The organism is Photobacterium sp. J15, from assembly GCF_963870815.1.
GTDB classification, from domain to species: Bacteria; Pseudomonadota; Gammaproteobacteria; order Enterobacterales; family Vibrionaceae; genus Photobacterium; species Photobacterium marinum.
This window is the reverse complement of sequence record NZ_CAWMUI010000001.1, coordinates 2,535,663-2,651,005: the sequence shown is the minus strand read 5'-3', so window position 1 is coordinate 2,651,005 and position 115,343 is coordinate 2,535,663. Positions and strand designations below refer to the sequence as shown.

The following is a 115,343-nucleotide window of genomic DNA, read 5'->3' as shown; positions in this document are numbered from 1 at the left end:
GCCAGTCAGCTTTCTCCTGAGCCGGAGCTTGCACATGATGCTGATGATGTCCTGCTGGCTCCAAGTAAAGACAAAGCCGATGACGTATTAGTTTCTGATCATAAAGAACCTTTGCTGAATGATACTGACTGGAGTCATGAATCATCAGAACCTAAGATTGTGATGCCGGAGCGAGCTAGGTCTGTCACAGCTCAGCACCCGGAACCTGTTGTTGAGCAGCATGATAGTGCAACACTGGTTGCTGAAGCGCCGACAGCCGTTCCTGAACCGCAGGCCCCTGTGACCTCAACCACGCAAGCAAAAGGTATGACAATCGCCGAGCTTGAGCGTGAACTCGAGCGGGATGAAAACTTCACTGTTTATATGGAAGAAACTGAGGTTTCTGACTTCTCCGAACAGCAGGCTATTGAGCCACCACTGACTGTGGAAGATGTTCAGCGAGAGCGGGAACCGCAGCCTGAACCAGTGATTCATACACCAGAATTGCAGTCACCAGTGGCAGAACCTCAACCTCTTAACAGCCAGTCAGAGCCTGTTGATGCGCCCGTTTTCGCCTCAACTGAAGTCCTGAATCCGATACAGGAATCTTTGGTTGAATCCCCTGAAGAATATTCACATTCAGTTCAGGCTGAGTCCGTAGTATCAGAACCTGTATCAGAGACGATAAGCGAACCGATACCTGAACTGGCTACTGAACAGACAACTGAACTGGTATCAACAACGAATGTTACTAATACGGTTGCTGTTGAAGAAGAACAGGTTCCGGCTATCAGTCATGATATTGAAATTGGTGTCCAGGACGGTATGTCTGAGCTCGAGCGCGCCTCTCAAGAACAAGATGAAGAGGAAATGAGCGATGAAGAAGCCTTCCTGAAGAAAATCCGGGATGCACAAAAAGCTGAGGCTCATGCTGCTGGCCTTGATAATCCGTTCCTAATGAAGAAAGAGGCGGATCTGCCTGTTCCCACATCACCGATGCCAACGTTGGATCTGCTGGCGCCGGCCAAACAGAATGTTCAGCCGGCTAGTGAGGAAGAGCTAAAGCAGACGGCGATGCTTGTTGAAAGTAAACTGGCTGATTACAAGATCAAAGCTAAAGTGGTCGGTGTATATCCGGGACCGGTTATCACCCGTTATGAGTTGGATCTGGCTCCGGGAGTTAAGGTTAGCCGCATTTCCGGGCTGGCAAAAGACCTGGCGCGTGCATTGTCAGCTTCTGCGGTTCGTGTGGTTGAAGTCATTCCGGGCAAGCCTTATATCGGTCTGGAACTACCGAATGTAAATCGTGAAACCGTGTATATGTCAGAAGTGGTGGGTAGTGAGCGCTTCCAGAAAATGAAAGCTGCACTGCCGATCGTTTTGGGCTACGACATTGCCGGTGAAGCGATTGTTGCTGATCTGAGTAAGATGCCGCACTTGCTGGTGGCAGGTACGACAGGTTCAGGTAAGTCGGTTGGTGTGAACGTTATGATTGTGAGCTTACTTTATAAGTGTAAGCCTGAAGACTGCCGCTTCATCATGATTGACCCGAAAATGTTGGAACTTTCAATTTATGAAGGGATCCCGCATCTGTTGACTGAAGTTGTTACTGACATGAAAGATGCCAGCAATGCGCTGCGTTGGTGTGTTGGTGAAATGGAGCGTCGTTATAAGCTGATGGCAGCCGTCGGTGTTCGTAACCTGGCCGGCTTCAATGCCAAGCTGGAAGAGGCAGCCGCTGCTGGTCACCCAATCCATGATCCTTTGTGGAAGCCTGGTGACAGTATGGATGAATATCCGCCACGACTGGAAAAAATGCCGAGTATCGTGGTGATTGTTGATGAATTTGCCGACCTGATGATGGTGGTCGGTAAGAAGGTGGAAGAACTGATTGCTCGATTGGCTCAGAAAGCACGTGCTGCCGGTATCCACCTTGTGTTGGCGACTCAGCGCCCGTCGGTTGATGTTATTACTGGCTTGATCAAGGCAAATATTCCAAGCCGTATGGCCTTTACCGTATCGACCAAGACTGACTCAAGAACCATTCTTGATCAGGGCGGAGCTGAATCTTTGCTTGGTATGGGTGATATGCTTTATCTGCCAGCAGGTCAGAACCATCCGGTGCGCGTTCACGGGGCGTTTGCTTCCGATGACGATGTTCACAACGTAGTAAACGACTGGAAAGCCCGCGGTAAGCCACAGTATATCGATGGTATCCTCAATGCCGATCAGGGGGCTGAAGGCCTGCTGCCTGGTGAGACTCCGGTAGGTGGTGATGACGATCTGGATCAGTTGTTTGATCAGGTTGCCGCGTTTGTTGCTGAAAGCCGTCGTGGCTCAGTTTCTGGTGTCCAGCGCAAGTTTAAGATCGGTTATAACCGTGCTGCGCGAATTGTTGAGCAGTTGGAAGCTCACGGCATTGTCAGTGCGCCGGGACATAATGGTAACCGTGAGGTATTGGCTCCGCCACCGCCACCACGAGACTAAATGGAATCACTACAAGGTAAAAAGAATGATTAAAAAAGTAGTCATGGGTTTGCTGGTCGCAGCGCCTGTCTTATTGTCATCTGCCGCATGGGCCAACCCTCAGCAGGAGTTGAGTGCTCGCTTGAGCAAGGTGAATGCCTTCAGTGCCGATTTCAAACAAAAGGTTGTCAGCCCGGAAGGTGATCTGTTAGTTGAGGGCGAGGGAGATGTCGCTATTCAGCGTCCGAATCTTTTCCGCTGGAATACCGTGGTGCCTGATGAAAACCTGTTGATCTCTGACGGCAGAACGTTGTGGTATTACAGCCCTTTTGTTGAGCAGGTGACGGCGATGTGGCTGAAAGATGCAACTGAGCAGACGCCGTTTGTGCTGTTAACTCGAAACAGCGCTGCCGACTGGGAAAAATACAATGTCGCTCAGACTGCCGATACGTTTACTCTGACGCCAAAAGACAAAACGGTTCAGGGCGGTAAATTTGTCGTAACAGTTGCCCAGAACGGTGAAGTGCGAGGCTTTACTGTAGTTGAGCAAGATGGTCAGCGTAGTAACTTCAGTTTCAGCAAATTTACTGCTCGCACGCCAGCCGGTGACCTGTTTAAGTTCACTCCGCCAAAAGGTGTCGAGCTGGATGACCAGCGTAATTAATATGTTTTAGAGCTGAGCCTCTGAAAGTAAAACTTCTTTAAAACTGGTGGTACTTGATACCACCTTTTTCTGTATTTGAGGGTAGTTATTTTGAATAACTTAAGCCTGGATTTTTCTTCTGATTTTCGCCCGCTGGCCGCAAGAATGCGACCTCGTACCGTTGATGAATATATTGGTCAGCACCACATTCTGGGTGAGGGTAAGCCTCTTCGTCGAGCTCTTGAAGCTGGTCATTTGCACTCTATGATTCTGTGGGGACCACCGGGAACAGGAAAAACAACCTTAGCTGAAGTGGCAGCAAACTACGCGAATGCAGAAGTTGAGCGGGTGTCTGCGGTAACATCCGGCGTTAAAGATATTCGCGCTGCAATTGATAAGGCTCGTGACAACAAGATGGCCGGACGCCGAACCATTCTGTTTGTGGACGAGGTGCATCGTTTTAATAAAAGCCAGCAGGATGCTTTTCTACCGCATATTGAAGACGGAACGGTTACTTTTATCGGCGCCACGACAGAAAACCCGTCGTTTGAACTGAATAACGCACTTCTATCCCGTGCTCGGGTATATAAGCTGAAATCCCTCGAAACAGATGAGATTCTGCAAGTGATTGATCAGGCACTGAACGATAAGAATCGTGGTGTTAGTGATACGAACCTTTGTTTCGTTGACGACGTAAAAGAGCGCCTGGCAGATCTGGTATGCGGTGATGCTCGTATGTCCCTGAACTATCTTGAACAGTTGATTGACATGGCAGAAGAGGATTCTCAGGGCGTCAAGCAGATCACTTTGCCGCTGTTGGCTGAAGTCGCCGGTGAGAAAATTGCCCGCTTCGATAACAAAGGCGATCTTTGGTATGACATGATTTCAGCGGTCCATAAGTCGATTCGGGGTTCAAGCCCGGATGGAGCACTCTATTGGTTTGCCCGTATGCTTCAGGCTGGTTGTGATCCGCTTTATGTTGCCCGTCGTCTGCTGGCGATTGCTTCTGAGGATATCGGTAATGCCGATCCGCGGGCGATGCAGGTTGCGATTTCAGCGTGGGATTGCTTTACCCGTGTTGGCGCTTACGAAGGTGAGCGAGCAATCGCTCAGGCGATAATTTACCTTGCTTGTGCGCCGAAAAGTAATGCTGTCTATACTGCGTTCAACAAAGCTAAGCAAGATGCGCTCAATCATCCCGATTATGAAGTGCCGAACCATCTTCGTAATGCACCGACCAAATTGATGAAAGAACTGGGCTATGGTCAGGAATACCGTTATGCCCATGATGAGCCGGGCGCTTACGCTGCCGGTGAATCTTATTTACCACCAGAAATGAAAGGAACTCGTTACTATTTTCCAACAAATCGGGGATTGGAAACTAAAATTGCCGAAAAGTTAGATTATCTTGCTTCTTTAGATGCAAAAAGCGCGTTAAAGCGCTATCAATAATAAGGCTTTTTGGGTATTGTTGAATGATCAGCGTTAGGTTGCCTAACGCCTTCTGAATTAAAAGTTATTTAGCCATCAATCCGGTTAAATAATCTGCATTTTAGAACACAACGAGCACAGGATTAGCATGCTAGATTCTAAATTACTTCGAACTGAGCTGGACGCAACAGCCGAAAAATTAGCGCGCCGTGGTTTCACTCTGGATGTTGAGCAACTACGTTCCCTAGAAGAAAAACGTAAGTCTCTTCAGGTTAAGACTGAAGAACTTCAGGCTCTGCGTAACTCGCGATCGAAGTCCATTGGTCAAGCGAAAGCTAAAGGTGAGCACGAAGAAGCTGAACGCATCATGGCTGAAGTTGGTAACCTGGGTTCTGAGCTGGATGAAGCGAAGAAAGGTCTGGCTGATATTCAGGCAGAGCTGGATGCTATCACGCAATCTGTACCAAACGTACCTCACGATTCTGTACCAACCGGTAAAGATGAAGATGAGAACGTAGAAATTTCTCGTTGGGGTGAGCCGAAGGCTTACGACTTCGACGTTAAAGATCACGTTGATCTGGGTGAAATGGGCGACGGTCTGGACTTCGCAAGTGCCGTTAAACTGTCTGGTTCACGTTTCATCGTAATGAAAGGCCAGTTCGCTCGCCTGCATCGTGCAATTGCTCAGTTTATGCTGGACCTTCACACTGAAGAGCACGGCTACACTGAAATGTACGTACCTTACCTGGTAAACGCAGACAGCCTGTTCGGTACTGGTCAGCTGCCTAAGTTTGGTGAAGACCTGTTCCACACCAAGCCTGCTACTGAAGAAGGCATCGGTATGTCGCTGATCCCGACTGCAGAAGTACCGCTGACAAACATGGTTCGTGACACTATCACTGAAGAAGCAGATCTGCCTATTAAGATGACTGCTCACACCCCATGTTTCCGTTCTGAAGCCGGTTCTTACGGGCGTGATACTCGCGGTCTAATCCGTATGCACCAGTTCGATAAAGTTGAGCTTGTTCAGATCACTCGTCCTGAAGATTCAATGGACGCGCTTGAAGAGCTGACTGGTCACGCAGAAAAAGTACTTCAGCTGCTTGAGCTGCCATACCGCAAAGTTGTTCTGTGTACTGGCGACATGGGCTTTGGTGCAACTAAGACTTACGACCTTGAAGTTTGGGTTCCTGCTCAGGAAACTTACCGTGAAATTTCTTCATGTTCTAACATGTGGGACTTCCAGGCTCGTCGTATGCAGGCTCGCTTCCGCCGTAAAGGTGAGAAGAAACCTGAACTGCTTCACACACTGAACGGTTCTGGTCTGGCTGTTGGTCGTACTATGGTTGCTATTCTGGAAAACAACCAGGAAGCAGACGGCCGTATCCGCATCCCTGAAGCACTGCGTAAGTACATGAACGGTGCTGAATACATCGGTTAATTGATTGCCGTAAGTTAAGAAAAACCCAGCCTTATGGCTGGGTTTTTTTATGACGCAATCTTGATGGTAAGTCATCACTGTTAGCTATGTAGTAACAGTGATGAGTTTATTTATTTTGTGCGTTGAATATCTTTAGGCTCAAACGTCGCCATGGCATTACCTGATGCGCCTGGCTGATCGGTCAGTACCTGATTTTGTTCAATAGTGTAGTAGTAGTCGACCAGATCGTCATTGTTGGTAAAGGCATCATCCGGAATTACTTTGATGATTTCGTTAACCAATTCACCGACAATCGCTGCACTCAGTACACCACCGTCAACCTGGCTGGCAATAATCTGAGAAGCTGCCTTCACAATTACTTTTGCCAAATCACGGTAGTTAGTGTTGCTGTCGTGCTCCATCAGAACAATGTTTGCAGCACCCCAGCGGTAACGGTCCCAGTAGATCATGATTTGATTCGGGTAATAGTCTTTACCCTGGTAATCAAGGTAAGGCATTTCCACTACATCTAACTTTGGTTCATCACGGCTTGGGCTCACACCACTTACCAGCGCGTAAATTTCAGCTTTGCCTGAAATCCACGGTTCGTGGTCATCCTGAAGAGAAATTTTCTTCAGGACAGTCGTTGAGATGAACTCTTTATCATCAGTTGACGTATCAGCAATTTTCAGCTGGTTTGCAAAGCCTGGCATGTTATTTTCTTCAAATGCAGTACGCATAACAGACAGACCAGCACGCATCGCTTCTTTTTCATCAACACTTACGATGAAAACAGGTTGTTCTGGCAGAACATCGGCACTGCCAAGCACTGTCTCACCGTTAATGTCGAACATTTCGACTGTGTCGCCTGCTTCTACAGAATCAGGCTGGTAAGTAAACAGCGGTTTTTCACCATCCTTCAGCTTCGCAATCATTTCTGGATCTGCAAGGCTGACGTTTAGCAGTGAAGAGGTTTCACCGTTGATACCACGTTTGGTTACAGCAGCTTGATCGGCGCTGAAGACCATTGCCTGCAGATCGTTATCATCGCTGTTAGCAACCAGTTCATTCAGCGGCACACTGGTATAGTCTTCAGAGATTTGCTTTGTTAGCTGTGTTTCGAAGTCTTGATAGTTTGTACTCAGCTCCTGTGCAATTTGGCGTTTGCTTTTCGCTTCTGTACTAAGGTTAGCTGGTTGGTCCTGATTATCCTGGCAACCGGCAAGTACCGTTCCCAGGATAAACAGAGTTGCCCCTAAGGTGATTCTTCTCATTATGTGTCGTCCTTATATAAAACATATTGCGTCAATTTATATAAGCGACAGGTTTTATAATGATTTTAATTCGTATTCAACTTAATGACTGTATTTTGAACAGATTTGTTGGGAATAGGTGGGAGATGGACTGAAAGCTCTTCGGCAATGTCCACTAAGACCATGTCGAACAGCAAGTAAATAGTATCAGACAGTTTCAGTGAATACTGGTAAAGCCTTTCTTTGTTATTAGTTAAATCATTATCTTGAAGCGGGATCACATCAAATTCTGCCCGCAGCTCATCCAATTGAAGATGTGAAATAGCGCGATGGTTCAAATGGGCGATTTGCTTCATCCGGCGGTTAATAATATTCGCATGAAGTGCCAGCTCTCGCTGGTGGTTGTTGACTAGCTTAGGTCGGTAGTTCTCAATGGAGTAGCGAAAACGGCTCAGACTGTCTATGGCATTGAGCACAATTGGCCAGATTGTTTGGTAGTGCTTAAACTGTGGATCTTTTTCGGCACATAGCAGGCTTTGGGTAATGGTATCGTCAATCAGATACATGACATGACGGATTGTTTTGCCATGACAAACCTGATTGCGACGAAGTGAATAGTGGGGCCATTCATCAAGCAGTACCGTAATTCGCTTCATCAGAATACGATACATCGGTTTATGAGCCAAATCAGCCTGACTGAGCAATGTTTTTATCAAACTCTGAATAGCCAGGGATTCATTAAGGGCTTTATCATGGTTCTCTGTGTGAGGATGACTTAGTACCCAATGAGTTTTGCGACGATGGAAACGCAACAGATGGATGAGCTGTCGAAGTCCGATAACCTGATTGAATTGTTGCTGAAGTCGGGAGTTATTTTGCTTATTGCGATAGAAATAAAAGCCGATACCAGCTGTAAGTGCGATTGAAAGCATTAAAAATAGCATAGTTCCCTCCCGCATTGCGTAATGCTGTATCGGGATTTCTGCAATTAGTATGCCCTGAAAGAAACCGAAATCTGACAATATTTATTGTTAAAAATCAGCAATATATGTTTTGGCTGTTTTAGAGTGAGAAAATGTTGGCTCATTCTGGGGCAGGGGTGCTTCAATATGGTGCAAAAGGCCCCTTGCGGGGCCTTTATATCGCTATTCTTCAATTGTTACTTTTGCTACTTCAGTCAAAGTTTGCAGCTTTGGCTTCTTTGTGAAGATGGACTTCCTCATCTTTTTCACCTGCAGCAGGATCCATGAAGCGATCTATATCAAGCGCACCTTCAGACTTAGCAACAATACAAGTTACAGCACTGTCACCGGTAATATTTACCGCGGTACGAATCATATCAAGTAGGCGGTCAACACCCATGATGATCGCGATACCCTCAACAGGCAGACCAACTTGGTTCAGTACCATTGCCAGCATGATAAGGCCTACGCCCGGAACACCGGCTGTACCGATAGATGCCAGAGTTGCTGTCAGGATTACTGCCATATAATCACCCATAGACAGGTCAATATTGAATGCCTGAGCGATGAAGGCTGTCGCAACACCCTGCATGATGGCAGTACCATCCATGTTGATGGTCGCACCTAGTGGGACAGTAAATGAAGCAACGCGGTTACTTACACCAAGGCGCTTAGTTGCTGTTTCCATGGTAACTGGAATTGTTGCGTTAGAAGACGCTGTGGAGAATGCGAACATAATGGCATCTTCCATTTTCTTTAGGAACGTCTTCGGACTCAGGCCGGTAAATACCTTTAGCATGGTGCTGTAAACTACCAGGCCATGAAGCAACAGGGTACAGGTTAGTACCAAGAAGTAACCCATCAGGTTGTAGATAGCATCCAGGCCGATACCGGTAAACAGTTTCGCCATCAGGCAGAACACACCGTAAGGTGCGATGTGCATCAGCAAAGCAACAAGCTTCATGATGACTTCATTCAGATCGGCAAAGATACCAGCAATGCGCTCACCGGCTTTACCGGCAGCACTGATTGCAACACCGAATAGAATCGCAAAAACGATGATCTGCAGTGTATTGCCTTTTGCCATAGAGTTGATCGGATTGGTTGGGAACATACCAATGATCACATCACCCAGAGATGGAGCTTCTTTTGCAGCAAAGGTGGTTGCTGCTGAAAGATCTGCACCTGCGCCAGGTTCAAACAAGTTACCCATGGTCAGTGCCAGGGTGATAGCGATTGCTGTTGTAGTCAGATAGAACAACAGAGTTTTCCCTCCAAGGCGACCAAGGGTGCTGATGTCACTCAGCGTACTGGTACCACAAACAAGGGAAACGAAAACGAGCGGTACGACTAGCATTTTCAAGCTAGCAATGAAGATTGCACCACCAACGTCAAACAGGCCATTCACTATGTATTCGTGAACAAATGAAGTCTCTGCAAAAAGGGAGCGAATAGCGAATCCTGTCAATATGCCCAATACCATGCCGAGGATTACTCGGGCCGTCAGGGACATTTTTTTATTTTGTGTTGGCATGAAATAAACACTCCTTATAAATATTCACTCTGTAAATCATTCACCAGAGCGCGGAGCAGGGTAACAGCAGTTTAGGTGTTAAGGCGAAGTAAAATGCCGTATAAAACATAAAGGTATGTTTTAGATCACACTTTTTTTGTCAGAACGGCATCTCATAAACATTAAAATTAACCTGAATTTAACCTCGCGGTTGATAATTAACCGTTTTTACCGCGATATTTGGCTCTAAATGCAAAATAGAGCGATCTCTATTCCGATTTATTACCGGTTTCTGATGTAGATAAAAATAGCCGTTAACATCTAAATTTGCCTATAAAATCTTCTTTTAAGTACGGATACAGAGTGATGGTAATGATTTGGTTAATGGAACTGTAGGCACTCAGAGGTTTTGGCTATTTAAAGTCGCTTTTCTATTAAATGCATTTGAATGAATAAAATGTCATGTTTATTCATTGCCTACATTTTAAGACAAGGGAAAATAATGCGGAATAAAAGTAAAAGAAGAGAAAGATAGCGGTGAGGCTTAAGTAAGAAAGGCCAAGTGGTATAAGAGATGAGGAGAAAAAAAAGGAGCCGAAGCTCCTTTTTATGCGGAATTGTCGTTGCAATGCCTTAATTACATTACACGCATGCCAGGCTGAGCACCTTCATGTGGTTCCAGAATCCACAGATCTTTACCACCAGGGCCAGCAGCAAGAACCATACCTTCAGACATACCAAACTTCATCTTACGAGGTTTCAGGTTCGCCACCATTACAGTGTGTTTGCCGATCAGGTCTTCAGGTTTGTAAGCTGACTTAATGCCTGCAAACACTTGGCGAGTTTCACCACCAAGATCCAACTGAAGTTTCAGTAGCTTGTTCGCTTTTGGCACTTCTTCACAAGAAACGATTTTAGCGATACGCAGATCGACCTTAGCAAAATCATCAAACTCGATTTCTTCTGCAATCGGTTCATCAACTAGCGGGCCTGTAGGTTTTGCTGCCTGCTCTGCTGCTGCTTTTTCTGCCGCCGCGTCTTCTTTAGATGTTTCAATCATTGCTTCAACGTGCTTAGGATCGATACGGTTGAACAGAGCCTTGAACTTAGTGATTTCATGACCAGTCAGTGGCTGGGCAATGCCCTCCCAAGTCAGGGTTTCGTTCAGGAAGCCTTCTGTACGCTCAGCAAGCTGAGGCATTACCGGCTTCAGGTAGGTCATTAGAACGCGGAACAGGTTGATACCTACAGAACAAATTTCCTGTAGCTCCTGATCTTTGCCTTCTTCTTTAGCAACAACCCAAGGTGCTTTCTCGTCAACGTACTGGTTAGCTTTATCTGCTAGTGCAGTAATTTCACGGATAGCGCGGCTGTACTCGCGGTTTTCGTACAGTTCAGCAATGCGATCTGCAGCTGCTGCGAATTCAGCGTACAGCTCAGGCTCGGCGAAGTTTTCAGCCAGTTTGCCTTCGAAGCGCTTGCTGATGAAACCAGCATTACGAGAAGCCAGGTTAACAATCTTATTTACTACATCGCTGTTTACGCGCTGAGTAAAGTCTTCTAGGTTCAGGTCCAGGTCGTCGATACGGTTGTTCAGTTTCGCTGCGTAGTAGTAGCGCAGGCACTCAGGGTCCAGGTGCTTCAGGTAAGTACCGGCCTTGATGAAAGTACCTTTAGACTTAGACATTTTCGCACCGTTTACGGTTACGTAGCCGTGTACGAATACGTTGTTTGGCTTACGCAGACCGGCACCGTCCAGCATTGCTGGCCAGAACAGACTGTGGAAGTAAACGATGTCTTTACCAATGAAGTGGTAAAGTTCGGTTGAGCTGTCTTTGTTCCAGAACTCATCAAAGTTCAGGTCATCGCGTTTGTCACACAGGTTCTTGAATGAACCCATGTAGCCGATTGGTGCATCCAGCCATACGTAGAAGTATTTGCCTGTTTCACCTGGGATTTCGAAACCGAAGTAAGGTGCATCACGTGAGATGTCCCACTGCTGAAGGCCGGATTCGAACCATTCCTGCATTTTGTTTGCAGTTTCATCCTGAAGGGCACCAGATTTGGTCCAGTCTTTCAGCATGCCTTCGAACTGAGGCAGGTCGAAGAAGAAGTGCTCAGAGTCTTTCATGACCGGTGTAGCACCGGAAACTGCTGATTTCGGATCGATTAGATCAGTCGGGCTGTATGTTTCGCCACAGCTGTCACAGTTATCACCGTACTGATCTTCTGCCTTACACTTCGGACAGGTACCTTTAACGAAACGGTCCGGCAGGAACATTTCTTTTTCAGGGTCGAAAAGCTGAGAAATTGTACGGTTGGTGATGTAGCCTTTTTCTTTCAGCTGAGTGTAGACAAATGATGCCAGCTCGCGGTTCTCATCAGAATGCGTGCTGTGGTAGTTGTCAAAGCTGATATCGAAGCCAGCAAAGTCTGCCTGGTGCTCTTTGCTCACTTCGGCAATCATCTGCTCAGGTTCCATACCCATCTGCTGGGCCTTAAGCATGATTGGAGTACCGTGTGCATCGTCTGCACAGATGAAATGAACTTCGTTGCCGCGAAGGCGCTGATAGCGCACCCAGATATCCGCTTGCACATGCTCAAGCATGTGACCCAAGTGGATAGAACCGTTAGCGTACGGTAGGGCGCAGGTCACCAGAATTTTTCTTGGATTTGCAGCCATAATTACTTTTTCGCTCATGATGGGTAATAAAGATAGTAAGTTCCAGATAGTACCTGAAGGACGCCGTATTTCCTAGCGTCAAGCGGTGATATTAGACGGTTTCGATGGCTGAAAAACGGTTCCGGCGATTAAGTTTGGTGCCAGTACGTTGTAAGCGGCATAAATCGATGAATAAATAAACGCTTAGCGCTAAAAGTAAAAGGTAAATTTGCGTTATTGTTACGTTATAAATAAGGCAGGGTTAAGTATCAAAAACAGAGTGGAAAGGTGAGGTATTTGTAGCAGCGGTCAATAAGCTTTGGTGGTAGGATGTGCGGGACAAAATTGAATGGAGCGCTAAATACGATGAGTAGTGACTCAATGACCCGTTTTGAAAATGTTGCCGATATTTGCCGTTGGCTTAACCAGTTTGAGCATCCATGGCTTCATCATGAGTGGGCTGATACGCCGCATGTGGTATCGGTATCAGCTGAAGGTGTCGTGACGATCACTTTGCCTTTCGCCGCGCAATCAGTTGCTGAGCTTCTTGAGCAATGGATTATTACTCAGCAGCAGCTCAACCACGTTGCCAAGAATATGGCTTTCAACGTCACCATCCGGGTTGCGCCTCTGGCAACCGGAGAAAAAACACCTGTTAAGGGTGTAAAGAATATTATTGCAGTGAGCTCTGCCAAGGGCGGTGTCGGTAAATCGACCACGGCAGTTAATCTGGCTCTGGGGTTACAGAAGCAGGGCGCAAAGGTCGGTTTGCTCGATGCAGATATTTATGGTCCGTCAGTTCCGCTAATGCTGGGAACTCAGGACGAGAAGCCGCAGTCGCCTAACGGCACAATGATGCTGCCTGTAGAATCATGCGGTTTGTATACCAACTCAGTTGGTTATCTCGTTCCTGCAGAAAATGCGACTATCTGGCGCGGGCCGATGGCGTCGAAGGCACTGGAGCAGATCATCAGTGAAACATGGTGGCCGGATTTGGATTATCTGGTTATCGATATGCCGCCGGGTACCGGTGATATCCAGTTGACGCTGGCGCAGCAAATTCCGGTTACCGGTGCTGTTGTGATCACTACGCCTCAGGATCTGGCGCTGGCTGATGCCATCAAGGGTATCAATATGTTCCACAAGGTTGAGGTGCCTGTAGTTGGTGTTGTAGAAAACATGAGCTACCACATTTGCAGTAACTGCGGACACCATGAGCCGATTTTCGGTACTGGTGGTGCAGAGAGAATGGCAGCTGAACATTCAGTTCCGCTATTGGCGCAACTTCCTCTTCATATCAAGATCCGTGAAGATATTGATAGTGGTAAACCAACTGTAGCGGCTTCACCGGATTCTGAGCATGCAGTTGCATACATAGAACTGGCAGGACAAGTCGCCAGCCGATTGTTCTGGCAAGGCGAACCTGTGGCCGAGCAGATTACAATTCGCACAATGTAACCTTTTTACTGAAACAATTGTGCAAACAATCTAGGCAAATGTGCCGGATGCCTCTTTTTTGCTGGCATCCGGCCGCATAAATCTCTATAATCAGGCGGTTTATTTATACCTATTCGAATAGCTATCTGATGCCTGTGAGCGGCACAGATGGTTGTTTAAATATGTGTTTCTACCTCGCTACGTTTGTCTTACAGGTGCTTTCTGATATGTCTGAAAACTCACACCAATGCGTAATTATCGGTATCGCAGGTGCTTCTGCGTCCGGTAAAAGTCTGATTGCCAACACAGTCTATAAAGAGCTAAAAGAAAAAGTCGGTGATCATCAAATCGGTGTTATCACGGAAGATTGTTACTATAACGATCAAAGTCACCTGACCATGGATGAGCGGGTTAAAACTAACTACGACCACCCGAATGCGCTGGACCACGATTTGCTTTGCGATCACCTGCAGCAGCTGGTGGAAGGTAAAGCTGTTGAAGTACCTCAGTACAGCTACAGCGAACATACCCGCATGACTGAAACTTCAACAATGACGCCGAAGAAGGTGATCATTCTTGAAGGTATCCTGCTTCTTACTGATCCTCGTCTTCGTGAACTGATGCACGCAAGTGTGTTCATGGATACTCCTCTGGATATCTGCCTGCTTCGTCGACTTCAGCGTGATGTAGCTGAGCGTGACCGTACTATGGAATCTGTTCTGGAGCAGTACCAGAAGACAGTTCGTCCAATGTTCATGCAGTTCATTGAGCCTTCTAAGCAGTATGCAGATATTATCGTTCCTCGTGGCGGTAAGAACCGAATTGCGATTGACGTGCTGAAAGCACACATTGCACGACTGCTAAAATCGTAACTGTTTATTAAGGCTGACATTGTCAGCCTTAATTTTATCGGTTACTAAGTATCGAATAATGAACAGGCAGCCTTAACGGCTGCCTGTTTTTTTGTTTTAATCAGGCATATAACTCATGGTAGTAGCCATGAAAACGTTGATCGGGGTGGATTCCAGATGATCAATGAATGTTGACGGATAACACGAGGACGCGATGAAAAAGCTTTTATACGCTTTGTTGGCGGTATTACTTGTAGTGGTAGTGGGCATTGGCGCTTTGCTGGCGTTGGTGGATCCTAATCAGTTTAAGCCATTGATTGCTGAACAGGTAAAAAAAGCCACAGGAAGGGAGTTAGTGGTAAGCGGTGATATCAATTGGCGCTTTTTCCCTAGTATCGGTTTTTCTTTGGGGAAAACTGAATTCAGAAATCCGGAAGGTTTTGCCGAACCAAACATGGTGCAGCTTGAAAGTGCTGAGCTGTCTGTATCTGTGATGCCACTGTTCTCGCGTCAGCTGGAAATCGGCAATGTTAGCCTCCATGACGGCAGGGTATTTATCCAGACTCGCAAAGATGGCCTATCAAACCTTGATGGTCTTGGGCAACAGGCAGAAGTGAAAGCTGAACCTTCTGTGAAAGATGAAGCCCCGGTAGCAGAGCCGTCCACTCAAACTGAGCCAAAAGCAGCTGAAGCCTGGACTATCAGTCTGGCTGGTGTTGAATTGGTGAATGCCAGTGCCGTGATTCGTGATGATAGGGCGGGAACACTGACAAATGTGTCGGCGCTGAACTTTAATCTGAGCCGCTTCGCACCGGGTGAGTGGGCACTAGCAGAGTTCGATATTGCTGGCCTGAACGGTGAAATGAATTTCTCAGCAAAAGGTGTTACTGAGCTGTTTATTGTTCCTGAACTTAATAATGCTGAGCTGAAGAATCTGCAACTGTCAGCCTCGGCAAAAGATAAGGTCAATGATATTCCTTCTGTCACACTGGCCTTGGATAAGTTTAAAACCGGAGATTGGTCGTCGGTTACCTTCAGCGCGAAGGGAAAGGTGCCAAATTTAACCTTTGATGCGAAAGGTGAAACCCGCTTTATGCTGAACGAAGCAATGGACGTTGTGAAGCTGCAAGGGTTGGTACTGGATTCAGGGCTGAAAGGTGCGACGCTGCCTCGTCCTGAAATGGCGGTGAAGTTAGCAGCAGATGCTGATTATGATGTGAAGCAGGGTATGGCTACCTTGAAGAAGTTCAAAGCAGATATTGATGAGATCAGCGTGAATGGTAACGGTTCATTCAAGAGTGCTGATATTCCGGTAATTCGTTTTGCCGTGAAGAGTGACAATATCGATCTTGATGCCTTCCTTGGTTTGGATAATGCCAAAAAAGAAGAAGTGCAGACTCAGGCTGCTTCTGGAAACGGTGGTCAGGCAGGGCAAGCTGGTAGCGCGGGAACGGCTACTCAGACTGCAAAAGATCACGAACCAGATCTTTCTGTACTGAAGACGCTTGATGTCGCGGGTACTGTTGAGCTGGGTAAACTGAAAGCTGCCAATGCAAAGCTGGCGAATGTCCTGGTTGATATGAAGATTGCCAAAGGTGTGCTGACGCTGAAGCAGCTTGCGGCAAACCTTTATGACGGCAGTATAAAAGCTCAGGTAACAATTAATGCTAACGGTAAGTTGCCTACCTATAAGGTGAGCAAACAGATCCGTGGTGTTCAGATCCAGCCATTATTGGTTGATCTGGCCGATAAAGATGTACTGGCGGGTAAAGGTGATATTACTGTTAATGTCGCAGGTACAGGCTTGGCAGAAAAGCGCATCCGTGAAAACATTTCTGGTGCTATTGATATTAATTTTGCCGACGGTGCTATCTATGGCGTAAATATTCCAGAGATGATCCGTGAAGCTAAGGCGAAGCTGAAAGGTCATTCAGCTGAATATGTTAAGGAAGAGCGCAAAACTGATTTCTCATCCATGACAGCCACACTGAAGCTAGGTGCAGGTAAAGCATCAACCAATAACCTGGATATTGATTCGCCACTGCTGCGCATTGATGGTAACGGTGAGACAAACCTCGTCAGCGAAGACATTGATTTTACGGTCAGCACTTCTGCTGTTGCGACCAGTAAAGGGCAGGGTGGTAAAGGTGTTGATGAGGTGGCGGACTTAACTGTGCCGATTGATGTGAAAGGTAACTGGAATGATCCTAAATTTTCACTGAACCTTGCTAAGTTGCTGAAAGAAAACAATGAGCTTGAAAAGAAAGCTCACAAGGAAGTTGAACGCGGCCTTGAGAAGTTGCTGGGCGATAAAGCCAAAGATGATGAAATCAAGAAGGCGGCGGATAAGCTGCTGAAAGGATTGTTTAATTAAGCTGTGTTCGTTCATATCCGGTTTGAATTAGCTCAGATAGGATATGGCCTTCAGATAACAGAAAGGCTTGCTACAGTAGCAAGCCTTTTTCTGTATTAGCTGTCTGTCTGATTCCAATCGATGATTAGGCGTTCACTTTTTTCTTTTTATTGGCTTTTTGTGATTCTAAAGTGGCCTGGAAGGCTTTTAGCAGATCAACTGCTGATAGCATACCGACCAGTTCTCCGGTTTTATCCAGTACCGGAGCTGCACCGATATTATGATCCAGAATAGTGCCGACCGCTTTGGTTAGAGTGTCATACGTTCGGACGTGAACAACATCCCTGATCATGACATCACCGATGTGTAAGTCATTCGTAAGGTCGTACTCATGGCCGATGTCCGGCGATTCGTCGACCCAGCGCGGCCGCCGTAGTTCGCGGTCACTCACGATTCCGATGAGTTCACCATCTTCATTCGTCACTGGCAGGTGGCGGATAGCCTCATCCCGCATAACAAAGAAAGCTTCACGAAGTCCGGCTTCCGGCTGAATGGTAATGACTTTGCGTGTCATGAATTCAGAAACTTTTTTTGGCATTGCATCTCCCCTTTATCAGAGTGAATTGATGTTGCCTGATTTAAAGTAGCGAATTGTAATTAACTGAACTGCGACCGAACCCGTAGTTTTACTTTTGTTTACTATACTTTTGCGCTGAACTTCTATCATCACTATTTCGTAATTTGATATGGTTTGTCGGAATATGTCGGCAGTTGAATTTGCTTGTCGAAAAGGATGCAGTAAAAGGGTAAAGGAGGTTTTCTTGGATTCAGTGACTCAGGCTGCGTTAGGTGCGGCAGTTGCCGGTGTTTTCGCCGGCAGGAAATGTTCGCCTAAAATCCTTTTGGCTGGGGCTGCTCTAGGAACGCTGCCAGATTTGGATGTGTTAATAAGCTACGGTGATCCGGTTTCAGATATGGTGAAACACCGTGGTTTTAGTCACTCCATACTCGTTCTGTTGCCTTTTTCACTTTTGTTGGCGGGCTTATGGCACAAGTGGCGGCCGACTCGTTTCAGTTTTCGACATTTGTGGTTGTTGATTGCTGCCTGTCTGATCACTCATCCGCTGCTTGATGCATTTACGTCATACGGTACACAGCTCTTGTGGCCGTTTTCGGTGAGCGTTGCTGTTTCCAGTATCTTCATTATTGATCCGCTCTATACCCTTCCGTTGTTACTTATGCTTGTTGCTGGTCTGATATGGCGCCAGCAGATGGCAAGGTTGTGTCGTATTGGATTGGTGATTTCTTCTTGTTATCTGATTTGGTCCGTTGTCGCTCTGAATATTATTGAGGAGCGGGTAAGGGAGCAGTTGGATGGAACACCGCTGGCAGGTAGTCCGGTATTTATTACACCGACGCCGATCAATACCGTACTTTGGCGGGTTGTCGTGCTTGATGGTGAAATCTATTGGGAAGGGTTAGCTTCACTGCTTGATGAGCAGCCAGACGTTGATTTTATAGCTAAAGAGCGTGGTAGCTGGCTATTAGCGGAGAAGTCAGTTTATCTGAATATGCTGGAATCATTCACTCACCATTTTGTTAAATATGAACAGGTCGGAGCTAGTATCAAAGTAACGGACTTGCGCTTAGGCTTAGCTGAGTACCTGCCTTTCCAGTTTGTTCTTGCCAGCCAGAATGGTGAAGGAAGCTGGGCGGTTACTGATCCACAAAGATTAGAAGGGCCGAGAGTCAGTCCGAAACATTTGCCTGCTTTATGGCTGAGGTTGTTAGGCAATCAGGATATTGATGCAAACTTATGCCATATAAAAGAGTGCCCTAAGCCAATTCATACTGGTGTTTAATGCTGGCACGAAATACGTGCATGACAAAATGTTGCACAATGTGAATAGTCAGTGAATATATGCGTCAATTCTTGTAGCACATATATCTTTACGGTACGCCGTTTTTAAGGCGGCCTTCACATATCATTGAGTTAGTAAATATTAGCTGAAGCTATTTGATTTCTGTCAATAGCGAAGCAGCATACTGCAGGCAATCTACCCCTAAAGTATTGTGCTCTCATAGTGAGGGCCGCATTTTTCGATATAGGGAGATAACGGGTATGCTGTATTTGGAATTTGTATTCCTCCTTCTCGTGTTGTATGCAGGCAGCCGCTTCGGTGGTATTGGTCTGGGCGTGGTGTCCGGCCTTGGTCTGTTGGTTGAAGTCTTTATTTTCCGCATGCCGCCGACATCGCCGCCAATTACGGTAATGTTGATTATCTTGGCGGTTGTAACTTGTGCATCGATCCTTGAAGCCGCCGGTGGCTTGAAGTACATGCTTCAAGTGGCGGAGCGTATTCTGCGTAGTAATCCTAAGCGTGTAACATTTTTAGGTCCTTTGGTTACCTACACCATGACTTTTATGCTGGGTACTGGCCACGCGGTTTACTCAATCATGCCAATCATCGGTGACGTTGCACTGAAAAACGGTATCCGCCCTGAGCGTCCGATGGCGGCGTCTTCTGTGGCATCTCAGCTGGCAATTACAGGTAGTCCGATTTCAGCTGCAGTTGTTTACTACTTGGCTCAGCTTTCAGGTATTCAGGAAAGTATTCACCTGCTAAGTATTTTGATGGTTACTGTACCATCAACGCTTTGCGGTACTTTGTTGCTTTCTCTGTACAGCATGCGTCGTGGTAAAGAATTGAAAGATGATCCTGAGTACCAGCGTCGTCTGAAAGATCCTCTGTGGCGTGATCAGATCCTACATACTACATCAACATCTCTTGATGAGAAGTTGCCAGCTTCAGCCAAGCATGCAGTATTGCTTTTCATCCTGGCGCTGGCTTCAATCGTTGTTGTTGCTATGGTGCCTGAAATCCGCACCATCGGTGATGCTAAGCCAATCAAGATGTCTGTTATTATCCAGATGATGATGTTGGCATTCGGTGGTCTGATTCTTCTGGTTACCCGTACCAATGTACAGAAAGTACCTGAGGGTGTGGTATTTAAATCCGGTATGGTGGCAGCCATTGCGATCTTCGGTATTGCATGGATGAGTGATACTTACTTCCAGTATGCAATGCCTTCATTCAAGTCTGGTATTACTGAAATGGTTCAGGATTACCCATGGACATTCGCACTGGCACTGTTCATTGTGTCTGTAGTGGTTAACAGCCAGGCAGCGACAGCACGTATGATGCTTCCTGTTGGTATTGCAATGGGTCTGAACCCTGCATTGCTGATTGGTCTGATGCCGGCTACTTATGGTTACTTCTTTATCCCTAACTACCCATCAGATATCGCAACCTGTAACTTCGACGTAACGGGTACAACTAAGATCGGTAAGTGGTACTTTAACCACAGCTTCATGGTGCCAGGCCTGATTGGTGTGGTATCAGCCTGTACTATCGGTTATACCATCGCTCAGGTTATTGTATAAATTACCTGTTTTGATGAAAGCTAAATGCCAGTTCGCTTTTGCGAACTGGCATTTTTTTATATCTTATCTATGCCTTAAGTTGCATTTGAGATCTTGCTCGTGTCATTGATGAAAAAAAAGTTATATAACTCAAATGAATAGACTACTCTTGTTTATATAATTCGAATGCTTCAATGCATCAGTGAGGTCGCCTGTGAATAAAAAGAATGATTTTAAAAAGCTAAGAGAAAAGATGCATGAAAGAGCACTGGAGAGGGCTTTAAGCTTTTATAAAAGAAAACATCAGAAACTGGCTCGGTCCTAGTGCTGCTATAAATAAAATTGCTCAACAAAATTAATTAATATCTAAAAGGGAGCCTCGGCTCCCTTTTATCGTATCTAGGCACAAATTATTTAGTTGCGAGGATGTTTGTTTCAGTAGCTTCAGTCTTCCGGTTGATTCTTACTCGGATCCGTCACCACCTCGTAAGGCCAGTAATGATGGCCTATGCGGATGATTAAGGTTGCTGCAGCCAGGATAAAAGCAGCTAGTGATAGCCAGACTACGAAGATTCCGTCCAATTCTTTCATACCCAGGGTGATATAACGGGCAATGGCCATGATCGCAATGTAGATTGGATAGCGAACTGGAATTTTACCGTGGGTGATAAACTGCTGAACCATCGCCAGCACTTCCAGATAGATAAACATCAATAGGATATCGGTCAGTTTAATTTCTCTGTTCACATAGACATGAACAAACTCGCTGATCATGGCAGCAATGGTCGCAAGGGTGATAGCGACCAGTAAAATAGCTTCCAGAATATGGAACAGCTTTAAAAAACGGTGGCTAAATCCTTTTGGTAAATTTGAAGGCATTGGTATTCCTTAAGCGTAAGGTGATTATGTTTATTATCAATGCCTTTATTATATAAACGAATATTGCAACGGGAACTAAAAGGGAAAAATGAAAGGAAATTAGTGTCAGTACTTTATGGTATTGAACATATTATAAGCAACTTACCTTCAACATTTCTTAAGTGCAGACTGACTTCGAGCACGAGTCTTTTCAACATCTATAGTAAACGCAGTGATAAAAAGCGGATTAATTATGGCTGCTGTAAACATACAGTTATCAGATGAAACTCGTTGTAAAGAGATTCATTAGATGTAAGTGACTGTTTAAAAAATGAGCGGGATGTCGTGAAAATAATTCCCCTATTATATGTGTGGCCTTTTTGCTGGATGTTGATCTTGATCAAGAATCGAAATAGCAATCACTCTCGTTATTGATATTTTTATTTACATTTACATTTTGAAACACATAGAATGCAAATCGTTCTCGTTTATGGTCTTCATCCAACGATGAAAAGCAATTTGCTTTCGATGTAAATGGATAAAACTAGAAGGAAAAGTAGTGAAGAAGTCAGTTCTTAGTATCGCAGTTGCTACCGCTGTTTTCGCGTCGGCAGCCAGTGCTACGGCAAAAGTGGAAGTATTAGATAAAACACATCAACCAGCAGGTAACTTTTTAGCTTACACCGAATTTGAGCTGTCGGGTGAACCGTTAGCTGAATCGCTTGGCTTGGATCTTGATGTACTTGATCCAAATGTAGCAAATGACCCGACTCCTTTTGATTTTGCCGCTGGTATTGAAAGCTACGAATACTCTGAAGAAGCGATGTATGCGCTTAACTATCAGTCGACAATGGGCCCGCATTTAGTTAATGGACCGGTTAACAGTGTGCGTGGTGGCAAGATGGCAGATCTGGGTAAGCGTGTTATTGAGATGGCGGGTGCAGTAGGCTTCCCGGCGAGTGAAATCCCGCAGAATATGTATCCGATTTCCATCCCGTATATGTCAGGTAGTCCTGAGTTTGTACAAAAGCCTGATACAACGACGGTAAACGGTGATGAAGTGGAGATCGTGACGGCAAAAGGCACGAGCAAAACGGTTCAAACAGTTGTTCCTGCTTATTTCCGTGACTACAAGTCTCTTGCATGGGACGAGACGACCTTTGACAAGTCATTCAATCCTGCGGCTACCGGCAGCATTTTGTTGAAAGAAGTGATGTGGTCGCAAGACTTCCTGGGTGGCATGCATGTAACCGAAACTGATGAAGAGGTTGAGGCGGATTCAGCAACGATGGATCACGATGGCAAACACAGCCTGGGTGTTTCTGCTGCTGATGGCTTTAACGGCATGATGTTGACTGAAATGTCTATTGATAAGCTGCAAATCATGCAACAGCAGCTTGGTTTTGATGGTAAGAAACTGGGCGTTAAATTTGGCCCGGACTATGACCCAGCCAAAGGTCCTATCTGGTTTGCTCATAAGGTAGCTGTGACCGAAGGCACCAACAATGGTGTTAAATCTATTGCTGGTCTTAAAGTAACCGACAGTGCTTCAACACTGCGTGATACCTGGTCTGTGCTATGGCCTGCTGCTGAATTCTTTGCATTCAGTGATCAGCGTACAGCTAATAGCGGCCAGAACCCGGCATTCCTGGCTGTATTTGATGGTGCACCGTTTGCAGCCGCGCCTAAGGCAAATATTGATGCAAATGAAGACAATGACGTAGTTGCAGGCGATGCATTCTCACTTGCAAACAATATTTCTAACCTATTGTTCAAAAACATTGCGGCTCTGCATTACAACAAAGAGCAAGGTACTTTTGTTACTGAATACAAAGGCGGCCAGCAAGGAAACAAGGTTGATACTTATGATGCTGCATATTCTATCGTAGCTCTGTCTATCTACCAACGTGCAAAAGATGCTCTGCCGGTAGGTTACGCGTCAGCAGAATCTGGTGATGTCGATCTGAAAACGGCTGCGGGTAAAGATGCGCTGGCAATGATCAAAGGACAGGCTGACTTCATTATCAACCACCTTGTTGGTAAAGATGGTCTGGTCTTTGACGGTCTGACGTTGAATACCGTTAACAAGCTAAATAAAGGCAAGTCACTGGATGCACAGTTTGCGGCTATCCGTGGTCTGGTTGCGGCATACCTTGCTACTGATGATGTGAAGTATAAGCAGGCAGCGCGTTCAATTTATCTGGCGGTAGAGAAAAACATGTTTGATGAGAAAATCAATACATGGTCTGCCGTACCGGGTAAGGCAACAATCCACACGCCTTATACTGCGGCAGCAATTTCAGGTGGCCTGCGTGAGGCAATTCTTCACCTGAAAAATGAAGAAGGTGAAAACGAGCCAGCGCTTGAGCTGAAAGTACTGACAGATCGTTATGTAAGTTGGTTCCGCGGTGTTATTAACGGCGGTATGCAGCTTGCTGAGTGGATGGGCGATTCTGGCGAAAACCAGATCAAAGGTAGTAACGCTACCGATACCGATGAAGACGGTGTCCACCAGATCATTGCTTCCGGCGGTAAGTTCGGTACCGCTATGACTATGGCTAACAAAGTCAGTGTTAAGTAAACGGTAAGCAATCCTGAAATCGATTAGGCAGCGATATTAAATCGCTGCCTTTGTCGTATCTATTTATTACCGCTGAATAATGAAGCGCTCTGCTGTTTGAAGGTTGTTATGTCAGTATCTCTGAGTTCGGTTAAAAAGCCTTTTTGTGGTGGATTTAGCCAGTGGTGGCATCGTTTGGCTTATCACCATAAATGGGCTGAATCATTGCTTTATTTGATGTTTTTCAGTGGTTTGTTGCTGTGGGATACGGTAAGTGTGAGTTGGAAAATCGAGCGCTGGACGTTACTGGTTCATATGTTAGTCGGTGCCACTTTATTTACTGTTATTGTCGGAGCTTTCTGGGGGGCTCACCGGCGCCTGATCACATCGAGTAAAAAGCCTTTTTTACGTCAGACAGGGACTGCAATTGAGTGGCTACTTATGGCGTGCTGCCTAAGTGGTTTTTACTTGTTCTTCTATGGCACTCCCGGAAATTCTTTGGGCGAGGCTATCCAGGACGTGCATTTTTACTCGTCGTGGTTGCTGGCCCCTCTAGTATTTCGTCATGCCATGCGCTGGAGCGTATTGAATATGAAGAAGTTTTTTAACTGATGAGAGCCGTAACAGGCCGTAATACATTGAATTAATTTTTATTGGGGAACTCATGTTAGCCAGTTTCTTAATAACCCTGCGTGAAGGGTTAGAGGCATTTTTACTGGTCGGTATTGCCTTGTCGTATCTCGCCAAGTTAAATGCCCGCCGTTTTAACAAATTTATTTATCTAGGCGTGTTTGTTGGTTTACTGCTTTCTCTTGTGGTAGCCGTTATTTTCCAGGTTGTTGTCGATCAGTTCAGCAATGAACTTTATCGCAACTATTTGATGGCCGGGATCCTGATATTTGCCACAGTAGTATTGACCTATATGGCTGTCTGGATGCAAAAACAGGCAAAAAACCAGGTCGCCCAGGTGCAAAGGGATCTGACAGATATGGTCAGTTCCGGCAACTTATTTGGCTTGGTGCTGTTATCGACGCTGGCTGTGCTGCGTGAAGGTTTTGAGACTATCTTATTTTTCTCTGCCTTGATGTACTCGAATTTTGGTGAGTTTAGTACTCAGGATGCCCTGATTGGCGCTATTTCTGGATTAGTCCTGTCTATTGTGCTGGTTTGGATGATGCTGAAAAGTACCCGTAATGTGCCACTGCGCGAGTTTTTCCGCTGGACAAGCTTGCTAATCATCATTATTGCGGCTGGTTTACTCTCTTCAGCAATCAATATGTTGCAGGCGGCGCATGTGCTACCGATTATCCATGCCCAGCTTTTTGATATCTCACATATTCTTGATGACCGTGGTGTATTTGGCACTTTCTTGCGGGCCTTGTTTGGCTATAACTCATCCCCAGGCTTGTTGCAGCTGGTTGTTTGGGGCGGTTACTTACTGACATTTATCTTTTTCTGGAACCGAGGTTATAAGCAAGCATGAGTATCTCTTCAAACAAACATATCGCAGTTCTCGGGGCTGGACCCGCGGGCTTGATGGCGGCGTGGGAACTGGTTGAAGCTGGATACCAGGTTACTGTAATTGAACGTGATGATCATGTCGGCGGGATGTGTGCAACGCAGACGTTCAGCGGCAAACATGGTGAGTATCGCTTTGATTTTGGCGGTCATCGTTTCATAACTAAAAATCCTAAGCTGCTGGACTTCGTTGATAAGTTGATGGGTGATGAATTGCTCTACGCGCAGCGTAAAAGCGTGATTCGATATCGTGGTCGGATTTATCAATACCCGCTGGCAATGCTGGATCTGATCAAAAATGCACCTTTACCTTTGCTGGTGGGCGGCGCAATTGATCTTGGCAAGCAGTTTTTCAAATCCAAGCCGCAGGATCAGTCAACTGTCAGCTTTGCCGAGTGGATTGAAAGCCGCTTTGGTACCACCTTGTATAAGCATTTCTTTGAAGGCTATACCGCTAAGCTGTGGGGGATAGATCCAGCTTTTCTTTCTGGCGACTGGGCTTCCCAGCGTATCAGCCTGATTGACCTTAAAGATGTTGCTCGCCGTCTGCTGCCGGGGCGCCGTTCATCGGTTCGAACTTATGCCCGTCAGTATCGTTACCCTAAGTGGGGCTTTGGACAGCTTTATACTCGCCTTGCTGAGGAGCTGGAAAAGAAAGGTGTTGAGATCGTCCTTAACAGTGACGTCTGTGGTTTGAACATTGATGCTGATAACCAGATTGAATCTGTAATGTATAACCACCAGGGCAAAGAACAGAGCCTTTCCTGTGATCAGGTGATATCGACACTGCCGCTGCCACTGATGTGTAAGTTGACCGACTTTGATAGTGGGCTGGAGTTTAGGGCGCTGCGCTTTATTAATATGCCGATGGAAACAGAAAATATTTCTGATAATACCTGGCAGTACCTTTCCGATCCGGAAATTCTGGGTACCCGATTGCAGGAGCCAAAGCGCCGTTCGTCATTCATGGCGCCGGAAGGACGCTCTTCGGTGATGATTGAAATTCCTTGTAACAAGGGGGATGAGGTGTGGTCGATGGATGGTGAACGCCTCCAGCAACGGGTATTGCGCGATCTTGACTCTCTTGGGGTTGAGTCGAAGCTGGCAACGGGTGAGTACTTTACTTCGTACACCGAGCATGCTTATCCGTTGATGGATATGCCGTATCAGGATAAGCGTGAGAAGGCGATCTCCCATTTGTCTCAGTTTGACAATCTTATCATGACTGGCCGTCAGGGCACTTTCCGCTACATCTTTACCGATACGGCAATGGAAATGGGAATGATGGCTGCGCAGTCTGTGATTGATGGAAAGGAGCGGCGGCGTGAGATTTTTGATTTCCGCAATGAGAAAACTGTGATTGAAGTTCAGAGTGTTGCCTGATACCGCTTGTACATGGAGAAATGAATGAAACCAATAACATTTATTCGCGTGTTGCGTACATTGTTAGTCCTGTATCTTGGAATGATGTTTAGTGCATCCAGTTACGCCTATTCGTATGCCGCCGCAGGGAAAGAGCCGGTGATAGATGGGCGAGAGGCAATATTGATGGCGCTGTCTAATAATGATTTTGCGGCGGCAAAAGTAGCTGCGGATGACCTACAGGAAGAGTTTGTCTATCTGCTCAAGGAGCACCGGGTCGATTTGCAGACGCCAATGGCGCTGGCTTTGGAAAATAAAGATGCTGCCGGGGTAGAAGCGGTAATGGATTGTGCCGTGATTGAAGAGATCATCCGTCGCTTAGACGGAGCAGGGAAGAACCTGGGTGACTATCAGGTTGCGAAGGTACTGGTCGTCAAAAGTAAACTGTTTCTTGATTTGCTTATGCCAAAGATGGATGAAGGCCAAAGACAGCAAGCGACAACAGCTATTCAGGGAGTTCTGAATGCGATTGGAAACCCAGGCGTTTTTGGGGTTGGGCAAGCGCCGGCTGATCCTGAGGTTTTCAAGCAACAGCGCGAACTGTTGATTGAAACAATCAGTACTTTGAAGTAGCAAGCTGTGCAGCACGCCTCTCCAGAAAATACCGAATTTAAGCTAAATAGCAGTAGCCTGCCGTACGTGGTGATCATGCTGGCAGCTTATGTTGCCTGGGGATTGTGGATAAGCCGCTTTCCTCTGGCGTTGACCAGTGATGATGCGCTTAATTTTTCACGGGGTGTTGAGCGTTTTTCGGTACTGGAGTTTCGGCCACATTTTCCGGGGTACCCGGCATTTATTGTCCTCTCCCGGCTAACGGCATTATGGTGCGAGTCGGCCATAGCGCCAGTTTGGGTATCGCTGCTGTCGGCGGCTGCGATACCGTTTCTGGTAGCAAGGCTAATTATCATCCTTTCCGGATCATGGCCGGCAGCTACTTTGGGATGCTTGCTGGTTCTGATGCAACCTCTTTTGGCTTCAGTCGCACTGAGTGGTTTGTCTGATTCTGCTGCGATTGTGTGGTTTCTTCTGGCAATGATTGCAGCCATGCAACAGAAAAGTTGGATGGTCGGTCTCTGGATTGGTTTGATGTTAGCGACGCGTCCATCATATTTTCCGTTGGCTCTTGGGATGGCCATAGCTCCCCTTTTGAAAAGTTACGCAGGATTCAGGCTTGGAGCTTACTTTAAGGCAAGTTTGGCTATTGCCTGTATTGGGGCACTGAGCCTGTTGTTTATCTGGTTTTATGATGGCGCCGCATATTTTGAAGAGGGAGCCCGGTTTACCCAAGGACATTTTGCCATTTGGGGTAATACCGCAGAAGGTGACAGCTCTAGTTTTTGGCAATGGGTGACGTCTTTAAAAGATGGAATAGGCTGGTTCGGCCTGATTTTTGTCGCCGTTTCGTTATTGCATGCCGGATTTTGGCGTGCCATTGCTGGGATTGTGTCACCAACACTATCTTCTACGGAGTTAAAGAAGCAGCAACTTACCCTTCTGGCAATCATTGCCTTGCTGTACTGGGTTTGGATCACCATCGGGCAAAACCCGGATAACTTACGCCATTGGGCCCCGGTACTCATTCTGTTCCTGGTGGTATTTCCTGTGCAGCAGAGTTGCTTAATACAAACGGCTACAGTTGGAAGTCTGAGAATGAAGGTGGCATATGTATTTGGCACCGGCTCGATAGTGTATTGCCTAGTACTTGGTTACCCAAGTGTTTATGGCACATCGCGACAGGCACCGATTCAACAGGCAATCGAATGGATTAAAGCTAACCCGCGAGTCAAGGTTGTCGGTACTAACTATAGTGTGAACTTGTTACGTGATCGGTTAGGTGGCCATGGGATCTACGACATGTATTATCCCAGCAGCCAATTAGCCTTGATTGATGCTGATAAACGAACCCCTCAGAGCGCGTGGCGGTTATCGGGAATGCCGCTTAATAACAAGTGTTTAGTTGCCAAGTTTGAGCCAAGGTTTATCGGTGAAAGGCGTCTCTTTTTATATCAAATTGGTCAGTGCCATCGGTTACTGAACTGAATTTATCAAGTGTAAAGACGAATGAAGTTAAGTAGTAAATTTAAGCCGGCGAAGCAACTTATGCTCGTGTTGCTGGCCTTGCTTTGCCAGCCGGCAATGGCGATCGAGAAAAGTAGCTCGATGCTGTTTAATCAAGATAAAAGTCGGATCATCAGTGCTAACTTTGATGCCGGTAGCGTCAGTATCCTTGCCCGTGATGATGGTAAGTTAATTGCGGAGTCAACAATTGGTCGTGATATTCGCCGTATCGCTCAGACAGATGAAGGTAACTTGTTGCTGGCGACAGATTATCTGAACGATCGGGTTGTACTACTGGATGCAAGGACTTTGAAGACCAAGCGCGTGACAGCTGTTCCTTCGCGCCCGTTTGGTGTGGTATATGACTCGCAGCATCGGCAGTTTTATGTCACCAGTTTTGAGCGCGATAAGCTGCTGGTTATAAATACTGATGGCGAAGTCAGTAATACTATAGAGACAGCATCAACACCACGTGGCCTGGCGCTTACTGATGATGGGCGTTTGCTGGTGACTCACTCACTTTCAGGGCAGGTATCTATCTATGATGTGACTGGAGAACTGCCGCAGTTGATCAAGGTCGTGCAGCTTGCAGATAGTGCGGCCGATTCGGTTAAGACAAATCCGCAGGGTAAACCACGCCAGTTGGATAATATTGCAATTTCCCCTGATGGCCGTCAGGCCTGGTTGCCCCATGTCTTATGGTCATTTGGCCACGACTTCCAGTTCCAGTCGACAGTTTTTCCGACCGTGTCCATTTTGGATTTGGAGCCGGGTAACGAGCATGAAATTGTTGATGAGCGGAAGCAACTTTTCAAACAGATTAACATTATCGAAAGTGGAAACAGGATTCGGATTGTTTCGAATCCTCATGATGCGGTGTTCACTGATGATGGTAAAAAGATCATCTTTACTCTGGCTGGTTCCGAAGATCTGATGGTGTTTGACCTGTCTCGTCAGGGAAAGAAGAATAAAAATCGTCATCGCCGCAAGAAATTCCAGGGCGGGGTGAAAGCAACCCAGATTTATCGTAACGTGCCGGGCAATAACCCGCGGGGCCTGCTGGTTTCAGGTCGGGAGCTTTATGTACAAAATGCGATGTCATTAGATATAGCTAAGTTTGATACTGGGGCAGCAGGGCCGTTCTCAAAAGTTAAGCTAACTCAGGCCAATTTTGCCGACTTGGTTTCTGTTGACCCTTTGCCGAAGCAGTTACGTTTGGGCAAGACATTGTTTAATAGTGCCAATATGGCGGATTATCCCGATTTCCCAATGGCCGGTGATTTCTGGATGAGCTGTAATTCTTGTCACCTTGATGGTTTCAATTTTACTAACCGCCAGTTGATGACAGATGGCAAGAAAGATCGTTTCAGTAATGCGATTACCGGCCATGTTGATGTGCGCAAAATGATCGCCGGTGATCCGATCGGAGCCTATATCGATATAATTCAGAAGACTCAGGGTGGAATGGGGGGAGACCCACGCGAAGAATCATTGCCACCGGTTAGCATTGAGAATCCCCCGCTGGAAGCGGCCAAGATGATGACGGCCTTGAACGAGTATGTTCGTGCACCAGAGAACTTGCCTTATTTATCAACCTGGCTGCGGTTGGATGATAACAAGCGCTATACCCACCCAGGTGAGTGGATTAACTCCGCTGAGTGTGCAGACTGTCATACCACGATTTATGATCAGTGGGCAGATTCAAACCACGGCATGAATATGGATCACCCGTATTATCGTTTCCAGGAAGATGTTGCAGCCCAAAGTGAAGGTGAGGAATTCCGTGTCTTGTGCCGCGGCTGCCATGCACCTCAGATGGTGATAAATGGTGACAAAAAGCCAATGTCTGATTTTGGTGATATGTGGGAAAAAGGTGGAAAGTCGCTGAAACAGGCCTACGCCCATGGCCAGTCGGTGAGTGAACGAGGAACGGGTTGTGTTTTCTGTCACCGGGTTACCAAAGCGGAAAATGCCGGGGGCAACACCGATATGACAGTTAATATTAAAGACCGTGAAAGTTATGTGTTCGATGATGTTAAAAACAGCATGCTCAAATGGCTGGCTGAGAAACAAATCAATGCGTCACCGGAGCAGCACAAAGCATCATATTCCAACCCTGAGCTTTACCAAAGTTCGCTTTATTGTGCGACTTGCCATAATGAGTTCACTACCGGGCAGGGGGCGAATATCAATGATAATTTTGGCGAGTGGCTGGCATCACCGTTTAATGCGCCAGATGATCCCAAGCAGCATAAAACTTGTATTGATTGCCATATGACTCAGGATGTGACGGATTTCAATAACAAAGTGGGGGGACAATCAACCAATAATGGCCCGATGAAGTCAAACTTACGTTCGCACCACTTGGTTGGCGGCAACTACTTCTTTACCGGCATGCGTAATCCTGAACACAAGAAGATGAGTGTTGATATTCTTAAAACAGCGCTGAGTCTTGAGGTGGAAAAGCAGGGGAGTAAGCTGACGGCCAAGATAACGAATGTTAATTCAGGTCATGATATGCCTGGTGGTGCCCGTCGTCAGGTATGGCTGGAAGTGATTGCGACCGATGCTAACGGTCAGCGTGTATATAGCAGCGGTGTGATGGAAAATGGGGTGATCCCGAAAGATTCACGTAAGTTTATTAAGGTCGGGGTTGATAAAGATGGTAAGCCTGTAGGTTTACGTTTCTGGCGCTACGTGAAAATCGGTAAAGATACTCGGATTAAATCCGGAGAGACTCGTAATGAGGTATTTGAGTTGCCGAAGGATGTTGAATACCCGTTAACGGTATCAACCAGGGTTCTCTACCAAGTGTTTGCCAAGGCGTTGACCGATAAGGTTCGTAATGCCTATCCGGATGAAAATATTCCGGATCCGGAGGTTATCGAACTACAGAAAGTGGTGAAGACCTATTTATCACCAGTACAGTAAGGTGGTTATTCCGGCTCAGGTGCCAGTAAATACCTGAGCCGTTTCTTTACCAGTCAATGCCTTGTCGGGCCTTGATGCCGCTTTCGAAAGCATGCTTCACATTACGAACTTCTGATACCGTATCTGCCATTTCTACTAAGCTGCGGTGAGCTCCTCGCCCTGTAACTATGACAGACTGCATCGCAGGACGATTGGCGATAGCTTCAATCACTTCTTCTAAATCGATATAGCCATAAGTGACCATATAGGTCAGCTCATCAAGTAACACGACATCATAGCGCTCATCAGCCAGCATTCGCTTACATTCAGCCCAGGTTGCCTGAGCGGCGGCTGTATCAGCTGCTTTATTTTGTGTTTCCCAGGTAAAGCCCGTGGCCATAACGGCGAAATCGACGCCATGGGATTCAAGCAGGTTTCTTTCGCCGCAGTCCCAGGTACCTTTGATGAACTGGCCTACGCCACATTTCTGTCCGTGTCCGACTGCTCTGGCAATGGTGCCGAAACCTGAAGTTGATTTCCCTTTTCCATTACCTGTGATGATTAGGAACAGGCCTTTTTCATCTTGTGCTGCTTCAACTCGGGCATCGACTTCTTGTTTGATTTTTTGCTGACGTGCTTTATGTCGATCGTCTTTATTGTTTTGTTCAGTCATGCTGAGCCTTTCTTATTATTCACTTTTGGGTACTGGATTTATTGCTTGAGCATAAAGTTAAAGCAATGCCAGTAACGTCATATATCCGGCAATTTCACATATTTGTTGAGCTGCCCCGAGGCAATCACCGGTATAGCCACCAAGCTGTTGGTTAAACCATTTTCCGCACAGAAAACGGGTGAGCAGCAATATTGCTGTCAGCATGCATGCGGATTCTAGTGGCAGTATAAGTAATATAATCAATCCGGTAGCAATTAAAACCCACAAATCGTGCAGACTTTGCTGATTGGCGAGTGGTTTAACCTTACTTTGCTGATCTGCCCGGACATAGGGGTACGAGAAAATCAGGCTGGCTGCGCATATCCGGCTCAGTGTATGTCCGATAATAAAAAACTGTGCTGGTAGCCATACGTCAACTTCCGCCGCTGATGACAGAGCCAGCCACTTAAGGCCTAATGCCATCACCAACGCACACGATCCGTAAGTGCCAATACGAGAGTCTTTCATGATCGCCAGCTTTTGTTCTGGCTGCCAGCCGCCCCCGAAGCCGTCAAACACATCGGCCAGCCCGTCTTCATGGAAGGCCCCGGTAATCAGCAAGCTGCTTACCATGGCCAGTGCAACAGCAATTGCTGGTGGGAGGACTATGAGCGCAGTAAGGTAAACAGCGGCGCTAATCAAGCCGACAATCAGGCCGACAGCTCCGAAGTAGCGGTTAGCCTTGTTTAGCCTTTGTGGGGAGTAAGGGGTATCCGCAGGGATCGGAATTCGGGTAAAGAAAGCTAGGGCAACCAGAAATATTTGCCACTGTGCTTTCAAACCAGCCGCTTCCTCGTGTTGAGGAGACTGTTCTTCGGAATTATTCACAAGGCTGTCGGAACTCAAACGGTGACTCCTGCATCGTCGAAACTTGCCATATTATTGTAAAACTCACAGGCTGCTCGAATGAATGGCAGGGCCAGTGCAGCACCGGTTCCTTCGCCTAACCGCAGGCCTAAATCCAGTAAGGGGGTAGCGTTAAGATACTGTAGCATTCGCTGATGGCCGGATTCTTCGGAACAATGGCAGTAGATGAAGTAATGATTAGCTTCAGGGTGCATAGCCGTTGCCAGCATAGCGGCGGCTGTCGCTATAAATCCGTCAACAAGCACTGTCATTTTCAACTCTGCTGCTTTTAGCATTCCTCCGGTGATTTGAGCTATCTCGAATCCGCCGAGACAGGCAAGGATCTGCATCGGATCATCAAGTCGTTCTCGGTGTAAATCCAAAGCACGGGTGATCAGTGCTTGCTTCCGTTGCATCTGGGTATCATCGATACCTGTTCCGCGTCCGATACATTCGTCGGCAGGAATTTTTAAAATAGCAGCCATAATTGCCGAGGCACTACTGGTATTACCGATCCCCATTTCGCCGAATCCGACCAGGTTACAACCATCTTGATGAAGTTTTTCAACCAGTGCAGCACCATAATTAATACCTCGCAGGGCAGCATCTGGAGACATGGCGGCTTGTTGGCTAAAATCTTCTGTTCCATATCCCAGCCGTTGTTTTATTAGCTGCGGGTGATCTTCCGCTTCAACTTTAGTTCCGGCATCGATGACTTTGAGGGACATGTCACTGGTGCGACAAAAGCAGTTTATGGCTGCGCCACCGGCAAGGAAATTCATCACCATCTGCGTTGTTACTTCACTCGGGGCAATGCTCAGCCCGTGTTTGGCGACCCCATGATCACCGGCAAAAACCAGTAGGTGTGGCTGACTGACAGTGATGGTTTCAGATTGCTGGATCAATGCCAGTTGTGTTGCGATATCTTCCAGTTGGCCGAGAGCTCCGACAGGCTTGGTTTTATTGTCGATTTTGTTCCGGATTTGTTTTTCAGAAGACGTGATGGGTGAAGCAATAGAAAACATGGATGCCACTCTCCCTGTTAATGGCAATGGTGAAGGCTGGTTTTTGCCGCTGTATTCGGCTAAGGAATTTTGCGCCACCTAAGCGTCTATGGCAATGGCATCAACTAAAAAAACGGAAATTACATCGTCGGCAGTAATTAGTGTATAGAATCCGCCCTTAATATATGGCACGATATACTGTATATGATAACTACTGTTGCCTGACGAGACCCAATCATGCCATACAAATCATTATTGATATTATTATTCAGCTTTATTGTTAGTGGTTGTTCCAGTCGCTTGCCGACCGAAGATGAGCAGCAAAGTAATCTGGTCGTGTATCGTGACAAGATGACTGAAGTTGAATATATCAGTGATGCCACGGGTATGCAGTGGGTATCACCTGCGTTGGAAATCTCCCAATACAGCAAGCTGCTTATCGAGCCGGTAGGACTACATCAAAGTGCTACAGCGGTACGGCAGATCCCGGAACCGGTGCTGAAGCGGGTTTCCCAGCGATTAACGAATGTGCTTAAAACTGAGCTTGGTCAGGGTGTTGAATTAGTCGATAGATCCGGTGTAGATACCGCCACGCTGAAGATTATGATTAGCCGCGCCAGTACGGATATGGAAGATTTGCAAATCAACGAAGTACTGCCGTACGGAGCGCTAATTGGTGGCGCGAAGGCGCTTTTAGGCACTCGGGATCGTAATGTGCGTATTCTGGTTGAATCTCAGCTGGTGGACAGCCGAACAGATGAAATACTGGCAGAGCGGGTTGGGGTGATTCTTGCGAAAGGTATCTTGGAAAATGATACGGTTGAGCTGGAATATGAGCAGATCAGGGATACAGTTGACCGCTTTACTCAGGATATTGTGCATTTCATTCGTCTGACCGCGTATCAGGCGACGCTAAATGAAACAGAGCAGGGCTAAGCCCTGCTCGTGGGTCGTTTTAATATTTCGGCATCGGGTTAGATGCTGTGAAGGATGGCCTCGACGGTATTGTCGTAGTCCATGCCAACCTGTTCCGTTGCCAGAGGGAACACACTTCGCGCCGTCATACCCGGTGCAGTGTTGATTTCAATGGCATAGAAGTGATCATTTTCGTCAGCAATCACATCAATACGTCCCCATCCGGATGCATTCAGGGCGCGGAATGCTGCCAGAGAAAGTGCCTGGATCCTTTCTTCTTGCTCAGGTGTCAGATTGGCCGGGCAGTGGTAGCGGGTATCTGATGACTTAAACTTCGCCTCGTGGCTGAAGAAAGAGTGAGAATGCTCGATTTCTACAGTTGGTAATACCCTGTCACCAAGAATACTTACCGTAAACTCTCGCCCGGAAACAAAGCTCTCGATCAATACTTTGTCTTCATATTTGAATGCTTCGTCAACAAAGCGCTCTAGTTCTTCAAGGTTGTTTGCACGGTTAATACCGATGCTACAACCTTGAGTTGCCGGTTTTACGACAAGAGGGAATTTGTAACCGTCAAGCAGTGTAGACAGTGCATCTTTCTGGTAGTTGGACTGGTAGATTTCGAAGAAGCGAGGAGTCGTGATGCCGGAGGCCTGCCAGACTTTTTTGGTCATCGCTTTATCAATACCGACAGCAGATGCACGGTGGTCACTGCCAGTGTAAGGAATATTCAAGAGCTGGAGTGCGGCCTGGATCGTACCGTCTTCTCCGTCACCGCCATGCAGGGCCAGAAAGGCTTTATCAATATTCAGTGCCGGCAGGCTTGTGAAATCAAAGGATTCGTCAACATCAATGTCTATAACATCGTAACCTTTTCGCTTTAAGGCTCCGGAAACTGCAGTACCAGACATTAATGAGATGTTGCGTTCACTTGAAGAACCACCATATAAAACAGCGACTTTTTTTACCACGATGAGGTTCCCTCTTACGTAATATGGAATGTATATTATCTTGTTGAATGCGAATCAGAATGCAATCAGTGGCTAAGCAATAGTATTTCTATTGGCGCTGCGTATATTATCACTAGGAATTGATATGTCTAATAATACCTACAGAGTACTTGTTGTTTGTATGGGCAACATTTGTCGTTCACCGACGGCAGAAGCGGTTGTTCGCGCTAAGGCAACAGACCGTGGTGTTGCACTTGAAATTGATTCTGCGGGGACTATTGGTTATCACCAGGGCGAGCAACCTGATCAGCGGGCCAGAGCCGCAGGTGAAGCAAGAGGGTATAGTTTTTCCGGGATCCGCGCACGCCAGGTGGTTGCAAATGACTTCGAGCGTTTTGATCTTATTCTTGCCGCAGATAAAGCGAATCTGGATGACTTGCAACGTATTTGCCCGCAGCAGTATCAAGATAAACTCGGCCTGTTTCTGGATTATTCAGAAAGCGGGATAGTTGAAATTCCGGACCCTTATTACGGTGGTGTCCGTGGGTTTGAATATGTGCTCGATTTGATTGAAGAAGCGACTGACTGTTTGCTTGAGAAAATCAGCACCAGATAAAAAAACGCCCGCAATTGCGGGCGTTTTTCATAAACAGCAATATTATGCCAGGGTGTCTGTTGCAACCTTATAGCTAGGGTCTTCCATTAGGTTAACCTCAACCAGGTTACCGGCTTTTTTCAGCAGAGAGCGACACTCAGGGCTCAGGTGGCGGATATGCAGGGTCTTGCCCTGATTGCCATAACGTTCTGCGATAGTATCAATTGCTTCGATAGCAGAGTGATCGGCAACGCGAGAGTTTGCAAAATCAATGATGACATCGCTTGGGTCATTTTTCGCATCAAATAGCTCCAGGAAGTGTGACGCTGAACCAAAGAACAAAGGACCATTCACTACATAAACTTTAGAGCCGTTTTCAGTGATATGGCTTGTTGCATAGATACGCTTCGCGTGCTCCCAAGCAAATACCAGTGCAGAGTAAATCACACCCACTACTACAGCGATAGCAAGGTCGGCCGCGACGGTCACACAGGTTACAAGGATGATGGCAAAGAAGTCGTGCTTAGGTACTTTGCGGGCCATCTTGAAGCTTGCCCATTCAAACGTACCGATAACAACCATGAACATAACACCGACAAGGGCTGCCAGCGGGATCATTTCGATCAGGTCTGAACCAAACAGGATAAACAGCAGCAGGCCTACAGCGCCGGTAATACCTGAAAGACGACCACGACCACCAGAGTTAATGTTGATCATTGACTGGCCGATCATCGCACAGCCACCCATTGCGCCAAATACAGAACATGTCATGTTTGCAATGCCCTGACCAACACATTCACGGTTGCCCTGACCACGAGTACCTGTCATTTCATCAATAACAGTTAGGGTAAGCAGAGACTCAATAAGACCAACTGCTGCCAGGATCAGAGAGTACGGCAGGATGATTTGCAGCGTTTCCATGTTGAAGCCAACTTCAGGCAACGCGAATGTCGGTAGAGAGCCGGCAAGAGTTGCAGTATCATCGCCACTCATTGTGCGTACGAAGTCTACAACCGTGCGGGAGTCAAGGCCAAGAAGGTGTACCAGTGCTGTTACTGTAATGATGGCAACCAGAGAAGATGGAACAGCCTTAGTCAGCTTAGGCAGGAAGTGGATGATTGCCATTGTCAGTGCCACAAGGCCCAGCATGATGTAAAGCTGCGTACCTTGCATCCACTGTAGAGCACCGGATGCGTCTGGCACTTTGAACTGGCCCAGCTGGGCAAGGAAGATAACGATAGCCAGACCGTTAACAAAACCGATCATAACCGGATGCGGTACCATACGGATAAATTTACCCAGTTTGAATACCCCTGCCACGATCTGCAAAACACCTGCCAGCATGATTGCTGCAAACAGATATTGAACGCCGTGATCAGCTACAAGGCTTACCATTACGACAGCCATTGCGCCGGTAGCACCTGAGATCATACCAGGGCGGCCACCAAGAACCGCTGTTACCAGGCCTACGATAAAGGCGGCGTATAAACCAACCATTGGATCGACACTTGCAACGAAAGCAAAAGCAACGGCTTCTGGTACCAGTGCCAGGGCAACGGTAAGCCCTGAAAGAACGTCATTTTTGACGCTTTGACGCGAAAATTGAGGGAATTCAAACATTTTCTTTGGTTTTGTTCCGGTTCAGTTATCTAAAGAGCAAATGAAGTTGCGAATGCTACAGAAATCTGTGATTTAGTTCAACTTTCAAGCGCAGTTTAAGCGCAAAAGTGTTAGCAAGAATAAGATTCTTTGATGTCAGTAGTATTAAACCGCTAAAAACTAAAAAATGACCAATCAGAAAATTCAGACAAAAAAAAGCCATGCATTAAGCATGGCTTTTTACTGATTTTAATGACTTAGTTCACTGAAGGCTTTGTCATTGGTGCCGCAGCAAAATTAGTTGCTGTCTGGCTGCCAGCCGCACGGGCATTTGCGCGAGTTTCACGCAGCGGTGCGATTGCAACAACTGTGCTATCAGCGGTTTCTTTCGGAGCCGGTGCTTTAGCCATTGCCGAAACAGTGTGACGGCCACGAGGTGAGGTCGCTGTGACAATCGCGTGTGCAGTCGTCTCTACTTCAGTTTTTACCTTAGCAACAGCTTCTTCTACTGCAACTTCTACAGTTTCAGCTGGCTTGATTTCTGCTTCAACCTTAGTTGGTGCAGCTTCAGTAGTTACTGGTTCAGCAACTGATGTTTCAACTACTTGCTCAGTTTGTGCTTCTTCACGGCGAAGAGGGAAGGTTTTACCCATTGCCAGTTCTGGCATCGCCACACCACCCAGTGCTGCAGCTGGCTTGGCTTCTGCAACTATTTCCGTTGGTTTAGCTTCAGCTTTCTCTGGTGTCTGCTCTTCAACAACCTCTTTCACTGCCGGTTTAGTTGCACGAGTCCAGACTTTACCCATCGCCATTTCAGGAGATGCAACGCCTGATGTCAGACGCACAGCCTTTGGCTTTTCAACAACAGAGATTACATTTTCCATTGCGTCAAGGGTATCTGCCACTTCTTCAACAGCTTGACCTACTGCTTCAGAAACAGCTTCAGTATCAACACCTTTCTCCGGACGGGTGTCACGCATGCGGCGACGACGCTGGCCACTTGCACGCAGATGACGAGGAGAGCGACGGTTACGGCGCTGGCCGTTTTCCTGCTCGTTACCTTCTGCCTGTTCAGTTTCCGCTTTTTCAGGCTGGGTATGCTGAGCCTGAGCTTCTTTCGCCATAGCCATACCTTGTTCCTGTAGCGGAGAAGGTTTCTTATCTTCTGCTACTGGCTCAGTCTTCTGGCTTTGCACTTCAGTTTGCGGCTCATCAGTGATACGCACTTTTTTGCGTAGCTGACGACGCTGGCGACGTTGCTTAACCTTAGTTGCCTTTTCTTTCTCTTTTTCCTGCTCGCGAGGTTCCTCTACAGCGGCTTTTTCAGCTTTCGCTGCTTGAGCTTCTTTACGACGCTGCTTCTGAGCCTGGATTTCTTCGCGACGAGCTTGGCGCTTTTGCTCTTGAGCATCTTCGCTGCGTTGCTGACGCTGCTTAGCCTGTTTCTCAGGCTGCTGACGTTCCTGCTTCGCTTTTTCACCGCGACGGCGCTGTTTAGGCTGCTGTTCGCCGGCTTCACGAGTATCGCGCTCAGCTTCCTGCCGGCCACGTGAATCTTTACCGCGACGTTCTTTTCGTTCGCCACGACGGCTGTCTTTGCGCTCACCACGACGGCCTTCCTGACGTTCACCACGACGACCACGCTTAGCTTGTTTCTCTTTCGGCTTTTCTTCTACCTCTTCCTGGGTACCAGAGAACAGGTTTGAAAGAGCAGAAAATAAGCGGTTGAACAGACTTGGTTTTTCCTCTTCTTTTTGTGCTTTCGCTGCCGCTTGTTTTGCCGCAGGAGCTTTCTTAAGTTGAGGTTGTTCTTTTGGCGCAGCAAAGCCTTGAAGAACAGGCTCTTCACGCTTCTTAACCACACGTTCAGGTGTCGTTTCTGCTGCTTCGGCTTCTTTCATCGCTTCCAGAGTGCGAGGCAGGTGGTACGACAGAGTGTCATGCTCATCACCGCTACGAACGCGAACAACGTCATAGTGTGGTGTTTCCATGTCTGCATTCGGAACGATAATAACGCGCACATCGTGAGATTTTTCGATGTGTTGTACAGATTTGCGTTTTTCGTTCAGCAGGTAGGACGCGATAGCGACCGGAACAATCGCAAGTACTTGCGATGTATTGTCTTTCAGCGCTTCTTCTTCGATCAGACGAAGAATCGACAGTGACAGAGATTCACTGTCACGGATCACGCCAGTACCGCTACAGCGAGGACATACGTGGTGACTCGCTTCTGCCAGAGAAGGGCTCAGGCGCTGGCGAGACATTTCAAGCAGACCGAAACGGGAAATACGGCCGATCTGTACACGAGCTCGGTCCATACGAACAGCTTCGCGAAGACGGTTTTCAACTTCACGCTGGTGACGAACCGGTGTCATATCGATAAAGTCGATAACAACCAGGCCACCCAAGTCACGCAGGCGAAGCTGGCGAGCGATTTCATCGGCTGCTTCAAGGTTAGTCTGAAGTGCTGTTTCTTCGATATCGCCGCCTTTAGTTGCACGGGCTGAGTTGATATCGATGGAAGTCAGGGCTTCAGTCGGGTCGATAACAATTGAACCACCTGAAGGAAGACGAACTTCACGCTGGAAAGCAGATTCGATCTGGTTTTCGATTTGATAGTGATTGAAAAGCGGTGTTTCAGTGTTTTCGTACAGTTTAACGCGAGACAGGAAGTCCGGGCGTACCTGCTCAATATGGTTGCGGGCACGATCGTAAATCTTCTTGCTGTCGATAACGATTTCACCGATATCACGACGCAGGTAATCACGGATCGCACGGGCAATTACGTTACTTTCCTGGTGGATCAGGAAAGGTGCCGGTGCAGAATTAGCTGCTTCTTTTACTCGCTCCCAGTGGTTCAGCAGGTAGTTCAGGTCGTAAGCCAGATCTTCTGCTGACTTGCCGACACCGGCTGTACGCACGATAAGGCCCATACCCTGAGGCAGTTCCAGTGTGCTTAGTGCCGCTTTTAGCTGAGTGCGCTCTTCACCTTCGATACGGCGTGAAATACCACCGGCACGAGGGTTGTTAGGCATCAGTACAAGGTAACTACCAGCAAGAGATATAAAAGTGGTTAGAGCCGCGCCTTTGTTGCCTCGCTCTTCCTTATCAACCTGAACAATTACTTCCTGGCCTTCTTTCAGGACTTCCTTGATATTAGGACGGCCCTGGTAGGTGTAGTCTGCCGGGAAATAATCGCGAGCGATTTCTTTTAGCGGAAGGAAACCGTGACGTTCTGCACCATAGTCAACGAACGCTGCTTCCAAACTTGGTTCGATGCGGGTGATACGGCCTTTATAAATATTTGCTTTTTTAGATTCGTGGCCAGGGCTTTCGATATCTAGGTCGAATAGCTTCTGCCCATCAACTAATGCGACGCGCAACTCTTCCTTTTGAGTTGCGTTAATCAACATTCTTTTCATTCTATTGTACTCGTTTTTGTCGTTGTGTTAGTGACTCGAACAACGAGTTCATATTGGTGGTGCCTGACTCCAAGTCTGTTTGTTCGTGCAACCTCACGGCTGGAATTCAGGAGTGCTATCTGGCAACACGTATCGACCAACTGCAACAAGATGATTAGATCAGGGAATATACAGCTGGTATCACCGTTTTATGCGGCGGTATCTCTCACACCAATAAAAAAATTCGTTAATCGAATACACTAAAAATCACTCCGCTGACTATAACGTCTTACGCCATCTGCTGCGTTTTTCATCGGAGCTGCATAATTAATAATCACTTAGGTGATAATTTGCTCATAGTGTTACAAGCGTAGGCACATTTTCCTACTCTCGCACGCAATCATAGCAGGGTGACTTTTTTGCGGCAATCTGCTTTGTAAGCGTGATAGAATCAAAAACTATGAAAGATGATAAACCAAAAGTGCAATTCATCGAGATTACTGATGACTTTGCAGGCCAGCGAATCGATAACTTTCTTCTGGCTCGGCTGAAAAACGTTCCCAAAAGTATGATTTACCGTATCTTGCGTAAAGGTGAGGTTCGAGTAAACAAAAAACGGATAAAACCTGAATATAAATTGTGTGACGGTGACCTTGTCCGCGTTCCGCCAGTGCGGGTTCCTCAAAAAGAAGAACAAGCGCCGATAAGCACAAAACTGGATAAGGTGGCAGAGTTAGAATCCTGCATCATCTATGAAGATGACCAAATGCTGATTCTTAATAAACCATCCGGTACGGCAGTTCATGGCGGCAGCGGTTTGAAGTTCGGCGCCATCGAAGCTTTGCGTGCGCTGCGCCCGCAGGCCCGATTCCTTGAACTGGTTCATCGTATTGACCGTGATACTTCAGGTATCCTGCTTGTGGCGAAGAAGCGTTCAGCGCTTCGTAAGTTGCAGGAGCAGTTCCGTAACAAGACAGTGCAAAAGTACTACTTTGCACTGGTGATGGGTGAGTGGAAAGCCAGCTGTAAGAAAGTGACTGCGCCGCTGTTGAAAAATGAAGTAAACAGTATTGTTCGTGTTAATCCGAACGGTAAGCCGTCTGACACCCGTTTTAAGGTGATTGAGCGTTTAGATCAGGCAACTCTGATACAGGCTAGCCCGGTAACAGGCCGTACTCACCAAATCCGGGTTCACTGTCAGTATACCGGTCACCCGATTGCTTGGGATGATCGTTACGGTGATCCTCGCTTTGATGCTTACACGAAGAAAACGGGTCTCAATCGACTTTTCCTTCATGCGGCGAATATCAGATTCACCCATCCGAAGACCGAAGAAGAGATGGAAATTAATGCACCAATGGAGTCTAAGCTACAAAAGGCGATAAAACAGTTGCGTAAGGGTAACTGATTCATTCTTGATTGGTGAGAGTTGTTAACCAAGGCGAGAGACTGTGTCTCTCGCCTTTTTTCATACTTGAAATATTGGGTGGGGATAATGGAGAGGGGTTAAAGAATTTGTACACCTTGTTTTGCCAGCATTTCCCGTAGGGCAATCAATGGCAAACCTACCAGAGTGTTTGGATCCCGGCCTTCCAGCTTATCGAAAAGAGCGATGCCTAGTCCTTCACTTTTAAAGCTGCCTGCGCAGTTCAGCGGTTGCTCTCGCTCAACGTAATTTCGGATTTCCTGTTCCGTGAGTTGCCTGAAGTGGACATGGAAAGGTTCACAAAGCACATCACTCTCGTCTGTCTTGGCGTTATGAAGACAAAGACCTGTATAGAAAGTCACGGTCTGGCCACTGGCTTCCATCAATTGCTGGCAGGCTCTCTCAAAAGTATGTGGTTTACCGATGATTTGCCCATTGATGACACAAACCTGATCCGAACCAATGATAAGGTGATTCGGATACTGAGCGGCACAAGCCTTCGCTTTCGCTTCTGCCAGTCTTTGGACTAATTGCTCGGCAGTTTCATCTGGCAGCGGCGTTTCGTCAGTTTCAGGGCTGGCGGTATCAAACGGGTAATGAAATTTATCCAATAAAGCTTTTCGAAAAGGAGACGTTGATGCTAACAGCAGAGGTTGTGTCATAGTGTTACACGGATGGTTTTTGGTTGTGTTAGTCTAGCGGGCAATTGGTATTGAAGCTATGGTTGGTTTTTATTGTTTTGATAGGATCTGACTTGGTGAAATATCATCGGGTATTTATTCAGTATCAACCATACTGAAAGTGTGCCGAAGTTGAATAGTTGGTGCTCGTATTTTGGTCACTTTTTGTGTGTTATTTGTTCATTGTGACGGTTAAGATCAACTTATTGATTGTCAGGCAGATAACAGACAAAAAGGCGGAAATGTCTCCGATTGACGCAAAGCGCTTTATCGTGAACAGGTGAATTGACTAATTGCTGTTAATTCGCGCACATTTCCTTTGACTCAAACTGATTAGAAGGCTAATATTCGCGCCCTATGCAAAAGGTAAAATTGCCGCTAACGGTTGATCCGGTTCGCGCTGCTCAGAAAAAACTCGACTATGATGGAATCATCAAAGCCGAGCTTCTTGAGCGTCTGGCTGAGTCAACACAGAGCGTAACACGTGATGCAAACGTCACCTTATCATTTGACTTTGACCAACGTCACCTTGCATTTATGCGCGGTTGTGCAGATGTTGAAGTGATGTTGACCTGTCAGCGATGCCAGGAAGAGTTCAAACACGAATACCGTGTTGAGTTCTGTTATAGTCCGCTCCTCAAACCAGAGGAAGCAGATGATTTTCCGGAAGCTTATGAGCCGGCTGACGTCGACGAAAATGGTGAGATCAACCTGATTCAAATCGTTGAAGACGAGTTGATTCTGGAACTACCTCAAGTCGCTATGCATGATGAAGCTGACTGTAAAGCCAGCGGAAACATGACTTTTGGTGAGATCCCCGTTGCTGATGAGCGTCCGAATCCGTTTGCAGTATTGAAAAATCTAAGTAAGTAATTTAACAGGAGTAGGGTTAATGGCCGTACAAAAGAGCAAAAAATCACGTGCAGCACGTGGTATGCGTCGTTCTCACGATGCACTGACAACTGCAGCTGTATCTGTAGATTCTGCAAGTGGTGAAACTCACCTACGTCACCACGTGACTGCTGACGGTTTCTACCGTGGCCGTAAGGTTATCAACAAATAAGGTTGAGCCTTGAGTGGTCTAACCGTTGCACTTGATGCAATGGGCGGGGATTTCGGTCCTCAAGTAACAGTGCCTGCCTCCGTGCAGGCACTGTTACAATACCCGGAGCTAAAAGTTATTCTTTATGGTGATCAGAGTGCGATCACATCTCAGCTGTCTCTTCTAAATAAACTTCACCATCCTCGAATTCGCGTCGTTCATTGCGAACACGTCATCGCTGACGATACACGTCCGTCCCATGCTTTGCGACACAGCAGAGGCTCTTCCATGCGCGCTGCTTTGGATGCCGTTGCGAATAAACAGGCTGACGCCTGTGTTAGCGCAGGGAACACCGGGGCATTAATGGCATTATCCCGCTATACCCTGAAACAGCTTCCCGGCGTAGATCGTCCGGCACTGGTATCTGCTATACCTACCAAGACCCGGGGTAAGACCTGGCTTTTGGATCTCGGGGCCAATGTATCGTGTGATGCCGATACGCTTTTTCAATTTGCGGTGATGGGAGCTGTGCTGGCCGAACAGAGGAACGGAGTTTCTCCGCGGGTTGCTCTGTTGAACATCGGCCAGGAAGAGATTAAAGGAAATGATTTAGTCAAACGCTGTGCTGAAATGCTGGCAAACTCTCCCGACATTAACTACATCGGCTATCTTGAAGGTGATGAACTTTATAGCGGACGTGCCGATGTGATCGTGTGTGACGGGTTTGTCGGTAACGTGAGCCTGAAGACCAGTGAAGGGGTAGCGAACCTGTTTATAGGCAGTATCAAGCAAGCTGTTACTAACAACCCGCTTAAGCGACTAGTGGCTAAGTGGTTGTTTAATGACCTGTTTGAGAGCCTAAAACAGTTGAACCCCGACCAGTATAATGGTGCAAGTCTGTTAGGATTGCGCGGTATTGTGGTCAAAAGCCATGGAAGTGCTGATATTTCCGCTTTCTCTAATGCTATTGGCGAAGCGGTACACGAGGTCAAACGGCAAATACCGACAAAAATCAGTGACCGTTTGGAAGAAGTCTTACTCGAGAGGCATTATTAGTCTTCATGTATAGCAAAATTTTAGGTACCGGCAGCTACTTGCCAGAACAGATCCGCTCCAATGCCGATCTGGAAAAAATGGTAGATACCAGCGATGAGTGGATCGTTGCCCGTACCGGTATTCGTGAGCGTCGCATTGCATCAGCTGATGAAACAGTTGCAGTAATGGGTTATCAGGCTTCTTTGAACGCTATTGAAATGGCGGGTGTTAATAAGGAAGACATTGATCTTATTATTGTAGCGACGACAAGCCAGAGCCATTCATTCCCATCTGCAGCCTGTCAGATCCAGGGAATGCTGGATATTAAAGGTTGCCCGGCATTTGATATTGCCGCTGCATGTTCTGGTTTCGTTTACGCCCTTGGTATTGCCGATCAGCATATCAAAACCGGCATGGCAAAAAATGTACTGGTTGTCGGTGCTGATGCACTTTCTCATAAGTGTGATCCTGATGATCGCTCTACGATCATTCTGTTTGGTGATGCGGCCGGCGCCGTTGTTGTCGGTGCAAGCGAAGAGCCGGGAATTATTTCAACCCACCTGTATGCCGATGGTCATTTCGGCGGCCTGCTGAGCCTGGCTGTGCCAGATCATGGTAAAGAATTCAGCGCAGATAAGTGGCTGTATATGGCAGGTAATGAGGTATTCAAGGTTGCCGTAACTCAACTTTCCCGTCTGGTTAAAGATACGCTGGCTGCCAATAATATGGACAAGTCTGAACTAGACTGGCTGGTTCCTCACCAGGCCAACTTACGTATTATCTCGGCAACGGCGAAGAAACTGTCGATGCCGATGGATCAGGTGGTTGTGACTCTTGATCGTCACGGCAACACCTCGGCAGCAACCGTACCAACAGCACTTGATGAAGCGGTACGTGATGGCCGCATCAAGCGCGGTCAGACTTTGCTGCTTGAAGCCTTTGGTGGCGGTTTTACCTGGGGCTCTGCACTGGTTAAGTTCTGATTTTGCTCAGGGGCAGTTAAACTGTGCGCATTATCGGAACTGCTAAAGTTGTAAGTAAAATTAGGTAGCTATCCGCATTGTACTGTCGTCCTTGGGAAAGGTTTTGTCAGTGAAGTTTAAAGCTGCGGGTAGCTCGTTGATATGCTGAATTATCAGTAACAAGAATAAGGATTCTCGAATGTCTAAGTTCGCGATTGTTTTTCCTGGCCAGGGTTCACAGACTGTTGGCATGCTGGCAGAACTGGCTGAGCAGTTTGATGTTGTAAAACAAACTTTTGCTGAAGCATCTGAAGCTCTGGGCTATGACCTGTGGGCATTGGTTCAGAATGGTCCGGCTGAAGACCTGAACCAGACTCACCGCACACAGCCTGCACTGCTGACTTCTTCTGTAGCAATCTGGCGTGTATGGCAAGAGCAGGGCGGTGAGCAGCCAGCAGTACTGGCAGGCCACAGCCTGGGTGAATACTCTGCACTAGTTTGTGCCGGTGTTATCGACTTCAAAGAAGCGGTGAAGCTGGTTGAGCTTCGTGGTCAGCTGATGCAAGAAGCTGTTCCGGCTGGCGTTGGTGCAATGTCTGCAATCATTGGCCTGGACAATGATGCGATTGCTAAGGCATGTGAAGAAGCTGCACAAGATCAGGTTTGTTCACCAGTTAACTTTAACTCACCAGGCCAGGTGGTTATTGCCGGTAATAAAGAAGCAGTAGAGCGTGCAAATGTTCTGTGTAAAGAAGCTGGCGCTAAACGTGCGCTTCCGCTTCCTGTTTCTGTGCCTTCTCACTGTGAGCTGATGAAGCCTGCAGCAGAAAAACTAGCTGTTGCGCTTGAGAGCATCGAATTCAATGCGCCGGCTATTCCGGTAATTAACAACGCCGACGTTGCGACAGAAACAGATCCTGCCGCTATCAAGCTGGCGCTTGTTAAGCAGCTGTACGGTCCGGTTCGCTGGACTGAGTCTGTTGAGCGTATGGCTGAAGAAGGCATTGAGACCCTGCTTGAAATGGGCCCAGGCAAAGTGCTGACTGGTCTGACAAAACGTATTAACCGTGCGCTTGGCGGTTCTGCCGTAAATGATTCGGCAAGCCTGGAAGCTGCCAAGTAAACTTGCAGTCTGTTTTTGTGAGCTTGGTAACTAACCATCTCCGGTAATCAACTGACTGCATGCTATTTTTAGAAGAGGAATGACAATGAGCCTTGAAGGTAAAATTGCTCTGGTAACCGGTGCGAGCCGTGGTATTGGCCGTGCTATTGCTGAAATTCTTGTTGAGCGTGGCGCAACAGTAATTGGTACTGCGACATCTGAAAGTGGTGCTGAAGCAATCAGCGCATACCTGGGTGACAATGGTAAAGGTATGGCATTGAACGTAACTTCACCAGAGTCTATCGAAGCAGTATTGAAAGATATCAAAGCACAATATGGTGACATTGATATTCTGGTTAACAACGCTGGTATTACTCGCGATAACCTGCTGATGCGTATGAAAGACGACGAGTGGCAAGACATCCTGGATACAAACCTGACGTCTATCTTCCGTCTGTCTAAAGCAGTGCTGCGTGCAATGATGAAAAAGCGCTATGGCCGTATCATCAACATCGGTTCTGTTGTGGGTACTATGGGTAATGCAGGTCAGACTAACTACGCAGCAGCAAAAGCTGGTCTGGTAGGCTTTACCAAGTCAATGGCTCGTGAAGTTGCTTCTCGTGGTATCACTGTGAACACAGTTGCTCCTGGCTTTATCGAAACTGATATGACAAAAGCCCTGAACGATGAGCAACGTGCTGCTACACTTGCAGGAGTTCCTGCTGGTCGTCTGGGTGACCCACGTGAAATCGCTGCAGCAGTTGCATTCCTAGCATCAAATGACGCTGGTTATGTAACCGGTGAAACCCTGCATGTTAACGGCGGCATGTACATGATTTAACCAAAAAAGTTGCATTACTTGATGATGCAGGTCAAACTCAACTTGTTTTAGCACCAAATCGTGGTTTGACCAGCACCTTATGTATTGCAACTTTTGCAGTAATGAATAAACTACAGCAAATCGCATTAGCGAATTCTTGTTTTAAGGAAATAGATTAGTATGAGCAACATCGAAGAACGCGTAAAAAAAATCATCGTTGAGCAACTGGGTGTAGACGAAGCTGAAGTTAAGAACGAAGCTTCTTTCGTTGACGATCTAGGTGCTGACTCTCTAGATACAGTAGAACTAGTAATGGCTCTTGAAGAAGAATTCGACACTGAAATTCCTGACGAAGAAGCTGAAAAAATTACTACAGTTCAAGCTGCTATCGACTACGTTGTTGGCGCTTCTGAGTAATAAGAACTCCCTCCAGGCGGTCTCCATGACCGCCTGATTTAATTTCTAACTTTTTTATCCTCAATTCCCGGAGAAATAATCGTGTCAAAACGTCGCGTAGTTGTTACTGGCATGGGTATGTTGTCACCTGTTGGCAATAGCGTTGAGTCTTCTTGGAAAGCTCTTCTGGCCGGCACTAGCGGTATCAGCAATATTGAGCACTTTGACGCTAGCGCATTTGCTACTCGTTTTGCTGGTATGGTCAAGGACTTCAACTGTGAAGATTACATGACCAAGAAAGATGCCCGCAAAATGGACTTGTTCATTCAATACGGTATCGCAGCAGGCGTCCAGGCATTAAAAGACTCTGGTATTGAAGTAACTGAAGAAAACGCACCACGTATTGGTGTGGCTATTGGTTCTGGCATTGGTGGTCTGGGTCTTATCGAAGCCAACCATCAGGCTCTGATGGAAAAAGGTCCGCGCAAAATTAGCCCGTTCTTTGTTCCTTCAACAATCGTAAACATGATCGCGGGTCACATGTCTATCATGCATGGCCTACGTGGTCCAAACATCGCTATCTCTACGGCATGTACAACTGGCCTTCATAACATTGGCCATGCTGCACGTATGATTGCTTACGGCGATGCTGATGCAATGCTGGCTGGTGGTGCAGAAAAAGCATCTACTCCGCTAGGCATGGGTGGTTTTGCAGCGGCTAAAGCCCTGTCTACCCGTAACGACGATCCACAAGCTGCTTCTCGCCCTTGGGACAAAGACCGTGACGGTTTCGTTCTGGGTGACGGTGCCGGTATGATGGTACTGGAAGAGTATGAACATGCGAAAGCTCGTGGTGCGAAAATTTATGCAGAGCTTGTTGGCTTTGGTATGAGTGGTGACGCTTACCACATGACTTCACCAAGTGCTGACGGCTCTGGTGGTGCGCTTGCTATGGAAGCGGCAATCCGTGATGCTGGCATCAATGCTGAAGAAATTGGTTACGTGAATGCGCACGGTACATCAACACCTGCTGGTGACGTTGCTGAAACTCTGGGCATCAAGCGCGCTATGGGCGCTGCGGCAGACAAAGTACTGGTTTCTTCAACTAAGTCTATGACTGGTCACCTACTGGGTGCTGCTGGTTCTGTTGAATCTATCATCACAGCTATGACTCTGGTTGATCAGGCTGTACCGCCTACAATCAACCTTGATAACCCTGATGAAGGCTGTGATCTGGATTATGTACCAGGTGAAGCTCGTCAGGTAAACCTTGAGTACGCACTATGTAATTCATTCGGTTTCGGTGGTACTAACGGTTCGTTGCTATTTAAGAAAATTTAACGATAACCTGTTATCATAAGACGGCTCGGTGTTATGCACCGAGCCGTTTTTTTATAGGTAATGGGCGTGAAAACAATGATTCTGATCAATGGCAGAGAGCAAATGCATGTGCCTGTTTCGGATCGTGCCATGCAATATGGTGACGGCTGCTTTACGACTATTTTAGTGGAGCATGGAAAGCCGAGGCTTTGGGCGTTGCACCTTCAACGACTGCAGAAGAATGTGGAAGCGTTCAGGATTACGCCTCCTGACTGGTCGTTGCTGGCAGAGATCGTTTTCCAGCTGGCTGCACAGTATCCTGAAAAAGGCGGAATTAAGATATTGCTAAGCCGCGGAAGCGGAGGGCGTGGTTATAGTCCTTCCGGTTGTTGTGACACTCAGGTTGTTGTTTCTGATTTTGCATGGCCTGAACAATATATCCGGTGGCAATCAGAAGGTATTGAGCTGGGGGTTTGTCGGCAACGTCTTTCACTTTCTCCTATGCTGGCAGGTTTTAAGCACCTGAACAGGCTGGAGCAGGTGCTGCTCAAGCAAGAAGCGGAACAAAGCGGCTGGTTAGACGCTGTTGCTCTGGATGTGAATGGTTACGTTATTGAAGTAACTGCATCTAATATTTTTTGGCGTAAAGGTGATACCATTTTCACTCCTGAGCTTGATATGTCCGGTGTTCACGGGGTGATGCGAGCTCATGTGATCGAGCTTATTGACGATAGCCCGTATTGTCTTGAGTTTGTCAAAAAGCCGCTCGATGTATTGCTTTGTGCTGATGAAGTCTTTATTACTAATGCTCTGATGGCATTAGTACCAATAACACAAATAAACGGAAATCTGTTTTTGGCGCGAGATGCGCTGACATTGCTAAACAAGAGGTTGTACACGTGCTAAAGAAGTTGTTAATAGCAGTTGTTCTCGTTGGCCTGATTGCCGCTGGTGGAGCCGGCTGGGTATATCAACAGGTGAAAACATCATTAGAACAACCCGTTACCAACCAGACTGAGGTATTGGTTAAGGTACAACCGGGCACATCTTATCGTGGTTTGGTGAATCAGTTGGTTCGCCAGGACATTATCCCCGCTTCACGCTGGACCCGTTGGGCTGTTCGCTTAGAGCCCGAACTGGCACACATCAAGACAGGTTCTTACCTAATTCCAAATAACGGTACTTTGAGAGATGTACTGGCACTGATTGCTTCTGGTAAAGAGCACCAGTTTGCGATTACCTTACTTGAAGGTGATCGCTTCGTTGACTGGCTGAAGCAACTGGCTGATGCACCAGAAGTCGTCCATAAAACAGAAGGAATGTCTGAAGCAGAGATCGCTAAGGCAATTGGAGCAGATGTTCGTAAATTAGAAGGATATTTGCTGCCAGAAACGTACCATTACACAGCTGGCACAACAGATCTGGAATTGCTTAAACGTGCCTATAACGAGATGGCTTCTGTGTTAGATAAAGCGTGGCAGGATCGTGATGCTTCTATTCCTTTGAAAAACCGTTATGAAGCATTGATCATGGCATCGATTATCGAGAAGGAAACGGCTGTCGATAATGAGCGTGCTACTGTTTCATCGGTTTTTATGAACCGCTTGAATAAGGGTATGCGCTTGCAAACCGATCCAACTGTAATTTACGGGCTGGGCGATAAGTATGACGGCAATATTCGCAGGCGTGACTTACGTACTCCAACGCCGTACAACACTTATACCATCTTCGGTTTGCCGCCGACTCCGATTGCCATGCCAAGCAAAGCTTCGGTGTTGGCTGCGGTCAGACCTGACGACAGCAAGTATTACTATTTTGTGGCTGATGGCAAAGGCGGTCACAAATTCTCTAAAACGCTGAATGAGCACAACCGTGCTGTTCGTGCGTACCTAAGAACACTAAAGAAAAAATAATGACTGGTAAATTTATCGTAATTGAGGGCCTGGAAGGGGCCGGAAAAAGCACTGCCATAAAACAGGTAGCTAAAATCCTCGCCGAACATGGAATAGACTCTCCTGAACTAACTCGTGAGCCGGGCGGTACGCCACTTGCTGAGCAGATGCGTAAGTTGGTTAAAGAAGGGCACCCGGATGAGCCATTAACCGATATGGCTGAACTTCTATTGCTATACGCTGCCCGTATTCAGCTTGTCGATAACGTTATCAAGCCAGCATTGGATTCAGGGCGCTGGGTCGTCGGTGATCGTCATGATATGTCATCGCAGGCTTACCAGGGCGGTGGTCGTGGATTTGACAAGGCATTAATGGAGAATCTTCGTGATACTGTGCTTGGAGATTTCCGCCCGGACTTTACTTTGTACATGGATATCGATCCTGTGCTTGGCCTTGAGCGGGCCAGAGGCCGTGGCGAGCTTGATCGTATTGAGCTGATGAATATCGACTTTTTCCACCGTGCCCGTGCTCGTTTCCTTGAGCTTGCTGAAAACGACCCATCGGTCGCTATTATTGATGCGAGCCAGTCGCTTGAGGACGTTACTGCTGATATCACCAGGGCGCTGCAATCCTGGTTGGAGCAAAACTAGTATGCTCTACCCATGGCAACAGACATTATGGCAAAACTGGCAGCTGTTGCTGGGCCAGAAGCGTTTGCATCATGCAGTGTTATTGCTGGCGGAAAAAGGCAGCGGGCGTGAAGTGCTAGCGAAACAGCTTGCCAGGACTGTACTTTGCCAGAACTGTGATACAGAACCTTGCGGAGTGTGTCACAGCTGTAAGCTGTTTGAAGCAGAAACTCACCCGGATTTCCACTATGTCGCACCAGTTGAGGAAGGAAAGCAGATAGGGGTTGATACTATCCGACAGTGTAATCGTTGGGCAGTGGAAACATCGCAGCTTGGTGGCCAGCGTGTAATTCTGATTGATCATGCGGATTCATTAGGTGAAGCGGCGGCAAACGCCTTACTTAAAACGCTTGAAGAGCCGCCTGCAGATTGTCAGTTCATTTTGACGGCGCAGTCACTGGATAACATGCTGCCGACAATTAATAGCCGTTGTAACAAGTGGCGTCTGACAATGCCGAACGAAGATGATACCAAGCGTTGGGTCGAGCAGCAGATGATGCAGTCTATTAAGCTTGAAGCGGTAAGATTAAATAGTGGGGCACCACTAGCGACGCTTCAGTTTGTAGAGCAAGGACAAGATATTCGGCATGGAAACCTTATTGAAGCCTTTACGGCTTTCAGTCAGCCACCGTTTACCGGTATCTATGAAGTGGCGGGCCTCTGTACCAGTGAAGGGCGTGCCAGCTTGAAATGGCTGAGTTACTTCCTGGTTGATTGTATTAAGTACCAGCAAGGCGTCAGTAACTGCTTTGTACATAGTGAGTCTTTAAATAAGGTTCAGGCAGTGGCTGCTGCTGTGAACCCGGCTGTATTGTTGAGTCAGGTACGCAAAGTAAATGAACTCCATCGACAGCTTGAAATGCATTCAGGATTAAACGAAGAGTTGCTGATTGTTGAGTGGCTGACTGGTTTTATCAGCCACGGATAAATGAATTAAATTGAGGAAAAAATTGTGTTAGTTGATTCACATTGTCACCTGGACAAACTGGATTATGAGCAACTTCATACAGGAATTGATGATGTGTTAGCCAAGGCAAAGGCACGAGGTGTTGAGTATTTTCTCTCTGTCGGGGTAACGTTGAAAAGTTTTCCGACCATGATGGAAATGATTGCGCCGCATGACAATGTGTTTGCGTCTTGTGGCGTACATCCTTTGGATATTGAAGCTGGATTTGACTTCGATAAGCTGAGGGAATATGCCCAACATGAGCGAGTGGTTGCGATTGGTGAGACCGGCTTGGATTACCACTATCAGCCAGAGCTGGCGGAACAGCAGAAAGAGATTTTCCGTCAGCACGTACGTCTGGCGGTTGAACTGAAAAAACCGCTGATTATTCACACCCGAATGGCTCGTGAAGATACGATGCAAATTTTGCGTGAAGAAGGTGCTGAGAAATGTGGTGGTGTATTGCACTGTTTCACTGAAAGCCTGGAAATGGCGCAGGAAGCAATTGAGCTTGGTTTCTATATTTCTATTTCTGGTATTGTAACTTTCAATAAGGCTAGTGATCTTAAACATGTGGTCAGTCATTTGCCATTAGAGCGCTTGCTTGTTGAGACAGATTCTCCGTACCTAGCACCAATTCCATATCGCGGGAAACAGAATCAGCCTTCTTATGTTCGTGAAGTCGCTGAATATATTGCATTATTAAAAGGTGTGTCTGTTCAGGATGTGGAAGAAATCACCACAAATAACTTCTTTAGGCTTTTTTCGCAAGCCGAACGTTGATTGAATAAAAAAGGAGCGCTTGCTCCTTTTTTATTATCTATTACTCATCTTTCCTATCATGCTTTGTTGCTTAACTACCTGAATGGGGTGATATTTAAGCGATATTGGCTTAATGTAATTTCGTTACGTAAAGAAACTATACTTACAGAAGTGAAATAATGCTACATGCTTAGTGTTTAATGTGATTTGTGTATTTTTTTAAACAAAAACATGCGCTTAACTTAATTTGCGGCTGATATTTAGCGTTTTTGTGATTGTGATCTATATTTTATTTTGAAATTTTATTTCACGGGGCATTGGTATTTTTGATAGTCATCAAGTTATATTTATCAACGCATTTTATACTTAATGCCGTAATAAAAAATAAAAGTGGTGCTAGCATTATGACTACGGGGGTAGGTCTGCTTGCACTGACTTGATATCTAATTAAAACATCTCACTCAGGAGCACAGTATGTTTAAAAACCTTTTTGCTAACCTGCAGAAGGTCGGTAAGGCACTTATGTTGCCTGTATCGGTTCTGCCGGTAGCGGGTATTCTGCTGGGGGTTGGTGCCGCTAATTTTAGTTGGCTTCCAGACGTTGTATCTCACATCATGGAACAAGCCGGTGGTTCGGTATTCGGCCAGATGGCATTGCTATTCGCTGTAGGTGTGGCTCTTGGCTTTACCAACAACGATGGTGTAGCAGGTCTTTCTGCTATCGTTGGTTATGGCATCATGGCGGCAACGCTGTCAGTTATGGCTGGCGTGCTGGGTGTTGAAAAAATCGACACTGGTGTATTGGGCGGTATCCTATCTGGTGGTGTTGCTGCTTGGGCATTTAACCGCTTCTTCCGTATTCAGTTGCCAGAATATCTTGGTTTCTTTGCCGGTAAACGTGCAGTGCCAATCATCACTGGTTTCGTGTCAATTGCACTAGGTATCCTACTTTCTTTCATCTGGCCACCTATTGGTTCTGCAATTGCTGCATTCTCTGATTGGTCTGCAAACCAAAACCCAGTAACAGCATTCGGTATTTACGGTGTTATTGAGCGTTCTCTGATTCCATTTGGTCTTCACCATATCTGGAACGTACCGTTCTTCTATGAAGCAGGTAGCTGTGTGAACAGCGCTGGTGAGCAAGTAAATGGTATCATGACTTGTTTCCTAACTGCTGATGATGCTTCTCGTGCTGCTGGTAATGGTTTTGGTCAGCTAGCGGGTGGTTACCTGTTTAAGATGTTCGGTCTGCCAGCTGCTGCTTTTGCAATTGCTCACGCTGCTAAGCCTGAGAACCGTGCAAAAGTAATGGGTATTATGGCTTCTGCTGCGTTGACATCATTCCTGACTGGTATTACTGAGCCAATCGAATTCTCATTCCTGTTTGTTGCTCCTGTTCTATACGGTATTCACGCAATCCTTGCTGGTCTGGCGTATGTACTGACTAACTCTCTGGGTGTTGTACACGGTCACACGTTCTCTAACGGTTTCATTGACTTCGTTGTACAGTCGCCACGCGCTGATAATATGCTGCTGTTGGTTGCTCTGGGTATTGGTTATGCTGTGCTTTACTACGTTGTATTCACTGCGGTAATCCGTGCTCTGGATCTGAAAACACCAGGTCGTGAAGAAGAGGAAGAGAAGGGTGCGGTTGCTACTGGTTCAGAACTGGCTAAAGAGCTGGTAATGGCATTCGGTGGTAAAGAGAACATCACTGGTCTTGATGCATGTATCACACGTCTGCGTGTTGCAGTAGCAAGCGTTGACAATGTAGATCAGGAACAACTGAAGAAACTGGGTGCAGCTGGTGTTGTTGTTGCCGGTGGTGGTGTTCAGGCAATCTTCGGTACTAAGTCTGACAACCTGAAATCTGACATGGATGAGTGGATCCGTAACAACTAATACGGTTCTGTAAATCATTCTGTTCTAAAGGGAGGCTTCGGCCTCCCTTTTTAGTTTTTTATAAAGTGGATAGTATTATGCGAAAGGTGAAATTTAGTTAAATTTTGCGGCTAGTCTTGACTGTTAGTATGTAGTTACCAGCATGACCTACAGACCTACAGACCTACAGACCTACAGACCTACAGACCTACAGACCTACAGACCTACAGACCTACAGACCTACAGACCTACAGACCTACAGACCTACAGACCTACAGACCTACAGACCTACAGACCTACAGACCTACAGACCTACAGAGTACACAAAACTATAAGTTGAATAAGAATATAACGTGAGCTGTCAGACTCTCGCTTTATGTAATGATGAAATTACAGAGAAAGGAAAAATAGGATCAGTACCGGAACCAGTAGACTGAGAATAAAGCCGCTGACGATGGCTACTGGTACACAGCGGATACCCCCGCAGTTTTGAATGACAGGGAGAGTAAAGTCCATTGCTGTTGCGCCGGCATAGCCAATGGCAGTGCTCGGAAAGCGGCTTATTAGCATAGGGATGATACTCAGAGCGATCAGTTCTCTTAGCAACTCATTTAAAAATGCTGCGCCACCAAAGACAGGGCCTAAGCTGTCGCCAATCAAGATGCCGGTTAGAGAATACCAGCCAAAGCCGGATGCCATTGCCAACCCGTGGGTAAGAGGCAGATCAAGCAGGATAGCTGCAATTACGCCACCTGGTAATGATGTCGCGACAATCAACAAGGCAATGGTTATTCCTTTGCGGTTTAACAGGATCTGGCGTAACGTCATTCCGCTGTTACGTAGTTGGATACCGATTAAAAACAACAGAAGGAGGAGAATTACTTCACTGGCCTTATCGACCCAACTTAAGTCTACGTCAGCCACTAGACCGATAACCAATCCTGCTGCGACAACCAGAACAAGCCTTACAGATTCCATCACCATTTTCATGAAAGGAAGTTTACGATGATCCTGACTGGTATCTGTTGGCCAGAGTCTATCCAGAATGGGTAATGCGATCAGGTTACAAAGGCTGATAGAGATGAAAAATACAGAGGTATAAATCAGGATTTGATTGAGGTTTTGTCCCAGGTTATCAAGTCCGGCCAGGCTGAGGCCCATTAGAGAAAGGATAACCAGTACTAGGCGGCTGGTTTGGGTATTTATAAACTCTACTACAGATGGCTTATCGACCTGGATTAGATAACCAATGACTAATGGCAGAAAGATATAAAGCATTCCCGAAAACATGTGTGTCCTTACGTTTGTTGTGCTGGTGCTGTTTAAAGCCGTGTGAGTATTGCCGGAGCCGGTTTGGTATCAGACTGGTAAAAAAGTCAGAAAAAAGCTGCCACTTGCAAATGCAATCGGCAGCTTATCAGTCTTAATGAGAAACGGTCAATATCCGTTCAATGATGTTGTTATGAATTAACTTGGATACTTAAAATCCACTGTTTTTGATGACGTTACGAATCTGATAATTAAATTCGTCATCAGGCATATTGGTCAGCTCGTACATCACCTCGGCTCCCGCAAGATCCATTTCAACGTTGTGATCTTCAATGGCATCATCATTAGTTTTGTAGAGCAGCAGGTGGTTTGCCATACGGGCGATATCAAGATAAGACGTATTCGGACGTGTCCGGTAAGGCATTTCAGTATTTGATGCGACTTCAAGGTAGTCTTCATCAAATCCCCAGTGTTTCAGAGTCAGAAGGCTGGCTTCCTGGCAGCAGTGCTCAAAAACATATTTGGCAATGTCGAAACTTAGGAAATTGCCACTATCCAAATAATTCTTGTATTCATTAACCAGACTGAACAGACCGATATCAGCGAACAGTCCGGCCAGCAGTGATTTTTCTGGCTCTATATCGATTGGTGTTTCATTGTAGTTGATTAAACCCTGGCTGATTAATGCCATGGTTGCGGCAAGCTGGCGTGAACGGACAGCACTCTGGTGTAGAATTTCATTACAATAAACACCGAAGTTACTCTGGCGTTTCAGTTCCTCAATTGCCCGTGCCGTAACAATATCGCGAACACGAATGATCCCCAGCCTGCTTACTGCTGTCTGAATGTCGTGGCACACTACATTGCGACGGTTGAACATCATGGTATTTGATACTTTCACAATGTATGCGGCTGTACCTGGATCATCAATCAATACATCGGCGACATCACGAACTGTTGTCTCTTCTTCCTTGCAAAGGGCTTGAAGTTTGGAGAGGACATCCGGAATGGGGGGAAGTGTAAGACGGTTCTGTTTTACAGCGTCTTTCACAAGAGAGCAGAATTCAGATTCCAGCCCTTTTACAATTTTGTCGTTCTCTGGTTTAAGCCAAAAAAAAGAAACGTGTGCCATTACAATCACTAACTCGAAATCAAGGCGTACATTCTATCTTGTGCTATTGCTGATAAACAGGTTAAGAATGCAAAAAAATGCAAATCGCCATGACTTGTGGTCAGATTATCTCCGATGTCGGGAACTCATTATTATCCAGTAGTTTAAGCAGAAAACGAATTGTGAGTTTTATGCTTTCCTGGGTGATGAGTAGCTGCTTGTAGTGTACTTCAAGTGGAAGGATTTCAAGCCACCGATGACAAACCCAAGTGAGATTAGTATAGGCCGGGTTGGGATACAATGCGCCAATACTGGGCTGGGAAGCAAAGAAAAGCTTCAATTTTTCAGACAGACATTCAGTTGTGTCGTCCACTGGGGTTGGCTCCCAATGTGTATAAGGGTGGCTGTCAGCTGTCAGCAGGTTGTTTTCTGCAATTCGAATTGATAATAACCGTACCTTTTGCTGTCCTTCCACAACAATGCTCAGCAGACCGTTCTCGTCAGAATTAAAATCGATAACTTTGCATGTGGTTGCTATTGCCGGCAGTTTTTTTATTTCATTCTGTTCTTCATCCTCATTCAGCATGCATAGGGCAAAGTCTCTTTCACCGGCCAGTGATTGTTTTACCATCTGGATATATCTGTCTTCTGCAATGGTAATAGCCAGCCTCCCTTCCGGAAGAAGGTGCTTGGAAGATGGCAATAATGAAATCTCTGACATGATATACCCTCCACTTATTAATAATAACCATAGTTGTCACTGACAAGAATAACGATAAGTGGCTGGCGAATTTTTAGTCGTATTTTGGGAGATTTCACGCAGAAAAAAATGGTCATTTATTGTCCCTTTTCACTTTTTTTGCAACTCATAATATGCCTCAAATCTCAAATTCAAATGCTAATGGTTTCATATGTGGCTTTTGTTCTTCTGATGTGTCATTGTCAATTTGTTGACGCTTTATTGTTTGGCGTTGCTGGAGAGAAAACGACCACTAACGTTTAACGGAGGAATGAGTTGTGCGATCGTTAAAGGCTGACTTCTTTAATTATCTTCGTGAATTTGGCAGTTATGATAAACGCTCAATGTTCGGGGGAACGGGCATTTTTATCAATAATGCCATGTATGCAATTCTAACTGATCAGTCGATATTCCTGCGCGGTGGTGAAGGCCTTGATCAACAATTAACGGCTCTTGATTGTAATAAATTCAAGCACATTAAACGCAGTACTACGGCAGTTGTAAATTATTATGATGTAACACAACTCTTTTTATATAACAAAGAGTTATGTGGTGAACTGGTAAAAAAATCCATCACGGTATCGCAGAAGGAAAAGGCTTATAAGCAGTCTGGTCACAATAAGCGTTTACGTGATTTGCCGAACATGCGCCTTACTCTTGAGCGCATGGTTAAAAAAGCCGGAGTTCCTGATGTGAACTGCTTCATGTCGCTTGGTGCTGCGGAAGTTTATCGCAAAGTTCGCAACTCTCACGGTAAAGATCTCGACGTTAAGTTGTTATGGATGTTTGCCGGAGCTATGGACGGTTGTCACTGGACTTTGCTCAAAGAAGATCGAAAACAGGGGCTTTTAGAAGCAATTGAGGGTTAGCTGAAGAGTATGTGGTTTATCCTCAATTCAGCCCAGTTAATTAGCCACCTGAAATAAGGTGGCTGATAGTTTATATCCTGATTTACTTCTGATCTCTGCAATTAGTTGGCAATTAGGTATAAGATGGCGCAGAAATATTGAGTTGAATACTGAAGCCAATGCGATTACCTAAGTTAACCGGTTCTGTGCTTTCCGGGTTGCACTGTTTTTTGATTGCTGCTGAGCAAATGAGTTTTACCCGTGCTGCAGAGATTTTGTGTCTTACTCAAAGTGCCGTTAGCCATAAAATTAAAAACCTTGAAGATACGCTTGAGGTTAAGCTTTTCATTCGTCAGCCTCGTAAGTTGATTCTGACGGAAGAAGGTAAGCGACTTCAGGCCGTGCTTGCTCAGAATTTTGGTGACATAGCCCATGAGATCAGAGATCTCAAGACGCTGGAATTAAGTGGTGATTTTAATGTGGCTGTACCGCCGACATTTGCCCAAAGCTGGCTTTTACCAAGGTTAAAAAGGTTCATTGATAAATATCCCGCCCTGCGTTTCCATCTTCGTACCCGCAACGAGCTGGTGGATTTTCAGACTGAATCTTTTGATTGTGCTATTTATTTTGGTAATGGCAAATATCCAGGCTTGTATTCGGAAAAACTAATGGGCGAGAGTATGCTGCCGGTTTGCAGCCATGAGTATGCGATTACACATGAACTCTATGATTGTCCTGAAAAGTTGAGTAGCTGTCTGTTGCTGCATGATGCCGCCCCATGGGCCAGGGCAGGTCGTAATGATGAATGGCAGTATTGGGCCCAGCGTTATGATGTTGTATTGCCTGAAGCAGGATGTACTTTTGACCGTGCTGATCTGGCTCTGCAGGCTGCCGAGCAGGGGATTGGCGTTGCGATGGGACGTAATTCATTTATTGTCGAGAAGCTTGAATCCGGTCGTCTGGTCACGCCGTTTGCTATGCCTGTTCAGTCGCCTTTGAATTATTACATCGTGTGCCGGCGGGAAATGGTTATGTCGCCGAGAATAAAGGCTTTCATTGACTGGATGAAGGCTGAAACAGAAGACATGAATGAAGCCTGATATAAAAGTTTGATGAGATAAAACAACGCCCCCTGAACGGGGGCGTTGTTGTTTCATGTGTTCGATATGTCGCGCGTTATGTAAAAGTATTAGATCTTGAAGCGCGTGGTCAGCATGATCTGATCGTCATAAATATCATTCAGACGGCCCTGAATGCCGATTGAGAATAGCTCTGTGGCATGGAAACGAGCGTATATGTTACCAATTGTTTTTTCATGATCATCAATGTTCAGGTGACCTACCTGACCGCCAACCTCAAGTTGCGGGCCTAACCACTGACGGATACCGATGTTCACTTCCATACCTGTTTTGCTGCTTGAGCTTTTAAGTTCAGGTTCATTTTTAGTGTTTCGTACCTTCAGCTCACCGGTGATATCCGCCCAGTTATTAACCGGAGCGTGGAAGCCTACACCCAGACCAATATCCCAGTCGTCGTCAAATTCTGTGTCAATGTGGCCAGTAACGTGAGCATTAGGGTGAATTGACTTACTGAAGCCTGCACCATAAGTCAGAGGGCTAATGCCAACACGTGCTTCAGCGTAATCGTAGCTGAAGTTACTCATGGTTTGAGTGTTCGCGTGAGCCGCTGAAATCGACGCCAGAATCAGGCCAGTGGCAAGAAGTGTTTTACGCATGAAAATTAGTCCGTGGAGCCAAAAATAATGGCCTCATTTTAAAGGACAAAGAACATCAAGCATAGAATTTTGCGGCACTATGTTGTCCTTTCGGTTGATATCAGAGTAAAAATGCAGCAAAAATCACAAATAAACGTGATCTGAACCGCGAATATTGTGCCGCTTAAAAGGTAAGCAGAGATTAGCGGTTGTGATTGGAGTGAGTTTTGGCAGGAACTGATTTCCCGCCAAAGTTGATTATGCAACTAACTCGTTACCTGAATTTTCGTCTGCGCTGAATAGCGCTATGTTTTTCAGGGTAGTATCGGCGATATTACCCAGAGCCTCTTCTGTCAGGAATGCCTGGTGGCCTGTGAAAAGGACGTTGTGGCAGGCAGACAGGCGGCGGAATACGTCATCTTTAATAACGTCGTTAGACTTATCTTCGAAGAAAAGATCCTGTTCATTTTCGTAGACATCAATTCCCAGCGAGCCGATTTTGCCGTTTTTGAGTGCTTCAATGGCATCTTTGGAATTAAGTAGTTCGCCGCGACTGGTATTGATGATCATCACTCCGTTACGCATTTTGTCAAAAGCGTCAGCATTGAGCATATGATGATTTTCTTCAGTCATCGGGCAGTGCAGGGTGATAACGTCAGCTTGCTGGTAGATTTCATCGAGTGAAGCGTAGGTGACACCTAACTCGACAGCGAGAGGGTTTTCATAAGGGTCGTAAGCCAGTACGTTCATCCCGAAACCTTTAAGAATGCGAATAGTGGCAATGCCGATTTTACCTGTGCCAATTACACCAACAGTTTTTCCGTGGAAGTTGAATCCGGTCAGGCCTTCAAGGGAGAAGTTGGCATCACGGGTGCGTTGGTAAGCTCGGTGGATTTTACGGTTAAGGCTCATCATCAGGCCTAAGGTATGCTCGGCGATAGCTTCCGGAGAGTAGGCCGGGACACGTACTACTTGGATACCTAGTGATTTCGCCGCATCCAGATCCACTTTGTCGAATCCAGCGCAGCGCATAGCGATAAGGCGAACATTATTTGCGGCCAGTTCTTCAAGCACAGGACGGCTCAAATCATCGTTAACAAACGCACATATGGCATCGAATCCCTGCGCCATCTTTACAGTTTGCTTTGTCAGGCGAAATTCAAAAAAGACCAGCTCGTGCTGATAGCTGTTGTTTATAAGCTCGAATGACTTTTGATCGTACTTTTTGGAGCTGAAGACTGCTACTTTCATGGATCACCTTTTCGGCTGGCTTACATTGTTTATGTGATGAACATAACACTTTCTAAGCTCGCCGAAAAGGTTTGTATGACAAATATCAATAACAGGGCAGATAATACCTGTCAGCTATTAGAGATCAGACAGGGTCAGGCGTCTCTCACTGAGTGCTTCCATTATTCTTGCTGTATCAAGAATTCGTGCCCATGGCATTAGATCTTTTTCATTTTCAATGACGTAGGTGGTCAACTGATCTATCACCACTTCTTTGAGCTGGTTGCCATCCCATGGTTTCGCAATGTAATAATCAAGGCTGGCGTTGTTGACTGCCTGAACGGTTTCTTCCAGCCCTGCTTGTCCGGTCAGCAGAACCCGTCGGCAAAGAGTAGTTTCAGACTGATGTTTCAGCTCAATCAGGAAATCAATGCCGGTTTCACCGGGCATAATATGATCGCAAAGGATCAGGGCTAGGGGGATATGATCCGCAATGGTATCGGCGAGCACTTCCTTAGCCTCATCAACAGACTCCGCCGCTTCAATAATGAAGTGTTCCTCCAGCTCGCTTAAGTCATGCAATACACTGTCGAGCACTTCTCTTTCATCATCAACACATAAGATGAGATATTTGTTCATACGGCCTCCTTTTAAACTGGTAACGTCACTATCATCCTGGTGAACTGTCCGGGCTCAGATTCAACCCGTATGACACCATCGTGTTGGTGGATGATTTGCTGACAAACAGACAATCCTATGCCTAAGCCGAAGTTGCCTTCTCGTTTGGTGGTGTAATTAAGTTCAAATATTTTCTGTTGTTCCTCGGGTGGGATCCCTTTCCCGTTGTCTTGCACAATAACATCGATTTTTTTCTGGTCAGAGTCCGGGGTAAAACGGGTGCTAATATGAATTTCCCCCGGCTCATCAATAGCATCAAGCGCATTGGAAATTAGGTTAGTCCAGACTTGTTGTAGTGCTATCGGCTGGCAGTTGAGCGACGGCAATTCGGAATACTCTTTAGTAACATGATGGCGCTTTAATCGGTTCTCAAAAATGACCAGGGTATCTTCCAGTCCTTCGTGAAGATCTACACAGTGCACAGTTTCATCATCTTGCCGGGCATAGCTTTTCAGGCTCTTGACCAAATCAGCAATTCGTTGGGCACAGACGTTAATTGACCGCAGGAAATTACCCATTTGATAATAGTTATCCCATTCACCCATCACGGATTTCAGCTGTGACTTTTGCGGTAACAACCAGGATTCAAGATAGTTTTGCTCATCAATACCCATTTGTACCGCTTTGCGGGCAAGCTGGCGATCATTGAGAACAGATTCGAGTTGTTTGGCTCGCTGGCGGGTTTCAGAGGTAGAAAGAGGCCGTGACTGCATTGCTTGTTGCAGGATGAAATTGCCTCTGGTCTGATTTTCGTGACTTAGTTGAGTATCGGTCAGTTTACAGATGGTTTGCTTGAGGGTATCGCTGCCGCGCAAAATTGCGGATACCGGATTGTTCAACTCGTGGGCGACGCCTGCGACCAGTTGTCCCAGCATGGCCATCTTTTCTTTTTCCACCAGCTGCTGGTATGCCTCATCGAGAGTTTTCAGTGTCTGTTGTAACTGCATCTCTGTCTGAATGCTGCCCTGCAGACGACGGTTGAAGTTACGTAGCAGCAAGTTAGTAAACAGGGGGAGCAGCTCACTTCTGGAATTCATCACTTTGTTGAATAGCTGCCGGTCGAGTTTAATGACATTGGTTTTACCTAAAGTGACGCCGGTAGAAAATGAAGGCTCACCAGTAACAAACGACATGCCGCCGACTAAGTGACCTGCACTAACCCGCACCACTTCATGTTTACAGTCATGTTCGTCTTTTTTATAAAGGGCTACTTCACCCTCGGTGATAAACCACAAGAAGTTGTTCGGCTCACCCTCAACAGTGAGCAGGTGGTTTTCACTGTAAGTCCGACAAGCTCGATCTTCATCGTTGCCGTCGAAGAATTCATACAAGGCATCGGCAACCTGGCGGGCAAGGCTGGCATCATCAAGTTCATTGGTATTTTGGATAAAGCCGGAACGAAAGTTCGACATCTGTCTTTCAATATGAGCGTTGAGGATCCGGCGGTGATCGAGCACCTGGCTGTAGCTCAGCCAGTCTTCTGCCGGGTGTTTGAGCACAAATGTCGTCAGTTCTTTGAGCAGAACCTGATGAAGTTCTTTTCTGTTCCAGGGTTTAGTCAGGCAATAGTGGAGTCGACCTTCATTAACCGCCTGCATGATATCGTCAAGCTGCGGCTTGTCATTGAGCAGGATCGAACGGGCCTGAGCGGAAACTGGATATTGATCGAGCCTGACCAGGAAGTTGACTCCATTATCTTTGCCCAGCTCATTATCGCATATCACCATGGCAACAGATTGGTTGTTTTCCTCAATGAACTGCAAGGTGTCGAGTGCTTCATCAATACTGTACGCATTGCAGATATCAAAGAGCGCAGAAAAGGGCGCCAGATCTTTATTCAGGCGCTCAACAATAATTGGATCGTCATCCAGACAGACAATGACAAAGTTATTCACCCTCGGCTTCCTGTTTTATTGTTGGAGTTATTACTTAGAGTGTATAAGAAACCAACAAAAGAGACTGAGATGCGGCTTACAAAGCTTTATCATTAGTCGTTGATAAATAGAGGTTATGCAGCGTTTGTTTAGCCTGGTGTGTTACACTGTATTTTTCACTCTCGGAGATTGGGATACAGAATGTTAAAACAAGTTGGTGCTGTTGGCGGTGCCGTAGCTATCGCACTGTGTTGGCCGCTAGCAACAGGACAGATTGGTGAGCAGGTTTACCAGGATACAGTTGGTCAGTATGAAAATCCTTATTTGACGATCAGCAACGAAAGTTACGACCGTGGTTACCTGAGTTCTGATGCAGTATCCCGCATCGAGATCAAGGAAGAATGGAAGCCGGTTTTTGAAGATGAAGGCCTGCCAACTGTCTGGCATTTACATCATAAAGTCGAGCACGGCATCATGAAGGTGACTTCTTCAAGTGAGCTGGTGCTGGATGAAAATCTTAAGCCGTATGCTGACAGCATGTGGGGCAAAGACGTAGCACCTATCAGCTTTACTTCATCAACCGCTCTGAACGGCAAAACTGATTTCAATATCACGCTCAACCCAATGAACTTCAAGAATGATCTTGGAGCTAAGGCTGATATTAAGGCTCTGGTTTTTGAAGGAACGATTGATACCAAAGGTGCTGGTGAGTTCCGCTACAACCTGCCAGAGGCAACCATTATTACCACTGCAGATGAAGCCATGACGCTGACCGGCCTGAAAGGGAGTGGTAAAGGTAAATTAGACGGTCAGTTCTGGATTGGCAGCCAGGATGTTTCTTTGCAGCATGTGAGCTTCAAAGATCTTAGCAGTGACAAAAGTGTTGAAGTCGATAACGTTGAGTTGGCAATGAATAATGTGCTTGCTCAGTCGGCATCGTCTGAGGAGCCAAAAGCCGATCAGTTGCTGACGAATACCAATATGATGAGCATTGATAAGATCGTGTCGCTGGAAGGCCGAGAGTATCGTGATTTCCGCTTTAATGTATCATTTGCTGATCTGAACTATCCGGCCATCAGTCGCCTTGGCAATATGGCTGAAGACCTGAATGAGCAGATCACACCTGAACAGGCTGAAGAAGCAGCTCTGGCGCTGGATTTGCTTGTGGCTAAGGGTCTGAAATTCTCTATTGATGATCTTAGTATCGTCACGCCGGAAGGGGATGTGAAGAGCAACCTGAATATGGTTGTGGCTCCGGGTATTGCGCGAGCTTCCCAGAACCTGGCTCAGGTAGCAGAAAAGCTGACCGGGGAAATTAACCTGGTTTTACCGGTTGAACTGGTTGAAGCGGATCCGGCACTGCATCAGAAAGCGACCATGATGGAGCAGAACGACATTATCACAAAGGATAAAGAAAAGTACTCACTGCATATGAAGATTGAAGGTGACAAGATTATCCTTGCTTCTGGTGACCAACTGCCATTGGCTATGTTGCTGATGCTCTTTATGTAACTAACCAGAGATATTGAATGTTAAAACCCGCTGTCTCGCACAGCGGGTTTTTTGTATCAGAAGTAAAACACGGTTAATTGATAGAAGATACCTATTGATAAAATTACTTATTTCTATTTAGTAAATTGGGATAAATAGGCGACACTTAATTTAACGGCAGCAGGCAGAAGAATATGAAATAGCCTGTTTTTCTAGCATAAACAATGAGTTCAAGGGGGATGCATGGAGTCGTTAAAAGTTAAAGATTACATGAATGCGCGCCCGGTAACATTCGACCCTAAGATGTCGCTATCCCAGGCATTGGACAAGCTACTGACGGCGAAGCAAATCGGTGGGCCGGTAGTTGATGAGAATCGTAAAGTGGTCGGTTTCCTGTCAGAGCAGGACATGATCCATAAGTTACTGAAGGTAGGTTATCACTGTCAGGATACCCACAATGTTGGTGAATGTATGCGCCAGGATGTCCTGACCGTTGCTCCAGATGATTCTATTATTGAGCTGGCTGAAACCATGGCGGGTCAAAAGCCAAAAATCTATCCGGTTGTTGATAACGGGCAATTAGTGGGGGTGATTACCCGTCGTGATGTGCTAAGTGCCATCAGTACCCAAATTGGTGACTGCTTTAAACATCCGGTGTAATGCATTTTTACTGAGAACATTTGATTGAGAAAAGGCGCAAACTGCGCCTTTTCTTTATTTACGACAAGCTTTTATCTTCTGTTTAATCAGTGACTTCAAACTGTATTACTGCCTTGCTCATAGCATCACAAATCAGATAAAAACTATTTATAATTCACTTGTTTAGTGATCTGATTCTAAGTTCACGCCTTCATTTTTCTTCACAATGTAACCTGCAAAAGAGCTGTATATCCAAACAACTTCACTAATTCGGATGTGGTATGAGTCCGGCAGTGAGTTCTGAAGTCGTTTGGTTATATATCTGCCAGCAGTAAATCATTTGTTGGCAGTTGCTCATGCTTGAGTGCTATTTCTTCCAATAAGAATTCCCAATAAAAAATAAAGGATGAATACAGGCATGAAGGACAGGTTTTTTTGCTTTAAGGGAATAATTACAACATGCGTCAATATCTGAAGTATATCATACCGATCCTTATACCGCTTCTTATCTTAATTTTGCCTGCATCGGCATTTCCTGTTGATGGGCTAACCATTATTCAGCAGCGAGTTATTGCTATCTTCCTGTTGGCTGCACTGTGCTGGGTGTTCGAGCCTATTCCTATTTATGCCACGTCTGTTGTGATTATTGTGCTGGAATTGCTGTTGCTGTCGGATAAAGGGCTTTACCTGTTCCGTCGTGCAGAAGGGCAACCGCATTTCGGTGAACTGCTGAATTACAGCGATATTATGGCTGCCTTTGCCAGCCCAATCATTATGCTGTTTCTTGGTGGTTTTTTCCTTGCTATGGCGGCAACCAAATATCGTTTGGATGTAAACCTTGCACGTGTATTGCTCAGGCCGTTTGGTACTCAACCAAAGTATGTGATGTTTGGCCTGATGCTGATCACCGCTGTTTTCTCGATGTTTATGTCTAATACTGCAACTACGGCGATGATGCTGTCGATTCTGGCACCGGTTATCGCTCTGTTTGGCAGCAAAGATCCGGGAAAAATCGCTTTCGCACTTTGTATTCCGGTTGCGGCTAATATCGGCGGTATTGGTACTCCTATCGGTACTCCGCCTAATGCGATTGCTTTGAAATACCTCACAGGTGAAAACCTGATCACCTTTGGTGAGTGGATGTTCTTTGGTGTGCCGTTTGTTGCGGTATTACTGGTGTTTGCCTGGGGGCTGATAAACCTTCTTTATCCGGCCAAACAGGAAAAAATAGAGCTGACTATCAAAGGTAAGTTTCTCAAAACGCCGAAGGCAATCACGGTTTATGTCACTTTTGCCCTGACGATTATTTTATGGCTGATGGGTTCGGCGCATGGTATGAACGCATACACGGTCGCACTGATCCCGGTAGCGGTCTTCTCATTGACTGGCATCATCAACAAGGAAGATCTCAAGAAGATTTCCTGGGACGTGCTGTGGTTGGTTTCCGGTGGTATCGCACTCGGACTGGCGTTGGATCAGACCGGGCTTGCCCGCCTGATGGTGCACAGTATTCCGTTCGACAGCTATTCGCCGTATGTTGTTTTGGGCGGCTCGGCGATTCTGTGTCTGACAATGGCCAATTTCATGTCACATACCGCCACGGCAAACCTCTTAATGCCTATTATGGCGGCGTTAGGAACCTCAATGGTTAGCCTTGTTCCGCTTGGCGGTGAGATCACCTTGATTCTAGTGGTGACCTTTGCTGCTTCATTGGGGATGTCGCTGCCGATCAGTACACCACCGAATGCGCTGGCGCATGCGACAGGTCATGTTGAAAGCAATCAGATGGCGCGGGTGGGAGTTATTATCGGTGTAGTTGGTGTCGTGCTGAGTTTCGTCATGATTTGGTTGCTGCATATGATTGATCATATCTGAGTTCAGAAGAGCCTGGGTTGCAATTAGTTTACGGAGAACACATGTACCAGCCGAAAACACTACAGCGCATCATTGATATTTATTTTACTAATCCTGAACGGGTGATTTCGGTAAAGGCCGGGACGCAGGTGCTGCGCCAGGATGGTTTCAATGACAGGCTGTACTGGGTAAAGCATGGGGAACTGTGCGGGTATCTGCAAAATGATAATAACAGCCTGACGGCGAGGATATTCCGGGTCCGACAGGGGATGTTTTTTGGCGTTCACAGTTTTTTTTCCCGTACTCTGGTGGCATCAACAACGGTGATTGCAGAAACAGACAGTGAGCTGGCCTGGATCGATCTTGACACCCAGGCCGTTGAACCAGAAGTATACGGTTCACTCAGTGAGCAGTTTATGCCGGTGATGATGCATGAACTGGCACAGCGTCAGGTGCTGGCCGGTATGCAGGCTTTTGAAAAAGAAAAAGCGCTGCAGAAACTTTATGCTGCCGAGCAGATGACCACGCTGGGACAACTGGCAGCGGGTATTGCCCATGAACTCAATAATGCAGTGGGGGTGCTGAGCAGCAAAACCGAAGGTTTGCAGGGCGCAATTTGTCGCTTCTTGCAAGAAAGCAAACCGGAGGTTAGCCATTTCCTTGAACTCGGTATTGATCATGGTCAGCAGGCACCTTCGGCACAAGTGCGTAAAAGAGCTCGTGAGTTACAGGAAATGTACGGGCTAGGACGGGAGCAGGCAAGGCAATTGGCCCGGGCTCAGCCCCAAGGTGAAATACCTGCTTCCTGGTTAGCAAACCTTGATGAAGCATTGCAGTACTGGGATTTAGGGCGAGATTTGCATGACATGCGCCTGGCATCCAAACACGCTACTTGTATTGTCCGTTCAGTGAAGCAGTTGGGCGGAACCGATAATGTTCGCCAGCCAGATATCGATCTTAACGACACCATCAATAAATCCTTGTCATTGCTTCAAAGTAACCTGCGTCGGGTCAATGTCGTGCTCCGGCCTGGTGAGTTGCCATTAATGTCGGCCAGTTCCACCGAACTGGTGCAGATTTGGGTCAATATCATTAAGAACGCCTGTGATGCAATGGAAGAGACACCTGAGCCCCAGCTGGAAATTACAACCCGGCATTCAAAGAATCGTCTGCTTGTCACTATCAGCAATAACGGGCCTATGATAGATGAAGCAACCCGAAGAAAAATATTCCAGCCAAATTTCACCACTAAAAAGGGTGGTCTTTCATTTGGTTTAGGTCTGGGTCTGGCGATAGTCCAGCGAATTGTGCACAGCTACGGTGGCACGATTGCGCTTAAAAGTGACCCGGAGACAACAAGATTTCGGATTAAACTACCAATCACGTAAGGGATGGTCATGGAAAAACTTAATATCATCTGCGTAGATGATCAGAGGGAAGTGCTAAGTGCCGTTTTAAAGGATTTAGCGCCGCTGAATGACTTCTTCAATGTTGAGGATTGTGAATCAGCGGATGAGGCACTTGAGTTGATCGACGAGCTTGATGCAGAAGGGGAGTTTATTGCACTGGTGATTTCGGATCATGTGATGCCGGGAAAAACCGGGGTAGAGCTGTTAACTGAAATATCTCAGGACATGCGGTTTACTCAGACTAAGAAAGTGCTGCTTACAGGTCAGGCAACGCATCAGGATACGATTGAGGCGATTAACCGTGCCCGCATTGAAAGTTATTTTGAAAAGCCCTGGAAGGCCGAGGCATTGCTGACCACAGCCCGCAGCCTGATTACTGAATACATCTTTGACATGGGGCTGGATTATCAACGCTGGGCTGACATTTTAGATAACAGTGTTGTTTTCAGGCGACTGCGTTAAGAATTTATGCTCTGCCTGCGATGGCTTTGTTGTTATTAGCGACTAATATCCAAACATAACCCAAGCACCGAGGAACGCCTATGTGTCAGGATTATCTGGATATTCATCCGGAAGTAAACAAGGCATTGCAGTCGGGGAGACCGGTTGTCGCTCTGGAATCGACCATTATCTGCCACGGTATGCCGTATCCGCAAAATGCTGAAACGGCTTTAAAAGTGGAACAGATTGTCAGAACTAGTGGTGCGATACCGGCGACTATTGCGATCTTGAACGGGCGACTGAAAATAGGCCTGACCCATGACGAAATCGAATATCTCGCTAAATCCGGAAGGGGCGTTGTTAAGGTCAGCAGGCGGGATATTCCGTATATTGTCAGTTCTAAATCAGATGGTGCGACAACAGTTGCATCGACCATGATCCTGGCAAATATGGCCGGGATTCACGTATTTGCGACCGGTGGTATTGGTGGCGTTCACCGTGGTGCCTCCGAGACATTTGATATTTCCGCTGATTTGCAAGAGTTGGCTAATACGGATGTGGCAGTGATTTGTGCGGGGATAAAGTCCGTGCTCGATATCGGCTTGACACTGGAATATCTGGAAACGCAGGGCGTGCCGGTTGTCGGTTACCAAACTCAGCAACTTCCTGCTTTCTATTGTCGAGAAAGCGGATTTGATGTTGATTGTCAGTTGGACTCGCCGGAGCAGGTTGCTCGGTTACTGAACACTAAGTGGGATATGGGAATAAAAGGCGGTGTTGTGGTTGCCAATCCTATTCCTGAAGATTACGCCATGGAAAAGACCCGAATGGACAGCGTAATTATTGGTGCCATTACTGAAATGAATAAGGTTGGTATCAGGGGTAAAGACACTACGCCATTTTTACTGGCAGAAGTTGCTGAGAAAACGTCAGGAGAAAGCTTGAATGCCAATATCGCACTGGTTTTCAATAACGCCAGAGTGGCTGCTCAGATTGCGATAAGTTTAGAGAACCTGAAAAAGTGAGCCGCAACCGATTTTGTTCTTGACCTTTGAGTCGACTCCAAGGTTTATAGTTATTGCAAATGGGAAATAATCGCATATAGGAGTAAAACCATGTGTGCTCAATGCAATAACAAAAAACCACATATTCATACCGTTCAGCCAGCAACAGCAAATGCCAGCTCTGTTCGCGTAGAACATGGGGTGACTGAGCCGTGCTGCTGTTCTGCTGGTACAGCAACCGTCTGCTATGCAGATTCAGAAAGCAGCGGCGATCCTGGCTCCGATGATGATCCTGCCGGGCGAAAACCGTCCTTTATTATTAATTCCATCTCGAAAATTATCGGTAATTCTTTCACATTTTCTATTTTCCAAACAGACAGTTCCGCTCCGTCAGAGTCAGTATCACCTTCATCTTGTCGTTCCGATTGCTGTTCTGATCATGTTAATGACGTTGATGAGCCGGAGCTGGAAAAAGAGCTGCTCAAATCATCAAATGGCCAAACCCTGAGCTGGAAAATCCAGAATATGGATTGTCCTAGCTGTGCCCGTAAGCTTGAAAAAGCGTTATCTGTCGTTGATGGATTGCAGAGTGCTAAAGTTTTATTTGCCACCCAAAAGCTGGTGGTAAGCGGTGTTGGTGCTAGTCTGGCAATAGCTGTCGAAGAAAAAGCAAAGGAAACAGGTTTCCCATTGGTTTCTGCCCGCGGTAATAAAGAAAAAACAGAAAACCATAATACCATCAGGCCGTATATCCCTGTTTTAACCATTGCTGTCATGATGGCGGTGTCGGTTCTGATTAATCGCAGCTCGGAAACATACGGCCTGATAGCTTTCACGCTGACCACACTAATTGGTCTAATCCCGATTGTTAAACAAGCTATCAACTTAGCAAAGGGCGGAACGCCGTTTTCGATTGAGACCCTGATGACAGTGGCAGCAGTTGGTGCATTGTATTTAGGTGAAACTGCTGAAGCCGCAATGGTTCTGTTGCTGTTTTTGATTGGTGAACAGCTTGAAGGTTACGCATCCGCCCGCGCTCGAAGTGGTGTTAAAGCTTTGATGGATCTTGTTCCTGAAAAAGCTTTGGTTATCCGCCCGGACGGCACCAGAGAAAAAGTTGCAGCAGAAGAGCTGAAAAAAGGTGATGTGATTGAAGTGGCACCGGGTGGACGTCTGCCTGCTGATGCCGTTTTAACTGAAACTTCAGCAAGCTTCGATGAAAGTGCGCTGACCGGGGAGTCAGTTCCGGTTGAACGCCTGCGTGGTGAAAAGGTGATGGCTGGCTGTCTGGTTTCAGATAAGCAGGTTCAGCTGAGAATTGTTTCTGAGCAGGGGGATAATGCCATCGACCGTATCCTTCACCTGATTGAAGATGCCGAATCCCGAAAAGCACCGCTGGAGCGTTTTATTGATCGCTTCAGTAGTTTGTACACTCCGGCCATGATTGCGTTGGCGGCATTAGTCATCGTGATTCCGCCGTTGTTGTTCGGTCAGGACTGGAGTGAGTGGATTTATAAAGGCCTGACTTTGTTACTAATTGCATGTCCTTGTGCCTTGGTTATTTCGATTCCAGCTGCGATTACTTCGGGCCTGGCGGCAGCAGCACAACGTGGTGCCCTGATTAAAGGTGGTGCCGCATTGGAGCAGTTAGGGCATATCGAAACCGTTGCTTTTGATAAAACGGGTACCCTGACTCAGGGTAAGCCAGTTGTGACTGATGTTGTAAGTTGGGATGGTGATGAAGACAAACTGCTTTATCAGGCCGCAGCTGTTGAGGACGGTTCGTTGCACCCGCTGGCACAGGCTGTGGTTAATGCGGCTCAGGCGCGAGGATTAAAGCTGGATGTAGCCGATGAACGAGAAGCTTTGCCGGGTAAGGGCATTCAGGGGGTAATTGGTGGTGATACCTTATTGCTGGCTGCAGCGGATCGTTTGCCTGCATTAGTACAGTTAACAGCAGGACAGAAAACAGAGGCTGAACTGCTGGAAGGTGAAGGAAAAACCCTGGTAGTCGCGGTTCGTAACGATGAACCCGTTGGCTTGATTGCATGGCGAGACAATCTGCGTAATGACACCCGTGAAGCGATTAAAATCCTTAAGGCGATGGGGATTCATTCAGTCATGCTAACCGGTGATAATCCGCGTGCTGCTGCGGCTATCGCCAGAGAGATCGATATTGATTATCGTGCTGGCCTGTTACCCGCAGATAAAGTAACTGAGGTTGAACTTGCTAATAAAAATGCCAAAGTGGCGATGGTCGGGGATGGCATTAATGATGCGCCAGCAATGAAAACCGCATCCATTGGTATCGCAATGGGTGGAGGTACTGATGTGGCGCTGGAAACCGCAGATGCAGCCCTGACTCATAACAGAATTTCAGAGTTGCCGGAAATGATAGCGTTGTCCCGCGCGACACTGAGCAATATTCGCCAAAATATTTTTATTGCCCTGGGGCTGAAAGGTGTCTTCCTTGTAACGACCTTACTTGGCTTGACTGGTCTGTGGGTTGCAGTTCTGGCTGACAGTGGAGCGACTGCTTTGGTGACATTGAATGCATTGAGGTTGTTACGCTTTGAGTCAAAAGTGAAACGTACTTAATGCTCTGATGGAAAAACATTCAAAAGCATCGCCTTGTGCGATGCTTTTTTATTGAGATTAATTTTGTGATAAAGCGCAAAGGTAACCGTTTTTATGTGATCTAGCTCTCTCTGGGGTGAAAAATGAAATTCATACTATTTCTCTCAATGTGACTACAATCACTAAAAACTAAAAATCTATCGGCTATCTTTAGCCTTGTGTTTTGTTAATGCTTTTTTTAAGAGCATTGCCAAAACAACAACTTTTTTAGTTTTTTTAATTATTTGATTCATAGCCGCAGGCCTCGAGCGACCCCCTTAATTTCGCGGTAAAGTATAAAAAGGATATGACTATGTCTGACAACGCTGTATTCCACCTAGGTGTAACAAAAGAAGATCTGAATGGTGCTGAACTGGCTATTATTCCAGGTGATCCGGCCCGTGTTGAAAAGATTGCAAACCTGATGGAAAACCCAGAATTTCTGGCCAGTGCTCGTGAATATACTGTTTACCGCGCGAAGATAGACGGCAAATCTGTTGTTGTTTGTTCAACTGGTATCGGTGGCCCATCTACTTCTATCGCAGTTGAAGAATTGGCACAGCTGGGTGTTCGTACTTTCCTACGTGTAGGTACAACTGGTGCGATCCAGCCACACATCAACGTTGGTGACATGATTGTAACAACTGGCTCTGTACGTCTTGACGGTGCGAGCCTGCACTTCGCTCCAATGGAATTCCCAGCAGTAGCAGATTTCAGTGTTGCCACAGCAATGAAAGCAGCATGTGATGCAGACGGCGCAACAGTACACACAGGTGTAACAGCATCAAGTGATACTTTCTACCCAGGCCAAGAGCGTTACGATACATTCTCAGGTCGTGTAGTTCGTCGCTTCCAGGGTTCTATGGACGAGTGGCAGCAAATGGGCGTGCTTAACTTCGAAATGGAATCAGCAACTCTGCTAACCATGTGTGCAAGCTCTGGCCTACGTGCAGGTTGTGTAGCAGGTGTTATCATCAACCGTACTCAGAAAGAAATCCCTGATCACGCGACTCTGAAAGAAACTGAAAAGCGTTCTATCAAGGTGGTAGTTGAAGCTGCTCGCCGTATGCTGGCTGAGTAACCCTATCACTGGTTGTTTGCCTCAATCTCTTCATCGGGAATGCTCATTTATGTATATAAACTCTGCGTTCCCTCTTCGACCTTGAGGCAAATTCCTGCGTGCTAGCAGTTAGCAGTAATGATTATAAAACCGATGCTTAGGCATCGGTTTTTTCGTATGAAGACTTTGTTGGAAGTGTTCATTGATAGTCATCAACTGCGCGCTTCCGCCTTGTTCACGAATTAAATTCCTACGGGCTTGATTGTAATAGATTACAGAGAACCGGCGTATTGCGTCGGTATTTTATTGCCTCAATCTCTTCATCGGGAATGCTCATTTATGTATATAAACACCGCGTTCCTTCTTCGACCTTGAGGCAAATTACTGCGTGCTAGTAGTTAGCAGTAATGATTATAAAACCGATGTTTAGGCATCGGTTTTTTCGTTTTATTACCCCAATGAGTCAGATAATGAGTACTTATAATGGGATATTTAGTATGCTTTTATTCATGCTCAGGGGGAAATTTAACTTGGGTATTAGCTTGGTTATGAATAAGGGGTATATTCATTTTATAAATATTTTTTATAAGGTGTTTAATCATGTAAGCGGAATCATTGCCTCTATACTTCTGTTACTTAAGAGAGCTATCTGAAACTTATTTAACTAAACTGTGTAATACATGTGTGCTCTAAGTTTGTTTTTAAATAAATAATATTGAAGTGAATGCATGTGAAGTGTGACTTTCTGTCAGGTTATTTTATTTAACTTGGTTAAATGACCCTTTGTTTATGTAACAAAGAATAGAAATGCAAGAGCTGGTTAATATCAATCAAATTTGATGTTAATTGTATAAGGTTTCAATCTTATTGTGATATTGAGTCCAATAAATCATTAATCTCAGTGAATAATATTCGATGTTTTTATTGGTGTTATTCAATTGATAGTTGATAATTGAGTCAGCAAAATAATGAATGGTGATAAAGATCTATTTTACTTAGTTTCCAACTTTATATTATCGCCCCGTCATTGATGCCTGATTTTCAATGCGCTGAATAATAAATCGCCGTGAGAATAAATAAACACGGTATATATAATAACGGGGAACAGAAATGCATTTTCATAAATCATTATTAGCCATTATGGTTGGCTCTGCTATCACTCTGTCCGGATGTAATAGCAGCAGTAATAATACTGATGGCAAACAGGTTGATATTCCGATACCACCGTCCAGCAACTTTATTAACGTGATTGATCGCACCGGTAATCCAGAATACCTGCGTGATTATGATAAATATGACAACTTGAAGTTTAATGCTTTTGTCGATAACGGTGCCTGGCATGGTCATCTTCTGCCTGCTGATGCTAATGGTTATGGTTCTTTTGGCGGAATCATGCAGGTAACTCAGGAGTATGCCCACTTCATGTCGGGACAGGAGTTTGATAAGTTACATTTGCTCGATAAGAAAGCGGGCAAGCAGATTGATTTATCGTCAGCCCAGGCCAATATTTACAGTACACCCGGAGCCTTGGTTCAGGTTCTCAAAACTGATTTGGTTAATGTTCAGATGGTGTTGCGTTTTGTCACAGACAGAACTTCACTGGTTGAAACTCAGATCACAAACTTGACTGATCAGAGTATGGAGCTTGAATTAACCTGGGATGGTGAACTTTTACAGAGAGCACTTTCAAGTAAAGGTTATGAAAGTAAATCTATTGATGAGGTATATCCGAAATATAATCGCAGGATAATCTCAATAGATAATGGTATTAAAATTAGTTTTGGTGATATGAAAAATAACTACGCAATTCGAAACGATGCTGATGCTGAATTCAGAGTTGTTCGTTCAATTGATACGGATACCATTACTAATGAAACATCATTTAAGTCGACAGGCTATAAAAATATAGCACCGAAGAAAACTGAGATAATTTATACAACGTACTCTAATCTGCACAATGCGAAAGAAGTGCAGAATGAAGAAATAAAAGTTACCGATATTTTAGCGCATCCCCATAAATATATGGAACAAGCTCAGACTCGCTGGGATTCCTATATAGCAAAAGGCATGTCGAACAACCAGGCAACACCTGATCAGGCACGCGTGGGTGTAAAAGCTATGATGACCTTAAATGGTAACTGGCGATCAGCTGCCGGAGACATTAAACAAGCCACAGTTACACCTTCTGTTACCGCTCGTTGGTTCTCTGGAAACCTGACCTGGCCTTGGGATACCTGGAAGCAAGCCTATGCTATGGCGCATTTCAATCCTGATGTTGCGATGGATAATATTCGCACTGTATTCCAGAACCAAATTCAGGAAACGGATCCAATTCGACCTCAGGATAAAGGGTATCTGTTGGATGTTGTTTCTTATACAGCACCTGATTATCGTGATGGGGCGGGTTCTGAAAACTGGAATGAGCGCAATACCAAACCGTCTTTGGCTGCATGGTCAGTGATGGAAGTGTATAACGCATTGAAAAATGAGTTTGATCGTCCTGAAGATGCTCAGAAGTGGATAGATGAAATGTATCCTAAATTGGTGGCCTATCATGACTGGTGGCTGAGGAATCGTGATCATAATGGTAACGGTGTTCCTGAATATGGTGCCGCAGTCGACTCTGCGCATAATACGGCTGATGGTCATATGTATGTGTGGGTTAAAACCACGGATGATCTTACAGCTCGTTTTGGTGATGATGTTTTAGCAAAAGAAGGTGATTGGTACAAAGTACAGGGTGTAGCTAACTACAATAAGATCCTTGATGATGTTACCTATCAGGACCTTAGTGTCGGAGCCCAGGTTGCTGCTGGTTGGGAATCGGGGATGGATAATGCTGCTAGATTTGGTTTTATTTCTTCCGAACAGCTCAATGCGTATGCTGAAAAAAATTATTCCGGTGATGTTGAACAAGCGAGAAAAGACTGGGAAGTACGTTTTGCAGAGAACCGCTCTGATGATGATAAGTTGCTAGGTTTTTCTATGTTACAGGAGTCGGTAGACCAGGCTTCTTATATGTACTCTGATAATAAGTACCTGGCAGAATTGGCCGGGTTGGTAACTGCTGGTACAGAAGGAAAAGAGCGTGGACAGGAATTCCTCGATGGGGCGCAAAAGATCAAGGATTACATCAATACTTGTATGTTTGATTCGGGATCTAATTTCTACTATGACATTCAAATCGATGTTGAAGCAGACGGTACTACACCAAAACCGTTAGCAAATGGTTGTGCCGGATTACCGATTACTCAGCGAGGTCGTGGGCCTGAAGGGTGGGGACCGTTGTTTAACGGAGCGGCAACTCAGGAGTTGGCGGATAAAGTTGTGGCAACCATGCTGGATCAAGATGAGTTCAATACCTCGGCGAAGTATCAGGGAGAGGGAATATCCTTGCCAACGGCTGCGCAGTCAAATCCGGCTTATGATGCTGATATCTATTGGCGCGGCAGAGTATGGCTTGATCAGTTCTATTTTGGTGTGCGGGCGATGGAACAATACGGCTATGGTGCCGAAGCGGTACAAATGGCTAATGAGCTTTTCACCAATGCAGAAGGTATGACCGGAGACGGTGCTATCCGCGAGAACTACAATCCTGAAACTGGGGCTGTTCAGGGAGCGACCAACTTTTCCTGGAGCTCAGCCCATATGTACATGCTTTACCGTGAATTTTTCAAATAAGGCTTTTTACCTTTAATAATGTATAGAACCGCTGTCATCTGACAGCGGTTCATTTGTATCTGAACTGATATTTTACGCTTGTCACACTTAGTAATTTGTTTACTGACTAAATCTCCAACCGGATTGTCGGCCTTACTTCTTCTGTCTATATATTAATTACATAACTCAGGTTTTTACCGGACATTTCGAATCTTCGGGTTTACCAACCGGTTATTTCGGGACCATCATGACAAGGAATAGCTTATGCGTGCGTTCTTTTTAATGCTGTTGTGTTTGATTGGACTTGGATCCGGTTGTGTATACGCGCAGTCAGCATCGGAAATTGTCCGGCAGTCCGATTTACAAATGCGTGGTGATTCCAGTTACTCCGAAGCAACGATGAGGATTATCCGTCCGAGCTGGACGCGCTCAATGAGTATGAAAAGCTGGACTAAAGGGTTGGACTTGTCCTTGGTGCTGGTAACGGCACCGGCAAAAGATAAAGGCAGTGCTTCGCTTAAGCGCCAGCGTGAAATGTGGAACTGGATCCCCAGTATTGAGCGGGTGATCAAAATTGCTCCGTCGATGCTGAGTCAGTCATGGATGGGATCGGATTTCACCAATGATGATCTGATTAACCAGTCTTCCATTGTGGTGGACTATCGTCACAAGATGGTCAGGGATGATGAGTTTGATAAAGACCCTTCATGGGTTATTGATGCCTTTGCTAAACCGGATGCGCCAGTGGTCTGGAATAAGGTGAGGTTATGGATTTCCAAAAATAGTTATTTGCAGCGGAAAGTTGAGTTCTATGATGAATTCGATGAGCTGGTTAATACCATGAATACCTATGACGTCCGAGACCTCGGTGGCCGTCAGGTGGCGACCCGGATGGAAATGTTACCGGCGGATAAACCGGGTAATAAAACGGAAATCATCATTCATCAGGCGCAGTTTAACTTTCCGCTCAAAGACGGTTTTTTCTCCCTGAGTCAGATGAAGGCATTGCGCGACTAACGCTACAGGAGCCTTTATGTTACTAAAACTGGCCTGGCGTAATTTATGGCGGCAAAAACGGCGCACAATTCTGACCGCATCAGCACTCGCTTTGGCTCTGGCGTTATCCCTTTTCATGCGTTGCCTGCAGGAAGGCACCTATGCCAATAACATAGAGAATGCCGCTCGTTTTTATACTGGTTTGATACAAATACAGCATCCGGAGTTCTCTGAAAGTCAGAGTATTGATGACCTGCTTCCTGCTAGCAACGCATTTATCACTCCAGTCAGAAACCATCTAAATATCAATCAAATATTGCCGCGCATTGAGTCTTTTGCCCTTGCGGCGGCGGGAGAAAAATCAAAGGGGGTGATGGTATTGGGTGTAGCCCCTGAAAAGGAAGATGCGTATTCCGGAATTGCAAACAAGGTAAGCTCCGGTGAATTTCTCCGTGCGGATGATGACCAGCTCTTAATCGGTGAAGGATTGGCGAAGTTTTTCGGACTTGAAGTAGGGGATGAGCTGATCCTTTATGGGATGGGCTATCGGGGACAAACAGCCGCGGGGCTATATACCATCAAAGGATTACTCGATTTTCCGATGCCACAGCTTGATAACCAGTTGGTTTATATGCCTTTAGCTTTGGCACAATCACTCTACAGTACAGAGCAGCAGGTAACCTCCTGGGTGCTGCATACCAAAGACTTAGCTGAACTGCCCCAAACCGTTACTGATTTGACCCGTGAATATGGCGGGCAGGCGCAGGTTCGTGATTGGGAAGATCTGTCGCCGGAAATGTCGCAGCAAATTGTGATGGATAAAGTCAGCGGGATCATCATGATGTACTTGCTTTATGGGGTCGTCGGTTTTGGCTTGTTTGCCACATTGCTGATGATGACGCTGGAGCGCCAGCGTGAATTTGGGGTGATGCTGGCAACCGGTCTGCTCAGAAGAAAGCTGATTCTGTTGATATGTATTGAGTCTCTGTTTATCGCCATCATTGGCGTCGTTATCGGTTTGTTGGTGGCAACACCGGTTCTCATTTGGTTCTACTACAACCCAATCACGCTGACCGGTGAAGTCGCAGAAATGATCCTTGAGATGGGTTGGGAGCCTGTTATGCCTGTTATGCTGGCTCCCTGGCTTTTCATTGATCAGGTCGTCACTGTACTGGTGTTACTGGCGCTTTGTATGTTGTACCCGATCTGGCGGATCTATCGCCTGGATCTGGTAAGTGCGCTTAAGGGAGGCGGTTATGCTGGTTAAACTGGCCTGGCGCAATCTTTGGCGCAACAAAATTCGTACCGGCATTATGCTCAGTGCCATGGTGTTTGGCCTGATTGGCGCAGTGAGCATGATGGGATTTGTGACTGGTATGTATGCCAGCATGATCCATAACGCCATCGCCTGGCAGACCAGCCACATCCAGGTTCATAACAGCCGCTATCTTAATGATCCCGACATTAATGCAACCATTGTCGATGCATCTCAACTGCAACAAGCGATTGCCGAATTGACGGATGTGAAGGCATGGTCAGCTCGCTTTGTCGCAGATGGGATGGTTGCGTCTGCTCGCAGTGCCCGCGGAGTGAGGATTACCGGTGTTGAACCGGATGCTGAAGCGCAGGTGACACCAATTGCGGAAAGTATTGAGCAAGGGGAATGGCTATCCGACGAGGGGCGAAATCCGGTATTGGTCTCGGTCAAAATGGCGGAGCGCCTGAGGTTGAAGCTGGGATCGAAAGTCGTATTGACGCTGACCAGTGCCAGCGGTGAGGTTACCGGTGGTGCTTTTCGGGTTCGCGGAATATTCAAAACTCCGTCATCGGCTTTTGATGACGGAAACGTATTTGTTCGGCGAACAGATCTAAGCGCTCTGGCTGGCATCGACGGCGTCCATGAAGTCGCAATTCTGCTGGGAAATGATAATGATGCTTTTGCTTTCAAAGATGAATTGCAGGCTCAGATATCATCGCAGAATACGGTTCGCGACTGGCAGGAAGTTCAGCCAATGCTGGCCTCCATTATTAAGCAGATGGGGCCGAGCAATGCCATCATGTTGGGGATTTACGTTGTGGCGTTGGCATTCGGTATCGTCAATATCATGCTTATGTCGGTATTCGAGCGTACCCGGGAGTTCGGAGTTTTGATGGCCGTCGGAATGCAAAAGCACAAGGTGTTCCTGCTTATCATGCTGGAAACAACCTGCTTGGGTGTCTCCGGTGCTGTGCTGGGGATACTGGGTAGTATCGGCTTAGTTGCTGTTTTTCAGCAGACCGGAATTCCATTGGGAAAAATGGCTGAAGGACTGGGGGCATTCGGGGTCGATACCACACTGTATCCTCAGGTGTCAGTGAGTGATTACCAGATGGTTTTTATAACGGTCGTTGCAGCCAGCGTGCTGGCTGCGTTGTACCCGGCGCACCAGATCCTCAAAAAGCGCCCGGTTGATGCAATGGCGGAGAAGCATTAATGACAATTCGAACAAGCCAGCTTTGCAAAACATATAACGAAGAATCTGATTTTCCGGTTCATGCTGTGAAAAGTCTCGATTTGACCATTGAGCAAGGGGAATTCGTTGCCGTTATGGGACCTTCGGGTTCAGGCAAAACCACTTTGCTCAATATGCTTGGCGGAATTGATAAGCCGTCATCGGGCAGGGTGCTGATTGATGACTGTGACATTTGTGAATTACCGGAAAAGTCGTTAATTGCTTTTCGACGGGACCACATTGGCTTTATTTTTCAGGATTACAGTTTGCTGCCTGTTTTGACTGCATTGGAGAATGTCGAATTTGTCATGCAACTTCAGGGACATAGTGAAAAGGAATGTCGTAAGCGCGCCTGCGCATTATTGGAGCAGGTCGGCTTGTCAGAGCAGCAAAATAAAATCCCGGCTAAGTTGTCCGGTGGGCAGCAGCAGCGGGTAGCAGTTGCTCGGGCTTTAGCGCCAAGCCCTCGCTTTGTGATGGCCGATGAGCCGACAGCAAATCTTGATGCTCAAAGTACAGCAGAGCTTTTAGATATCATGCAGCAGCTCAATGAGAAAGAAGGCACAACGTTTATTTTTTCTACCCATGATCCCAGGGTGATCAAACGTGCCCGGCGGGTGATTGTGTTTGAGGACGGGCAACTGACAGAGGATCGCTGCCAGTGAAGAGAATTTGTCGGCTTATCTGCTTGCTAATTGTTGTGTGGAATATGGGCACTGCGCAAGCGCAAATACCCGGATTGGAACCTGAGCAGGACTGGGATTTAACTGGTTATGTGAAGTATATGGCTACCGGTAACTTTCCGGATCAACAGAGCAACGGGTTAGACCACCTTATTCATCAGCGATTTAATTTGGAATATCGCGTTACTCCGGATTTTAGATTAAATGCAGGAATGCGAAATCGTCTGTTTTGGGGGGATACTGCTGAAACCCCGGAATTTGGCCGGTTGGTTGAGCTGGACTTGGGGTACTTTGACTTGTCGACCAATTGGCTGGATAAGAACGGCATCGTCGGGAACTCTCAGTTTGATCGGCTCTATGTTAACTGGGACAAGGACGACTGGCAGTTAAGGGGCGGTCGTTTTCGTATTAACTGGGCAATGACAGCGCTTTGGAATCCTAACGATATCTTTAATTCCTATTCAATTTATGATTTTGATTACGAGGAACGTTCAGGTACTGATGCACTTATGGTCAGTCGCAAGCTTGATTTTGCCAGCTCGGCTGAAGTGGTTTACAGCCCGAGTGAAGATAACAAATTGGAAAGCTATGCCGCCCGTTATCTGTTCAACTATCAGGGCTGGGATATTCAGTTTATTGCTGGAAAAGCAAATCTTGACAGAGTGATAGGTGCTGGTTTCGCTGGGGATATCAAAGGGGCTGGCTTCAGGGGAGAAATCACTTGGTTTAGCCCGACTCGTGATGAATGGCGGGGAGAACCATTGGATTCAACTTCGGTATCAACACTAGAGTTGGATTACAGTTTCGGCGGCAGACGTAACTGGATGACGCGAGCTTCAGTGATGTATATTTCAGAACCATTGGCTCCTGATAATGCACTGCTATTTTTGAATTTACCCCTGACGGCCAGAACACTGAGCTTTACTGAGTGGAGTTGGTATACAGATGCCGGGTTTGATATCACTCCGTTAAGTCGCCTGACTTTTTCCGGCACTTACTATAATGATGATTCGTTTTTTCTCGGAGCCAGTAATACTTATTCCTTAGCTGATGATTGGCAGTTGCTGGCTGTGCTCCAGCGATTTGACGGCAGTAACGAAAGCCTTTTCGGTCAGACGGCAAGTACTCTGTTGTTTATGCAGGTAAGGTGGAGTTTTTGATTGAAAGCGTTCTGGTGGGAAGCGATGGCTCGAAATTAATCGTTAAGGGAAGGGAAATGTGAGGTACGAGAATCTGAATCATCTCGCACCTCATGACAGAATCAGTTAAGGATATGGCTCTGTCCACCGGCATCTTTGAGCCAGTTGTGCAGGTGGGTATGCAGATCACCCAACTGGTCCGGGCCGATAATCGCCAGACCCAGATCCTGTGCGCGAACCAGATCGTGGTGGCGTAGCGGACGGAAACTTACCAGCATGGCACGAGCCTGCAGGCCGCCAAGCAGATCGCGCAGTGATTCCAGCTTGTACAGGGTGTCATCACCGTCATCGCGCATGCCTTTGGTCTTACACTCGATAATATGGAGTTTGTTGTTTACCACCGTTGCAACATCAAGTTCATTGCGAACTTCACGCTCACCAATCTTGCGGTAGACCTGTACACCCAGCGAGTGGTCCTGAATTGTCGGTAGTTCATTCTGAATAGCTCGAACCGTACTGTAGACCAGGTTCTCTAACCACTCCCCGTTAGCAAATCGGCGTGCTTCTTCATGTTTGAACGTCAGCACGCCATCTTTGTAGGTGGCCAGTCCGGTTTCTTCCAGATCGGACAACAACATCCCCAGCTCTTTATAACCTTGTTGTTTTACGCTCAGTTCAACATCCAGGCGTTGTTCTTTTCGGCAGGTTGTTGCAAGGTAGTTCAGAGTCGCCAGACCCGGACCAAGTTCCAATGCGGAGCTTGCCCAACGCTGGCCAAGTTCCCAAAGCTGGTCATTCAGTGCTTCCGGCACACTGTTTTCTGGCAGTTCGCAGCGCGCGCCGAAGATAGTCAGGTAATCAGTCAGCTGAATACGGTCTTCAACCTGTTGTTGCTCACGACCGGCAGGGTACAGCCAGCACATTTCATCACTGTAAGGTTCGATTACGTAAATTGGCCAGTGGTAAGTGCGGAAAACTTCATAGGCTGAAAGCAGACGGTGACGAAGACCGCAGCTTGCATTGAACCAGATCTCCGAGTCTTGCTGCTTCAGTTGCTCAGCCAGTTCATTAAGTCGACCGCGAATTGACGTGACATTAATTGAGTCTGGGATAATAAAGAATTCAGACTGAATGTTACGGGGAATAAGAATGGTGGTCAGGCGTTCAAATTGTTCTTGCTGAGATTCTGTACCGATAAAAATCATTTTATCGGCAGGAATGGCGTGATCGAGTAAGGGAGTGATAAGTCTTACCGGATCCTGATCGATAATGCCAACGTGAGTAATCATAAAATTCCTTATGCTTTAACTCGTGCGGGCTTATTAAAAAGGGAAAACAAAAGAACAGGCCGACACACGACTTCTAGCAATTTATTGCTTTAACTATCATTTAATACCAAACAAACATCGTTCAGTTTGATATAGATATGGGGATGGCTGAACGGAATTTCAAGTAAATACCGCCACCCGGCCAAACATATCCGATTCTGCTCCATGTTATGTCCGCATACTGTAAGTATTTGTCATAAATCGAGACTTTGGTATTTCTTCGACATCATAAATAAAAATTACTCTCATTTGTTCTGAATATAAGGAAATTTAAGTTTGCGTTAAGGAAAAGGATTGAAATCCTTGTCCTGACAGTGACAATAGAGGGCGTTGTCCCTGTTTGTACTGACTTATGACTCAAAAGCTTACTATTTTAGATATCGCGAAATTGGCCGGTGTTGGTAAATCAACGGTTTCGCGTGTACTTACCAATGATCCGAAAGTAAAGCCGGAAACCCGTGAAAAGGTGGAGCAGGTGATCCGTGAGTCGGGTTACGTGCCGTCAAAATCGGCTCAGGCGATGCGCGGCGGCAGTGCGAAAGTTGTCGGTATTATCTTGTCTCGTCTGGATTCCACATCGGAAAACAAAGCGGTACGTGGAATTCTGGAAGTTATCTACCAGGCTGGCTACGACGCTGTGATCATGGAAAGTCAGTTCAGCGCGGAAAAAACGAATGAACACCTTGCAGTACTTCAGAAACGTAATGTAGACGGGGTGATTGTGTTTGGTTTTTCTGACTGTGATTTGTCAGCAATTGAGAAGCTCAAGCACAAGGCGGTTGTGATCGCGGTAGATACCGACAGTATTTCATCTGTTGGTTATGATAATCAGGGTGTTATTGAGCTGGCGATGAACCATTTCATTGAACAGGGTAAGCAGAATATCAGTTATGTTGGTGTTGATCCGAGTGATAAGACCACAGGTCTGATGCGTCTTAATGCTTATCTGGACTGTTGTCAGCGCTTTGGTATTGAGTCGTGTTACCAGACTGGACAACTGAGTCATGAAAGTGCGTATCAACTGGCCGATGATGTGATCAAGACGAAAACTCAGGCTATAGTTTGTGCCAGTGATACCCTAGCCATGGGCGTTGCCAAGCGACTTCAGGAACTGAACCGTACCGATATTCAGGTTTCCGGTGTGGGGGCGACAGATCTTCTCTCCTTTATTTATCCTAATACCTTCAGTATTGACCCCGGTTATCATCAGGCCGGACAATCCTCTGCTAACTTGTTGATTAAACAGCTTAACGGCCAGCATGAGGTGACTCATTTGACTCAGCAGGCAAGCTTGTAGCAGGCATTCTAAGATCATCTTATAGAGTGTGATCGTGGTTGCAGAATAGCGCTACATTGTGAACTGATTCACGCTATGGGAATGTTCCCATTTTATTTTTTCGATAGGTTTGTCATTATTCTTACCAATCAGTGGGAACATTCCCATTAAGCGAAACACAACTACGACATTCCTATTAAACCAAAGATGGATATCGGCATGAGTAAGATTAATCGACAGCAAATCGAGCGTCTGGTGACCTTGATTGGGGGCAGTGAAAACATTGCCAGTGTCAGCCACTGCCTGACACGCCTGCGTTTCGTGCTAAGCGATACTGACAAGGCTAGCGTTAAGGACATTGAACAGATCCCTATGGTGAAAGGTTGTTTCACCAATGCGGGGCAATTTCAGGTAGTAATTGGTACAGAAGTCGACCAGGTTTACAAAGTACTGACTGAGCTGACAGGTAGTGCTGGCGCAAGTAAGGAAGAAGCCAAAGTGGCCGCTCGCCAGAACATGAGTTTGCTGGAACGTGGGATCTCACACCTTGCCGAAATCTTTGTTCCATTGTTGCCAGCGATTATCACCGGTGGTCTGATTCTTGGCTTCCGTAATGTGATCGGCGATATCCGCATGTTCGACGGTCAGACACTGACACAAATCAGTCAGTTCTGGGCGACAGTACACTCCTTCCTGTGGTTGATCGGTGAAGCTATCTTCTTCTTCCTGCCGGTTGGCGTCTGCTGGTCTACAGTGAAAAAACTGGGTGGTACGCCGATTTTGGGTATCGTACTGGGTGTCACACTGGTTTCACCTCAGCTGATGAATGCTTACCTCATTGGTCAGCAGGTTCCTGAAAGCTGGGACTTCGGCTTGTTTGTGATTGAAAAGGTCGGGTATCAGGCCCAAGTTATCCCGGCGATGCTGGCCGGTATTGCTCTGGCAGTTATTGAAACCAACTTGAAGCGTATTATTCCAGCGTATCTGTACCTGGTTATCGTACCGTTCGTTTCTATCATCTTGGCGGTGGTTCTGGCTCACGCATTCATCGGTCCGTTCGGTCGTATGCTGGGTGATGGTGTCGGCTATGCGGCTAAAGTTGCGATGACAGGTGACTTTGCAATTCTGGGCTCCATGATCTTCGGCTTCTTGTATGCGCCGCTGGTGATTACTGGTGTTCACCACACAACAAACGCCATTGACCTTCAACTGATGCAGGATATGGGCGGTACGCCAATCTGGCCTCTGATTGCTCTGTCTAACATTGCTCAGGCATCTGCGGTGGTGGGTATCATTTGGATTAGCAAAAAACACAATGAACGCGAAATTTCAGTACCGGCAGCAATCTCTGCTTACCTGGGTGTTACAGAGCCGGCGATGTACGGTATCAACCTGAAATACAAGTTCCCGATGCTGAGCGCCATGATTGGTTCGGCGATTGCCGCCGCTATCTGTGGTAGTGCTGGTGTGATGGCAAATGGTATCGGTGTTGGTGGTCTGCCTGGCATTCTGTCAATTCAGCCTCAGTACTGGATGGTTTATCTGGTAGCAATGCTGGTGGCCGTTATTGTTCCGATTGCCCTGACATTGGTGATGTACAAACGTGCACAAGCTAAAGGTCAGTTGGAGCAGTCTCCCCAAACTGCTTAACAAACACTTCTCTCGGGTCGCCGGTTATACCGGCGGCCACATCTTCGAAAAGAAATTAACGATCAGGCAATACACGATGAAAGAGCAATTCGAATGGTGGCGTACGGCTACTATTTACCAGATTTATCCTAAAAGCTTTTGTGACAGTGGCAGTCAGGGTACGGGCGATATTCAAGGGATTATTTCAAAGCTCGATTATCTGAAAACATTGGGTGTGGATGCGATTTGGCTGACCCCCGTCTATTGTTCGCCGATGGTCGACAATGGTTACGATATCTCTGATTACTACAATATTAATCCAGATTTCGGCACCATGGCTGATTTTGATCACCTACTTGAAGAAGCTCATCAGCGCGACATGCGAATCGTGATGGATATTGTGGTTAACCACACTTCGACTGAACATGCCTGGTTTAAGTCGGCATTGGGCGATAAAAACAGTCCGTACCGTGATTACTACATTTGGAAAGATCCGGTTGAAGGCCAAGAACCAAACAATTGGCAATCGAAATTCGGCGGTAACGCTTGGGAGCTGGATGAAGCAACCGGCCAGTATTACTTGCATCTGTTTGCGAAAGAGCAGGCTGATTTGAACTGGGAAAACCCGAAGGTTCGTGAAGAAGTGAAAGACATCATCAGCTTTTGGGCTGAAAAAGGCGTTGATGGTTTCCGCCTTGATGTGATTAACCTGATTTCCAAACAACAGGACTTCCCGAGTGATGACATCGGTGATGGCCGTCGATTTTATACTGATGGTCCTCGTGTTCATGAATACCTTCAGGAAATCAGCGAGGCCGTTTTCCAGAAGTATGGTTCTGTAACTGTTGGTGAAATGTCGTCAACAACGCTGGAGCACTGTCAGCAGTATTCATCGCTTGACGGAAAAGAGCTGTCTATGGTGTTCAACTTCCATCACCTGAAGGTTGATTATCCTAACGGTGATAAGTGGACCAAAGCACCGTTTGATTTCCATCAGTTGAAGCAAATTTTCAATCACTGGCAACTTGGCCTGAACGCAAAAGGTTGGGGCGCATTGTTTTGGTGTAACCATGACCAGCCACGCGTCGTGAGTCGCCTGGGTAATGATCAGCAATACAGAGTGGAATCTGCCAAGATGCTGGCTGCATCGGTACATATGATGCAGGGAACTCCATATGTTTATCAGGGCGAAGAAATCGGCATGACTAACCCTGGTTACACTTCAATTGAGCAGTACCGTGATGTAGAAAGTACTAATATGTACGACATCATGGTGAACGAGCAGGGTGTTAGCGAGGACGATATGCTGGCGATTCTGGCTCAGAAGTCGCGCGATAACTCCCGCACCCCAATGCAGTGGAATGATAGCCAGTACGCAGGTTTTTCGAAGGGACAACCATGGCTGGAAGTTGCTGCAAATTATCCGGAAATTAACGCCGATAAAGCAGTTGTCGATGAAAACTCCGTCTTCCATTTCTACCGTAAGCTAATCGCGATGCGTAAGGAAATCGAGGTGATTACGACCGGTGACTATACCGATCTGATGCCGGAAGATGACCGCGTATTCTGTTACAAACGTGAGTCTGAATCTCAAATTCTGGTTTGTATAAACAACTACTACGGTGAAGTAGCAGAGTGCTTCCTGCCGCAAGAGATTGAAGCGGAAAAAGGTGAGTACGTACTGTCAAACTATGAAGGTGTAATGGAGCAGACTCCGAGTAACTGTTTTGCACTACAGCCTTATGAAACTCGTATTTTGCTAATCAATAAGCAGTAAAGAGTTTAAAGCAGTCAGAAAACAATATCAGTTGGCTTAATAAAAAGAGCGCCTGCAAGTTTGCAGGCGCTCTTTTTTATGCAATTCGGAAAGCAAGGTTATGGCGTCGGAATCTGAGATGCCAGCAGCCAAATAGCCAGAATGAAGAAAATCAGCCCCATAAACTTATGCTGGTTAGTTCGGAATTTGTCATTCTTCAGCAGTGATTGTCCCAGACTGCCGACCATAGTGACCAGAAACAGGTTAAACAGCAGCCCAAGTACATTCAGCAGCAGGCCAAGCACCAGCATCTGTTCACCGGATGTAGCTGTTATCTGAGAGGAAACAAACTGTGGCAGGAACAGCACAAAGAAAATCAGAGCTTTAGGGTTTAGCAGGTTGCTGATCACCGCGCGGCGGTACAGGGTCATCGCCAGGCCCGACTGTTGCTCAACTTCCGGGGCATCGGCTGCCTGGGTGCGCATACAGTCCCAGCCCATTTTCAGCAGGTAAGCACCGCCCAGTACACGAAGCACTTCCAGTGCAAACGGGTTCATCGCAATCAGGGCTGAAACGCCCATAGCTGCCAAAAGGGTCAGCATTACGCCAGATGTGGCATTACCAAGGCTGGCAAAGACACCAACTTTTTTGCCATAGCTCAGGCTGGAGCTGGCAATCAATAACATATCCGGTCCCGGGATCAGCAGAAGTGCAATTACCGCAGTCAGGTACACCGGCAAAATGGAGAAATCAATCATGGTTACAGCGTTGTTCGGAAAGGAAGGCTGGATTCTACCTTCAAACCAGATTTGATTGAACACCGAATGAAGCTTTTGTGGTTATATTTTCCTCAAATTGGTTGCGTGGTGGTTTTTTATACTGCTTGAAATTTAACGCAGACAAGTAATGAAGAACTGAATATCTGAAGTGAAAGCCAAATCAGGATATGCCTCTTTCGATTAAAGCAAACCACCTGTGAGCTTAACCGCATTTATGCTTCCAATTGAAAATTCATCTTGTTGCGATAAATGTAGTTGCATATTATGTCTTGATAATTGATCTGTCGTTACTAAGGATTGTCTATTAATGGCTGCATTTCTCGACGCATTGATGTCTTACCCGGTGATTATTTTTTCAATGCCGTTTTGTTTGTTTTTTGCTTTGATGGTCATTGACCTGATTTTCGATTTATCAGATGGCAGCCTTGGTGATGTTGACGGAGTTGATGTTGATTCAGGCTGGTCAGCAAAACTTCTCTTACCGCCAGTGGTTTCTCAGGTTCCGCTTCCTGTTGCATTAACTGTCAGCAGTTTTTTTGCGACTGTTTTAACTTATTACCTTCATTACTATTTATTTAGCCTGCTATCAGGCATGGTGTTTTTGGCCGTTACTGTACCTGCATTATTTATTATTTATTACCTTTCTCTTTATATCTCAGCTTTTGCACTAAAGCCATTGGCACCGGTATTTAGCGCTAAAAATGCATTTGCCAAAATTCAGTTTGAAGGTATGAGAGCCACAGTGCGAAGCAGTAATATTACTTCTGAATATGGTGAAGTAGTGGTTAGTCAGGGCGCTAATGAAATCCAGTTAGATGCTTATACCGAAGGTGATCACGAGATTAAATACGGCGATGAGGTGGTCATCATTTCTAAACATCCGGAATTGGAAAAATATCTGGTTGTCAGAATTTAAATTTCATTTTTTCTGCCTAATACAAGGTTGATCTGAAGCATCAGGTTAACGGAAGTCTTTTTGTTATTTGTCTACAAAGGAGTTGTTCGATGATTTTGTCTCCAAGCATGATATTTATTCTTGCTGGTATTGGAATCGCGTTGGTAATTTTATTGTTCCTGACCTCGCGCTACCGAAAAGTTCGTAATGAGGGGGAAGCATTAATTATCAATGGGGTTGATCGGACCCGTGCTTCTTTGACAGGTACATTCGTGTGGCCGATTGTGAACCGTGCGGAATATATGGATATTACCCGGAAAAAGATTTCGGTTGTGCGCAGCGGCCGTAAAGATCAGGAAGGCGAAGAATACGAAGGTCTTCACTGTAAAGATAATATTCGTGCTGACCTGAAAGTTGATTTCTATATCGGTGTAAATCACGAAGAAGACGATATTATTCGTGTTGCGAAACTTTTCACCACTCAGGGAGCTTCAAATCCTGAGCGCTTGAAAGAGCATTTCCAGCCAAAATTCTCCGAAGCATTGAAAACAGCGGTTAAGCAGTTTGATTTTGAAGAGCTACTCACTAATCGTCGTGCGTTCCGTGATGCTGTTGTCAGTGTTATCGGTAGTGAAATGGATGGCTTCAAAATTTATGACGTTGTTATCGACAAAGTTGATCAGACAGCTTTGGATGCACATGATCCGGACAACATTCTTGATGTTGAAGGTATTCGTAAGATTTCAGCTATTACCTCGGTGAAGAACACTGAGACTAATGCTATTCGCCAGGATGAAAAGACATCTATTAAAAAGAAAAACGTTGAAGCAGAGGCTAATCGGCTACAGCTTGATAAGCAGGAGAAGGAAAGTATCGCTCGCACTCAACGTGAAGTAGATATCATCAAGGCTCAAGAGCAGGCTCTGGCGGAAGAAAAGCGTCAGGAATATACCCGAGTAACTCGTCTTGCCGAGCTGGAAACCGAAGAAGAAGTGCTGAAGAGAAAAGAAAGCGTCAATATGGAAGTCGAAATGACCCGTATTGCCAATCAGCGTCAGGTTGCTATCCAGCAGGAAGAGCTTAACCGTGCGGTTGAAACCGAGAAGGTGAGAACGGCAACTGAAGTAGTTCAGAAGGAAATGGATAAAGAAACAACGGTTGAAGAGTCGTTGAAGTCCGTTGCCGAAACCCGCTCTCAACGTGTTGAAATCGAACGTAAGATTGCCCGTGAGGAAGAAGAAACAGAAAACCTGCGTGCCACGGAACAGGTTAATCGTGCGAAGAAAGTACGTATGGTTGAGGCAGAAGCCGAAGCTGAAGCTAAGCAGCTTGAGTTGCTGGTAGCGGCGAAAGCCGAAAAAGAAGCGGCGAAAGAGCGTGCGGATAAGAAGCTGATTGAAAATGAAGCTGAAATTAAGATCCGCACCCGTGATGCTGAAAATGAGCTGGCGGTTCAGACTCGAATGGCTGAAGCCGAGTATGCGGTGAAAGCGAAAGAAGCTGAGGCTGAATTCTTCAGGCAGGAACGTGAGGCTGAAGCTGAATTTCTTAAGCAGGAGCGTGAAGCCGCTGCGAAAGAACGTATGGCTCAGGCTGAGAAAGAGCATATCAGCGCAACCGGCCTTGCTGAAGTTGAAGTGGAACGTGAGCGTGCACTGGCAATTCGTGAAACCGGTGAAGCAGAAGCTTATACACTTCAGTCTGCTGGTGAAGCTGAAGCTCAGGCACTTCGTGCAAAAGGTCTGGCAGAAGCTGAAGCGCAGACAGCCCGCTTTGAAGCTGCTCGTCAGTATGATGATCAAACCCGTGAACACGATAAGTGGGTAATGCAGCTGCAACAAGAGAAAGATCTGGAAATTGCCCGCATCAATGCACAACAGGAAATCTCTTCTGAAAGTGCTAAGGCACTGGCTCAGGCATTGGCTGCAGCAGACATCAAGCTGTTTGGCGGTGAAGGTATGGAACAGATTCGTCGTACAGTGATCGACTCAGCGGCGCTGGATAACCGTTTCACAGATTCGGAAGTTCTGGCTCCTTTGGTGAATGAATACCGTAACGGTTCTCGCAGCCTGCCTCAGGATTTGAAAGATATTCTGGAAAACACTGACCTTAAATCCAACGATATCAGCAATATCGCGATAGCTAATTTGCTGAACTCAGCAAAGAACCCGGCTGATCTGATATCTACGCTGAAAGAGACATTATCAGGCAAAGCTGAAAGCAATCTTGATAGTTAACTGGCAGTTATAAATTACACCCCTGCGCTGCTGTGGCGCAGGGGTGTTTTTGCAAGGATTGAGTAACGTGACAGAAACAACTGACAATGCGATCGACAAGGCCGTAAGTGAGGGCGGAGCATACGAAGTCCTTAAATCGCGGCTTTCCCGACAAGGGGAAGATCTTAAAGCGCTGGTGCAGGCATTTAACCAGAAAAGACAGGAAACCTTTGGCGGTAGTGAATTTTCACTGATTGGTAAGGCAAACGTCCAGACAGACACTCGCTGTATCCCTGTTGATATGGCACAGGTCAATGGCCAACTGCTGTTTGGTTATCAGGTTTATATGGGGTTGAAATCAGCACCGGATATGAGTGATGTATTCGGGCTGTATAATCTAAGCCATAATGATGGCACCTACCGCATCGAGCCCGCAGGTCTGGATAATTCTTTCCTCAATGACCCTCAATTTACCCACGAATTTACCGAACTTTTCACCTATTACAAAGACGCTCGCCTTTCACAGATCTGCCGACGGGAAAATATACTGTATCTTGCTTTTCAGATCGGGATGCGTTCGGAGGACAGGAAAGTATTCCGGTTTGAAATCGGTAAGCAAGCGGTGCGTTATCTTGATGCTCAGGGGCAACGGGAACTGGCTGCAGCACGTCAGCATGACTTCGAATGGACAGAGACAACCCGTGATGATCACATTATTGGTGAGCACCCACATGTATCCATCAAAGACCGGCTATTTGTTGAATGTGTTGGTGGTGACTTAACAATTAAGGTTGAGAACAACACTGATGAAGGGCACGGGATCTATGATGAACCGGTGGACGATGCCTATCAGACCATTGCAGATGCTGAGATTGCCTATGCCGAGGTTGGTGAGCTTATATTGCTTAAGATGTTACCGAACCGGGAAAAACAATACCGTTATTTCATTTATAACTCACTGAGTCAACAGGTTGTCAGGGCTGATGCGATAGGTGTTAGTGCTAAGGCTTTGCCGGAAGAACACGGTATTTTGTATTCGCACGGTTATGTACTGGCTAACGGAGAAAGTAAGAGCTTTGAAGAGCCATGGCAGGGGTTGCGCTTCTTTAAACAGGTTATATCGCCCAACGGGGAAGATTTGCTTTATTTCTTCTTCGATGTCGAAAAAGGTTCATATGTTATTTATACCTATAACCTGATTGAAAAGGCTTTTTCGTCACCGATGCACAGCCATGGTTACAGCTTGTATCCGGATGGTCGGATGCTAATGTTCCGGGTATCAGAGAATGCTGAGGCTGCGACCATTCATCCTTTGCGGATCTGGCAGACGCCGTTTACGGATGCAGAGCATTACGCAAAACAGGATCGCCAAGGCTCAAGTAACCCGTTTCTGGCTAACCTCGGTAATGCCGAATTGGTTCGGGCATTGTCATCTCTGTTATCAATTTGTCAGTTGGCGCAGACAGAAGAAGTCAGCCAGGCCGTCTACGAATCACTGCTTAAAACCTGTCAGACAACATTGGATCTTTACGACTGGTTAACTCACTTGTCTGCAATAGGGCTTGGTGATGCGGTGAATCAGTTAATGGCTACCGCAGATCTGATCATTGATGAATTTGCCAAAGTCAGGCAGTTGCAATTGCATGCAGAAGAAGCACTTGAGCAGCAACAAGCGAAGGTGAATGAGCTGATCGGTGCGCTTAAGCTGGCACCACGTGATGAAGCCAGTACGTTGTTGGGACTGCTTGCTCAGGTAAAAGCGGAAGTGGGTAACGTAATGGCTTTACGCCAGTATCGTTATATGCCGGAAGAATCTGTCACGGCGATGCAACAGCAGCTTGATCATGAAAGAGATGATCTGAATAAAGTGCTGCTTGATCTGCTTCAGGATGAAAAAGCCTATCGTCCGTATAAACAAGATATTGCTGCGATAGACGATCATCTGCAAAACGTAGAGAAAACGGCTGATTTAGCTGAACTGCAGAAGCGTGCAGATAAAGTTAGAAATGAGTTGGCACTGGTTTCTGAAGAAGTGGCCGATATTGAAACTGATGACCCGACCATGGCGACCAGAATTCTGGATCTGACGACGGAAGTAACAGCTAAGCTGAATGCCTTGTCGGCGAGATTGAGACAGAAACATCAGGCTCTGCGAGGCGGTGAAGCAAAAGCTGAGTTCAGTTCTCAGTTCAAATTGTTAGCTCAGTCTGTTAACAGTGCGATGGAGCAGGCGCTGACCCCGGATCAGTGTGATGAACAATTGGCAAAACTGATCGGTCAGCTGGAGAAGTTGGAGTCTCGTTTTGCTGATTTTGATGAGTTTCTGGCAGAGATTTATACCAAACGTGATGAAATTCAGTCGACGCTGGAAGGTCATAAACAACAGCTGATTACGGCCCAGCAGCGTCGAGTCCAAAATCTGAACCAGGCTGCTGATGTTACGTTTAAAAGCATCGAAAAGCGGGTAGCACGCTTTGAAGATGTAGCCGCACTAAACAGCTTCTTTGCCACAGACAATATGGTACAGAAGCTTCATCAGCTTTCCCAAACCATTCGTGAATTGGGAGACAGCGTAAAAGCGGATGCTATCGACAGTCGCATCAAGTCTGCACAGGATCAGGCATTACGAGCCCTGCGTGATAACCAGGATATCTTTGAACAGGGGGGTAAGGTTCTTCGCCTGGGTAAACATAAATTCAGTGTTAACCAGCAGGCATTGGATCTCAGCTTGGTGGAGCAGAATAATGCACTGAACCTGCATATCACCGGAACCGATTATTACGAACCGGTTAGTGATCAGGCATTTCTTGAGTTACAGGCATTTGCCAAACTGGATGTTGCTTCAGAAACGGACGATGTGTACCGCGCAGAGTATCTGGCGTACAGCGTGTTAAAAGCTGCGCAGCAACAACGTGAAGACTTGTCGCTGGAGCTGCTAGAGAAGGCGTTGAAAGAAAATGCTCTGCTTAAGCTGATTCAGGCTTATGCTGCTCCCCGTTACCGGGAAGGTTATGTAAAAGGTGTTCATGATCATGATGCTGAGCTAATTCTCGCTTCTTTGCTGTCGTGTTACGAGCAAGCAGGACTGTTGCGCTTCGATCAGGCTTCGCGGGCAAATGCATTGCTTTGGCTGGTGGCACTTGGAGATGAGGCGTTGGAAAACTGGCGCAAACAGGCCAGAAATGCCTTGTTAATGAAAGAACATCTTACGTCAGATACGGCATTCAACAGCCTTAAAGCAGAGTTGACAGCAGGAATACCTCGAATTGTAGCTTGTGACGCTGAGCGATGTGCTGATTATGCAATTCGCTTACTTGGTCAGACAACATTGCAGGTTGAAGTAGGCAGGGATGCGATTGAACTTTGCCATGTGTATATGGCATTCCGTCGTAGTCTTGGCTGGCAGCCGGAATCAGGTATTGATGCTGAAAATCGAGGAACCATCTTTGCGGATCACCTGCAGTGGCTGACTGCCTACAGTGAACACCAGCAACAAGGACATGATTTTGTAACCGAAGCGGCAGCATTGGCAACAATCCGTGATAACAGCAAAGTCTTGCTGAGTCCGGTTGAATTCTCATTACAATTGAAAGTCAGCGGATTATTGGGAGAGCATCGTCGTCTTCGCGAAGGCGCTTTAACATTGACGCTTGATGAATACCTTCAGCGTTGCGAACACCACGATTCACATACGATTCCTAATTACGATGCTTACCTCAAACAAAGAGCAGAATTGCTGGAAGAAGCCAAGCAGGGATTACGCCTTGCTGAATTTAAAGCTCGTCCGTTGACTTCTTTTGTACGAAATAAGCTGATCAGTGACAGTTATCTGCCGCTTATCGGTGATAACCTCGCCAAACAGATGGGGGCGCTGGGGGATAGTAAGCGAACAGACCTGATGGGGATGTTGCTACTTATATCACCGCCAGGTTACGGTAAAACCACACTGATCGAGTATGTTGCTCATAAACTTGGGCTTGTATTCATGAAAATCAATGGTCCGTCGATTGGTCATGAAGTGACGTCGCTGGATCCTCAGGATGCACCGGATCAAAACGCGGCTCGAGAAGTAGAGAAAATCAACCTTGCCTTTGAAATGGGCAATAACGTCCTGCTATATCTGGATGATATCCAGCATACCAATCCGGAGTTTCTGCAGAAATTTATTTCCTTGTGTGACGGTACTCGGCGGGTAGAAGGTAGTTGGAAAGGGCAGACCAAAACCTATGATATGCGTGGCAAGAAATTTGCCGTGGTTATGGCCGGCAACCCTTACACTGAATCGGGCGAAGTCTTCAAAATCCCAGATATGCTGGCAAACCGTGCCGATATCTACAACCTGGGTGACATGTTGTCAGATCAGCGTTCCGCCTTTGAGTTGTCTTTCATTGAGAACTCATTGACATCGAACTCAGTCCTGGCTCCTTTGGCAACACGAGAGCTTGACGATCTTTATAAACTGATTGCTATGGCTGAGGGAGAAGAAGTGGCATTGAGCGATTTGAATCATCCGTATTCATCTACGGAAGCTAATGAAATTGTCACCACGTTGCAAAAGCTGATGGTTGTTCAGGGCACTGTTCTTAAAGTGAATAAGCAATATATCGCTTCGGCTGCGATGGCCGATGAGTACCGGGTTGAACCGCCATTCAAACTGCAGGGTTCGTACCGGAACATGAACAAACTAGCAGAGAAAATCTCTCCGGTGATGACTGAAGAAGAATTGCAGACTCTGCTTCAGGATCACTATCAAGGTGAGGCGCAAACCTTGACTGCCGGTACGGAGGAGAACCTGCTTAAGTTGGCTGAAATTCGCGGTGTAATGAATGACGAACACCAACAGCGTTGGCTGTCAATTAAAGAAGGTTATCAGCGCAGGCAACAGCTTGGGGATTCAGACGATCGAGCCGGACAAATTGTGCAGCAGATGGTGGCTCTGAACCAAAGCGTAAATAAAGTCGCTCACTCACTGACTCAGGGACGTTTGGGGCAAACCGGAAAGGAGGCAGAACATGACTAAGTTTGAGGTGCAGGCTTTGCTTACGCAGAGTTTTGAAGACTTCAGGCTGGATAACACCGAACGGCGAGAGTTGGCTGATGTACTGGCCGGAGCAGGATTTAAGACTGAGGATATTTCATTTCTGCGCAACAAAAGCTTCGCTTTGGTACAGGAGACACTGAGGGAAGGCGGCGATGGTTTGTTGGCGCTGAAATGGTTGGAACAGGTTGTTAAGCAGCTCGACAAGGCGCGTAGCGGAGACGCGATTGCTGAGTCATGGTTTTCACCGGGTAACAGCTGTATCAACGGGATCAGGCATCAGTTTAAGCGTGCCGTAAATTCAGTTGATATCTGTGTATTCACTATTGCTGATGACCACCTTACAGAAGAAGTGCTTGCGGCCCATAGGCGAGGAGTGAAGATCCGGGTCATCACAGATAATGACAAAGTGAATGATGTTGGCAGTGATATTGAGTACCTGGTTCGGCAGGGTATCCCGGTCAAAATTGATAATACCCGTTATCACATGCACCATAAGTTTGCGATTTTTGACGCCAATCGCATGATTAATGGCAGTTTTAACTGGACTCGCAGTGCTTCACAGTTCAATTCCGAAGATCTGACACTGACTGACGACAGTCGCCATGTTGAGGCATTTTGCCGTCACTTTGACAAATTATGGCAGTCATTCCCAAATTACAGTGAAGAAGGAACCTTATGACACAAGAATCATCAATAGCTGTTGAAGTGCGGTTGAGTGATGCCGAGAAACAGCGGGCAGAGGCATTGGCTGAACAGCTTAATCCGTTTGATACGGTTTCAACATTGGTTTTCGGCAAAGAGGCGTTGCAAAGCATCACCGCATTTTCTGACCGGGTTCTGTCTGATGTCAGGGCTAGGGATACTGGTGAGGCGGGTGAAATTTTGCAGGCTATGGTCAGCAATATGAGCAGCTCTCAATTTGATGAGCTGGGTAAGGGCAGCTTTTTGTCGCGCTTACCGCTGATTGGCGAGCTGTTCCACTCTTTTGGTAAGTTTGTCAAAGGCTTTGATAGCATTAAAGGTCAGCTGGATGAGCTGGCCGGTAAACTGGAAGCTCAGGAAGTAAAATTAGCCGGTGATATTCAGCAACTGGACGGGCTTTACAATGAAAACCTGTCACTTTTGCATCAGTTGGATATTTATATTCACGCCGGACAAATCCGTGTCGAAAAGCTGAAAAATGTTGAGCTGGTGGAGCTTAAAAATAAAGCAGAACAGAGTGGAGATGCGCTGGACAGCCAAGCTTATCGTGATGCGCTCCAGGTGATGTCTCGGCTTGAGAAGCGGGTGCACAACCTTTGTCTCGCCAGGATGGCTGCGATTCAGACCGCACCGCAAATTCGCCTTTCGCAGGAAGGTAACAAGATGCTCATGGAAGATATCCAGGACATCATTCATAACACCCTTCCGCTGTGGAAACGTCAGTTCCTGATTGCTATCTCGAATTTTGAAAAAGAGAAAGCATTGAAGGTAACGCGCTCAATTAAAGACTACACCAATAAGCAGTACATTCAAAATGCTGAAAAACTGAAAGCCTTGGAAGAGCAGATATCGGAAAACTACCAGCGTGGTATTCTGGATATTGAGTCGCTTCAAAAGGTGAATGAACTGACTATTGAGACGCTGAAAAATACCCTAAACCATGTGAAGGAAGGGAGGGTTAAACGCCAGCAGGCTGGTAAGGCCCTGGAACAAGCTGAAAATGATCTGAAGTTTGCTTTACAGGAAACTTTTGATGAATCCCAAGCCTGATTGCTTTTTGCTCATCAGTTAAATCTTAAGGCCGTGGCAATAGTCACGGCTTTCTTATCTTTGCCATTGGCAATATCGCAGCTTTCATCTCGTTTCATTAATTCCTTGGTTTAGCTCCAATGATAAAAAACAACGTAAATTTTAATTGAACAATGTTCGATTGGGTTGTATTGTAAGTACATCAACTCATAAAGACAGATGATTTCAACGAGGAAAAGTTATGAATCAGTTTTCGTTACTGGGGAAAAAGCGGTTTTTGCCTTTTTTTATGACTCAGGCTTTGGGTGCATTTAATGACAATCTGTTTAAGAATGTGCTGCTGTTATTCATTGCTTTTTCAGGACTGTACAGCCAGGAATCCAGTACCGCACTGATTAATCTGGCCGCAGGCCTGTTTATTCTTCCATTTTTCCTGCTTTCACCCATTGGTGGCCAGTTGGCGGATAAATACGAGAAATCGTCGTTAATCCGTAAGATTAAACTTACAGAGATAGTGATTATGTCCGGTGGTGCGCTGGCTGTGTGGTTTCAGTTTGTGCCGGGGATGCTGGTGGCGCTATTCCTGATGGGGGCACAGTCTGCACTTTTTGGTCCGGTGAAGTTCGCTTTGATGCCACAACACCTCAATGGTAAAGAACTGGTTGGTGGTAATGCCGTTGTTGAAATGGGAACATTTACAGCCATTTTGGGCGGAACTGTATGTGCGGGTCTTCTGTTTGATTCTGAATTTTCAACAATGTTAGTTGTGACATCAGTACTATTGCTGTCTGTTTTTGGATACTTGGCCAGTCGCTCGATCCCTTATGCGAAAGCCAATGATCCTGAGCTTTCGGTGAACTGGAATCCCGCTTCTCAATTAATTCGCACCGTTCGTCACGCAAAAGAAAACCGTACTGTATTCCTGTCTATTTTGGCAATAAGTTGGTTTTGGTTTATCGGTGCAACTTACCTGACTCAGTTACCTAACTTTGCCAAAGAATTCCTGGGTGGTAATCCTCAGTTGGTGACTTTATTACTGACCGTTTTTTCTGTGGGGATTGCAGCCGGTTCCCTGATTTGTGAAAAAATGTCTGGTGGAAAAATAGAGTTGGGTATTATTCCTATTGGCGCTCTTGGTATCAGCATCTTTGGTTTTGATCTGTATTTTGCCTGCCAACAGCTGGTCACAGAAACAGGTATGACGGTTACGGCTTTTCTGAACCATGGTGAGAACATAAGGTTACTTGCAGATCTGGCTTTGGTGAGTGCAAGTGGTGGTATTTTTGTCGTGCCATTGAATGCGCTTATTCAACAACGTAGCGAAGAAAAAAGTCGGGCACAGACTATCGCCGCCAATAATGTCATGAATGCTTTGTTTATGGTGCTAAGTGCGGTGGTTGCTGTGTTGGTGCTGAATGTTCTTGGCCTCTCGATATTGCAGTTATTCCTGATGATCTCTGTGCTGAATGTGCTGGTTTCACTTTATGTGTTTTCTCAGGTTCATGAGTTCTTGCTCCGCTTTGTTATTTGGGTATTGAGTCATACCATCTATCGTGTCAGCCATAAGGATCTGGAAAATATTCCTGAGCAGGGAGCGGCGGTATTAGTGTGTAATCATGTCAGTTATGTGGATGCTTTACTGATTGCCGGTTCCTGTCCTCGTCCGGTACGTTTCGTTATGGACAAAGACATTGCCAATATCCCAGTGGTTAAGTATTTCTTTAAATGGGCAAAAACTATTCCGATTTGTGCTCGTGGTAAGTCACCGAAAACCTATCAGCAGGCATTTGACAAAGTGAGCGATGAGCTGGCTGCCGGAGAGATTGTCTGTATTTTCCCTGAAGGAAAATTGACTAAAACCGGTGAATTGAACGAGTTTAAGAAAGGGATAGAAAAGATCATAAGCCGAAATCCTGTGCCGGTTATTCCGCTTGGATTGAAAGGTGTCTGGGGATCGTTCTTCAGCCATTGTAACGGCCGGGCATTTACAACTTTGCCATCTCGTTTTTGGTCAAAAGTGGAAGTTGTAGCCGACAAAGCGGTTGCTCCGACTGATGTCTCTGCGGGAGCACTGCAGGAGAAAGTGCAGGCTTTGATCGCCAGTTAATTAATTGCTACCCATGGTAAATAAAAGCCAGCAGCTGAAAAGTTGCTGGCTTTATTTTTACTTATTATTTCAATTTTGAAGGTAATAAATGACTGCTTAAAAGGATAAATATTAGTCATAAAAAGTAGCCTCGTTACCTAAATTAGCACAAAAAAATCATCAAATAGTTCTTTGGTGGAACAAACTTCAAAAAAACAAAACTCGGCATGAACCTATAAATAAATCAAGTGATGTCTGTCTCAAATATATTGTAGAGTGATAAATATAATTTCTTGGCAAAAGAAATTTCACAACAGAAATCAGAAATGATCTTAATCACGACTCAGTTCGTGAGGGTTAGGTCTACTTGAAAAATAATAATCAAGAAAAGGAATCAGTATGGCTATTACCAAAAAAGGGTTATCAATATTGATAACTTCCTTATTAGCTAGCAGTCCGGTTTTCGCAAATAATGCTGAGAATCATCAACCATTACCTCCATCTGGCGTAATTAATCTTGAGCAGAATATTCCTGTGCAGGAAGTTCAGTCTCCGGCTGAAATTATGGCTCCGATTACCATTCCTGCGCCAACACAGGTAGAACTTCGCGAGAAAACACCAATTGAAACTCGCTATTTGATGGAATTTGCCGATTCCAACACTTGCCCTGATTATAATAAGTTTGCATCACTATCTGGTGAGGCGTTATTTAACTTTATCCGGGAAACTTCGGGTGAATGTATCGGCCAACTTTATCGTCGTAATGATTCAGTTGCTGTAAATACTTATCAGCCATCTAAAGTTATTGATGTTGCAAGAAGGGCTGCTCAGATCGCTCCAACATATGATTCGTCAACTGGCGATGATATGTATAACTTGTTCTATTATCTGCGTGGTGCATTCTACGTAGAATATAATAACAATCAGCTCACTTATCAGAATAACAAACCGCATCAGGCAATGCTTCCATTACTAGAAGCTTATAGCCGTAACCCTCATATCTCTGAATTGACTGAAGATCAGGGACGCACACTTGGTGAATTCTTCACAACCTGGGATAGCAGCAAAAATTATATCCAGAGTGTTGATGTTGTTACCCGTTACTTAAACGAATTCAGCCCTGAGCATTTGCAAAGCTGGGCACACCGTAATGCACTGACCAGCGCATTAACCGTGCTGTACCGTGCTAGCTGGGATGCGACCTATACCAAGGCCGCTGAACAGCATACCGCGCTTCGTCAGGCTTTGTTGAAAGTTGCGAACTCAGAGTATATCTATAACTCTGAATACAGCTATGAAGCGACTGATGCGCTGAGAGAGTACGCGCGCTTCCTTGAATATCAGCGCTACTGGAAGTTACCAGAAGAATTTAAAACTGAAATCAATAACGGCATCGTAGACTTTATGTCTCACTTTGATCGTTATTCAAACCCATGGGCAATTGCTGCCGGACAGCTGGATACTTACAACCCAGGTGAATGTGAAAAATTCAACATCTGCGGTTGGAAAGAAGGTTTGGCTAATCAGGTGCTGAGCATTCATTACTCATGTAGTGATACCATCAAGATCCGTGCTCAGAATATGACGCAGTCTGAGCTTCAGCAGTCTTGTGATCTGTTAGCGGCTGAAGAAACTTTGTTCCACAAAGTACTGAAAACAGACAACCAGCCAGTGGCTGATGATTTCAACACCAACCTGGAAGTGAATATCTTCGATTCTGCTGATGAATACCGCAACTATGCCGGTACGTTATTTGGCATCAGCACAGATAACGGTGGTATGTATCTGGAAGGTGATCCTTCTGTAGAAGGTAATCAGGCTCGCTTTATTGCTCACGAAGCAACCTGGCGTGATGACATTCTGGTATGGAACCTGCGCCATGAATACATTCACTACCTGGACGGCCGCTTCAATATGTATGGTCCGTTCAATCACTTCCGTACAGATACCGGTAAGTCTGTTTGGTGGTCAGAAGGTCTGGCTGAGTACATCTCTCACCAAAACCGTTATGACGAAGCGATCGATTTTGCCCGTCAGCGCAGCTATCGCCTGAGTGAAATCATGAACAACAATTACTCTAGCGGTCAGGAACGTATCTATCGCTGGGGCTACCTGGCTGTTCGCTTCATGTTTGAAGAAGCACCAGAGATGGTTGATCAGTTGATGGGATATGCTCGTGCAGGTGATGCAGAGGGCTGGTTGAATTACATCAATACATCAATCGGTTATTCATTGGATCAAAGATGGTACAACTGGCTGCTGACTGTTCAGAGCGATGACACTCCGCTAAATGGTAACACTCCAACACCGAGCGTTGTGCCGGACAGCTGTAAGTACCAGGGACCATATGGCTACGGTCAGGTCAACTACGGCGAGACTGTTTGTGTAAGTAACCGAGGCGGTAAAGCTTACTACTACTTCTTTGTGAACGATGATGTTGAAAGCATCAATATCAACACAGCTCACGGTGAAGGTAATATTGATCTTTACTACAGCCCTTACACATGGGCAGAAACAAATTACTTCTCTGCTAAGTCAACTAATGAAGGCAATCAGGAATCTCTGACAATCAACAATCCGCAAAGCGGTTGGCAGTATGTCACTGTAGTTAGCGGTCCTTCAAGTGAGGGTGCAAGCCTGAAACTGGATGTGACAACCAAATAACAGTTAGCCTATACAAAAGGAAGTTAAAAGCCCGCCATGGTTTTTATGGCGGGCTTTATTTTTGTGGTCAACTTTTCTGGATGTAGTTATGAGAATGGCTTAACGATTAAAGGTTATCTCATATAACCCCAAAGCAGGCTCACCTTCAGGTTCTTCAATATTGCAGACAAAATTCAGCCCCAGCCGTTTAATTAATCGGATACTGGAATCATTGTCTGATGTTGTGATGGCGACAATTTTATTGATTTTCAGCTCATTTCGGCCAAAATCCATCATCGCTTTAGCGGATTCGTAGCCATATCCCTGATTAAAATACTCAGGCAGGAAACCGTAGCCGATATCGATATCATCCAATGTATCTCGTTTGATCAGTCCGCAGATACCCACGGGTGTACCACATTCTTTTATTTCGACAAGGCTAAGTCCGATACCGTGTGACTGATACATACTGATTGGGCCATCTAGTAAGTACTGACGGGCATCATCTACCGTTTTCAGTGATTTATCTCCGACGAAACGCAGGAAAGGCTCTGTTGTGTAGAGTTTGAGTGCGAATGTGGCATCTTGCTCAGTCAGATGCCGAATACGAAGTCGTTCTGTTTCTAAAATCATGACAAACCCTTATTGGTTCTGGCTGCCAGCTTGTTTGCCAGTGAGTGTAATTCAGGCAGCATTCGTTGTATCAGGTGCAATTGTTGCAGCACCATACGGACGGAAGCGCAGTCCTCATCCTGCCATTGGGCCAGACGTTGCTCCAGCTCCAGATCGGAATCCGGTGCATTACAACATTGGTTACCATCCAGTTGCTCTGCAAGGCACTCAAGGTGGGCATGGATTTGACGGTAGGCCTGTGATACCAGCTGGATCTGATGAGTACTTTCATCGCCCAGTCGGGTGCGGTGTGCACCCAGTGCTGAAATATAACTCAACATGGCATGGTTTAGTGTCAGGAAGCGGAAGCACTCATCGGTGGCCATTCGGTAGCGGCCCGGCTCGGCCAGCATATTGCTGATTGCCGTACTCAGCTGAGCATCCGTATTGTGTGCATCACGACGGGCAATACGGTAGTGCAGGCTGTCTTTTTTACCAATCCGGTACTGGCCGATAATCTGTCCCAGATAATCTCGGTTGGTGGTGATAGCCGATGCCATCACTTTGTGCAGACGTCTTGCTTCCCAGTCCGGCAGAATAAAGCTCACAGCCAGTACTGCCAGTAAACATCCCAGCAAGGTATCACCCAGACGAGGCAGGATCACTGCATAGCCCTCGCCCAATTGATTAAAGCAGAACAGTACTAGCAGGGTAATGAATGCTGTAGCCAGCCCGTAACGTGCTGTGCGGAAGCTGAAGAAAAGCACTCCGGCAAGCACCATCAGAACCAGCTGTCCTTCCTGGCCAGGGAACAGGTATAGCAATGGAATACCTGCCAGCAGACCGCCTAACGTTCCCAGCACTCGTTGCACCAGCTTTTGTCTGGTCGCACTGTAGTTTGGCTGACAGACAAACAGCGTCGTCAGCAGTATCCAGTAACCTCGCTCAAGTTCCAATGCCTGGATGCAGCCGTAACCGACTGTCAGGGCGATAGCCATTCGCAGGGCATGGCGAAACAGCATAGAGTCGGGTTTGAACTGACTGGTGATCCGCTGCCAGCGCTCTTGCATGCTGCGGGCTTCGGTGTCGGCCAGTTCTGTGTCTGTTCCGGTCTGAGCCACATCCGGGTTACTGACGTTAGACAGCTGCCGCTCTACCGTAGCAAGGTTATTGAACAGATAATCCAGTTGGTTTATCAGGCTTCGCCACTGAGGCTGCTGCTGGCTTTTCAGGTACAGCAGAGACTCCTGGAGTTCATCGAGTGCTCTGACACTGTCGGCACCGTGACGGTAGGGTTTTCCCATAGCCAGAGCATGAGCTATCTCCTGGCAGGCGACGGCCTGGTTTTCCAGCAGGTGTTGAAAACGAAACAGGACATCACTGCGACGAAATGTATCAGCCAGATCCTGGTAGCGATAGTGTGATGAGCTGGCACGTTCATGGATATCCTGAGCAAGAAAATAGATCTTCAGGAATTTGTCGCCAGTTTCATTAGGGTGTCCGCGGCGGGCGCGGTGCAGCAGAGTCGCTTTGGCGGTATTTAAGGCAGCAACCACTCTTGCATTCTGGCTGGCCGCTTCAAGGCGTAAAGGTTGCGGTTGCAAGTTGGTGACGGGCTCAAACAGCTTACTTTTACTGTCGAGATAACAGGCCAGCTCACTGAATACTGCTGACAAACCTTGTTGCACCGGATGGTTAGGCCACAGCAACTGCCAGCCTAGTGACAACAGACCATACCATGACGCGCCGGCAAGCAGCAGCATTGGCTGGTACCATAAGTTCGGGCTGTGCTCCGCACCCAGCATGGTATAGACCGCCAGTAGCAAAGAAGCGAAGGCGATGCTGGCATAACGGGCTCCCATCGCGCCAAGCATGATGAAGCCGAAGGTGGACGTAAACAGCCCGATCGCAAAGAGAACGGGATAATCAAATAGAATCTCGATCGAAAACGCCGCAAACATGAAACAGGCGAGGGTCATCAGCAGAGCTTTGATTCGTCCGCTGAGGTTATCGTCAGTCTCGGCCAGCGCTGACGCGATGATACCCAGTACCAGAGGGGTTACTTCATTGTTAGCATTGAAATACCAGCAAGGCAGTGCAACGCCGACCAACGCAATTAAAACCCGAATACTGTAATTGATTCTGTCATTTGCCCAATAACGGCGCAAAGCAAGTTTCAAGCGGCTGTTTTGCATGTTAGTTCAGTCAGTTAGGAGGAGCGCATAAGATAACAAAGTTCCTGTCTCAAGGGGTATAAGTGGTGATAAAAAAATAATAACTAATAAATTTATTAGCAGAAATTTTACGCAAATAGCGGTTCTGGCGCTATGGCCTTACCGCAGTTCTTGCTACTCTTACTTGTTCCTGAATATTCAATAAATTCTACTATGAGTTCAGGTGTGTATAGTGTTGATGAGGAAGCTTTGGTGACGGCATGCGTTTGACAGCAGGTTGGCTAGCACAATGGTTAGTTCAGGGGGATTTTTGCAGTATCGAACTGGGTGAGAACTGCCTGATTCTTGACAGTTATACCGGAACAGAAGAGATACCATTCGATGATTGGGACGGAGCAATTACTGTTCATCGCGGAGTGGTATGGGGAAGTCTGGAGATCACTTCATCTGATCAGGAATATTGCTGGACGGTTCATGGCCTGCCATGGGAACAATGCAAGCAATTTGCCGGGTTTCTTCTGGACGCTTATCGTAACTGGGCTCAGGGGCGGGTTGAAAAGCTCGATCTGGCTTTACCTGAAATGCTGAATCGCATAGACGATTTCGTCGGTCAGTCGGTATATTTACGTCACTCCGATCATCAGGAGCTGACGCAGTTTCTTGAACAGTCACTTTCTTCAACTGGCCTGACTTATGAGCTGGCTGCTTCTTTCCGCCCGATGGCATTTGAAAAACTGGATCCATGGTTGGACGACGAAGCTAATGCTGACTGGGTGGCGGACACCAATAAGCAGTGGCTTCACAATCAATCAGACAAATGGTCATCATGGTTTGATTCATTTGAATCTTCTCCGCTGAATGAATCTCAGCGAGAATCTGTACTGATTAATCAGGATCACAACCTGGTACTTGCTGGAGCCGGAACCGGTAAAACCAGTGTTTTGGTTGCTCGTGCCGGGTATCTGGTGGCTAACCAGCAGGCTCAGCCGGAAGAAATCCTGATGCTGGCATTCGGGCGTAAAGCTGCAGAAGAAATGGCTGAGCGTCTTGGGCAGAAAGTCAGTGACAGAATTAAAGTGGCAACTTTCCACAGCTTGGGGACTCAGATCATTAAGGCTGTAGAAGGTGAGATGCCGAACGTCACCCCTCTGGCTCTTGATGATAAAGCGCGTACCGACTGGATTGCAGAGTTATTGACCGAGCAATGGCAGCATGATGCTTCGGCTAAAAGGTGGCAGAAGCATCTGACACAGTGGCGTATCCCTGGGTTCAAAGCTGATAATTCAATGGAAAAGCAGGCTCGAAGCGAGCCGCTTGCTGCCTGGGTCTGGCGACATATTGAATTACTTGGCCAGCGCGGTGCGAGTAAATCTGATTTAAACAAGGCCATTGAAGAGAGCGGTAGCCATTCAACTGCACGAATGAAAAGTGAGTTGGCTTTGCTGTGGCCATGCTATCGTGCTTATCAGCAGCATCTGAAAAACTATAAGCAGATCGACTTCAACTCCATGATCCAAAAAGCGACTGAGTATGTCGGCAAGGGTAAATTTGTACCTGAGTGGCGATTTATTATGGTCGATGAGTATCAGGACATTTCACCCCACCGCTTAGCCCTGATTGAAGCCTTATGTAATGTCGATCGAGAACAGTCGGAGCGGGAACGCCCGACTTTGTTTGCGGTTGGTGACGACTGGCAGGCGATTTACCGTTTTGCCGGTGCTGATGTCAACTTGACCACTGGCTTTGAGCAACGCTTCGGAGCAAGTCATGTCACGCAACTGAACACCACTTATCGCTTTAATAACATGATTGGTGAAGTGGCTAACCGATTTATTCAGCAGAACCCGCAGCAACTGCAGAAAGACTTATCCAGCTTTAAGAAGCAGAAGCGAAAAGCCGTGACATTACTGTGTCAGGATCTGCTAGAGCAGGAATTGGTTCAACTGGCTTCCAAGAATAGTGAGCAGACATCTGTCTTGCTGTTGGGGCGCAATAACAACCAGTCTCCGGAAAAGCTGAAAGCCTGGCAGAAGCAATGGCCTCAGTTTGATTTGAAATTTATGACCTGTCATGCCAGCAAAGGTCGCGAAGCAGATTACGTGTTCATTCTGGATGTTAATCGGGGAGTATTCCCGGCTCCGGATCGTGAGACCGGGCTGGCAGCATGTCTTCAGGCAAGAAATGAGGCTTTCGCCGATGCAGAAGAGCGCCGCCTTTTCTATGTCGCGCTGACACGAGCAAGAAAGCATGTGTGGGTGTGTGCTGAACCGGAAAAAACCTCACCTTTCGTCAATGAGTTGATTGATGAAAAATATTCGGTATTTAATAAAATCAAGCGGGTAAAAGCCGCGAAATAACGATATCAGAGATAGTTTCGAAACTATAACTGCCCTGTACTGACGACCAGTTTTCCGCTGTGTTTCTGGCGTTGTAATTTCTTTAGCCCTTCGGCCAGTTTGTCGAAGGGCAGTACCTCTTGAATCATAGGATCCAATTTTCCTTCTGCGACTAGGCTGGTTAGCGTATTACCAATGTCTGCAAGGTGATGGACATCTTCGGGGGCACCATGGGCATAAGTTCCGTGCAAGGCCACTTCATGCATGCTGATAGCTTTAGTGGTTGCCAGTAGCGGCACTTGGTTGAACTGGTCGGCTATCATGACAATTTCGCCGTTATAACGAATCAGTGTGCTCATTATGCTGCCGGACTTTGCCGATACGCAGTCAATGACGGCATGTAGCAGGTGATCTTCGGTCAGATTGATAATCCGCATGGCGACATTATCTTGTGTCGGATCGATGACCGCCTCAGCGCCGTAGTTGAGTAATCGATGACGATGACGTTGTTCGGCTATGGCGTACACATGCGCTCCCGCCATTCTTGCCAGTTGAACGGCAAACCCTCCGACGCCACCTCCGGCACCGGTTATGGCTATGTGCTGACCCGGTTGAATATCCAGCTTATCGTGAACTGCCAGCCAGGCACTGTATCCGGCACAGGGCAGGGCGGCTGCCTGCTCAAAGCTGACACTGTCCGGAATTCGGCTGAGGAGATTAGCTTTGACTGTTGCATAGTGTGCAAAGCCGCCGGCTTTACGGGGATCGGCAAAACAGAAAACCCGATCGCCGGGGTTGAGGTGAGAGACTTCTTTTCCGACGCTTGAAACCACTCCAGCGATATCCAGCCCGATAATATGCGGGTACTCCCAGGTTGCGTATCCCCAGGATGCCAGCTTGTAATCCATCGGGTTAAGCCCTGCTGCGGCAACATGAATACAGACCTCATCACTGGCGGGCTTTGGTTTTACAGCTCTGGCTAGCTTCAGCTTGTTGAGCCCTTCAGGTTTAGTCAGTTTCCATGCCTTCATAGATCACCGCGGGAATAAGAAATATGACAGTTTTATAAAGATAAACCTAAATTCATTATGTTGAGAGGCTGGTGATGAGAATGACGATGAGAAACGAGGCTGAGCTTAAAAATGAAAAAGCCCTCTGCGCAGAGGGCTTATGAGAATCAAAGGATTGAAATATTAATCAAGGCGCTCATCCAGATAGCCCTGGTAATCCGGGATTTCTATTTCAACTTCTTCACTTAGTTTTGGCGAAGAAATCATGAAGTTAGCACTGGCACGGTTAGTTGCTACAGGAACGTTCCATACTGCAGAAATACGTAGAAGGGCTTTTACATCCGGGTCGTGTGGTACTGCATTCAGAGGATCCCAGAAGAAGATCATCATATCGATTTTGCCTTCGGCGATGAGTGCACCAAGTTGCTGGTCACCACCCATAGGGCCGCTTAACATGCAGTTGACGGTAAGACCTGTCTCTTTAGCGATAATATGACCGGTTGTGCCGGTGGCATACAGCGTGTGGTTGGCCAGCTTGTCTTTATGCTCGCCTACCCAGCGCAGAAGGTCTGATTTGCAATTGTCATGTGCTACCAGCGCAATGTGCTTGCTGGCTTGCATGGTACGGGTTGTTACGTCCATCCAGGGCTCCAGTCAGAATATGACTAACGAAAAAAATGGCACACATTAATAGCAAAGCCGGTTTGATATGTACAACGCAAGGCTTTGAAATCAAAGGTGGCTAACATTAATGAGTAGTTAGTTATATTCTGATGGTGAATTACTTCACATTTATGTCAATAGACACAGATTCAGTAACTATCAGCGCTGCACTTCATGATTATAGACACTGAATGCCGGTCTGAATTCAGCCGGTGACAGTGAATCAGCAATGACAGAGGCAGGTAAATGCTTTGGAGTCAGCCATTCAATCTTGGGTGAAATATCACGCTCCATCGGTTTTTTCTCCAGAAAACGTACCGCCTGATCAAGCGAGAGCATTGCCTGCTGAGCCATTTTATCAGTTGGAGCAAACAGGATACGTCCTCGGCGCAATCCGCGGTAAACGCCATGACTGAGGTAGGTTGAGACAACTTTGATCTCTTTCAGCTTGTGGTTGGCACGTAGTTCACTAATAGCTACTTCGGCCGCCACGGCACCACCGACGATGTAATTTAAGTGCTGTCTGTCGGCAAACAATTGCTGGATCAGGTTACGCTGAAGCTCTTTACTGTTGTCTGCCCAAAGTGTCGTGATGATATTAATATCGCTGTTTTTGGTTGCGTCAAGGAAGCCCTGGGTTACAGGCTTGGTTCCGCCGCGTTGTGACGGGCCAGGCAGCCATGCAATATCAACTTTGCCGCTGCCTTTTGGGTGGCGTTTCGCCAAAAATTCACCGGCAGCCCGACCCATGTCATACCAGTCAACGCCAACTCTGGCATAAACACTTTCACGGATATCTTTATCTTTCATATCGATATCATTAATGGTCGCGAATACCGGAATGTTGCCGGTCAGCTGGGAAAGAATCCCGTTGTAGGCGACACTGTCTACAGTACCGAGAATAATCGCATCAGCTCCCCATTGCTGACAGTCCTGGATTTGGGTCTGCTGTTTATCCAGATTTGGGTAACCACCGGCTTCCAGCACTTTCAGGTTGATACCCAGCTGCTTGGCGTGCTCGACCATTCCATAATTGATCGAAATCCAGTATGAATCTTTCAGGTGTGGGTAGACGGCACAGATTTTCCATGCTTTGGCAGCCTGTTTCAGCGGCTGGTATTTGATCACCTCAGATTGCTGCTCATTAGAAAATGGCGGTTTATGGGTGATAATTTCAGCTGCAAACGCTGGCTGAAAAGAGAAAAAGAGTAAGAAAAAGGAAAAAATCCGCATTTTATTCATGATTATTAGCATCTGGACCGTCTTCACTGGCAAAATAGTAATGTTTTATTTTGTGTGGTTAAACCTTAATTTTTCCTGTTGTGGTTCTCCTGTATGACATTCACTCCAATCGGGATTGGTAAAAAATTGCTGATCGCTTTCTCAATGATGGCTGCTTTGATGATTATTGCAGCGGTTATTGGTGTCGCTGGTTTTTCTTTGGTCGCCAAAACAGAGCGGACGGTGATTAATTCGGCAGTGCCGGCATTGGCTGAAGCACGTGAACTTTCTGACTTAAGTACCCG

The 115,343-nt window shown here is 46.4% G+C and carries 88 protein-coding genes (2 of these 88 cut by a window edge); 61 read left to right on the top strand and 27 right to left on the bottom strand.

Annotated elements, in window-relative coordinates:
* The 4 genes from AACQ93_RS11855 to serS form a co-directional block, all read left to right on the top strand.
* Window positions 1–2,466, top strand: partial view of a DNA translocase FtsK 4TM domain-containing protein gene (locus AACQ93_RS11855; protein ID WP_064605217.1) — the 3' portion only. The gene continues 678 nt to the left of window position 1, outside the view; the window shows 2,466 of its 3,144 coding nt (coding positions 679–3,144); its start codon lies beyond the left edge, outside the window; its stop codon occupies window positions 2,464–2,466.
* Window positions 2,467–2,491: 25 nt separating this feature from the next.
* Window positions 2,492–3,109 carry an outer membrane lipoprotein chaperone LolA gene (gene lolA, locus AACQ93_RS11850; protein WP_084419142.1) on the top strand — a complete coding sequence of 206 codons (618 nt, stop codon included), beginning with the start codon at window positions 2,492–2,494 and terminating at the stop codon, window positions 3,107–3,109.
* Window positions 3,110–3,253: 144 nt separating this feature from the next.
* Entirely contained in the window at window positions 3,254–4,540 is a 1,287-nt protein-coding gene (locus AACQ93_RS11845; protein WP_304441022.1) for a replication-associated recombination protein A, read from the top strand.
* A gap of 127 nt (window positions 4,541–4,667) precedes the next feature.
* A complete protein-coding gene (serS, locus tag AACQ93_RS11840) occupies window positions 4,668–5,960 on the top strand; it encodes a serine--tRNA ligase (protein ID WP_064605215.1) in 1,293 nt (430 codons plus the stop codon).
* Between the two features lie 110 nt (window positions 5,961–6,070).
* On the opposite strand, the gene AACQ93_RS11835 is transcribed toward serS, so the two are convergent.
* The 4 genes from AACQ93_RS11835 to metG all read right to left on the bottom strand — a co-directional run bounded on the left by AACQ93_RS11835 (window position 6,071) and on the right by metG (window position 12,350).
* A complete protein-coding gene (locus tag AACQ93_RS11835; protein ID WP_064605214.1) occupies window positions 6,071–7,213 on the bottom strand; it encodes a DUF3103 family protein in 1,143 nt (380 codons plus the stop codon).
* A gap of 65 nt (window positions 7,214–7,278) precedes the next feature.
* A complete protein-coding gene (locus AACQ93_RS11830) occupies window positions 7,279–8,136 on the bottom strand; it encodes a hypothetical protein (RefSeq protein ID WP_064605213.1) in 858 nt (285 codons plus the stop codon).
* A gap of 229 nt (window positions 8,137–8,365) precedes the next feature.
* Window positions 8,366–9,688, bottom strand: coding sequence for a dicarboxylate/amino acid:cation symporter (locus tag AACQ93_RS11825; protein ID WP_064605212.1), 1,323 nt, complete (start codon window positions 9,686–9,688; stop codon window positions 8,366–8,368).
* A 616-nt stretch (window positions 9,689–10,304) separates the two neighbouring features.
* Window positions 10,305–12,350 (bottom strand): methionine--tRNA ligase, encoded by a 2,046-nt coding sequence (gene metG / locus AACQ93_RS11820; protein ID WP_064606680.1) that lies wholly within the window; start codon window positions 12,348–12,350, stop codon window positions 10,305–10,307.
* Window positions 12,351–12,710: 360 nt separating this feature from the next.
* On the opposite strand from metG, the gene apbC reads away from it, so the two are divergent.
* From apbC to AACQ93_RS11805, 3 genes are all read left to right on the top strand, one after another.
* Window positions 12,711–13,787 (top strand): iron-sulfur cluster carrier protein ApbC, encoded by a 1,077-nt coding sequence (gene apbC / locus AACQ93_RS11815; protein WP_064605211.1) that lies wholly within the window; start codon window positions 12,711–12,713, stop codon window positions 13,785–13,787.
* Between the two features lie 206 nt (window positions 13,788–13,993).
* Window positions 13,994–14,638 (top strand): uridine kinase, encoded by a 645-nt coding sequence (udk, locus tag AACQ93_RS11810; protein ID WP_007467235.1) that lies wholly within the window; start codon window positions 13,994–13,996, stop codon window positions 14,636–14,638.
* A 193-nt stretch (window positions 14,639–14,831) separates the two neighbouring features.
* Window positions 14,832–16,991, top strand: coding sequence for an AsmA family protein (locus AACQ93_RS11805; RefSeq protein WP_064605210.1), 2,160 nt, complete (start codon window positions 14,832–14,834; stop codon window positions 16,989–16,991).
* A 124-nt stretch (window positions 16,992–17,115) separates the two neighbouring features.
* Here the strand turns inward: AACQ93_RS11805 and AACQ93_RS11800 are convergent, their stop codons facing one another.
* The gene (locus AACQ93_RS11800; protein ID WP_064605209.1) at window positions 17,116–17,568 is read right to left on the bottom strand and encodes a CBS domain-containing protein; all 453 of its coding nucleotides are present in this window, start codon (window positions 17,566–17,568) and stop codon (window positions 17,116–17,118) included.
* 223 nt (window positions 17,569–17,791) lie between these two features.
* On the opposite strand from AACQ93_RS11800, the gene AACQ93_RS11795 reads away from it, so the two are divergent.
* Window positions 17,792–18,832, top strand: a complete 1,041-nt coding sequence (locus AACQ93_RS11795) for a metal-dependent hydrolase (RefSeq protein ID WP_064605208.1) — start codon at window positions 17,792–17,794, stop codon at window positions 18,830–18,832.
* 260 nt (window positions 18,833–19,092) lie between these two features.
* The gene (locus AACQ93_RS11790) at window positions 19,093–20,415 is read left to right on the top strand and encodes an anaerobic C4-dicarboxylate transporter (RefSeq protein WP_064605207.1); all 1,323 of its coding nucleotides are present in this window, start codon (window positions 19,093–19,095) and stop codon (window positions 20,413–20,415) included.
* A gap of 423 nt (window positions 20,416–20,838) precedes the next feature.
* Here the strand turns inward: AACQ93_RS11790 and AACQ93_RS11785 are convergent, their stop codons facing one another.
* Window positions 20,839–21,273 carry a phosphate-starvation-inducible protein PsiE gene (locus AACQ93_RS11785; protein WP_064605206.1) on the bottom strand — a complete coding sequence of 145 codons (435 nt, stop codon included), beginning with the start codon at window positions 21,271–21,273 and terminating at the stop codon, window positions 20,839–20,841.
* 538 nt (window positions 21,274–21,811) lie between these two features.
* Here AACQ93_RS11785 and AACQ93_RS11780 point away from each other — a divergent pair.
* From AACQ93_RS11780 to AACQ93_RS11750, 7 genes are all read left to right on the top strand, one after another.
* Window positions 21,812–23,833, top strand: coding sequence for a hypothetical protein (locus tag AACQ93_RS11780; protein WP_064605205.1), 2,022 nt, complete (start codon window positions 21,812–21,814; stop codon window positions 23,831–23,833).
* Between the two features lie 108 nt (window positions 23,834–23,941).
* Entirely contained in the window at window positions 23,942–24,424 is a 483-nt protein-coding gene (locus tag AACQ93_RS11775) for a hypothetical protein (RefSeq protein WP_064605204.1), read from the top strand.
* A gap of 52 nt (window positions 24,425–24,476) precedes the next feature.
* Complete coding sequence (locus AACQ93_RS11770; RefSeq protein WP_064605203.1) at window positions 24,477–25,295, top strand: FTR1 family iron permease; 819 nt, start codon at window positions 24,477–24,479, stop codon at window positions 25,293–25,295.
* Window positions 25,292–26,713, top strand: coding sequence for an FAD-dependent oxidoreductase (locus tag AACQ93_RS11765; RefSeq protein ID WP_064605202.1), 1,422 nt, complete (start codon window positions 25,292–25,294; stop codon window positions 26,711–26,713). Before AACQ93_RS11770 ends, AACQ93_RS11765 begins: the two co-directional genes overlap by 4 nt.
* 24 nt (window positions 26,714–26,737) lie before the next feature.
* Window positions 26,738–27,325: a hypothetical protein gene (locus AACQ93_RS11760; protein ID WP_064605201.1), complete on the top strand. Its 588-nt coding sequence runs from the start codon at window positions 26,738–26,740 to the stop codon at window positions 27,323–27,325.
* A 6-nt stretch (window positions 27,326–27,331) separates the two neighbouring features.
* The gene (locus AACQ93_RS11755) at window positions 27,332–28,792 is read left to right on the top strand and encodes a hypothetical protein (RefSeq protein ID WP_232323313.1); all 1,461 of its coding nucleotides are present in this window, start codon (window positions 27,332–27,334) and stop codon (window positions 28,790–28,792) included.
* Window positions 28,793–28,813: 21 nt separating this feature from the next.
* Window positions 28,814–31,741, top strand: a complete 2,928-nt coding sequence (locus AACQ93_RS11750; protein ID WP_064605199.1) for a multiheme c-type cytochrome — start codon at window positions 28,814–28,816, stop codon at window positions 31,739–31,741.
* A gap of 46 nt (window positions 31,742–31,787) precedes the next feature.
* On the opposite strand, the gene cobO is transcribed toward AACQ93_RS11750, so the two are convergent.
* The 3 genes from cobO to cobT are packed head-to-tail and all read right to left on the bottom strand — an operon-like array spanning window position 31,788 to window position 34,303.
* A complete protein-coding gene (cobO, locus tag AACQ93_RS11745; protein ID WP_064605197.1) occupies window positions 31,788–32,393 on the bottom strand; it encodes a cob(I)yrinic acid a,c-diamide adenosyltransferase in 606 nt (201 codons plus the stop codon).
* Between the two features lie 57 nt (window positions 32,394–32,450).
* Window positions 32,451–33,278 (bottom strand): adenosylcobinamide-GDP ribazoletransferase, encoded by an 828-nt coding sequence (locus AACQ93_RS11740; RefSeq protein WP_084419140.1) that lies wholly within the window; start codon window positions 33,276–33,278, stop codon window positions 32,451–32,453.
* A complete protein-coding gene (cobT, locus tag AACQ93_RS11735; protein ID WP_007467216.1) occupies window positions 33,275–34,303 on the bottom strand; it encodes a nicotinate-nucleotide--dimethylbenzimidazole phosphoribosyltransferase in 1,029 nt (342 codons plus the stop codon). The genes AACQ93_RS11740 and cobT overlap by 4 nt, the downstream gene beginning before the upstream one ends.
* A gap of 216 nt (window positions 34,304–34,519) precedes the next feature.
* Between cobT and AACQ93_RS11730 the strand changes: the two genes are divergently transcribed.
* Complete coding sequence (locus AACQ93_RS11730) at window positions 34,520–35,218, top strand: DUF3313 domain-containing protein (RefSeq protein WP_064605195.1); 699 nt, start codon at window positions 34,520–34,522, stop codon at window positions 35,216–35,218.
* Between the two features lie 38 nt (window positions 35,219–35,256).
* Here the strand turns inward: AACQ93_RS11730 and AACQ93_RS11725 are convergent, their stop codons facing one another.
* Complete coding sequence (locus AACQ93_RS11725) at window positions 35,257–36,168, bottom strand: D-alanine--D-alanine ligase (protein ID WP_064605193.1); 912 nt, start codon at window positions 36,166–36,168, stop codon at window positions 35,257–35,259.
* A gap of 124 nt (window positions 36,169–36,292) precedes the next feature.
* On the opposite strand from AACQ93_RS11725, the gene AACQ93_RS11720 reads away from it, so the two are divergent.
* Complete coding sequence (locus AACQ93_RS11720; protein WP_007467210.1) at window positions 36,293–36,763, top strand: low molecular weight protein-tyrosine-phosphatase; 471 nt, start codon at window positions 36,293–36,295, stop codon at window positions 36,761–36,763.
* A 42-nt stretch (window positions 36,764–36,805) separates the two neighbouring features.
* On the opposite strand, the gene AACQ93_RS11715 is transcribed toward AACQ93_RS11720, so the two are convergent.
* Window positions 36,806–38,362: a SulP family inorganic anion transporter gene (locus tag AACQ93_RS11715; RefSeq protein ID WP_064605191.1), complete on the bottom strand. Its 1,557-nt coding sequence runs from the start codon at window positions 38,360–38,362 to the stop codon at window positions 36,806–36,808.
* Window positions 38,363–38,598: 236 nt separating this feature from the next.
* Window positions 38,599–41,754, bottom strand: a complete 3,156-nt coding sequence (rne, locus tag AACQ93_RS11710; protein WP_198160159.1) for a ribonuclease E — start codon at window positions 41,752–41,754, stop codon at window positions 38,599–38,601.
* A 448-nt stretch (window positions 41,755–42,202) separates the two neighbouring features.
* Here rne and rluC point away from each other — a divergent pair, with 448 nt between their 5' ends.
* On the top strand, window positions 42,203–43,150 hold the full coding sequence (rluC, locus tag AACQ93_RS11705; RefSeq protein WP_064605187.1) for a 23S rRNA pseudouridine(955/2504/2580) synthase RluC: 948 nt from the start codon (window positions 42,203–42,205) through the stop codon (window positions 43,148–43,150).
* Window positions 43,151–43,248: 98 nt separating this feature from the next.
* Here the strand turns inward: rluC and AACQ93_RS11700 are convergent, their stop codons facing one another.
* Window positions 43,249–43,830, bottom strand: a complete 582-nt coding sequence (locus AACQ93_RS11700) for a Maf family protein (RefSeq protein WP_064605185.1) — start codon at window positions 43,828–43,830, stop codon at window positions 43,249–43,251.
* A 375-nt stretch (window positions 43,831–44,205) separates the two neighbouring features.
* On the opposite strand from AACQ93_RS11700, the gene yceD reads away from it, so the two are divergent.
* From yceD to ptsG, 14 genes are all read left to right on the top strand, one after another.
* Window positions 44,206–44,721: a 23S rRNA accumulation protein YceD gene (yceD, locus tag AACQ93_RS11695; RefSeq protein ID WP_007467200.1), complete on the top strand. Its 516-nt coding sequence runs from the start codon at window positions 44,206–44,208 to the stop codon at window positions 44,719–44,721.
* Window positions 44,722–44,740: 19 nt separating this feature from the next.
* On the top strand, window positions 44,741–44,911 hold the full coding sequence (gene rpmF / locus AACQ93_RS11690) for a 50S ribosomal protein L32 (protein ID WP_006231206.1): 171 nt from the start codon (window positions 44,741–44,743) through the stop codon (window positions 44,909–44,911).
* Window positions 44,912–44,920: 9 nt separating this feature from the next.
* On the top strand, window positions 44,921–45,946 hold the full coding sequence (gene plsX / locus AACQ93_RS11685) for a phosphate acyltransferase PlsX (protein WP_084419136.1): 1,026 nt from the start codon (window positions 44,921–44,923) through the stop codon (window positions 45,944–45,946).
* Window positions 45,947–45,951: 5 nt separating this feature from the next.
* A complete protein-coding gene (locus AACQ93_RS11680) occupies window positions 45,952–46,908 on the top strand; it encodes a beta-ketoacyl-ACP synthase III (protein ID WP_007467190.1) in 957 nt (318 codons plus the stop codon).
* A 178-nt stretch (window positions 46,909–47,086) separates the two neighbouring features.
* The gene (gene fabD, locus AACQ93_RS11675) at window positions 47,087–48,010 is read left to right on the top strand and encodes an ACP S-malonyltransferase (RefSeq protein WP_064605183.1); all 924 of its coding nucleotides are present in this window, start codon (window positions 47,087–47,089) and stop codon (window positions 48,008–48,010) included.
* 85 nt (window positions 48,011–48,095) lie between these two features.
* Window positions 48,096–48,830, top strand: coding sequence for a 3-oxoacyl-ACP reductase FabG (gene fabG, locus AACQ93_RS11670; RefSeq protein WP_064605181.1), 735 nt, complete (start codon window positions 48,096–48,098; stop codon window positions 48,828–48,830).
* A 159-nt stretch (window positions 48,831–48,989) separates the two neighbouring features.
* The gene (acpP, locus tag AACQ93_RS11665) at window positions 48,990–49,226 is read left to right on the top strand and encodes an acyl carrier protein (protein ID WP_007467184.1); all 237 of its coding nucleotides are present in this window, start codon (window positions 48,990–48,992) and stop codon (window positions 49,224–49,226) included.
* Between the two features lie 81 nt (window positions 49,227–49,307).
* Window positions 49,308–50,546 (top strand): beta-ketoacyl-ACP synthase II, encoded by a 1,239-nt coding sequence (fabF, locus tag AACQ93_RS11660; protein ID WP_007467181.1) that lies wholly within the window; start codon window positions 49,308–49,310, stop codon window positions 50,544–50,546.
* A gap of 75 nt (window positions 50,547–50,621) precedes the next feature.
* A complete protein-coding gene (gene pabC, locus AACQ93_RS11655; protein WP_064606673.1) occupies window positions 50,622–51,431 on the top strand; it encodes an aminodeoxychorismate lyase in 810 nt (269 codons plus the stop codon).
* Window positions 51,425–52,438, top strand: a complete 1,014-nt coding sequence (mltG, locus tag AACQ93_RS11650) for an endolytic transglycosylase MltG (protein WP_064605179.1) — start codon at window positions 51,425–51,427, stop codon at window positions 52,436–52,438. Before pabC ends, mltG begins: the two co-directional genes overlap by 7 nt.
* The gene (gene tmk / locus AACQ93_RS11645) at window positions 52,438–53,067 is read left to right on the top strand and encodes a dTMP kinase (RefSeq protein ID WP_064605177.1); all 630 of its coding nucleotides are present in this window, start codon (window positions 52,438–52,440) and stop codon (window positions 53,065–53,067) included. Before mltG ends, tmk begins: the two co-directional genes overlap by 1 nt.
* Window position 53,068: 1 nt before the next feature.
* Entirely contained in the window at window positions 53,069–54,034 is a 966-nt protein-coding gene (holB, locus tag AACQ93_RS11640; protein ID WP_064605175.1) for a DNA polymerase III subunit delta', read from the top strand.
* A gap of 24 nt (window positions 54,035–54,058) precedes the next feature.
* Window positions 54,059–54,835, top strand: a complete 777-nt coding sequence (locus AACQ93_RS11635; protein WP_064605173.1) for a TatD family hydrolase — start codon at window positions 54,059–54,061, stop codon at window positions 54,833–54,835.
* A 453-nt stretch (window positions 54,836–55,288) separates the two neighbouring features.
* Window positions 55,289–56,716, top strand: coding sequence for a PTS glucose transporter subunit IIBC (gene ptsG / locus AACQ93_RS11630; protein WP_007467169.1), 1,428 nt, complete (start codon window positions 55,289–55,291; stop codon window positions 56,714–56,716).
* A gap of 369 nt (window positions 56,717–57,085) precedes the next feature.
* On the opposite strand, the gene AACQ93_RS11625 is transcribed toward ptsG, so the two are convergent.
* The 3 genes from AACQ93_RS11625 to AACQ93_RS11615 all read right to left on the bottom strand — a co-directional run bounded on the left by AACQ93_RS11625 (window position 57,086) and on the right by AACQ93_RS11615 (window position 59,796).
* Window positions 57,086–57,985, bottom strand: coding sequence for a lysine exporter LysO family protein (locus tag AACQ93_RS11625; RefSeq protein ID WP_064605171.1), 900 nt, complete (start codon window positions 57,983–57,985; stop codon window positions 57,086–57,088).
* Between the two features lie 190 nt (window positions 57,986–58,175).
* Window positions 58,176–59,096: an HDOD domain-containing protein gene (locus AACQ93_RS11620; protein WP_064605169.1), complete on the bottom strand. Its 921-nt coding sequence runs from the start codon at window positions 59,094–59,096 to the stop codon at window positions 58,176–58,178.
* A 100-nt stretch (window positions 59,097–59,196) separates the two neighbouring features.
* Window positions 59,197–59,796, bottom strand: a complete 600-nt coding sequence (locus AACQ93_RS11615) for an LON peptidase substrate-binding domain-containing protein (RefSeq protein ID WP_064605167.1) — start codon at window positions 59,794–59,796, stop codon at window positions 59,197–59,199.
* A gap of 296 nt (window positions 59,797–60,092) precedes the next feature.
* On the opposite strand from AACQ93_RS11615, the gene AACQ93_RS11610 reads away from it, so the two are divergent.
* Window positions 60,093–60,683 (top strand): TfoX/Sxy family DNA transformation protein, encoded by a 591-nt coding sequence (locus AACQ93_RS11610; protein ID WP_064605165.1) that lies wholly within the window; start codon window positions 60,093–60,095, stop codon window positions 60,681–60,683.
* A 158-nt stretch (window positions 60,684–60,841) separates the two neighbouring features.
* Complete coding sequence (gene dsdC, locus AACQ93_RS11605; protein WP_064605163.1) at window positions 60,842–61,762, top strand: DNA-binding transcriptional regulator DsdC; 921 nt, start codon at window positions 60,842–60,844, stop codon at window positions 61,760–61,762.
* Window positions 61,763–61,851: 89 nt separating this feature from the next.
* Here the strand turns inward: dsdC and AACQ93_RS11600 are convergent, their stop codons facing one another.
* The 4 genes from AACQ93_RS11600 to AACQ93_RS11585 all read right to left on the bottom strand — a co-directional run bounded on the left by AACQ93_RS11600 (window position 61,852) and on the right by AACQ93_RS11585 (window position 66,179).
* Window positions 61,852–62,397, bottom strand: a complete 546-nt coding sequence (locus tag AACQ93_RS11600) for a hypothetical protein (RefSeq protein WP_064605162.1) — start codon at window positions 62,395–62,397, stop codon at window positions 61,852–61,854.
* Window positions 62,398–62,634: 237 nt separating this feature from the next.
* Window positions 62,635–63,627 (bottom strand): 2-hydroxyacid dehydrogenase, encoded by a 993-nt coding sequence (locus tag AACQ93_RS11595; RefSeq protein WP_064605160.1) that lies wholly within the window; start codon window positions 63,625–63,627, stop codon window positions 62,635–62,637.
* Between the two features lie 117 nt (window positions 63,628–63,744).
* Window positions 63,745–64,245 (bottom strand): response regulator, encoded by a 501-nt coding sequence (locus tag AACQ93_RS11590; protein WP_064605158.1) that lies wholly within the window; start codon window positions 64,243–64,245, stop codon window positions 63,745–63,747.
* Between the two features lie 11 nt (window positions 64,246–64,256).
* Window positions 64,257–66,179, bottom strand: a complete 1,923-nt coding sequence (locus AACQ93_RS11585) for an ATP-binding protein (RefSeq protein WP_064605156.1) — start codon at window positions 66,177–66,179, stop codon at window positions 64,257–64,259.
* 180 nt (window positions 66,180–66,359) lie between these two features.
* Between AACQ93_RS11585 and AACQ93_RS11580 the strand changes: the two genes are divergently transcribed.
* From AACQ93_RS11580 to AACQ93_RS11515, 14 genes are all read left to right on the top strand, one after another.
* Window positions 66,360–67,670: a DUF945 family protein gene (locus tag AACQ93_RS11580; protein WP_064605154.1), complete on the top strand. Its 1,311-nt coding sequence runs from the start codon at window positions 66,360–66,362 to the stop codon at window positions 67,668–67,670.
* A 222-nt stretch (window positions 67,671–67,892) separates the two neighbouring features.
* Complete coding sequence (locus tag AACQ93_RS11575; protein WP_007467148.1) at window positions 67,893–68,309, top strand: CBS domain-containing protein; 417 nt, start codon at window positions 67,893–67,895, stop codon at window positions 68,307–68,309.
* A gap of 438 nt (window positions 68,310–68,747) precedes the next feature.
* Window positions 68,748–70,163 (top strand): SLC13 family permease, encoded by a 1,416-nt coding sequence (locus tag AACQ93_RS11570; RefSeq protein ID WP_064605152.1) that lies wholly within the window; start codon window positions 68,748–68,750, stop codon window positions 70,161–70,163.
* Window positions 70,164–70,204: 41 nt separating this feature from the next.
* Window positions 70,205–71,530 (top strand): sensor histidine kinase, encoded by a 1,326-nt coding sequence (locus tag AACQ93_RS11565; protein WP_064605150.1) that lies wholly within the window; start codon window positions 70,205–70,207, stop codon window positions 71,528–71,530.
* Window positions 71,531–71,539: 9 nt separating this feature from the next.
* Entirely contained in the window at window positions 71,540–72,013 is a 474-nt protein-coding gene (locus AACQ93_RS11560) for a response regulator (protein WP_007467142.1), read from the top strand.
* A gap of 80 nt (window positions 72,014–72,093) precedes the next feature.
* Window positions 72,094–73,017: a pseudouridine-5'-phosphate glycosidase gene (locus AACQ93_RS11555; RefSeq protein ID WP_064605148.1), complete on the top strand. Its 924-nt coding sequence runs from the start codon at window positions 72,094–72,096 to the stop codon at window positions 73,015–73,017.
* A 90-nt stretch (window positions 73,018–73,107) separates the two neighbouring features.
* Window positions 73,108–75,594 (top strand): zinc/cadmium/mercury/lead-transporting ATPase, encoded by a 2,487-nt coding sequence (locus AACQ93_RS11550; RefSeq protein WP_064605146.1) that lies wholly within the window; start codon window positions 73,108–73,110, stop codon window positions 75,592–75,594.
* Between the two features lie 331 nt (window positions 75,595–75,925).
* Window positions 75,926–76,693 (top strand): uridine phosphorylase, encoded by a 768-nt coding sequence (gene udp / locus AACQ93_RS11545; RefSeq protein WP_064605144.1) that lies wholly within the window; start codon window positions 75,926–75,928, stop codon window positions 76,691–76,693.
* 1,089 nt (window positions 76,694–77,782) lie between these two features.
* The gene (gene ygjK / locus AACQ93_RS11540) at window positions 77,783–80,353 is read left to right on the top strand and encodes an alpha-glucosidase (RefSeq protein ID WP_064605140.1); all 2,571 of its coding nucleotides are present in this window, start codon (window positions 77,783–77,785) and stop codon (window positions 80,351–80,353) included.
* Window positions 80,354–80,596: 243 nt separating this feature from the next.
* A complete protein-coding gene (locus AACQ93_RS11535) occupies window positions 80,597–81,349 on the top strand; it encodes an outer membrane lipoprotein-sorting protein (RefSeq protein WP_064605138.1) in 753 nt (250 codons plus the stop codon).
* 16 nt (window positions 81,350–81,365) lie between these two features.
* Window positions 81,366–82,595, top strand: a complete 1,230-nt coding sequence (locus tag AACQ93_RS11530; protein ID WP_064605136.1) for an ABC transporter permease — start codon at window positions 81,366–81,368, stop codon at window positions 82,593–82,595.
* Window positions 82,585–83,802, top strand: coding sequence for an ABC transporter permease (locus AACQ93_RS11525; RefSeq protein ID WP_064605135.1), 1,218 nt, complete (start codon window positions 82,585–82,587; stop codon window positions 83,800–83,802). Before AACQ93_RS11530 ends, AACQ93_RS11525 begins: the two co-directional genes overlap by 11 nt.
* Window positions 83,802–84,485 carry an ABC transporter ATP-binding protein gene (locus AACQ93_RS11520; protein WP_064605133.1) on the top strand — a complete coding sequence of 228 codons (684 nt, stop codon included), beginning with the start codon at window positions 83,802–83,804 and terminating at the stop codon, window positions 84,483–84,485. The genes AACQ93_RS11525 and AACQ93_RS11520 overlap by 1 nt, the downstream gene beginning before the upstream one ends.
* A gap of 44 nt (window positions 84,486–84,529) precedes the next feature.
* Window positions 84,530–85,663: a hypothetical protein gene (locus AACQ93_RS11515; protein WP_157097562.1), complete on the top strand. Its 1,134-nt coding sequence runs from the start codon at window positions 84,530–84,532 to the stop codon at window positions 85,661–85,663.
* Window positions 85,664–85,764: 101 nt separating this feature from the next.
* Here the strand turns inward: AACQ93_RS11515 and AACQ93_RS11510 are convergent, their stop codons facing one another.
* Window positions 85,765–86,931: a Card1-like endonuclease domain-containing protein gene (locus AACQ93_RS11510; protein ID WP_007467126.1), complete on the bottom strand. Its 1,167-nt coding sequence runs from the start codon at window positions 86,929–86,931 to the stop codon at window positions 85,765–85,767.
* 391 nt (window positions 86,932–87,322) lie between these two features.
* On the opposite strand from AACQ93_RS11510, the gene treR reads away from it, so the two are divergent.
* The 3 genes from treR (at window position 87,323) to treC (ending at window position 91,652) form a co-directional block, all read left to right on the top strand.
* Window positions 87,323–88,267, top strand: a complete 945-nt coding sequence (gene treR, locus AACQ93_RS11505; RefSeq protein ID WP_064605131.1) for a trehalose operon repressor TreR — start codon at window positions 87,323–87,325, stop codon at window positions 88,265–88,267.
* A gap of 198 nt (window positions 88,268–88,465) precedes the next feature.
* Window positions 88,466–89,896, top strand: a complete 1,431-nt coding sequence (gene treB / locus AACQ93_RS11500; RefSeq protein ID WP_064605129.1) for a PTS trehalose transporter subunit IIBC — start codon at window positions 88,466–88,468, stop codon at window positions 89,894–89,896.
* 76 nt (window positions 89,897–89,972) lie between these two features.
* Window positions 89,973–91,652, top strand: a complete 1,680-nt coding sequence (gene treC / locus AACQ93_RS11495) for an alpha,alpha-phosphotrehalase (RefSeq protein WP_064605127.1) — start codon at window positions 89,973–89,975, stop codon at window positions 91,650–91,652.
* Between the two features lie 98 nt (window positions 91,653–91,750).
* Here the strand turns inward: treC and AACQ93_RS11490 are convergent, their stop codons facing one another.
* The gene (locus AACQ93_RS11490) at window positions 91,751–92,389 is read right to left on the bottom strand and encodes a LysE family translocator (RefSeq protein WP_007467119.1); all 639 of its coding nucleotides are present in this window, start codon (window positions 92,387–92,389) and stop codon (window positions 91,751–91,753) included.
* Between the two features lie 328 nt (window positions 92,390–92,717).
* On the opposite strand from AACQ93_RS11490, the gene AACQ93_RS11485 reads away from it, so the two are divergent.
* The 7 genes from AACQ93_RS11485 to AACQ93_RS11455 all read left to right on the top strand — a co-directional run bounded on the left by AACQ93_RS11485 (window position 92,718) and on the right by AACQ93_RS11455 (window position 107,043).
* Window positions 92,718–93,326 (top strand): hypothetical protein, encoded by a 609-nt coding sequence (locus AACQ93_RS11485; RefSeq protein ID WP_064605125.1) that lies wholly within the window; start codon window positions 92,718–92,720, stop codon window positions 93,324–93,326.
* 89 nt (window positions 93,327–93,415) lie between these two features.
* Window positions 93,416–95,542 (top strand): hypothetical protein, encoded by a 2,127-nt coding sequence (locus tag AACQ93_RS11480; protein WP_064605123.1) that lies wholly within the window; start codon window positions 93,416–93,418, stop codon window positions 95,540–95,542.
* A gap of 67 nt (window positions 95,543–95,609) precedes the next feature.
* Window positions 95,610–100,541, top strand: coding sequence for a DNA repair ATPase (locus tag AACQ93_RS11475; protein WP_084419134.1), 4,932 nt, complete (start codon window positions 95,610–95,612; stop codon window positions 100,539–100,541).
* Window positions 100,534–101,241 carry a phospholipase D-like domain-containing protein gene (locus AACQ93_RS11470; protein ID WP_064605122.1) on the top strand — a complete coding sequence of 236 codons (708 nt, stop codon included), beginning with the start codon at window positions 100,534–100,536 and terminating at the stop codon, window positions 101,239–101,241. Before AACQ93_RS11475 ends, AACQ93_RS11470 begins: the two co-directional genes overlap by 8 nt.
* Window positions 101,238–102,314, top strand: a complete 1,077-nt coding sequence (locus AACQ93_RS11465) for a toxic anion resistance protein (protein ID WP_064605120.1) — start codon at window positions 101,238–101,240, stop codon at window positions 102,312–102,314. Before AACQ93_RS11470 ends, AACQ93_RS11465 begins: the two co-directional genes overlap by 4 nt.
* Window positions 102,315–102,534: 220 nt before the next feature.
* Complete coding sequence (locus AACQ93_RS11460) at window positions 102,535–104,400, top strand: MFS transporter (protein ID WP_064605118.1); 1,866 nt, start codon at window positions 102,535–102,537, stop codon at window positions 104,398–104,400.
* A 378-nt stretch (window positions 104,401–104,778) separates the two neighbouring features.
* The gene (locus AACQ93_RS11455; RefSeq protein ID WP_064605110.1) at window positions 104,779–107,043 is read left to right on the top strand and encodes a M9 family metallopeptidase; all 2,265 of its coding nucleotides are present in this window, start codon (window positions 104,779–104,781) and stop codon (window positions 107,041–107,043) included.
* A gap of 99 nt (window positions 107,044–107,142) precedes the next feature.
* Here the strand turns inward: AACQ93_RS11455 and AACQ93_RS11450 are convergent, their stop codons facing one another.
* Together AACQ93_RS11450 and yccS are read right to left on the bottom strand one after the other, a co-directional pair.
* On the bottom strand, window positions 107,143–107,655 hold the full coding sequence (locus tag AACQ93_RS11450; protein WP_064605108.1) for a GNAT family N-acetyltransferase: 513 nt from the start codon (window positions 107,653–107,655) through the stop codon (window positions 107,143–107,145).
* Window positions 107,652–109,829, bottom strand: a complete 2,178-nt coding sequence (yccS, locus tag AACQ93_RS11445; RefSeq protein ID WP_064605107.1) for a YccS family putative transporter — start codon at window positions 109,827–109,829, stop codon at window positions 107,652–107,654. The genes AACQ93_RS11450 and yccS overlap by 4 nt, the downstream gene beginning before the upstream one ends.
* Before the next feature lie 239 nt (window positions 109,830–110,068).
* Between yccS and helD the strand changes: the two genes are divergently transcribed.
* Window positions 110,069–112,165 (top strand): DNA helicase IV, encoded by a 2,097-nt coding sequence (gene helD, locus AACQ93_RS11440; RefSeq protein ID WP_064605104.1) that lies wholly within the window; start codon window positions 110,069–110,071, stop codon window positions 112,163–112,165.
* Window positions 112,166–112,188: 23 nt separating this feature from the next.
* On the opposite strand, the gene AACQ93_RS11435 is transcribed toward helD, so the two are convergent.
* The 3 genes from AACQ93_RS11435 to torT form a co-directional block, all read right to left on the bottom strand.
* On the bottom strand, window positions 112,189–113,175 hold the full coding sequence (locus AACQ93_RS11435; protein ID WP_007467104.1) for an alcohol dehydrogenase catalytic domain-containing protein: 987 nt from the start codon (window positions 113,173–113,175) through the stop codon (window positions 112,189–112,191).
* Window positions 113,176–113,337: 162 nt separating this feature from the next.
* Window positions 113,338–113,796, bottom strand: a complete 459-nt coding sequence (locus AACQ93_RS11430) for a methylglyoxal synthase (RefSeq protein ID WP_007467102.1) — start codon at window positions 113,794–113,796, stop codon at window positions 113,338–113,340.
* 180 nt (window positions 113,797–113,976) lie between these two features.
* Window positions 113,977–115,071 (bottom strand): TMAO reductase system periplasmic protein TorT, encoded by a 1,095-nt coding sequence (gene torT / locus AACQ93_RS11425; RefSeq protein ID WP_232323312.1) that lies wholly within the window; start codon window positions 115,069–115,071, stop codon window positions 113,977–113,979.
* Between the two features lie 81 nt (window positions 115,072–115,152).
* Here torT and torS point away from each other — a divergent pair, with 81 nt between their 5' ends.
* Window positions 115,153–115,343, top strand: the 5' end (the start) of a protein-coding gene (torS, locus tag AACQ93_RS11420; protein WP_064605100.1) for a TMAO reductase system sensor histidine kinase/response regulator TorS. The gene runs 2,755 nt beyond the window's last position; the window shows 191 of its 2,946 coding nt (coding positions 1–191); its start codon is at window positions 115,153–115,155; the stop codon falls past the right edge of the window.

Coding starts and splice junctions, on each gene's coding strand:
- AACQ93_RS11470 (WP_064605122.1), top strand. CDS start 100,534: ATGACTAAGTTTGAGGTGCAGGCTTTGCTTACGCAGAGTTTTGAAGAC.
- AACQ93_RS11435 (WP_007467104.1), bottom strand. CDS start 113,175: ATGAAGGCATGGAAACTGACTAAACCTGAAGGGCTCAACAAGCTGAAG.
- AACQ93_RS11580 (WP_064605154.1), top strand. CDS start 66,360: ATGTTAAAACAAGTTGGTGCTGTTGGCGGTGCCGTAGCTATCGCACTG.
- AACQ93_RS11715 (WP_064605191.1), bottom strand. CDS start 38,362: ATGTTTGAATTCCCTCAATTTTCGCGTCAAAGCGTCAAAAATGACGTT.
- tmk (WP_064605177.1), top strand. CDS start 52,438: ATGACTGGTAAATTTATCGTAATTGAGGGCCTGGAAGGGGCCGGAAAA.
- AACQ93_RS11620 (WP_064605169.1), bottom strand. CDS start 59,096: ATGGCACACGTTTCTTTTTTTTGGCTTAAACCAGAGAACGACAAAATT.
- cobO (WP_064605197.1), bottom strand. CDS start 32,393: ATGACTGAACAAAACAATAAAGACGATCGACATAAAGCACGTCAGCAA.
- AACQ93_RS11555 (WP_064605148.1), top strand. CDS start 72,094: ATGTGTCAGGATTATCTGGATATTCATCCGGAAGTAAACAAGGCATTG.
- AACQ93_RS11480 (WP_064605123.1), top strand. CDS start 93,416: ATGATTTTGTCTCCAAGCATGATATTTATTCTTGCTGGTATTGGAATC.
- dsdC (WP_064605163.1), top strand. CDS start 60,842: ATGCGATTACCTAAGTTAACCGGTTCTGTGCTTTCCGGGTTGCACTGT.
- AACQ93_RS11825 (WP_064605212.1), bottom strand. CDS start 9,688: ATGCCAACACAAAATAAAAAAATGTCCCTGACGGCCCGAGTAATCCTC.
- yceD (WP_007467200.1), top strand. CDS start 44,206: ATGCAAAAGGTAAAATTGCCGCTAACGGTTGATCCGGTTCGCGCTGCT.
- AACQ93_RS11765 (WP_064605202.1), top strand. CDS start 25,292: ATGAGTATCTCTTCAAACAAACATATCGCAGTTCTCGGGGCTGGACCC.
- udk (WP_007467235.1), top strand. CDS start 13,994: ATGTCTGAAAACTCACACCAATGCGTAATTATCGGTATCGCAGGTGCT.
- AACQ93_RS11455 (WP_064605110.1), top strand. CDS start 104,779: ATGGCTATTACCAAAAAAGGGTTATCAATATTGATAACTTCCTTATTA.
- pabC (WP_064606673.1), top strand. CDS start 50,622: ATGATTCTGATCAATGGCAGAGAGCAAATGCATGTGCCTGTTTCGGAT.
- AACQ93_RS11770 (WP_064605203.1), top strand. CDS start 24,477: ATGTTAGCCAGTTTCTTAATAACCCTGCGTGAAGGGTTAGAGGCATTT.
- AACQ93_RS11510 (WP_007467126.1), bottom strand. CDS start 86,931: ATGATTACTCACGTTGGCATTATCGATCAGGATCCGGTAAGACTTATC.
- cobT (WP_007467216.1), bottom strand. CDS start 34,303: ATGTTTTCTATTGCTTCACCCATCACGTCTTCTGAAAAACAAATCCGG.
- AACQ93_RS11700 (WP_064605185.1), bottom strand. CDS start 43,830: ATGACACAACCTCTGCTGTTAGCATCAACGTCTCCTTTTCGAAAAGCT.
- helD (WP_064605104.1), top strand. CDS start 110,069: ATGCGTTTGACAGCAGGTTGGCTAGCACAATGGTTAGTTCAGGGGGAT.
- AACQ93_RS11485 (WP_064605125.1), top strand. CDS start 92,718: ATGGCTGCATTTCTCGACGCATTGATGTCTTACCCGGTGATTATTTTT.
- AACQ93_RS11625 (WP_064605171.1), bottom strand. CDS start 57,985: ATGTTTTCGGGAATGCTTTATATCTTTCTGCCATTAGTCATTGGTTAT.
- AACQ93_RS11490 (WP_007467119.1), bottom strand. CDS start 92,389: ATGATTGATTTCTCCATTTTGCCGGTGTACCTGACTGCGGTAATTGCA.
- apbC (WP_064605211.1), top strand. CDS start 12,711: ATGACCCGTTTTGAAAATGTTGCCGATATTTGCCGTTGGCTTAACCAG.
- AACQ93_RS11465 (WP_064605120.1), top strand. CDS start 101,238: ATGACACAAGAATCATCAATAGCTGTTGAAGTGCGGTTGAGTGATGCC.
- fabD (WP_064605183.1), top strand. CDS start 47,087: ATGTCTAAGTTCGCGATTGTTTTTCCTGGCCAGGGTTCACAGACTGTT.
- AACQ93_RS11800 (WP_064605209.1), bottom strand. CDS start 17,568: ATGCCAAAAAAAGTTTCTGAATTCATGACACGCAAAGTCATTACCATT.
- AACQ93_RS11520 (WP_064605133.1), top strand. CDS start 83,802: ATGACAATTCGAACAAGCCAGCTTTGCAAAACATATAACGAAGAATCT.
- AACQ93_RS11845 (WP_304441022.1), top strand. CDS start 3,254: ATGCGACCTCGTACCGTTGATGAATATATTGGTCAGCACCACATTCTG.
- AACQ93_RS11460 (WP_064605118.1), top strand. CDS start 102,535: ATGAATCAGTTTTCGTTACTGGGGAAAAAGCGGTTTTTGCCTTTTTTT.
- AACQ93_RS11775 (WP_064605204.1), top strand. CDS start 23,942: ATGTCAGTATCTCTGAGTTCGGTTAAAAAGCCTTTTTGTGGTGGATTT.
- fabG (WP_064605181.1), top strand. CDS start 48,096: ATGAGCCTTGAAGGTAAAATTGCTCTGGTAACCGGTGCGAGCCGTGGT.
- AACQ93_RS11590 (WP_064605158.1), bottom strand. CDS start 64,245: ATGAACAAATATCTCATCTTATGTGTTGATGATGAAAGAGAAGTGCTC.
- AACQ93_RS11525 (WP_064605135.1), top strand. CDS start 82,585: ATGCTGGTTAAACTGGCCTGGCGCAATCTTTGGCGCAACAAAATTCGT.
- AACQ93_RS11720 (WP_007467210.1), top strand. CDS start 36,293: ATGTCTAATAATACCTACAGAGTACTTGTTGTTTGTATGGGCAACATT.
- yccS (WP_064605107.1), bottom strand. CDS start 109,829: ATGCAAAACAGCCGCTTGAAACTTGCTTTGCGCCGTTATTGGGCAAAT.
- AACQ93_RS11515 (WP_157097562.1), top strand. CDS start 84,530: ATGGGCACTGCGCAAGCGCAAATACCCGGATTGGAACCTGAGCAGGAC.
- AACQ93_RS11550 (WP_064605146.1), top strand. CDS start 73,108: ATGTGTGCTCAATGCAATAACAAAAAACCACATATTCATACCGTTCAG.
- AACQ93_RS11575 (WP_007467148.1), top strand. CDS start 67,893: ATGGAGTCGTTAAAAGTTAAAGATTACATGAATGCGCGCCCGGTAACA.
- metG (WP_064606680.1), bottom strand. CDS start 12,350: ATGGCTGCAAATCCAAGAAAAATTCTGGTGACCTGCGCCCTACCGTAC.
- ygjK (WP_064605140.1), top strand. CDS start 77,783: ATGCATTTTCATAAATCATTATTAGCCATTATGGTTGGCTCTGCTATC.
- AACQ93_RS11595 (WP_064605160.1), bottom strand. CDS start 63,627: ATGAAAGTAGCAGTCTTCAGCTCCAAAAAGTACGATCAAAAGTCATTC.
- AACQ93_RS11600 (WP_064605162.1), bottom strand. CDS start 62,397: ATGCGTAAAACACTTCTTGCCACTGGCCTGATTCTGGCGTCGATTTCA.
- AACQ93_RS11615 (WP_064605167.1), bottom strand. CDS start 59,796: ATGTCAGAGATTTCATTATTGCCATCTTCCAAGCACCTTCTTCCGGAA.
- AACQ93_RS11805 (WP_064605210.1), top strand. CDS start 14,832: ATGAAAAAGCTTTTATACGCTTTGTTGGCGGTATTACTTGTAGTGGTA.
- lolA (WP_084419142.1), top strand. CDS start 2,492: ATGATTAAAAAAGTAGTCATGGGTTTGCTGGTCGCAGCGCCTGTCTTA.
- rne (WP_198160159.1), bottom strand. CDS start 41,754: ATGTTGATTAACGCAACTCAAAAGGAAGAGTTGCGCGTCGCATTAGTT.
- rpmF (WP_006231206.1), top strand. CDS start 44,741: ATGGCCGTACAAAAGAGCAAAAAATCACGTGCAGCACGTGGTATGCGT.
- AACQ93_RS11570 (WP_064605152.1), top strand. CDS start 68,748: ATGCGTCAATATCTGAAGTATATCATACCGATCCTTATACCGCTTCTT.
- rluC (WP_064605187.1), top strand. CDS start 42,203: ATGAAAGATGATAAACCAAAAGTGCAATTCATCGAGATTACTGATGAC.
- AACQ93_RS11560 (WP_007467142.1), top strand. CDS start 71,540: ATGGAAAAACTTAATATCATCTGCGTAGATGATCAGAGGGAAGTGCTA.
- AACQ93_RS11680 (WP_007467190.1), top strand. CDS start 45,952: ATGTATAGCAAAATTTTAGGTACCGGCAGCTACTTGCCAGAACAGATC.
- AACQ93_RS11535 (WP_064605138.1), top strand. CDS start 80,597: ATGCGTGCGTTCTTTTTAATGCTGTTGTGTTTGATTGGACTTGGATCC.
- ptsG (WP_007467169.1), top strand. CDS start 55,289: ATGTTTAAAAACCTTTTTGCTAACCTGCAGAAGGTCGGTAAGGCACTT.
- AACQ93_RS11730 (WP_064605195.1), top strand. CDS start 34,520: ATGCCATACAAATCATTATTGATATTATTATTCAGCTTTATTGTTAGT.
- holB (WP_064605175.1), top strand. CDS start 53,069: ATGCTCTACCCATGGCAACAGACATTATGGCAAAACTGGCAGCTGTTG.
- treC (WP_064605127.1), top strand. CDS start 89,973: ATGAAAGAGCAATTCGAATGGTGGCGTACGGCTACTATTTACCAGATT.
- AACQ93_RS11760 (WP_064605201.1), top strand. CDS start 26,738: ATGAAACCAATAACATTTATTCGCGTGTTGCGTACATTGTTAGTCCTG.
- AACQ93_RS11450 (WP_064605108.1), bottom strand. CDS start 107,655: ATGATTTTAGAAACAGAACGACTTCGTATTCGGCATCTGACTGAGCAA.
- acpP (WP_007467184.1), top strand. CDS start 48,990: ATGAGCAACATCGAAGAACGCGTAAAAAAAATCATCGTTGAGCAACTG.
- AACQ93_RS11790 (WP_064605207.1), top strand. CDS start 19,093: ATGCTGTATTTGGAATTTGTATTCCTCCTTCTCGTGTTGTATGCAGGC.
- AACQ93_RS11565 (WP_064605150.1), top strand. CDS start 70,205: ATGTACCAGCCGAAAACACTACAGCGCATCATTGATATTTATTTTACT.
- treB (WP_064605129.1), top strand. CDS start 88,466: ATGAGTAAGATTAATCGACAGCAAATCGAGCGTCTGGTGACCTTGATT.
- AACQ93_RS11750 (WP_064605199.1), top strand. CDS start 28,814: ATGAAGTTAAGTAGTAAATTTAAGCCGGCGAAGCAACTTATGCTCGTG.
- udp (WP_064605144.1), top strand. CDS start 75,926: ATGTCTGACAACGCTGTATTCCACCTAGGTGTAACAAAAGAAGATCTG.
- treR (WP_064605131.1), top strand. CDS start 87,323: ATGACTCAAAAGCTTACTATTTTAGATATCGCGAAATTGGCCGGTGTT.
- AACQ93_RS11785 (WP_064605206.1), bottom strand. CDS start 21,273: ATGCCTTCAAATTTACCAAAAGGATTTAGCCACCGTTTTTTAAAGCTG.
- AACQ93_RS11835 (WP_064605214.1), bottom strand. CDS start 7,213: ATGAGAAGAATCACCTTAGGGGCAACTCTGTTTATCCTGGGAACGGTA.
- AACQ93_RS11430 (WP_007467102.1), bottom strand. CDS start 113,796: ATGGACGTAACAACCCGTACCATGCAAGCCAGCAAGCACATTGCGCTG.
- AACQ93_RS11830 (WP_064605213.1), bottom strand. CDS start 8,136: ATGCTATTTTTAATGCTTTCAATCGCACTTACAGCTGGTATCGGCTTT.
- torT (WP_232323312.1), bottom strand. CDS start 115,071: ATGCTAATAATCATGAATAAAATGCGGATTTTTTCCTTTTTCTTACTC.
- serS (WP_064605215.1), top strand. CDS start 4,668: ATGCTAGATTCTAAATTACTTCGAACTGAGCTGGACGCAACAGCCGAA.
- AACQ93_RS11530 (WP_064605136.1), top strand. CDS start 81,366: ATGTTACTAAAACTGGCCTGGCGTAATTTATGGCGGCAAAAACGGCGC.